This is a genomic window from Phenylobacterium sp. (genome assembly GCF_031984885.1).
Lineage (GTDB): Bacteria > Pseudomonadota > Alphaproteobacteria > Caulobacterales > Caulobacteraceae > Phenylobacterium.
The window spans coordinates 112,926-225,877 of record NZ_DAMABV010000002.1 but is presented as its reverse complement, the minus strand read 5'-3'; the positions used below and the strand labels follow the sequence as shown (position 1 = coordinate 225,877).

Here is a 112,952-nt window from a genome sequence, read left to right as displayed (position 1 = left end):
CCAGGAACCCGGTCACGCTCTTCAGCCGCCCGTCCTCGACGCGGACATAGTCGGTGCCCTTGATCGGCGCGTCGGCCGCGCCGTCCGGTCCCAGCCCCCAGGAGAAGCGCACATGCTCGCCGTGGCCGTCGGCCTCGCCGATCAGCGCGAAGCGGAAGCCCGGGAAGCGCTCCTGCACCCCGGCGATCAGGGCGTCGACCCCGGCGTGGCCTTCGACGGCGGCCATCGGATCGACATAGGTGGCGTCGCCGGTCCAGGTGTCGGCGATCATCGCCTTGCGGGCGGCGGCGTTCGTCTCGTTCCAGGCGGCGATGTAGGTTTCGGCGATCTCGGCGGGATTGGTCATGGCGAAGCTCCTTGTTGATGCGCCGACCATGCCGGGCGCGCGGAGGCCGCGCGATTACCCGCCAGGTAACGCAGCGGCCGCCTTGCCGAGCACGGCGGCGAGGGCCTAGCGTCGCGCCGCCAAGGGAGGATCCGCGCATGGACAGCCATATCCGCACCATCGAGTACCATCGCGACGAGGCGCTGCACGACGGCGCGCTGGTGCTGCCCGAGGGGGCCAGGGACCCGGTGCCCGGCGTGCTGGTCTTCCACGGCTGGGAGGGCCGTTCCGAGGGCCAGGAGCAGTTCGCCCATCGTCTCGCCGGCCTCGGCTACGGCGCCTTCTGCGTCGACCTCTACGGCAAGGGCCGGCGCGGCTCGACGCCAGCCGAGTGCGAGGCGCTGATGACTCCGCTGGTCCAGGACCGCGCCGAACTGCGCGGGCGGCTGCTGCATGTGGTCGAGGTGGTCGCCGCCCTGCCCGAGCTGCGCGCCGACCGGCTGGCGGCGATCGGGTTCTGCTTCGGCGGCCTCTGCGTGCTCGACCTCGCCCGCGCCGGCGCGCCGCTGAAGGGCGTGGCCAGCTTCCATGGCCTGTTCACCCCGCCCGGCCTGCCCACGGCCAGCCCGATGGCGGTGAAGGTCGCCGCCTATCACGGCTGGGACGACCCGATGGTCCCGCCCGCCGACGTCGTCGCGCTGGGCCAGGAGCTGACCGCCGCCCAGGCCGACTGGCAGATCCACGCCTTCGGCGGCGCCATGCACGCCTTCATGAACCCCGGCGCCGACCTGCCCGACATGGGCGTCCAGTACCATGAGCGCACCGCCCACCGCGCCTGGACCGCCATGGCCGGCTTCCTGGGCGAGGTGCTGGCGTGATCGGCGATGTCATCAAGTCAGTTGAGCTTTTGCGGCGGGGCGGCGCCTCATTCGTCCGGCCCGGCGCGAATGGGTCCCGGACAAGCCCCGCGGGCTTTCCGGGATGACACGGGAAGCGCGCCCGCAGCAAACGCGATAAACGCGCACTCCACCCCTCGCACCGCGCCATCCACCCCCACGGCGCCTTCGTGCTCTTCGTGTCCTTCGTGGTCTTGGTGTTTCAAAATCCGCCGAGCAGCTTGCGCCAGCCGCTGCCGGAGGAAAAACCGGTGTCATCCCGGAAAGCGCGCCGCGCTTGTCCGGGACCACCGGATGGAGCAGGCGGCGGCGCAGGCGTCGCCATGTCCGTCAGCCGCCTGGGTCCCGGTCTTCGGCCTCCAGCCGAAACCGGGATGACCCCCGTCAGATCCGGAGTGCCCCATGATCAAGCTCACCTTCGCCCTGGTCCGCCGGCCCGAGCTGACCCGCGAGCAGTTCCAGGACTATTGGCGAAACACCCACGCCCCGCTGGTGGCCAGCGTCCGCGACGTGCTGCGCATTCGCCGCTACGTGCAGTTGCACAGCCTGCCCGCCGAGGCGTCCGCCGGCCTGCAGGCCGCGCGCGGCGGCCCTGAGGGCTTCGACGGCGTCGCCCAGCTCTGGTGGGACAGTTTCGAGGACATGGCCGGCGCCGATGGCGAGGCGGCGCGCGCGGCCGGCGCCCTGCTGCTGGAGGACGAGAAGCGCTTCGTCGACCTGTCGCGCTCGCCGCTCTGGTGGGGAACCGAGCACGTCATTTTCTGAAGCCGCGCAAAGAAAAGGGCGCTCCCGACCATGGCCGGAAGCGCCCTTTTAGCCTGTCCCCACAGGCGGACTTCGTCGCCGATCCCGGCGCCGCGTCGAAACGATGGCGCCTTTATGACCGAGGCCCTGAGTCCTTCCAATTAACATTCTTGTCGCAGTTGTTCCGCGGGCGGACTTGCCACCACAAAATGCGCGGGCGTGGCGCCTAGAGCACCCTACCACAGGTCGAATTTCGGACGATTACGCCGCCCGGTCGCGCGCCTTGCCGCGATGGCCGAAGCCGCCCTCGCCGTGGCCGCCCAGGCTGGAGAACCGCGCCTCCTCGGCCTTGTGGAAGTACTGCGAGGCCACCAGCCAGGCCTTGACCGGCCGCAGCCCCGCCAGGCAGCCCAGGATCAGGGCCGGGAACACCGTCACCGCATGCACCCACAGCGGCGGGTGATAGACCACCTCGACATAGGTGAAGACGGCGATGACGATCATCCCGATCGCCGTCATCACGAAGAAGGCCGGGCCGTCCGCCGGGTCGGCGAACGAGAGGTCCAGCCCGCAGGCCTCGCATTCCCTGGCCATCTTCAGGAAGCCGCTGAACAGCTTGCCCTTGCCGCAGCGGGGGCAGCGGCAGGTCAGGCCCGAGATGATCGGCAGCGGGGGATCATAGGTGGGGGCGACGTCGGCCATGGCCATTTCCTACATACAATCGTTGCATTGATGCCTACAATTGAATATCAATGTATGGATTCTGATCGCGGATAGCAAGCATGGCCTCCCCTGCGACCCTTTGGCTGCGGCGCGTCGAGCGCGGCGACGGCCCGATCTATCTGGGCATCCTGCGCGCCCTGGAGGCGGCGGTCGCCGACGGCGAACTGCAGGCCGGCGAGCAGTTGCCGCCGCAGCGGGCGGTGGCCGCCGCCCTCGGGGTCGACTTCACCACCGTCACCCGCGCCTACACCGCCGCGCGGGCCCGCGGCCTGGTCGAGGGGGCGGTCGGCCGCGGCACCTTCGTCGCCGGCCGGGCGGCCGAGGACGAGGCCGGGCTGATCGACCTCTCCATGAACCTGCCGCCGCCGCCCAAGGGCCTCAACCTCGGGAAACGCCTGAAGGACACGGCGCAGGGCGTGCTGGAGCGCACCGATCCCCAGGCGCTGATGGCCTATCATCCGGCCGGCGGCTCCCTGGCCCAGCGCAGCGCCGGCGCCGCCTGGCTGGCGCCCTGCCTGGGCGAGATCCCGCCCGAGCGGCTGCTGGTGACGCCGGGAGCCCAGGCCGCCCTGGCCGCCGTGCTCGCCCTGCTGGCCCGGCGCGGCGATGCGGTGATCGTCGAGCCCCTGACCTATCCCGGCATGCGCTCGCTGGCGGCGCTGCTGGGCCTGCGCCTGGTCGCCTGCCCGGTCGACGACCAGGGCTTCGTCCCCGACGCCCTCGCCCGGCTCTGCGCCGAGGCCTCGCCCAGGGCGATCTACTGCATCCCGACCCAGCAGAACCCCACCGCCGCCACGATGGGCAAGGCCCGCCGCCAGGAGGTCGCCGCCGTCGCCCGCGCCGCCGGCGTGCCGATCCTGGAGGACGACGCCTATGGCCGCCTGCCGGCCGATCCCCTGCCCGCCCTCGCCGCCTTCGCGCCCGAGCTGGTCTGGCACGTCGCCACCACCGCCAAGGCGCTGTCGCCGGGCCTGCGCATCGCCTATGTCGCCGCTCCCGACGCGGGCGCCGCCCAGCGCCTGGCCGAGGCCCTGCGCGCCACCACCCTGATGCCCGCCCCGCTCAGCGCCGCCATCGCCACCGCCTGGATCCGCGAGGGGACCGCCGAGAAGGTGCTGGCCGCCGTCCGCGCCGAGGCGGTCGAGCGCCAGGCCCTCGCCCGCCAGATCCTGCCCCAGGCCAAGGGCTCGCCCGAGGGCATCCACATCTGGCTGGAGACTCCCGACCACTGGCCGGGCGAGCGCCTGCGCGAGACCGCCCAGGGCCGGGGCCTGTCGCTGGTCACCGCCGACGCCTTCGCGACCACGCCGGACGCCCCCGCCGGCCTGCGCATCTCGCTCGGCGGCCCGGCCAAGCAGGCGGTGCTGGCCCAGGCCCTGCGCGGCGTCGCCGCCATCCTCGGCGGCGAGCCGGTCGGAAGGCTGGTGGTCTGAGCCCCCGACCCGAAGACGGCGCGCCAGCGACGTCAGCATCCCACCACCAAGCCGCCCGCGCTCACCGCGCCCCTTTGTGGTCTTGGTGGGCTTGGTGGTGAATCTTCAGTGCTTCGATCGCAAGCCGAGGCTCATCCGGGAAACACCAGGTATCCCCGCTCGACCATCCGCCGCATGGCCTCATAGGCCTCGGTCAGTTCCTCATAGGCGCTGCGCAGCGAACCCAGCCGCTCGATCTGGCTGGAGGTCAGCGGCTGCGGGTTTTCCGTCATCGCCAGCGCCTCGGCCACCCACTGGCCGCGCGCCAGGGCCGCGGCGACCGCCAGCTTCTGGAACCTGGCCGCGTCGGCCTGGCCCAGCATCTGGCCGATCACCTCGCGGTTGGAGGCGTAGGCCGTGTAGTCGATCTGTTCGATATGGCCGCGCAGCCGACGCTGCGCCTGCGGGTCGAGCGCCGCATCCGGCTCGAAATGGTCGTGGGTCCGCCGCACGTTGGACGTCCGGGTCACCGACATGCCGACCTCCCAGGTCGCAAGGACCCTCGTCGCGCGAGGGCGAGCCTATCCTGCCGGGCGGCGGCTTAAGGGGGCGTTGACGCGCGCGGCGGCCCTTCGCATCCGCGAGAACTGCGCTAGTTTGCGTGCCGCATCGAGTTGGGGAGAAAGCAGATGGCCGGGTCGCTGAATTGGGGCGTGAAGCAGAGCTTCCGGGGCTATGTCGAATCCGCCGGCGGCGTGATCGAGACCATGGGCGGGGCCGAGCGGGCGGCCGACGGCGGCTTCACCTTCGCGGCGGCGCCGGGCGGCGACCTGCGCCTGGATGCGGACGGGCGGCCGGTGGGCCGCGGCCTGTTCGTCGGCAACGTGCGGTTCGAGGCCCACGGCGGCATGCTCTCGGTCTATCTCGCCGACCCGAACATCGAGATCGGCCCGTCGGGCGCGGTCATCACCGTCGCCGACAGCAGCGCGCGCACCCACCGCATGGAGATCGCCACGCTCGACCTCGGCGCGATCACCACCGGCCTGGCCGGCGAGCTCGTCATCCCGACCGCGCTCTCGATGGACGGCAGCCGCCTGCTCGGCGACCACTATCCGCCGAAGACGGCGCTGGACCCCGTGCGGCTGACCCTGCGTTAGGGGCCGCCCGTCACCTGAAGGTCCGGATCGGGTCGGCGCCGTCCCAGCCCTCGGCCGCCCTGCGGATGTGCTCGAAGGTGCGCCCCTTGGTCCCGCTGATGTCGGAGATCTCGACGACCGTGCCCGGGTGCGCCTGGGTGTCGAAATAGGCGAACCGCCCCTTCTCGCCGCCGATCGCGCCTTCGTGGCCGACCACGTAGCCCAGCGACAGCGCCTTGTCGTAGAGCCCCTGATAGTCGTGGGTCCAGTAGGACATGTGCTGCAGGCCCTCCAGGCCCGCGTCCAGGAATTCCTTGTACATCGACGGCGCGTCGTTGCGCTGCTGGATCAGCTCGATCTGCAGGTCGCCGGAATTGGCCAGGGCGATCGACATCTTCACGTCCGACGGCGCGCCGCGATGCCTGAACCAGTCGGTCCTGACGTCCTCGATATAGAACCAGGGGCCGACGCCCATGACGTCGATCCAGTGCGCCATGGCCGCCTCGATGTCGCGCACGACATAGCCGTTCTGGCAGACCTTCCCGAATACCCGGCTCACGGTTCCTCCCTCGCGCAGCTTCGCTCAACGGACGCTAGACGTCCCGGGCGGAGCGGTCCTGCGCAAACTCCGCAGAATCTCTCCGCCCGCCGCAGGGAAACCCCCGATAGGCCGCCTCCGGTCCGCGCGCAAAGCTTCCGCCCCAACCTGGAGGCCGCCCTTGACCCAATCGCTCCCGTCCTGGACCGACGGCGCCGCCCGCCGCGCCATCGTCGACTTCGTCGCCGCCGTGACCACGCCGGGCGGCCCCGACTTCGCGCCCGCGCCCGAGCGCATCGCGGTGTTCGACAACGACGGCACCCTCTGGTGCGAACAGCCGCTGCAGGTGCAGGTGCTGTTCAGCCACGACCGCGCCTCGGCCATGGCCATGGCCGATCCCAGCCTGGCCCAGCGCCAGCCGTTCAAGGCCTTCCTCGAACACGACCTGGCGACGATCCACGCCCTGGGCAAGCAGGGCGTGTTCGAGTTCGCCTTCGCCATCCATGCCGGCATGTCCGTCGACGCCTTCCAGGACGAGGTGCGCCAGTGGATGGCCAGCGCCCGGCACCCCAGGCTCGAGCGCCCCTACGCCCAGACCGTCTACCAGCCGCAGCTCGAGCTGCTGGCCTATCTGCGCGAGAACGGCTTCAAGACCTTCATCGTCTCGGGCGGCGGCGTCGACTTCATGCGGGCCTTCGCCGAACAGGTCTACGGCGTGCCGCCCGAGCAGGTGATCGGCAGCAGCGTCCAGCTCGAGCTGCGCGAAGCCGGCGGCCATTTCGAGCTGATGAAGCTGGCCCAGCTCGGCAGCTTCGACGACCGCGCCGTGAAGCCGGCCAATATCGGGCTGCACATCGGCCGGCGCCCGATCCTGGCCTTCGGCAATTCCGACGGCGACCAGGCGATGCTGCGCTACACCCTCGACGGGCCGGGCCGGCGGCTGGCCCTGCTGGTCCACCACGACGACGACGTGCGCGAGAGCGCCTACGACCGCGACTTCAAGCTCAGCCCCCTGACCGACACCCTCGACCGCGCCGCCGAGTTCGGCATCCAGGTGGTCAGCGTCAAGGACGACTGGGCCCAGGTCTTCCCGCCGGCCCGCTAGGATGGTTGGCAATCGCGCCCAGGAAGGCTAATCGGGCGCCATGAGCGACACCCGCACGCCCCCCGACCGGCTCTCCGTCAACCCGGCCAGCCCCTATCACGACGCCGAAGCGCTGGAGCGCGGCGTCGGCGTCCGCTTCAAGGGCGTCGAGAAGACCAATGTCGACGAATATTGCGTCAGCGAAGGCTGGGTGCGGCTCAGCGTCGGCAAGACCGTCGACCGCAAGGGCAACGCCATGACCGTCAAGCTGCGGGGCGAGGTCGAGCCCTACTTCCAGGACCTGGCCGAGTAGCCTCCCTCCCGGATCGCCCCGCGACCGCAGCGCCTCGCCCCCTTTTCCTCCCCTGCGCAGCGGGGGAGGGGGACCGCCCGAAGGGTGGTGGAGGGGGCGAGCCCCAAGCTCATCGCCAGCCGCCGCCCCGCCACCGGCTGCGCCGGTCCCCCTCCCCCATGAATGGGGGAGGAAAAACCGGATAGCCCTCACGTCAGGTCCGTGAACGGGTTCCAGGCCACCTCCCACAGGTGGCCGTCCGGATCGGCGAAATAGCCTGAATATCCGCCCCAGAAGACGTCGCGCGGCGTCTTCACCGGCCGGGCGCCGACGGCCACGGCGTGGGCGAACACCGCGTCCACCTCGGCCTTCGAGCCGACATTGTGCGCCAGGGCGACGCCGCTGAAGACGCGGCCGTCGTCGGCGACCGTCGCGTCTTCGGCCAGCTTGTCGCGCGGATAGAGCGACAGCCACGTCCCCTCCAGCCGGAACATGGCGAAGTCCTCGCCCTCCTGGTGGTTGTGGGTCGGGAAGCCCAGGCCGTCCCGGTAGAAGGCCAGCGACGCGGCGAAGTCGCGCACGCCCAGGCCGATGAGGCTGATCTTCGGTTTCATGCCGGCGGCTCCCCTTCAGGATCACCGGCTATGTTCGCTATTTGTTCGCGCCCGTCAACCGCCTAGTGCGGCCCCGACAGACAGTGCAGGCCCCCGGGCGTATAGCCGGCGGCCGGCGCCTTGCGCGGACCGGCCCGCCCCTGGCGCACCGCGCCCTTGCGCGCGCCCTGCCCGAACACCTCCTGCAGCCAGAGCACCCAACCGAAGGGAACGTCCTTATGGATTCTATGCAACTCTTCCATGGTCCTGATCCGTCCTGATCGCTTTTCCGTAAGGGGAAGATCGGCGCAACCGGGATCGGTGACAAACGGGTCCTCCTGCTCTACACATCAGGACTGCTTATGGCTGACATCCTCGCCTCCATCCCGCTCAGCGCCATCCGCGTGTTCGAGGCCGCCGCCCGCCTGCGCAGCTTCACCCGCGCGGCCGAGGAGCTGGGCGTCACCCAGGCGGCGGTGAGCTGGCAGGTGAAGGCGCTGGAGAAGCGGCTCGACCAGGCGCTGTTCCTGCGCCTGCCGCGCGAGGTCGCCCTGACCGCCGCGGGCGAGCGGCTGTCGCGCGCCGCCAGCGAGGCGATGGCCGCCCTGCGCACGGCGCTCTCCGACCTCACCGAGACCGGCGAGGGCGTGCTGGCCATCACCACCGTCCACACCATGGCCACCCAATGGCTGGCGCCGCGGATCGGCGGCTTCCAGCTCGCCCACCCGAAGATCGCGGTGCGGCTCGACACCTCCGGCCACCTCGTCGACCTGGCGCGCGAGAACATGGACGTGGCGCTCCGCAACGGCGAGGGAGCCTGGCCGGGCCTGGAGAGCCACTACCTCTTCCCGCACATCCACACCCCGCTCTGCACCCCGGCCATGCGCGCGCGGCTGGGCGGCCTGCACCGCCCGCAGGACCTGCTGGGCGCCCCGCTGATCGGCGCGCCGGAGGAATGGGAGGTCTGGTTCGCCGCCGCCGGGGTCGGCGAGCGCCGCCCCGGCGCCCCGCGCCTGGCCGGCGACAGCCAGACGCTGGAGATCGCCTCGGCCCTGGGCGAGCAGGGCGTGGCCCTGGCCTCGCCCATCCTGTTCGCAGCCGACATCGCCGCCGGCCGCCTGGTCGCCCCGTTCGAGACCTACGCCCACTATGGCGGCGGCTACTGGCTGGCCTATCCGGCCGACCGGGGGCGGGCTCCCAAGATCAGGGCGTTCCGCGAATGGGTCCTGGATTGCGTCGCGAAAGACCCGGTGCTCCAGGCCTATCCGCGGCGCGAGCGGTGAAGAGCTAGGAGGCCACGCAGGTCGACAGGTTCACCGGCCCGGTCGCCACCCGCTTCCACTCGCCGCCCACCTTCTGGAACTCGGCGGTCGCCGAGGTCGGACGGTACTCCGAGCGCACGCTGTCCCAGGCTTCCCAGCCGATCGCCGCGCCGATCTTGGCCGACATGCCGCCCGCGGCCTCCTCCGGGGAGACCTCGCGCAGGCCCTTGCAGGCCACTTCGAACGCCCGGCACTGTTCGCCGTCCGCCCGGCCCTTGCACTGCGGGTCGTTGCTCTTCAGGTCCGCATGCCAGCTCCGGATCGCCACATCGAGCCCGGCGTTCGGATCGCCCCCGCCCGCGGCCTTCTCGCCGCCCTGGCAGGCCGCCAGCCCCAGCATCGCGACCGCCAGGATCGCCATGGGAAGTCTTGTCACCGTCTGCTCCGTCCAACACGCGCCCAAGCCGCGGGCGCAAAGGGGGAACGCTTAAGCGGGCGAACATGGCGAGCACATGACGCGGCCGCCGCAATCTGGCGATTTCCCGGCCGCTGGACGATTTACGCGCAGCCTTCGCCCCATTCAGCCTGCGTTCAGCGTGGCCTTGCGATCCTGACGCCTGAACCCGGCCGTCCCCATGTGAGGACGGGATGGGATGGAGGTGAGCATGAGAAAGCTCCTGACAGCGACGATCGCGGCCGTCACGGCGGCCGCCGCCATCGCCTCGACGGCAGGCCCGGCCCAGGCCGAGCGATACCGCTATTACGGCGACCGCCACCGCAACAACAACAACAACGACGCTGCGGCCGCGGCCATCGTCGGCGGGGTGCTGGGCCTGGCGCTCGGCGCGGCCATCGCCGGCTCGAACAACGAGCGGCGTTACGACAACCGCTACTATGGCGACAGCTATTACGGCGGCGGCGGCTACAACAGCTACTACGGTCGCGGCGGCTATGCCGACAGCTACGGCTACGCCCGGCCCTACGCCTACGGCTACGGCGCGCGCACCTGCACCAGCCGCGAGCGGGTCTACGACCCCTATCTCGGCCGCCGCGTGGTGATCGAACGGCGCTACGCCTGCTAGGTCCGCCCGCGGCGGCCGGTGACCCCGCGGGCGACCAGCAGCGCCGCCAGCCCCGCCGCGCCCAGCCCCAGCGCCAGCCCCACCGGCCGACGGCGCTTGGGCGCGACGGTGATGCGGTGTATCAGTCCGCCCTCCACCGCCCACCAGGCGCCGGACGCCTTGTCGAAACCATGCCGCGCGAACCGCGCAGCCGTCTCCCGCGCCAGATCGGCGGCCTCGGCCGCGGACCTTCCGGTGGCGATGAAACTGCTGTCGGGGCTCGTGCGTTTGGGATCGTCGCTCAGTCTCCACGTCTCCCTCAGGACGTTGAACACGCGGCCAAGTGGCGCATGTGTGGAGATGGTGGGGCGACGACGCAGAAAGCGCTCGATAGAATCCGCCATACGCCGGTTCGGCTCCCTTCCGATGATCATCCGATCTCGGGCCCGATAGTTCTGGAAATTGGCGCCTCTGGGGCGCTTAGGTTTTTGTGATGCGTGAATTTGTCGAACTTCGGGGCGCCTCAGGCGCCGCCTACCGTTTCCGGGCCTGGCCTGAGAGCGATCATCATACGCCGACGGCGGGCAACTTCGCCGTGCTGGCGTTCGACTCCCAGGGCGTGACCATCGTCGCCCTCGGGATCAGCAGCGACCTCTCGCGCGCCAAGACCCTGGCCCAGGAGACCCTGGCCGCCTCCTCCGGCCACCTGTTCACGCGCCTCAACGTCTCGCGCGCGCTCCGCGACACCGAGCACGAGGACCTGCTCGCCGCCCAGCCCGCCGCCCAGACCCTGTCCCACGAGGCCTGACGCCGCGCGCCGCCGTCAGCCGCCTGCTGCGGCGGTGAACACGGCCCGCTGGGCCTCGAAGGCCCGCCGGTAGGCGGGCCGCGCCTCGCCCCGGGCGATGTAGGCGCCAAGGTTCGGGTATCCTTCCAGGATCCCCGCCCCTTCCAGCCTGCGCAGCACCGTCACCATCATCAGGTCGCCGGCGCTGAACGCCCCGTCCAGCCAGTCGGCGTCGCCGAGCCGGCGCGAAAGCTGCTCCAGCCGCCCGCGGACCCGTTCGTCCAGGATCGGCAGGCGTTCCTCGTACCAGCTCCTGTCGCGCTCCACGAGCGTGGCCATCGACCGCTCGACGATCGGCGGCTCCACCGTGCTCAGCGCCGCGAACACCCATCCGACCGCGCGCGCCCGGGCGCTGGCGTCATCGGGCAACAGGCCCCCATGGCGCTCGGCGATGTGCAGCACGATCGCCCCGGACTCGAACAGCGCCAGCTCGCCCTCCTGATAGGTCGGGATCTGCCCGAACGGATGCAGCGCCAGATGCGCCGGCTGCTTCATCGCCTCGAACGAGACCAGCCGCACGTCATAGGCCCGGCCCGCCTCCTCCAGCGCCCAGCGCACGCGCATGTCCCGCGCCAGCCCCCGGCCCCGGTCGGGCGACCGCTCGAAGGCGGTGATGACGGGATTGTTCATGGCGGCTCCTCCTCCAGGCTCCCCCAAGGACGCACGACCAGCCGGCCTCCCGACAAGCCCCGGGATCTTTAGGCTTCGCCCGCTCCCATGGGATGGCGGGAGTTCAGGCGCCCACGGATGCCGAAGTCCGGGCCAGGTTCAAGCCCGGCGCAGACGGTCGTGGCGAAGGGGCTCGCGAGCTTCAAGGAGTCGAAGGGCCCAGGCCGCTAGCCCTCCTGCCTGACTCTGCGTCGGAGTAGCATCGGCGACGCTCGCCAGCAGCCTGGCGAGCGCGCGTCTTCAACTCGAACGCTCATCGAACAAACGAACGTCGGGTTCATCGCGATCCCAGTCCGCCCTCGAAGCGCAGAACAGGTGCGTGCGAACGCCCTTGTCGAGCGGCGCGTCGAGCGTCCCCGCCGTGACATAGATGTTCCGCTCGTCCGTTTCGGCCGGCAACGGCGTGCCGCAGGTCTTGCAACGGGTGATGGCGTAGGTCTCGCGCAGGGCGAACGTGTTGGCGTGCTCTTCGCCCCGTACCCAGCGAAAGCGCTCCCTCGGCACGATCAGGATCCAATTCCCGTTCGCGCCCGACGCCTTCCGGCACAGCGAACAATGGCAGACCCAGACGCCGTCGATGTCGCCATCGATCTCGTAGGCTCGCGCCCCGCAGAGACAGCTTCCCGTTCGAACCGTCATTTGCTCCCCTCGATCTGCGACCAAGCTGCGCCATGTGAAGACATTCGCTGCGGGACGGCAATGCGGACTTTGGTGGATGTCCGCTACGGTGAAGGCGATGCTCGGCCGCGCCCGACCTTGGCGGCTCAGATCGAACAAGGACCTCCGATGATAGGCTCCCTCCTTCAATTCTCGCTCGCCTTGGGTGGAGCTGTTGCGATCTTCCTGCTGGGCAAGCTGCTGGTCGCCGGGGGACACCGCGCCTTCGAGCCGGCGCTGGACTGGGTCCGCCCGCGGCTGGGGCGGATAGACCAAGGCCTGGCGGTGTCGGTCTCGGGGTGGCTCGGGCTCGACGAGAGGAAGGCCTGGCGCAGATGGGCTCGCCTGCTGGCCGCGCTGGTCGCGCCCGGCCTGATCGGCGCCTTGGCCCCGTGGCCGCTTGGGGTCGCCGCCCTGACGCTGGGCCTCATCGCGGTGCTGGCCGTATTCCGGCGCTGGGCCTGGGACGAGGAGGACCGCGCCCTGGGGCTCGGCGCCCAGGATCGCCGCATCCCCGGCGGGGAGGACTATGGCGACGAGGCGCTGGCCGCCCTCGCCGCGGTTTTCATGTTGAGCAGCCTTCTGGTCTGGCGCCTCACCGGCGCCCATGCCTTCGAAGGTCCGGGCGCCGAGGGGCCGGCCGGCTACCTCATCCACATCCTTTCAGAGGCGTTCGTCTCCCTGCCGATCGTCGGCAATGTCGAGCTGCTGGGCTACCAGGACCCTTCGGGCGTCCGGGCTGTGCTTCCGAACGGCGGCGCGGTGGCGTTCGCGCTGCGGATGGCCCTGGACCTGATGGTCATCGGGGGCCTGCTCAAGGCGGTCGAGATCTCCCGCCGGATCGGCCGAGGCCAGGACCTGCGCCGCGAGGAAGAGGCCCTGGCCAGCCGGGAGCTTTCGCGTGTGCTGCCCTCGATCGGGCGCGTGCGCCGCCTGGCCCTGGGGGGCGACGCCAACGCCATGAGCCTGCTTTCCGCGGTCGCCGCGCAATCTGGCCAAACCCCGCGGGCGCGCCTGTGCGCCATCCACGCCCTGCGCGAGATCGCCGGCTGGCGCCCGGAATGGGCGGCCGCCATCCTGTTGGACAACCAGCTCGCCTGCTACGCCGTGCTCAACGACCCAGCCACCGCCGAAGCCGGGTTGCTCGGCGCAGCCTACCTGGAGAGCGCCGAGATCGCGATGTCCTCGGCGCGGATCAGCCAGGATCACGTCGCCGCGAACCTGGTCGACCGCGCCGTCGCGGAGTTCGGGCACGCTCTGCGCGCGCCCGGCCTTACCCCGCTGCCCGAAGCGTTCCTGCTCGACCACCCGGAGCAGATCTCGCCGGTCGCCCACGTGGGGACCGTCCTGAGGCTCTCCAAGCTGCTGGTGACCAAGGCCGAACTCTCGCATCCGGACAGCAGGATCGACATCCTGACCGATGCGCTGCGGCATGTGGAACTCGCATTCCATCACATGCCCGAGGTCGCCCCGCCCGACCTCCGCTTTCGTGCGCGCCAATACCATGCGGAAGCCCTGGCGAGATTGGGCCAGCTCGACACGGGCTACGATGGGAGCGTCAAGCTGACCGACGCCCTGGACGCCTTCGCCGGCGCGGAAGCCCTGCTCGACGAAAATGACCTGATCCAGCGCGTCAGCCTCAGGATGGGGCGCGGGGTCGTCCACGAAATCCTCGGCGCGCGCAGCGAAGGCCCGCAGGCTCTTGGTCACTTCGCCGAGGCCGCCGAGCTGTTCGAATCCGCCGGTGCGCTCATGGCCGAGGCGCAGGCCGACAGCGGAGAGACGGCGCAATGCTTCCTCAATCTGGGCAACGCATGCCGGTTCGCCGCCGACGAAGCGGCGGAGACGCGCGCCTGGCTCGACCGGGCCTTGCAGGCCTATTCCACAGCGCTGCGGACCGTCGGAGACGGCGACTGGCCAGCCCACGAGATGGACGCCCTTGACGGACTGGCCGCCACGCATCTCGATCGCTTCAGGCATTTCGGCGAGAAGGACGACGTCCTGAAGGCGATCGGCTGCCGCCTCCGCATCCTTGAGGAGATCGATCCGCGCCAGGCGCCGGTGGAGTGGGCCTTGGCGGCCATCCAGGCCAGCCAGGCTCAGCACCTGGCGCTGCCGTTCGCGGCCTCGACCGCGGTCAGCAGGACGGCCCGCGACCGTCTCCTACAGGCGCGCGACCTGCTCGATCAGGCCGGAGAGGGCGAGGAGGCGCGCCGGTGCGACACCCTGATAGAGATCATCGAGGCCGAGATCGCCGAGCGCGACGACCCTGATCAGGCCGGAACGTAGGTCAGCCTGACCGTATCCTCGCCCAGCAGTTCGTTGGCGACGAGCCGGAGCGGCGGCCGGGGGCCGGCGAAGAACGGCTTGCCGTGGCCGAGCACGACGGGGTGGAGATAGATCCGATACTCATCGATGAGGCCAAGCTCGCCCAGGCTTCGCGCCAGGTCCGGCCCGCCGACCTCGATCTCGCCGGCCTGCTCGGCCTTCACCCGGCCGATCGCCGCCTCGACGTCGCCGCCGATGAGCGTGGCGTTGGGGCCGACCGAGGTCAGCGAGCGTGACACCACCCACTTGTGCTGGCGCCGCCACGCCGCGGCGAAGTCGCGCTCGGGCGCGTCCCATGCGCGATCGTCCTCGTCCCAGTAGCGCATGACCTCGTAGAGGCCCCGGCCATAGATGCTGCCGGTCTGCTCCTGCGCCTGTTCGATGAAGTGCCCGAACAGCGCCGGCCCCGGCGCGAACGCCATGTGGTCGACATAGCCGTCCAGGGACTGGTTCATTCCAAAGACGAGCTTCGCCATGCCGAAACCCTCCACCCAAGGGTCTTCAGGATAGAACAGGCGGCTCCGTCAGTCTCCCGGAGGACTGTCCGGTGAATTTCCCCCATGCTTCGTCATGGCCGGGCCGCCAGGTCCCGGCCATCCATAGACGCCGAGGTCCGCCGGCGATCCCAGGCGCGTATGGATCCCCGGCGCGCCTACGCGGCCGGGGATGACGATCGCAGGAGGCGGGGCGCCGCCCTTCAATCCCATCCCAAGCGGCGCCTCAACGCGGCCGCGACGAGAACTCGTCCGAGAGCAGGAACGAAAAGCCGCTCAGCACCTGTTCGACGATGAGATCGGGCGCCTCGCCGCCCGGTTCGGCGGCGGCCTGCAGCACGTCGGCGATCCCGCGCCCCAGGACCCAGCAGACCAGGGCGACCTCGTCGACGCGGACCTCCGGAACCCGCGGATCGGCCTGCACCCCGCGGCGGAACACCTTGAACGCCTCCTGCTCGGCCTGCCGGACGTCGGGGTGCGCGGCGTGCATCTCGCCCGAGCGCATCAGGGCGTGCAGATGCATGTTCTTCCGCATGAACCGCAGATAGGCGTAGGAGACCGCGTCGATCGGCCGGGGAAAACGCGCATCCCGCAGCGCCGTCTCCATGTCCGCGACCAGTTGGTGGAAGCCTTCCAGGGTGAGCGCGGCCAGCAGCGCGTCCTTGTCGGAGAAGTGGTGGTAGAGCGTCGCCACGCCCGACCCCACCCGCGCGGCGATGGTTCGCAGTTGCACGGCCTCGACGCCGCCCTCGCGCAACAGCCCGCCCGCCGCCTCCAGGGCCCGGGCGCGCGTGCTCGCGACCGATGGGGCGATCGGGGTGCGTTTCATGGCGTGCGATCCTGGGCGAGCGGCCCGCACGAGGCCAGGGCCTGAGCAGACCAGTTGCGGAACATGGTTCGGGAGGACCTTTCTTAGCGCAAATCACTGCGAAAGCACGACGGTGGAGGAAACAGCCATGGCCGACGGTATGGTAGACGCCCTGAGCGAAAAGCGCGCCCTGGGACGCCAGCGCGCCTACGAGGTTCCCATCGAGGAGCTGAATCCGGCCAGGGCCTCGGCCTTCCGGGACGACGCGCACTGGGCCTATTTCGAGCGGCTGCGGGCCGAGGACCCGGTCCACTACACGCCCGACAGCAACTACGGGCCCTTCTGGTCGATCACCAAGTTCAACGACATCGTGGCGGTGGACTCCAACCACGAGGTGTTCTCCTCGGCCAGCGGCATCGCCCTGGTCCCGAAGCTGAGCGCCCTGCCGCCCGAGGCCCAGTTGCGGCTGGCCCGCCAGGGCGCGCCCAGCTTCATCGGCATGGACTCGCCCGAACACGACGTGCAGCGTAAGACCGTCAGCCCCGCCGTCGCGCCGGCCCGGCTGCACGAGATGGGGCCGCAGATCCGCGAGCGCGCGGGCCTGATCCTCGACTCCCTCCCTGTCGGCGAGCCCTTCGACTGGGTCGACCTGGTGTCGAAGGAGCTCACCACCATGACGCTCGCGACCCTGTTCGACTTCCCGTTCGAGGAGCGCCGCAAGCTCACCTTCTGGTCGGACGTCATGACCACGGCACCGGGGCACGGCCCGGTCGCCACCTACCAGGAACAGCGCGACGCCCTGGTCGACTGCCGCGACTACTTCATCCGGCTGTGGAACGAGCGGGTGAACGCCCCGCCGCGGGGCGACCTGATCTCGCTGCTGGCGCACGGCGAGGCGACCCGCGGCTGCACGATGGACGAGTTCTTCTCGAACGTGACGCTGCTGATCATCGGCGGCAACGACACCACCCGCAACACCATCTCCGGCTCGATCCTGGCCCTGAACCGCAACCCCGACCAGTACGACAAGCTGCGCGCCGACCCGGCCCTGATCCCCTCGATGGTTTCCGAGACCATCCGCTGGCAGACGCCGCTCGCCCACATGTCGCGCGTGGCGCTGCGCGACTTCGAGTTCCAGGGCAAGCAGATCAAGGCCGGGGACAAGGTGGTCATGTGGTACGTCTCGGGCAACCGCGACGAGGAGGTGATCGAGAACCCGAACGCCTACATCATCGACCGCCCCCGCGCGCGCCATCACGTATCGTTCGGCTTCGGCATCCACCGCTGCGTCGGCAACCGCCTGGCCGAGCTGCAGCTCACCATCATCTGGGAAGAGATCCTCAAGCGCTTCCCGGAGGTCCGCGTGCTGGAGGAGCCCCGGCGCAGCTACTCGATCTTCGTGAAGGGCTACGAGACCATGAAGGTGCTGATCCCCTCGCGGCGCTGAGGCGCCCTAGCGCGGCCCCGCCGTCAGCGCCTCGCGGACCACGGTCTGGAAGTCGAACACCGACATCTGCCGCCCGGCGATGCGCTGCGGCGCGCCCGCGCAGACCTTCTGCATCAGGTCGAAGCGCTCGTCCCCGGCGGCGACGTCCTGCCACTCGCCGGGCGTCTCCACCGCCCGCAGCGTCGCGCCCTCGGGCGAGACGAAGCGGCGGGCCATGTCGCGGGTCCGCCGCAGCGCGCAGGAGAACTCGCGATAGGTGGCGATCATGCTGGCCCCGTCCATCGGATGGGCGACGATCTGGTAGACCCAGGCCTGGGCCATCGCCCCCTCGCGCCGCACGCTGCCGACGTCGTAGACCAGGGCGCTCTGGCCCTTCTTGAAGCTGACCGCCTCGAACGGCGCGGCCTGCGCCCCGCCGGCCGGCAGGGCCGCGCCCCACGCCACGCCCAAGGCGGCGAGCGCCGCCGTGCGATACAAAGCCCTCATGCCACGGCCCTCCGAGCGAGCGTGGTCCCGCAGCGCCCGGGCCGAACCCGTGCGCGACCGGGACAGTTAACGTGCGTCCTGCCCGGTTGGTTCACGATCGGCGCCACGCCGATTTGACGCCCGTCTAGGCGCGCGCCCGCGACGCGCCCTAGACTGCGCAGCGATGCTCCGCCTCTTCCTCCCGCTCGCCCTGACGCTGGCCGCCTGCAGCCCGGCCGACCCGCCGGCCCAAGCCCATGCCCAGGCCCAGGCCCAGGCGCGCCTCACCGTCTGGCCGCAGCCCGGCAACATGCCGGCCTTCGGCGACGAGGCCCAGCTTGGCCCCTCGGAGATCGCCGACCTCACCGAATACGTCCTGGCCCTGGCCGGCGCCCCGCGCGACCCGGCCGCCATCGTCCGCGCCGTGCCGCTCTACCAGGCCCATTGCGCGTCCTGCCACGGCCTCGGCGGCGAGGGCGCGGAGATGCTCGGCGCCCCCGACCTCACCCGCGGCCAGTTCCGCTATGCGACCGACGCCCAGGACATCCAGATGCAGATCTGGCACGGCTCCGACGGCCGCGGCCCCAAGCGCCAGGCCGCCCGCACGCCCTCCCGTCCAAAGGGCTGATCGCCGCCGAATTCCCTGCTATGGGCGAGGCCCACGCCCCCGCCGGAGAGCCCGAGATGGACGCCTTCAACCGACGCCGCCTGATCGCCGCCGGCGGCCTGGTCCTCGCCGCGCCGCGCGCCGCCCTGGCCGCCCCGGCCAAGCCGCGGGTGGTCATCCGGACGCCCCGCGGCGCCATCGTCGTCGAGCTGGAGCCCCGCCGCGCCCCGCTCACCACCGCCAACTTCCTGCGCTATGTCGACGCCCAGTCCTATGACGGCGGGACCTTCTTCCGCGCCGCCCGCACCCCCGGCGTTCCCAAGGACGGCACCATCGTCGGCGCCCCGGACGCCAAGGTCCGCCCCTTCCCGCCGATCGCCCACGAGAGCACGACCAAGACCGGGCTCAAGCACCTCAACGGCACGATCTCGCTCGGCCGCTTCGCCACCGGCACGGCGACCAGCAACTTCTTCATCTGCGTCGGCGACCAGCCCTATCTCGACGCCAATCCCAAGACGCCGGGCGACAATCTCGGCTACGCCGCCTTCGGCCAGGTGGTCCAGGGCATGGGCGTGGTCGAGAAGATCCTCTCCCTGCCCACCAACGGCGAGACCAAGTTCAAGGACCAGCGCGGCCAGTGGCTCAAGCCCCCGGTCCCCATCCTCACCATGCGCCGCGCCTGACGGCCAAAACGTCCCCTCGCCGCCCCCCAGCGTCATCCCGGTTTCGGCTGCAAGCCGAAGACCGGGACCCATTCGCGCCGACTCTTCAGGACTGAGCGCCGCCGCCGCATCCGGCGCGATCCGGCGCGATCCGGCGTTCAAGGGCCCGGTCTTGCTCCGCCAACCCGGATGACAGCCCGGGGCGCCGCGCCTACCCCAACTCCCGCCAGCCCCCGCCGCGCGCCTCCACGAAGTCCACCACCTCGATCGCGAACGGCCGCGGCTCGCCGTTCTCGTCCAGGTCCCGCTCCCGCTCCGGCGCCGGCCCCAGCATCCGCCGCAGGCCGTATTTCTTCGGCTCGCTCAGCGCCAGCCGCCAGCGGAGCTGCTGCACCCGCAGCCGGTCGCCGCGCACGCTGTCCTCGGTCGCCTCCATGGCGATCTCGTGGGCCAGGTCGAAATAGAGGTCGGCGGCGATCTCCTTGGCGCGCAGGTACATTTCGCGAAAGCCGTCGTCGCGCCGCGCCCAGCCATAGATCGAGCCGGCGCACGGCATGTCCGGGTCGGCCGACAGCGCCAGCACCGTCTCGCCCCCGGCGATGCGCAGGCAGATCTCCTCGGCCAGCTCCGGAGTCAGGATCGAGACGCTGCCCCCGCGCCGCCGCTTGGGCGAGGCCTGGGCCATCATCTTGCGCCAGAGCTTGCCCGTGCCCGGCCTCAGGTCGGCCTCCCGGTCGGCCGCGATCTGCCGCGCCCGCCCCTCCAGCTTGGCGGTCTCGAACGCCGCCCCGAACTCAGGCTCGCGCAGCGCCCAGTCGCGGAACGTCCGCCGCGACGGCATCCCCGGCTCGCGCGCCAGCGCATGCTGGCTCTCCCCCGCCGCCACCCGCGCGCAGATCTCCCGTCCCAGCTCGGGCGTATAGCGCACGCACGCCCGAACCCTGGCCCGCCCAGGCCCCGGCAATGACGAAGGCATCACGCCCCCACGACAGCAAATGAGAAGGCTTCAGTGTCTCACAGCGGCGGCGAAACGCAAGAACAAAATAGGAACAACTACCCGTCGAATTGTCCGTGGCGCTGCCCCCGAATGCGCACACCAGTTCGGCGAAGAAATGCTCTAAACTTGAGGAGCTTAGCGCAAATCCCGTCCAATCAGATCGCATTTTGCGCTAGACGATCGCCAGCGTCCGGTCATCCGGCCGCCGGCCTTCCCAGATCTTGTCCTCAGCCTGCGTCTCGGCTCTTGCGGCGCGCATCCGCGCGCTGATGGACGTCAGGGTCTCAAGAGCGAGCGATGCGGACCGGCTGGCGGCGGAGGCCCCAGGAGGCGCCAAATCCGCAAGCGACGATGTAGCCGCCTCAGCCCCAGAAACGCCGGCGGCCAGAGCATCATCGGACGTCAATTTCGAGCCAGCTCGCTCAGCGCCCAGCAGAGGCGAACTGACCCCGCGCAGCGACGCGAAATGGGAGAACTGCTCGAAGCTCCATTCCCCGACGCCAGGCGTCCCCGCGAGAGACGCTGCGCTGCCCCCCTGCGCCCAGATCCTCACCGTGGCGCCAGCAAAGGAGGCCGCGCTCGTGTCCCAGTCGATGACCCGGACGGAATCCAGATTGGCCCCATCGAACTTCGTGCCCGTCATCGACGGGCCAGCGCCCACGACGTCCCGATGATCCGGCATCGTCCAAGTTGTCGGGGCGCCGGTGAAGATGGAGCCGGAGAAGTCGAAGCCGCTGAAGTCGATGCCGTCGAGATTGACGTTATTGAAGCTCGCCGCCTTCGCCTCGCGCACGACGCCCGTCAGATCGGCGACGCTCAGGTTGGTCGCGCCAAAGCTGACGCCGCTCAATGAACTGCCGGCGAACTTCGTCTGGTTCAGAGTCGTGGATGTAACGGCGATGTTCTTGATGGCGAGATTGGTGAGCGCAGCTCCGCTCAGGTCGCTCTCCGAGAAGCTGAGGCTGCGCCCGGAGGCGCCGTCGAACGTCGCGCCGTAGAGGTTCGACGCGCGGAAACCTGCAACGTCGGCTGTCAGATTGGAGAAGTCGGCCCCAACGGCCGAGGTCTCCTTGAAGGTGACGCCCTGCAGATAGGCGTCCCGGAAGCTGGCCCCGTCGAGCTTGACCGCGTTGGCGACAAGCCTGCGATCCATGTCCCAGATCGCGATGTCCTGCTTGTCTTCCTTGCCGATGAAGGCGCGGTCGAATTTTGCGTTCGAAAAGTCCGCCCCGTCGAACGTGGTGCTCACCAGGGTCGCATCTGCAAGGTTCGCACCTTTCGCCGACACGTTGTCGAGCCTGACCCCCTTCAGGGTCGCCCCCGAAAGGTCGGCCCCGTCGAGGTTGGCGCCGCGCAGATCCAGGCCGGACAGATCAAGGCCCGAAAGGTTCGCGCCGCTGAGGTCCGCGCCGCGCAGATCAACGCTCCTGAGATCGACGCCGCGGAGGTCCTTCCCCTTGAAATCGACGGCGCTGGGCACGGCGCCCTGCTCGGCCACGAGCGCAGCCATCGTCTCCTCGGCGATAGCCGCGCCGGTCGGCAGGAACGGTGCGGAGGCGAGCTGACTTGCCGGCGCAGGCGTCTTCCCCCCTTCGGTCGAGGTCCGAAGCTCGGACGGCGGCGGGGCGATGGGCGCCAGCGCCGCGGGACCTAAGGCCATGGTCATGAGGTTATCCCCCGTTCTTCGGGACTCTCTGGCCTTGCGTTTTGCAGGACCGCCTAACGCCAGGTTGCACCCCGCCCCTTTAACAACTGCTAAATATCACAATCAAAGCGAGCGCGTGCCGCATCACACAACCCGACAGGCAGGCACATGCAGCGCGCGGCCGGACACGGCGCCTGATGCAGACCTGCTCGGCCAGTTGCGGGGTCAGCATCGAGACGCCGCCGGCGCCGTGCGCGCGCCTCAACGCCAGTAGAAGAACGGCCGTTTCGGATCGGCCCGCCGCGCCGCTCCCCAGCGACGATGAGACCTGGAGTTCACCGTCCTCCAGCCACTCGCCGAGCACCCGCTTGCCGCGATAGACCCCTCTCCATCTCACGCCGCAGAGGTCCGCCGGTCGCCCCGCCACGCGGCTCCGCACCCGTCGTGCCATCGGGGGGCATCGTGAAGCTTAGACCGGCTCGTAATTCAAAATCGGAGCCAGCCAGCGCTCCGCCGTCTTCAGCTCCCAGCCCTTCCGGCGCGCATAGTCCTCGACCTGGTCCTTCTCGATCCGGCCGACGCCGAAATAGTGCGCTTCGGGGTGGGCGAAGTAGAGCCCTGAGACCGACGCCGGCGGGTTCATGGCGAAGCTTTCGGTCAGCTCCATGCCGGTGGCGGCCTGCGCGTCGAGAATCTTGAACAGCGTCGCCTTTTCGGTGTGGTCGGGCTGGGCGGGGTAGCCGGGGGCCGGGCGCACGCCGCGGTACTGCTCGGCGACCAGGGCGTCGATGTCGAACGGCTCGTCGGGGGCGTAGCCCCAGAGCTCGGTGCGGACCTTGCGGTGCATGGCCTCGGCGAAGGCTTCGGCCAGCCGGTCGGCCAGGGCGGTGGCGAGGATAGCCGAATAGTCGTCGCCGGCCTCCTTGAAGCGCTGGGCGACCTCGATCTCGCCGTGGCCGGCGGTGACCGCGAAGCCGCCGACCCAGTCGGCCGGGCCGCCGAGCGGGGCCACGAAGTCGGCCAGGGCGACATTGGCCCGGCCGCCGTCGTCGCGGCTCTTGTCCTTGGGCATCTGCTGGCGAAGGCTGTGCAGGCGGGTCAGCTCGGTGGCGCGGTCCTCACCCGTATAGAGCACGATGTCGTCGCCGTCGGCGGCGGCCGGCCAGAAGCCGACCACGCCGCGGGCCTCGAACCACTTCTCCTCGATGATCTTGGCCAGCATGGCTTGCGCGTCGCGATAGAGGTCGCGGGCCGCCGCGCCGACCACGTCGTCGTCGAGGATCTGCGGGAAGCGGCCGACCAGCTCCCAGGAGGCGAAGAACGGCGACCAGTCGATGTGGCGTGCCAGTTCGGCCAGGTCGTAGGCGACGAAGCTGCGCGTGCCCAGGAAGCTCGGCCGCGGCGGGACGTAGGCCTCGAAGTCGGCCCGATAAGCGTTCTCCCGCGCCTCGGCCAGGGTGGCGCGGGCGCGGTTCCCCTGCCCTCTCGCGTAGCTCTCGCGGACCTTGGCGTATTCGGTCCGGGTCTGGGCCTGGATGCGGTCCTTCTCGCCGGGCGAGAGCAGGCCCGAGACCACCCCGACCGCGCGGCTGGCGTCGAGCACATAGGTGGTGGAGCCGGCCTTGTAGGCGGGCTCGATCTTGACCGCGGTGTGGGTCTTCGACGTGGTGGCGCCGCCGATCAGCAGCGGGATGGTGAAGCCGCGGCGCTCCATCTCGCCGGCCACATAGACCATCTCGTCGAGGCTGGGGGTGATCAGGCCCGAGAGGCCGACGATGTCGACATCGTGGGCCTTGGCCTCGTCCAGGATGCGGTCGGCCGGGACCATGACGCCCAGGTCGATGACCTCGTAGTTGTTGCACTGCAGGACCACGCCGACGATGTTCTTGCCGATGTCGTGGACGTCGCCCTTGACGGTGGCCATCAGGATCTTGCCGGCCGCCTGGCGGGGCTGGCCCTCCTTCTCGGCCTCCATGAACGGCATCAGGTAGGCGACGGCCTGCTTCATCACCCGGGCCGACTTGACCACCTGGGGCAGGAACATCTTGCCCGAGCCGAACAGGTCGCCGACCACGTTCATGCCGTCCATCAGCGGGCCTTCGATGACGTGCAGCGGGCGCTCGGCGGCCTGGCGGGCTTCCTCGGTGTCGGCGTCGATATAGTCGGTGATGCCGTGGACCAGGGCGTGGGCCAGGCGCGAGCCGACGCTGGCCTGGCGCCAGGCGAGGTCGACCACCCTGGCCTCGCCCTTCTGGCCCTTGTACTTGGGCGCCAGGTCGACCAGCCGCTCGGTGTTGGAGACGTTGGTGCGCTGGGGGCGGTTGAGGATCACGTCCTCGACGGCCTCGCGCAGCTCGGCGTCGATGTCGTCATAGACCGGCAGGTCGCCGGCGTTGACGATGCCCATGTCCATGCCCGCGGCGATGGCGTGGTAGAGGAAGACCGAGTGGATCGCCCGGCGGACCGGCTCGTTGCCGCGGAAGCTGAACGAGACGTTGGAGACCCCGCCCGAGACGCGGGCGTGGGGCAGGTTCTGCTTGATGCGCCGCGTGCCCTCGATGAAGTCGACGGCGTAGTTGTCGTGCTCCTCGATGCCGGTGGCGACGGCGAAGATGTTGGGGTCGAAGATGATGTCTTCGGGCGGGAAACCGACCTGGTCGACCAGGATGCGGTAGGCGCGCTCGCAGATCTCGTACTTGCGGTCGGCGGTGTCGGCCTGGCCGATCTCGTCGAAGGCCATGACCACCACGGCCGCGCCGTAGCGCAGACAGGCCTTGGCCTGCTCGATGAACTTGGCCTCGCCTTCCTTCATCGAGATGGAGTTGACGATGCACTTGCCCTGGACGCACTTCAGGCCCGCCTCGATCACCTCCCACTTCGAGGAGTCGACCATGATCGGCACGCGTGCAATGTCGGGCTCCGCCGCCAATAGGTTGAGGAAGGTCTTCATGGCCTGGACCGAGTCCAGCAGACCTTCATCCATATTTATGTCGATGACCTGCGCGCCGGCCTCGACCTGCTGGCGCGCGACGCTGAGCGCGGCGGCGTAGTCGCCCTCGACGATCAGCTTCTTGAACTTGGCCGAGCCGGTGACGTTGGTCCGTTCGCCGACATTGATGAAGACAGGTCGCATCGCAAATTCCCCGCCGAAGCGGGGACCCAAGCTGAATCAGGTTTGGCCGAAGCCGGGAAGTAGCACAGTCCGCGCGCGGACCTAGGCGAGCTCGAACGGTTCGAGGCCGGCGAGCCGCATCGCCCTGGGCCGCTCGGGCGGCTGGCGGGGCGTCAGGCCGGCGACGGCCTCGGCGACGTGCCTGATGTGGTCGGGCGTGGTGCCGCAGCAGCCGCCCAGGATGTTGACCAAGCCCTGCTCGGCCCATTCGTGCAGTTGATGGCCGGTCTGGTGCGGCTGCTCGTCGTATTCGCCCATGGCGTTGGGCAGGCCCGCGTTCGGATAGGCCGAGACCAGGGTGTCTGCGACGCGTGCCAGCTCGGCGATGTGCGGCCGCATCAGGTCCGCGCCCAGCGCGCAGTTCAGGCCGATGGCGAACGGCTTGGCGTGCTTCACCGAGTTCCAGAACGCCTCGACCGTCTGGCCCGACAGGGTGCGGCCCGAGCGGTCGGTGATGGTGCCGGAGATCCAGATCGGCAGCGGCTCATAGCCCTCGTCCTCGAGGTCGAGGATCGCCTTGATCGCGGCCTTGCAGTTGAGCGTGTCGGTGATGGTCTCGATCAGGTACATGTCCACGCCGCCGTCGTGCAGCGCGATCATCTGCTCGCGATAGGCTTGGTAGACTTCGTCGAAGGTGACGAGGCGCGCGCCCGGATCGTTTACGTCCGACGACATCGACAGCATCTTGGGCAGCGGTCCGATCGAGCCGGCGACGAAGCGCGGCTTCCCCGGTTCCTTGGCGCTCCAGGCGTCGGCGCGCTCGCGGGCGATCTTCGCGCCCTGGAAGTTGATGTCGTAGACCGCCTCGCCGCACTCGTACTCGGCCTGGGCGATGGTGGTCGCCGAGAAGGTGTTGGTCTCGGAGATGTCGGCGCCGGCGGCGTAATACTGGTCGTGCAGGTCGCCGATGATGTCCGGCCGCGTGATGCAGAGCAGGTCGTTGTTGCCCTTGAGCTCCAGCCTGTGGCCGGCGAAACGCTCGCCGCGATAATCGGCCTCGTCGAGGCCGCGCTTCTGGATCATCACCCCCCACGAGCCGTCGAGGATGAGGATGCGCTCCTTCGCGATCTGCTTGAGCGCGGCGATACGGTCCTGACGTGCGGTCATCGTGCAGCCTCCTGCTGCTTGGCGAGCGCCTTGTTGAAGTCGCGTTCCGAGCTGGCGACGGCCGCCGCCAGTTCGCTCGGGTCGACGAAGGGATTGGGGCCGGTCCCCAGCCTGGCCCGCTTGTCGGCCAGCCTGAAGCTCTCGGCGTGGGGCGCCAGGAAGACGTCGGCCTTCATGGCCTTCAGCTTGGCGAAGGTCGCCAGATAGTCGCCCACGATGCCCGGGTACTGCGGGCCCTTGTCCTTGGAGACCAGGCGGTTCAGCGCCACGCTGGTGCTGCAGTGGTAGATGACCTGGCGCACCTTGCCGTCCACCTTCAGCGGGAAGGTCCAAGTGGTGCAGCCGGCGCTGTGGCCCGGGGTCAGGTGGGCGGTCAGGGTCACGCCGCCGAGTTCGACCTTGTCGCCGTCCTTCAGCACCCGATCGACCTTCACCGGCGCGAAGTCGAGGTGCTTGCGGTCTTCCCAGCCTGGATAGGTCCCGGTCTCCAGCGCGGCCTTGTCGCCGGCCGAGGCGAACATCTTCGCGCCGGTGTCGGCCTTCAGCTCGGCCAGGCCGCCGGAGTGATCGAAATGCGCATGGCTGTTGAGCAGGATCTTCACGTCGGCCGGCTTGAAGCCCAGCGCCGCAATGTTCGCCTTGATGCCCTTGGCCGCGACGGGCACGGCGCCGTCGATCAGGATATGGCCCTTGGGCGTGGTGATCAGCAGCGAGGTCAGCCCGGCCGTCCCGACATAGTAGAGGTTGTCGGCGATGCGGAACGGCTGCATCGGCTGGGCCCAGTTGGCCGGGTCGGCCGCCATCGTCGGCCCCGCCACGGCCGCCAGGGCCAGGACTGCGCTCAGGACCCTCACGCCGCCACCTCGCTCGGCGCGGTCGGCGTCTCCCGCACGCCCAACACCCGGCAGATCGCATAGACCAGGTCGGCCCGGTTGAGGGTGTAGAAGTGGAAGTCGGAATAGCCTTCCTCGGCCAGCCGCACGCACATTTCCGAAGCCACCGAGGCGGCGATCAGCTTGCGGGTCTCGGGGTCCTTGTCGAGGCCCTCGAACAGGTTGCCCAGCCACGCCGGCAGCGGAATGCCCACCGGCCCGGCCATCTTCTTGAGGCCCTTGTAGTTCGACACCGGCATGATCCCCGGCGACACCGGGATGTTCACGCCCGCCTTGCGCAGCTTGTCCATGAAGAACAGGTAGGCGTCGATGTCGTAGAAGAACTGGGTGATCGCCCGGGTCGCCCCGGCGTCGACCTTGGCCTTCAGCACGTCGATGTCGTGATCGATCGACGGGCTTTCCGGGTGGATCTGCGGATAGAGGCTGACGCTGACCTCGAACGGCGCGACAGCCTTGATGCCGGCGGTCAGTTCGGTGGCGTTGAGATAGCCGTCGGCGCGCGGGACATAGACCCCGCCGATATTGCCGGGCGGGTCGCCGCGCAGGGCGACGATGTGGCGGATGCCGGCGTCCCAATAGGCCTGGACCACCTCGTCGACCTCGGCCTTCGAGGCCTCCACGCAGGTCAGGTGAGCGGCAGGTTTTAGGGTCGTCTCCTTCAGCATCCTGACGACCGTGCGGTGGGTGCGGTCGCGGGTCGAGCCGCCGGCGCCGTAGGTCACCGAGACGAACGACGGATTCAGCGGCTCCAGCCGGCGGATCGCCTCCCACAGGCTCTCTTCGGCCTCGGGCGTCTTGGGGGGCGAGAACTCGAACGACACAGACGGGCGGCGCGCGTTTCCGGCGGCCGCACGGGCGACAGGTCCGAGCGCGGTTTCATGAGGGCTCATGCGGCGCTCCTTTGAGGCATGCGGCCGCGCTCGGCGACCCAGATTTTCACGGTCAGGCCTTCAGCCCGGGCGGGCGGCAAGGCGGTGACGCGGATGTTGGAAAGGCCCGCCTCGCCCAGCCAGCGGGCCATTTCCGGCTCGGCGAAGCCGAGGCGGCGGTGCTGGTGCTGCTCGCGCAGGAACTCCAGGGCGTGCGGGGCGAAGTCGACGATCAGCAGGCGTCCGCCCTCGGCCACCAGGCGCGCGGCCTCGCGCACGGCGGCGGCCGGGTCGGCCAGGTAGTGCAGGACCTGATGGACCACGACCAGGTCGGCGCTGCCCCCCGGCAGACGGGTGCCGAAGATGTCGCCGTGGCGCAGCTCGAACCCTTCCAATCCCGCCTCGGCGACGTGATTGCGGGCGATGTTCAGCATCTGCTGCGAGAGGTCGAGGCCAATGGCCGCCTCGGCGTGGGGGCCCAGCAGGGTCAGCATGCGGCCTGTGCCCGAGCCGAGATCCACCAGCCGCCTGAACGGCCCGGGGCCGGTGGCGGCCAGGATCGCCTCCTCCACCGCGGTCTCCGACACGTAGAGCGAACGGATCTCGTCCCAGCGCGCGGCGTTGCGGGCGAAATACTCACCGGCTTCGGCCGAGCGCTCGCCGCGCACCGCCTGTAGCCGCTCGGCGTCACGGGCGATGATCTCGTCGGAGGGATCGACGAGCTGCAACGTCTGGTCGGTCAGATGGCGCGCGTCGCCGCTGGTCACCAGCCGGTAGAAGACCCAGGCGCCGTCCGGAAACCGCTCCACCAGGCCAGCCTCGGCCAGCAGTTTCAGGTGGCGGGAGACCCGCGGCTGGCTCTGGTCCAGGACCCGGCAGAGTTCCAGCACCGCCAGCTCTTCGACGGACAGCAAGGCGAGGATGCGCAGGCGCGTCGGCTCCCCCGCCGCACGCAAGATATCCACCGCCTGACTCGTCGAGAGCGCCATAGGCGCATAAAGATATCTTTATGTCTTTATGTCAAGTTGTGCGGGAGCTTGCGCGAACCCTTATAGCACACCGGCGGAGGGGCGGTTAGACCGGGCTCATGACCGGTTCGCCGGCCACGAACCGCCGCACGTTCTCCAGCGCTTGACCGACCATGCGCGGGATCGAATCCACCGTCCCGCCGGCGCTGTGCGGCGTGAGCACCGTGTTGGGTACGTCGGCCCAGCGCGCGGCCGGCGTCGGTTCGGTTTCGAACACGTCCAGGGCCGCGCGGCCCAGGCGCCCCTCCTTCAACGCCGCGATCAGCGCATCCTCGTCGATCACCGAGCCGCGGGCGACGTTGACCACCATGCCGCGCGGCCCCAGGGCGTCGAGCACCTCGCGGTTCACCGCCTTGCGATTGCTCTCGTCGGCGCGGCAGGCGACGACCAGGATGTCGCTGGCCTCCGCCAGGGCCACCAGGCTCGCAGCGCGCGGCCAGGCCGCGCCCGGCTTCTCGCGCGGGCCCCACCAGGCGATCTCCATGCCCATGGCCGCGCCCCGCACGGCCACCGCCTCGCCGATGGCGCCCAGCCCCATGATCCCCAGCTTGCGGCCCCGCAGGCCCGGACGGTTGCCGACCCGCGGATCATCGCGCCAGCCGCCGGCGCGCACGACCGCGTCGCCGGCCACGATGTTGCGCCAGCCGGCGATCAGCAGGCCCAGGGCGTGATCGGCGACGTCGTCGGCGTTCAGACCCTTGGCGTGGGTGACCTCGATCCCCCGCGCCCGGCACCAGGGCACGTCGACGCCGTCATAGCCGACGCTGACATTGGCGATCAGGCCGAGCCTGGGCAGGCTCGCCAGGAAGTCGGGCGTCAGCGGGATCTCCCCGGCGTGGACGATCGCCCTGACCGCCTCGGCCTGGCCCGGCTCGAGCTCCCATCGGCGCGCGACCTCGTACCCGGCCGCCTCCAGGGGCGCCTGGACCGGGGTCAGCATCTGATGCGAGAGCAGGACGAGCGGCTTGTCGGTCATGGGGTTCTCCGAACTTTCGCCTTCCTATAGCCAGGGTCGCGGGAGGCCGTCATGCGCCGCGTGACGATCCCGGGCGATTCCGGCGCGGCTGCCCGCCGCCTCGCCGGCGCCCTGTCGCTGCTGCGTGATTTGCGCGAGATTGACGCGGTCGATTGACGAGCGGCGAAGCTCTACCGATCTAGAAGGGCGTCATGAGCGAACGCGTCCCCCACATGCCGGCGATCTTCGTCGGCCACGGCAGCCCGATGAACGCCCTCGGCGGCGACTATGCGCAGGCCTGGCGCGAGCTGGGCGCGAGCCTGCCGCGCCCCAAGGCGATCCTGTGCGTATCGGCCCACTGGTACGTCGAGGAGACGGCGATCACGGCGATGAGCCACCCGCGGACCATCCACGACTTCTACGGCTTTCCGAAGCCGCTCTACGACATCCAATACCCCGCGCCCGGCGATCCCTGGCTGGTCGAGCGGGTGAGCGACCTGCTGGCGCCCGTGCCGGTTCGCCACGACCACGACTGGGGCCTAGACCACGGGACCTGGTCGGTGCTGATGCACATGTTCCCGCAGGCCGACGCGCCCGTGCTGCAACTGGCCATCGACCTGCGCCAGCCGCCCTCGTTCCACTACGAGCTGGGCCTGAAGCTGGCCGAGCTGCGCGACGAAGGCGTGCTGATCGTCGGCTCCGGCGACTGGGTGCACAACCTGCGCCTGGCGATCCGCGCCCAGGACGCCCAGCCGCTCGACTGGGCCGACCGCTTCAACGAGACGGTGAAGGCCCTGATCGCCGCCCGCGACCACGCGCCGCTGGTCGACTGGATGAGCCTGGGCGAGGACGCGCGGCTCTCCATCCCGACCGACGAGCACTACCTGCCGTTGCTCTACGTGCTGGGCGCCCAGGGCCAGGACGACGAGGTCACCTTCTTCAACGACGCCATCGACCTGGGGGCGATCAGCATGACCGGCGTGGTGATCGGGCGGGCTGCTTGAGTTCAACGAAAAAGGGCCGGCGTCGCCGCCGGCCCCCTGGCTTCGATGAAGCTCGCGATCAGCGCGTGAACTTCTGGAACTTGATCCGGTGCGGGATCAGGCTGTCGGCGCCCAGGCGGCGCTTCTTGTCCTCTTCGTAGGCTTCGAAGTTGCCCTCGAACCACTCGACGTGGCTGTCGCCTTCGAAGGCCAGGATGTGGGTGGCCAGGCGGTCCAGGAACCAGCGGTCGTGGGAGATGACCACGGCGCAGCCGGCGAATTCCTCCAGCGCCTCTTCGAGGTTCTGCAGGGTCTCGATGTCCAGGTCGTTGGTCGGTTCGTCGAGCAGGATGACGTTGCCGCCGGTGGTCAGGGTCTTGGCCAGGTGGACGCGGTTGCGCTCACCGCCCGACAGCAGGCCGACCTTCTTCTGCTGGTCGCCGCCCTTGAAGTTGAACGAGCCCACATACGAGCGCGTGTTGATCTCGCGCTTGCCGACCGTGAGGATGTCGAGGCCCTGGGAGACCTCCTGCCAGATGGTCTTGTTGGGATCGAGCGCGTCGCGGCTCTGGTCCACATAGGAGAGCTTCACGGTCTCGCCGAGGCGGAACGTGCCGGCGTCGGGCTGCTCCTGGCCGGTGATGATCCGGAACAGGGTCGACTTGCCGGCGCCGTTCGGGCCGATGACGCCGACGATGCCGTTCGGCGGCAGGCTGAACGAGAGGTTCTCGAACAGCACCTTGTCGCCATAGGACTTCGACAGGTTGTTCGCTTCGATCACCACGTTGCCCAGGCGCGGCCCGGGCGGGATCTGGATGGTCGAGAAGCTCTGCGCCTGACGCGAGTTCTCCTGTTCGCGCACCATGTCCTCATAGGCCGCCAGGCGGGCCTTGGACTTGGCCTGGCGGGCCTTGGCGCCCGAGCGGACCCATTCCAGTTCGCGGGTCATGGCGCGCTGGCGGGCCTCGGACTCCGACTGCTCCTGGACGATCCGCTTGGTCTTGGCCTCCAGCCAACTGGAATAGTTGCCCTCGTGGGGGTGGCCCTTGCCGCGGTCCAGCTCCAGCGTCCACTTGGTGACCTGGTCGAGGAAGTAGCGGTCGTGGGTGACGAGGATCACGCAGCCCGGGAAGGCTTCCAGGTGATGCTGCAGCCAGGCCACGGACTCGGCGTCCAGGTGGTTGGTCGGTTCGTCGAGCAGCAGCATGTCCGGCTTGGAGAGCAGCAGGCGGGCCAGCGCCACGCGGCGCTTCTCACCGCCCGACAGCTTGTCCACCGGCCAGTCGTTGGGCGGGCAGCGCAGGGCGTCCATGGCCATCTCGACGCGGCTGTCGATGTCCCACAGGTCGCCGGCGTCGATCTTCTCCTGGAGGGCGGTCATCTCCTCCATGAGTTCGTCGGAATAGTCCTCGCCCAGCTTGGCGGCGATCTCGTTGTAGCGGTCGAAGATCTTCTTCTCTTCGCACCAGGCGATGACGTTGCCCCAGACGTTCAGTTGCTCGTCGAGCTGCGGCTCCTGCTCCAGGTAGCCCATCTTCACGCCGTCGGCCGCCTTGGCCTCGCCGTTATACTCCTTGTCGATCCCGGCCATGATCTTCAGCAGGGTCGACTTACCCGAGCCGTTCACCCCGACGACGCCGATCTTGGCGTCCGAGTAGAACGACAGCCAGATGTTCTCGAACACCTTCTTGCCGCCGGGATAGGCCTTGGTGAGGCCCTGCATCTGGAAAATATACTGCTGCGCCATGAGGCGTCCGCGCTCGCTCTGCCGAAAAGATCAGGGAATTCGGGGAGGGAGATAGCCGTCAGGAGCCGTCGGCGCAATGCGGCGGGACGCACGAGGGCCCGCACGCCGAAGAAAACGCCGCCCGCCCCGAGCAGGAACAAGGGCGGGCGGCGCTGCCGCCGACTATTTCGCGGCGAGTTCGCTGTCGGTCCGGTTTTCCGCCGCCAGGCGGTTGCAGATGACGACGTTGCGTTCGCTCAAGGCCCGGCCGCGGCTGTTGTAGCCGGCCAGCGGGCCGAGCGCGGCCGAGACCTTGCGGCATTCCTTGATGATGGAATCGAGGCTCGCGCGGCGTTCGGCGGTTCCCTTGCAGGTATCGCCCTCGCACGTCCATTCGACGCCGTCGACCACCGTGGCGGTGGGGGTGGAGACCGGGACGGCGAGCTTGGCGCTGGCCGAGAAGCCGGCCGCGAAGGCGGGGCCGGCGACCAGCAGGGAGGCCGCGGCGAAGGCGGCGGGGAGAGCCTGAAATTGCATGATCAGTTCCAACGTCTTAAAAAAGGCACGATCGGTCACTGACGGCAGAAAGAGCACGATCGGTCACTTTTTGTCAAGCGCCAGGGAGGGCCAGGCTTGCGCAAGGGCGATGCGACACGGGCGCGGATCCTGGAGGAGACGGCGCGGCAGGCCGCGCTGCGGGGATTCGGCGCCGTCAGCCTGAACGACGTGGCCGCGGCCGTGGGGCTCTCCAAGAGCGGCCTGTTCAAACATTTCGAGTCCAAGGAGGCGATGGAGCTCGTCGCGCTGGAGCAGGAGTTCGACCGCTTCGTCGAGTTCGTCTGGGCTCCGGCCGAGGCCCTGCCCCCCGGCCGGGCGCGGCTGGAGACCATCTTCGAGCGCTGGCTGGACTGGTCGGAGGTCGAGAAGGCGGCCGGCGGCTGCCTGATCATGGCGGCCAGCATCGAGCTGGACGACCAGCCCGGCCCGCTGCGCGACCTGCTGCAGAAACGGGTGCGCCAGTGGCGCAGGACCCTGGCCCGCGAGATGAAGGCCCTGCGCGAGCCGCCGCTGGCCGACGAGGCCGTCGCCATGGCCGCGTTCCAGATGAAGAGCTACGTCCTGGGCCACAACGACGCGCGGCGCATGCTGGAGGACGAAACCGCCCGAAAGGTCGCCCGCTCGGCCTTCGCCGCCTTGCTCGACCGGCTGGCGCAGGGCTGAGCCAGGGAACGATACCCGCCGCCCCGCGTACTCCTTCCTCCAGTCGCAAGGAGTTCAGCATGCACAAGGACACCATCAAGGGCGCCGCCAAGGAAGCCGTCGGGTCGGTCAAGCAGGCCGCCGGCAAGGCGACCGGCGACCAGCGCCTGGAAGCCGAGGGCGCCGCTGAAAAGCTCGAAGGCAAGATCCAGAAGGGCGTCGGCGACATCAAGGACGCCGCGCGCGACGCGCTGAAGAACTAGGCCAGCGCCTGAAAACGTCGAAGGCCGCGCCCCGGAGGGCGCGGCCTTCTTCATGTCCGCTTGGGAAATCCGGCGACTAGAAGTCGACCTTCACCGACAGCCACAGGCGCCGCGGCTCCTGGTTGTTGGTGTATTCCGGCGCATAGGCCACGGGCGAACCGTAGGGCAGCAGGCGCACGAAGTCCTTGTCGAACAGGTTGTAGATCGTGGCGTTGACGGTCACGCGCTCGGTGACCTGGAACGACCCGCCCACATGGAACAGGCTGTAGGCCTTGAAGTCGCCCAGCGCGGCCCGCGCCGCCGCGTCGCTGCGGAACCGCTCGCTGCGATACTCGCCGCGCAGCCACGCGGTCAGCCGGTCGGTGGCGTTCCAGCGCAGGTCGGCGTTGGCCATGTGCTCGGGCGTGTCGGTCAGCTTCTGGCCGGCCGATGCGCCGCTCTTCTGCTCGCTGTCGGTGTAGGTGTAGTTGGCCGACAGGGTCCAGGCCTCGAGGAAGCGCGCGCGCATCGCCATCTCGACGCCGCGGGTCACGGCCTCGTCGATGTTCACGCTCTGGCCGAAGGTCGGGAAGCCGGGGAAGAAGCCGACGTCGACGCAGCCGGCCGGGCCGCCGACGCCGGAATTGTACTGCTCCAGCGTCAGGCCGGCGCTGCAGTTGGCGACCGGCTGGCCGGTGGCGATCTTGTCCTTGAACTGGTTGTCGAAGACCGTGAGGTTCGCCGAGAAGCCTTCCAGGCTGTCGTAATAGACGCCGATCTCGCTGCTCGTGCTGGTTTCCGGCGTCAGGGTCGGCGTGCCCAGCAGCGGCAGGCGCCCCTGGTTCCCGAAGCCGTTGATGCCGCTGGCGAGCTGCTCCAGGCGCGGGGTCTTGAAGCCCTGGCTGACGCCGCCCTTGACCGTCCAGTGCTCGTTGGCGTTCCAGACCAGGTAGGCGCGCGGGCTGAAGTGGCCGCCGAACTTGCTGTGGTCGTCATGCCGCGCGCCGATCGTGAGGGCCAGGCTGTCGGTGAAGCGCCACTCGTCCTCGGCGTAGATCGCCCACTGCTGGTGCTCGAAGGTGTCGGGGGCCACGCCGTCGACCATCTCGGCGTCCCAGTACTGGCCGCCGACGGTGAAGGTGTGGTTGCGCCACTGCGAATAGAACTTGGTGTCGAAGATGGTGTTGGTGGATTCCAGGGTCCGCGGACCGCCGGCGCCGGCGACGCCGGGCGGGATGATCCGGCCCTTGGTCTCGGTGATCCCGCGCGAAAGGTTGCTTTCCAGAACCCCGAACGGCAGGCGCCAGTTGTGGGCCAGGGCGTATTGCTGGCGGTTGAACTCCAGGGCGTCGGCATAGCCGCCGGCGACGGTGTTGGTGCCCATCTGGCCCTGGGAGTTGTCGTACCACTGGGTCCCGACGTCGGCGTCCAGCCAGAAGTCCATGCTGTCGATCGGCGTCCAGCTAAGCCGCGCGCCGTAGCCGCGGACCTCGCTCTTGGTCGGGCTGCGGCCGAAGCCGGCGACCGGCGTCGGTTGCCCGTTGACGTTCTCGAAGGTCAGGCGCGAAGCCTCGCGGTCGACGAACGAGCCGCGCAGGGTCAGGCCGACCAGGCCCGGAACCAGGGGGCCGCTGGCATAGAGGTTGCCGCCGTAGATGTTCCCGAACTCGTCGTTGGTCTGGATCGTGCCGTCCAGGGTGACCGAGCCGCCCCAGGTCTCGCCGACCTTGCGGGTGATGATGTTGACCACCCCGCCCATGGCGTCCGAGCCGTAGAGCGTGGAGACCGGGCCGCGCACGACCTCGATCCGCTCGATGGCGCTGACCGGCGGCAGGAAGCTGGTGGAGGTTTCGCCAAAGCCGTTCGGGGTCACGCTGCCGGCGGTGTTCTGGCGGCGGCCGTCGATCAGGATCAGCGTGTAGTCGCTGCCCATGCCGCGGATGTTGATGTTGAGGCCGCCGGTCTTGCCGACCGAACCGCCGACGTCCACGCCCTCGACCGTGGCGAGCACCTCGGCCAGGTTGGTGGCGCGCATCTGCTGCAGTTCGCTGCGCGGGATCACGGTCACGCTGGCGGGCGCATCGACGATCTTCTGTTCGAAGCCGGCGGCGGTGACCACCACGCCCTCGATGTCGTTGACGTTGTCATTGGCGTCGACCGCGGCGCTGGCGACGCTGACCGCACGGGGGGCCGGCGGCTTGCGGCGATCCTCGGGCTCGACCTCGGCGAAGGCGGCTCCGCCGGCGAATGCGAGGCAAACACCCGCACTGGTATTCATCAGGACGCGGGCAATCGGCGCAATCAAAGCAACCCCCTCAAACTCAAGCTTCTGCAATTGGGTCGCATTAACACACAAACCCAGAGATGCAATCGCTTCTGCGAGCTATTCTCATAAAACTGGCGCGATGCAATGCCGCCGCCCGGCCGCGATCACGCCGATATTTCGCCGCAGCCGGCGCGCCAAGCTCCGCCATGGAACGAGAGAGGTTCGCCATGGCCGTGCAGAAGATGTTGCGTAGCGTCTCGACGACCGGCCTCGCCGCGGTGATGGCGGCGTCGGCTCCCGCCGCCCCAATGGCCCAGCCCGCCGTCCGCGACGGCGTCCCGACGCCGGCGGCGTGCGAGGCGCTCGGCTTCCCGGCCCAGGGCCCCGGCTACGGCGGCCCCTCGCCCCGGATCGGCGCCTATCGCGGAAGCCTCGCCGCGCCGGCGCCGCCTCCCCCGCCGCCGCCCATGGCGGCCGGGCTGCCGCAAATCCCGCCGCTGCCGATTCCGCCGGTGCAGAAGCGCCTGGAACAAGCCGAAGCGCGCATGGCCATGCCGCCCGCGCCGCCGCGTCCGGCGATGGACACCGAGCGCTATCCGGGCGCCCAGGCCAACCCCATCCGGCGCGTCGCCGAGGAGCCGGTGTCCACCTTCTCCGTCGATGTCGACACCGCCTCCTACGCCAATGTCCGGCGCTTCCTGAACGACGGCGCGCGCCCGCCGGCCGACGCGGTGCGGGTCGAGGAGATGATCAACTATTTCGACTACGGCTACGCCCGGCCCGCCGACCGCGCGACGCCCTTCCGTCCCTATGTCGCGGTGACGCCCTCGCCCTGGTCGAAGGACCGCCAGATCATCCACATCGGCCTGCAGGGCTATGACCTGCCGCGCAAGACCGAGCCGCCGCTCAACCTGGTGTTCCTGGTCGACACCTCCGGCTCGATGTGGAGCGAGGATCGCCTGCCGCTGGCGATCAAGTCGCTGAACCTGCTGGTCGACCAGTTGCGGCCGCAGGACCGGGTCTCGATCGTCGCCTATGCCGGATCGGCCGGGGCCGTGCTCGCGCCGACCGACGGGCGCAACAAGCTGAAGGTGCGCTGCGCCCTGGGCGCCCTGCGGGCCGGCGGATCGACCGCCGGGGGCGAAGGACTGAAGCTGGCCTACGACTTCGCCCGGCAGAACTTCGATCCGAAGGCCGTGAACCGGGTGATCCTGATGACCGACGGCGACTTCAATGTCGGCGTCGCCGACCCGGCCAGGCTGAAGGACCTGGTCAGCGCCAAGCGCAAGGAAGGGACCTATCTGTCGGTCTACGGGTTCGGGCGCGGCAACTACAACGACGTGATGATGCAGACCCTGGCCCAGAACGGGAACGGCACGGCGGCCTACATCGACAGCCTCAACGAGGCGCGCAAACTGCTGCGCGACGACTTCGCCAGCTCGCTGTTCCCGATCGCCGACGACGTGAAGATCCAGGTCGAGTTCAACCCGGCCAGCGTCAGCGAGTACCGGCTGATCGGCTACGAGACCCGGATGCTGCAGCGGGAGGACTTCAACAACGACCAGGTCGACGCCGGCGAGGTCGGATCGCGCGCCTCGGTGACCGCGCTCTACGAGATCACCCCGGTCGGCGCGCGCGCGTCCAGCGACCCGCTGCGCTACGGCGCGCAGCCCGCGCCCCGCACGGCGGGCCCGGTCGGCGAACTGGCCTATCTGAAGGTGCGCTACAAGCTGCCCGGCGGATCGGCCTCCAGGCTGATGGAGCGTCCGATCGACGGGCGCGACGCCTATGCCAGCGTACAGGCCGCCCCCGAGCCCACCCGCTGGGCGCTGGCCGTCGCCGCCTTCGGACAGATGCTCAAGGCCGATCCGCGCATCGAGGCCGGATATGGCTGGAGCGACGTGGCGGCCCTGGCCCAGGGCGCGCGCGGCGAGGATCCGTTCGGCCTGCGGGCGGAGTTCGTCCAGCTCGTGCGCGCCGCCGGCGAGGCCCAGCCGCGCGCGGACTAACGCGCCCCTCCCTCGGCCATGGCGCAATCCTTCGCGCTCGGATCAGAAACCAAACCGGCGCCCGTTCGTTAGCCCATGGTCCAAACTTGAGGGAGGCGGCGAGTGTTCGACGTCACCGACTCGCGCTCTGAGAATCTGATACGTCTGGACCCGACAGAAGCTCCACATTTTGGTGCGCCGGGTCGCATGGGTTTCCACCTGATCGACACCACCATGATGTACGCGCCGCGTTCGGGCGGCGTGAAGCGCTACCTGCATCAGAAACGCGACTGGCTGGCGCGGCGACGACCGGACATCAGCCACACGCTGGTGGTGCCCGGCCCGACCACCGGCCTGGCCGCGCACGGCGTGGTCAGCGTGGCCGCCGCGCGGCTGCCGTTCGGCGACGGCTATCGGATGCCCGCCTCCACGGCCAAGTGGGAAACCGTCATCCGCATGCTCGAGCCCGACATCATCGAGGCCGGCGACATCTTCGTGCCCGGCCATGCGGCGCTCGAGGCCGGCGAGGCCCTGGGCGTGCCGGTGGTGGGGTTCTGCCATACCGACGCCGCGGCCCTGGCCGCCCTGCATTTCGGCGAATGGGCCGAGGCCCCGGCCATGAAGCACTGGGCGGCGACCTTCCAGCGGTTCGACCGCGTGGTGGCGCCCAGCCGCCACATCGCCCAGCGGCTGTCGGAGGCCGGGGTCGAGAAGGTGAGCGTCCAGATGCTGGGCGTGGACACCGACCTGTTCCATCCCGGCCGCGCCGACGGCGCAAGGCTCAAGCGCCGGCTGGGCCTGCCGCCGCAGGCGCGCCTGCTGGTCTTCGCCGGCCGCCCGGCGCGCGAGAAGAACATCGAGAGCCTGATCTGCGCGGTCGAACGGCTCGGCGCGCCCTACTACCTGCTGCTGGTCGGGGCGGCCAAGGACACCCACTACTCCCCGCGCGTGATCCCGATGGGCTACGAGCGCGACCCGGTGAAGCTGGCCGGCGTCATCGCCAGTTGCGACGCCCTGGTGCACGCCAACGAGAACGAGCCCTTCGGCCTGGTGGTGCTGGAGGCGCTGGCCGCCGGCCTGCCGGTGGTCGGCCCCTCGCGCGGCGGCATTTCCGAGCTGATCGACGAGCAGGTCGGCCAGCGCGCCGTCAGCGTCGATCCGGCCGGCATGGCCGAGGCGATCGAGGCGCTGTTCGCCCGCGACCTGGCCCTGGTGAAGGCCGCGGCCCGCCGCCGCGCCGAGCAGCGCCACCGCTGGGACAACACCTTCGAGGGGCTGACCCGCATATACGGCGAACTGGTCGCCGGCCGCAGCTCCGCCGAAGTGGTCCCGATGCGGGCCTGACAAAGGCAAGGCTCCCCTCGCGGGGAGCCTCCTCCCGCCTCGTCAGCGCCCGGTCGGCATGTCCTTGAACGGGACGTCCTTGTCGACGCGGATGTCGCCGGGCAGGCCCAGCACGCGCTCGGCGATGATGTTGCGCAGGATCTCGTCGGTGCCGCCGGCGATGCGCAGGCCGGGCGCGAACATCAGCGACCAGTGGAAGGCGGCGTTCAGCGGGGCCAGGTCCTCGTCGTTGATGATCCCGTACTGATCGAGCATCTCGATCGCCGTGTTGGCCAGTTCCTGCATCTGGACGGCGGAGATGATCTTGCCGATCGAGCTTTCCGGCCCCGGCGTCTGGCCGCGCGAGAGGGCGGTCATGGTCCGGTTGCGGGTGTGCTTGAGCCCCTCGGCCTGGACGTACCAGTCGGCCAGCTTCTCGCGCACCGACTGGTCCTGCAGCGCCGAGGCGCCGTCGAGGCCCGGGGTCTTGCGCGCGGTCTCCATGAACTGGCTCCAGCCCGCGCCGGTGGCCCCGCCGACCGCCAGCCGCTCGTTCATCAGGGTGACCAGGCTGACCTTCCAGCCGTCGCCCTCGGCGCCCAGCCGCTGGCTGTCCTTGACCCGCACGTTGGTGAAGAACACCTCGTTGAAGCCCGACCCGCCCGACATCTGGTGGATCGGCTTCACCTCGACCCCCGGATCCTTGAGGTCGAGCCAGAACATGGTCAGGCCCTTGTGCTTGGGCACGTCGGGGTTGGTCCGGACGATGACAATGCCGTAGTCGGAAAACTGGGCGCCCGTCGTCCACACCTTCTGGCCGTTGATCACCCAGTCGCCGGAGCCGTCGTCGACCCGCTCGGCCTTGGTCCGCGAAGCCGCCACGTCCGAACCGCCCGACGGCTCGGAGAATAGCTGGCTCCAGATCTCCTCGCCGCGGATGGCCGGGCCGACGAAGCGCTTCTTGGTCTCCTCGTCGGCGAAGGTCATCACGGTCGGCAGGCACATGCCCAGGCCGATCTGGAACGGATTGCCGGGGATCGGATGCTTGGCTTCTTCCTGGTTGAAGATCACCTGCTGCACCGGCGTGCCGCCCTGCCCGCCCCATTCCTTGGGCCAGGTGATGCAGGCGTAGCCGGCCGCGGCCTTCTTGGCCTGCCAGGCCTTGGAGGCGGCCATGCCGTCGCCGGCCTCGGGATCGGTCGAGCCTTCGCGCGCCTTGGGGGCGTTGGCGTCCAGCCAGTCGCGGACCTGCTGGCGGTAGGCGGCTTCTTCGGGGCTGTCGTTGAAATCCATGATCCTGCGTCCCCTTAGGCGGCGGCCGCCGCGTTGCGGCGCTCGAGGTGGCTGACAAGGCGCTCCTTCCAGACCCGCGGCGCACCGGCCACGAGCGAGAGTTGGCGCGAGCGGCGATAGTAGAGGTGGCAGTCCATTTCCCAGGTGAAGCCGATGCCGCCGTGGGTCTGGATGTTCTCCTTCGACCCGAACCAGAACGCCTCGCTGGCGGCGATCCGCGCGGCGCTGGCGGCGACCGGCAGTTCCGGCGCGTTGGTGTTCAGCGCCCAGGCGCCATAATAGGCGTTGGACCGCGACAGCTCGTTCTTGACGTACATGTCGGCGAGCTTGTGCTTGATCGCCTGGTAGGAGGCGATCACCCGGCCGAAGGCGTAGCGCTCCAGCGCGTATTCCTTGGCCATCTCCAGGCAGCGGTCGGCGCCGCCGGTCTGTTCGAAGGCCAGCAGCACCGCGGCCCGGTCGAAGATCTGCTCGACCAGTTCGAAGCCCTCGCCGGCGTTCCCGACGCGGCGGACCGGGGTGTCCTTGAAGGTCAGCCTGGCGGCGTCGCGGGTCGGGTCCAGGGTCTTGACCGCCTCACGAGCGACCGAGGCGTCGGTCAGGTCGGCCAGGTAGAGGCCCGCCTTGCCGTTCTCCTTGGCCAGGACCAGGGCGACGGTGGCGATGTCGCCGTCCGTCACCGGGATCTTCACGCCGTTGAGCTTGCCGTCGCTGACCGTGGACTGGAGGCTGGAGGCGTTCAGCACGCCGGGGCCCTCGGAGGTGGCGATTGCGCCGATCACCTCGCCCGCGGCGATCTTCGGCAGCAGATGGGCCTTCTGCTCGTCATTGCCGGCCAGCATGATCGCCTCGGCCAGGAAGTAGACCGTCGAGGCGAAGGGGATCGGGGCCACGACGCGGCCCAGTTCCTCGGCGATCACGCAGAGTTCGAGGTGGCCCAGGCCCAGCCCGCCGTGTTCCTCGGGGATCGCCGCGCCGAGCCAGCCCTGGCCAGCCACCGCCTTCCAGAGATCCTCGTCATAGGCCTTGCCGTCGTCGTCCAGCACCTTGCGCACGCGCGAGGTCGGGCAATTGGCGTCGAGGAACTTGCGCGCCTCGTTCTTCAGGAACTTCTGATCGTCTGAAAAGTCGAAATTCATTTCCGCCCATTCCGCCGTTTTCCGGCCGGTTGACTGCATTCTTGGCGGCCACCATACGCGGCGCGCGCGCCTTGAAAAGATTGACCTCGCGTCAAGAATTTCAGGGTCTTATGGCGGGCTGAACGAGGTCTCCCCGAAGGCGCGCGCATGGCCAAGGCGATATTCCAGCGAAACCAGAAGGTCTGGGTCGAGAGCGTCGGCGTCTGGGCGACGATCGAGAAGATCGTCCCGGTCTGGGCCAAGGGCTTCGATGAGCCGGTCCGGGTCACCTACGACGTCGGGCTGGGCCGCGAGTTCCACGCCCACGAGTTGAAGGCCGAGCAGGACAGCGGGGCCGAGGCGCTGAGCGCCGGCGCGCCGCCCTGGCGCCTGCTGCGCGCGCGCAACAAGTGGCAGAGCGAGGAAGACGCCAGCCACCACCCCTATCCCGGCACCTACCCGGTGATCGTCACCGACGCCGCCGACTGGGGCGGCTGGCGCGTGCCTGGGGCCGAATATGACCGTGATCCCCACAAGATCGAGTTCCAGGCCCGCCTGATCACCCGCGCGCCGCACCTGCTGGCCCTGGCGCGCGAAGTCGTCCGGGTCGTCGACGAGAGCGCCGGCGACGCGCCGCCCGAGCTGCAACGCATCGCCGAGGAGATCGCCAAGCTCGACCGGCAGTTCCGGGAAGCGCCGGCGGCGAGCCCCGCGCCCGCCAGGGCCGAGGTGGCCTGACCGCAGAACTCGCGCGCGGCGGCTCCCGCCCGCGTGAGGGGCTAGAACCTGTAGCCAAGGCCCGCCGAGACCACCCAGGGATCCAGCTTCACCTTGGTCTTGAGCGCGCCGCCGTTGATGCTGGCGTCGGTCTCGAAGAACACCTTCTTGATGTCGAGATTGGCGCTCCACGGGCCGCTCACGGCGACGTCCACGCCCGCCTGCAGCGCGTAGCCGAAGCCGTCGTCGACATCGACCTTGAAGCCGTTCTCGTCCTCGCCGCCGTAGAAGATCATGTAGTTCAGGCCCGCGCCGACATAGGGGCTGACCTTGGCCTGCGGCGCGAAGTGGTACTGCAGCGACACCACCGGCGGCAGGACCCAGGTCTCGTGCACCTTCACGTCCGTGCCGGGCCCCACGGCCTTGACCTCGTGCCGGGTCGTGCCGGCGATGGCCTCGACCGCGAGGTGATCGGTCAGGAAGTAGGTCAGGCCGATGGTCGGCATGACGTCGTCGCCGACCTTGGCCTTCAGGCCGGTGTCGGCTCCGGCGGCGGTGTAGATCGTGTCCTCCGCATCGGTCAGCACGCCGGTGACCCGGGCGTTGAGCATCAGCAGGCCCTTCTCCTTCGGCTGAAAGTCCTGCGCGGCGGCGGTCCCGGCGCAGGCGAGGGCGGCGCCCAGGACAAGGGCGAGGCGAGCGGTCGTCATGAATATCCCCATTCATTTTATGGCTATTGACGATGGAGAGATCGCGCCGAACCGCCGGCTTCGCCTTGACCAACCTCAAATCCATGTACTGGCGGACAGCGCGGGGCGTGGCTAAATGCCCTCCATGCGCACTGACACGCCCCAGCCGATCCGGCTCGCCGACTACACCCCGCCCGCGTTCCTCATCGACGAGGTCCGCCTGGACTTCGACCTCGCCCCGACCACCACGCGTGTGAAGGCCAGGCTGAGCATCCGGCGCAACGGCCGGCACGCCGATCCGCTGGTGCTGAACGGCGAGCGGCTGAAGCCGGTGTCGGTGTCCGTCGACGGGCGCCTGCTGGCCGAGGGCGAGCGAACCATCGACGCCGAGTTCCTGACCGTGCCGAACGTCCCGGACGTCTTCGTCCTGGACACCGAGGTCGAGATCGATCCGGAGAACAACAAGGCGCTGGAAGGGCTCTACATGTCCGGCGGCCGCTTCTGCACCCAATGCGAGGCCGAGGGCTTCCGCAAGATCACCTGGTATCCCGACCGGCCCGACGTGCTGTCGCGCTTCACCGTGCGGATCGTGGCCGACAAGGCGTTCCGCCACCTGCTGTCGAACGGCAACCTGCTGGAGACCGGCGACCTGCCCGGCGATCGCCACTTCGCGGTCTGGAACGATCCCTTCCCCAAGCCGGCCTATCTGTTCGCCCTGGTCGGCGGCGAACTGGACGTGCTGGAAGACAAGCTGGTCACCATGACCGGCCGCACGGTCGACCTGCGCATCTTCGTCGATCCGGGCATGGCCCCGCGCGCCGCCTACGCCATGGACGCCCTCAAGCGGTCGATGAAGTGGGACGAGGAGGCGTTCGGCCGCGAATACGACCTCGACCTCTTCATGATCGTCGCCGTGCGCGACTTCAACTTCGGGGCCATGGAGAACAAGGGGTTGAACATCTTCAACTCCTCGCTGCTGCTGGCCGACCCGGCGACCGCCACCGACCTCGACTACGAGCGCATCGAGAGCGTCGTCGCCCACGAATACTTCCACAACTGGACCGGCGACCGGATCACCTGCCGCGATTGGTTCCAGCTATGCCTGAAGGAGGGCCTGACGGTCTTCCGCGACCAGAGCTTCTCGGCCGACATGCGCGGCCACGCGGTCCAGCGGATCAAGGACGTGAAGGCGCTGCGCGCGCGCCAGTTCCCCGAGGACCAGGGGCCGCTGGCCCACCCGGTCCGCCCCTCCAGCTATCTGAAGATCGACAACTTCTACACCGCGACCATCTACGAGAAGGGCGCGGAGGTGATCCGGATGCTGAAGACCCTGATCGGGGCCGAGGCGTTCCGGCAGGGCATGGACCTCTATTTCGAGCGCTGGGACGGCCACGCCACGACGGTCGAGGAATTCATCCGCTGCTTCGCCGAGGCCAGCGGCCAGGACCTGACCGACTTCTTCGCCTGGTACGAGCAGGCGGGCACGCCGAAGGTCTCGCTGAACCACAGCTATGATCCCGAGGCCAGGACCCTGACCATCGGCCTGACGCAGCAGACCCCGCCGACGCCGGGCCAGCCGACCAAGCAGCCGCTGCCCATCCCGGTCGTCGTCGGCCTGCTGGACGCCGAGGGCCGCACGCTGGCCTTCGAACGCGACGGCCGCGCCATGGACGAGACCCTGGTGGTCCTCGACAGCGCCGCCGCCTCGGTGACGCTGACCGGCGTCGACGCGCCGCCCGTGGTTTCGGCGCTTCGCGGCTTCTCCTCCCCCGTCACCCTCAGCACCGATGCGCGGCCGGCCGACCGCTACGTGCAGCTTGCCGGGGACAGCGACCTGTTCAACCGCTGGGAGGCCGGCCAGGAACTGGCCCGCGCCCTGATCATCGCCCGCGCCCAGGGCGTTCCCGACGAGGTCGGCGAGGAGCGTTTCGCCGAGGCGCTGGGCCGCGCCCTGGCCGACCAGGCCTCCGATCCGGCGTTCAAGGCGCTGCTGCTGTCGCTGCCCAGCGAGTCCGACCTCGCCCTGGCGATCCAGCCCGCCGATCCGGCCGCGATCCACGAGGCGCGCGAGGCGCTGCGCACGCGGCTGGCGCTGCATCTGACCGAAGACCTGAAGCGGCTGCATATCGGGCTTCAGGAGCTGGGCGAGTTCTCGCCGGACGCCGCCAGCGCCGGACGCCGCGCCCTGCGCAACGCCGCCCTCGACCTGATGGCCGCCAATCCCCGCGCGGAGATCGGCGAACTGGCGGACGGCCACTATCGGGCGGCGGTCAACATGACCGACGCCATCGGCGGGCTGTCGGCGCTGATGCTGGTCGGCGGCGAGCTGTACGAAAACGCGCTGAGCGACTTCTTCGACCGCTGGAAATCCGAGCCCCTGGTGATCGACAAGTGGTTCGCCCTGCAGGCCCGCGATCCGGACGAGACCGCCCTGGGCCGGGTCATGGGGCTGACCGCGCACCCGGCCTTCGACCAGAAGAACCCCAATCGGCTGCGGGCCCTGGTCTCGACCTTCGCCAACTTCAATCCGGCGCGGTTCCACGACCCCAGCGGCGCGGGCTATCGGTTCCTGGCCGACCAGATCCTGGCCGTGGACGGATTCAACCCGATGACCGCGGCGCGCCTGGTCGAACCGCTGGGCGGCTGGCGGCGCTACAAGCCCGAGCTGGGCGCGCTGATGAAGGCGCAACTGGCGCGGATCGCGGCCACCGAAGGGCTGTCGAAGAACGTCTACGAACTGGCCGCCAAGGCGCTGGCGGACTGAGGCCTCCCGCCTGTCCCTGAAGCTCGCAAAGAACGGAATATTTACGCTAATTCCGCAACTTCAGGGACAGGAATGGAGCAGCGCCTCATGTCCGCGTCCCTGCATCGGCTGCGCTTCCTGATCGTCGACGACAACACCCACGCGGTGAACCTGGTGAAGGCGATGCTGCGGGGGTTCGGGGCCGATCAGCTTCACGACGCCCAGACGCTCGCCGCCGCCCAGGCCCAGATGCGCACGACGCCCTGCGACATCGTCATCCTCGACTACATGCTGGGCCCCGAGGAGGGCGTGGACTTCGCGCGCTGGCTGCGCAACGCCCCGGAGAGCCCCGCGCCCCTGACGCCGATCATCCTGCTGACCGGCCATGCCGACCGCGCCCGGATCATGGCCGCGCGGGACGCCGGCGTGAACGAGTTCTGCGTCAAGCCGATCACGCCTGCGGACCTGATGAAGCGGATCGAGTGGGTGATCGACAGGGCCCGCCCGTTCGTTCGCAGCTCGACCTATTTCGGTCCCGATCGCCGGCGGCACGACGACCCCAGATATGCCGGCCCCGAGCGCCGGGCCGACCGGCGCACGAAACCCTGACCGCGGCGCCAGACGGCCCGTGACGCGACCTGCGCGCTTGCGTAGACTCCCCGTTAAGGTGAATCGGCGCGCAAAGGAGCGGCTGGGCTTTGGCCAAACGCGGGGGCGAGGACACGGCCGGGACACGGCCAGGCCACCTGCGCGGCGCCCCCGCGCCGGGTAGGAAGCTTGTCGCCCATCAGGGCTTCATCCGTATCGCCATCCTGTCGACCCTGCTGCTGCTGGCGGTCTACACCGCCGTCGCGGTCATTCGGATCGGTCGCGAGCCCCAGGTCCAGACCCTGCAGAACGCCGCCCTGCCCAGCCGGGCCGAGGCGCTGGCCGCGCGGGTCGACGTCGAGGGCGCGGCCCTGCGCGGCGGCCTGCTCGCCGCCCGCGAGACGCTGCAGCGCAAGGCGGACCCGCCGCTGGACGCGGCCGAGACCGGCCTGACGGCTGCGGCCGGAGCCGCCATCGCCGTCGCCATCCTCGACGACCAGGGCGTCATCGCCGTGGCGGGCAAGGCCCCGGGCGTCGACTGGCGCGCCCTGTCGGCCGAGATCGACCGGGCCAAGAGCGACCTCTGGATCGGCGGTTCGGGCCAATCGGCGGCGCTGGCCGCTTCGGTCACAGCGGTCACCGCCAAGGGCCCCCGCCGGATCGTGGCCATCGGAAATCCCGGCCGCTTGGGCGCGGCGCTGTCGCCGAACCAGGCGGTGGCGACCTCCCGCGGGCAGATCATCGCCGCGGTCGGCGCCGGCGGCCCGTCCCAGGCCCTGGACGTGAGCCAGGCGTTCGGCGTCTCCGCCGCCGATCTTTCCCGCGCGTCCGGCCTGCTCAAGGGCGTCAAGCCGGACGGCGCGGCGCTGGACTTGATCGCCCGGCCGGCGATGGGCGGCGCGCTGCTGACCGTGGCCGCCACCCCTTCCAGCGCCCACGAGAACCGTTCCGTCAGCCGGGAGCTCGCCTGGCTGACCGCGCCGTTGGCCGTCGCCTTCGCACTCGGGCTGCTGTTGTTGGGCCAGAGCCGCAAGGTCGAGAGCGCCCAGCAGGCCTTCATCGATTCCGAGCAGCGCTTCCGGCTGGCGGTCGAGGCCGCGCGTTGCGGCATCTGGGAATGGGACCTGGCCACCGACCAGATGTTCATGTCCGACGTCACCGGCGCGATCTTCGGCTGGGGCGGCGGCGGCGTGGTTTCCGGACAGGAGGTGCTGGACCGCGTGTCGCCCGATCACCGCGAGCGCGTGCGCCAGGCGCTGTCGACCGCCGCGACCTATGGCGGGTTCGACGTCTCGTTCCGCGTGCCCTCGCCGCAAGGCGGACGGCCGATCTGGATCGACGCCCGCGGCCAGGCCTTCGGCCGCCCCGATCACGAGGGCTATTCCCGCATCATCGGCGTGGCGCTCGACGTCACCGAGGAACGCATGGCCCAGGCCCGCGCCCAGGCCGCCGAAGGGCGCCTGCGCGACGCCATCGAGAGCGTCTCCGAGGCCTTCGTGCTCTGGGACCGCAACGGTCGGCTGCTGCTCTGCAACCAGAACTTCCGCAACGTCTTCTCGCTGGAGCCCCGGCTGCTGAAGCCGGGCGCGACGCGCGACGAGGTCAGCCGCTTCGCCCAGCTCGCCATCCAACAGGAAGCGCCCAGCCCCGACGGCCGCAAGGGCGTGCGCGAGGCCGAACTGGCCGACGGCCGCTGGATCCAGATCTCTGAACGGCGCACCGCCGAGGGCGGCCTGGTGATGACCGCCGCCGACATCACCGCCATCAAGACCCAGGAAGAGGCTCGCCGGCTCAACGAAGAGCAGCTCGAAAAGGCGGTCTTCAACCTGGAGCGCAGCCAGGAGCAGCTTTCGGAACTCGCCCGCAAGTACGAGATGGAGAAGGTCCGCGCCGAGGGCGCCAACAAGGCCAAGAGCGAGTTCCTGGCCAATATGAGCCACGAGTTGCGCACGCCGCTGAACGCCATCAACGGCTTCTCCGAGATCATGGTCGGCGAGATGTTCGGGACGCTGGGCGACCCGCGCTACAAGGGCTACGCCCAGGACATCCTGTCCTCGGGTCAGCACCTGCTGGCGCTGATCAACGACATCCTCGACATGTCGAAGATCGAGGCCGGCAAGATGAGCCTGAAGTTCGAGCCGCTGGCCCTGGAAGAGGTGGCCGAGGACGCCGCCCGCCTAGTGCGCAACCGCGCCGAGGCGGCGGGCCTGACGCTGTCGATCGACTTCCCGCATCTGCCGGAGGTCGACGCCGACTATCGCGCGGTCAAGCAGGTGCTGCTGAACCTGCTCTCCAACGCCATCAAGTTCACCCCCCGCGGCGGCCGCGTCACGGTGCGCGCCGAGGGCCGGCGCGACCCGACCGGCGAGAGCATCCGGGTCAGCGTCCAGGACACCGGCATCGGCATCGCCCAGGACGACCTGGCCCGCCTGGCGCGACCGTTCGAACAGGTCGAGAGCCAGCACTCCAAGACCACCCAGGGCACGGGCCTTGGCCTGGCGCTCACCAAGTCGCTGGTCGAGATGCATGGCGGCATGCTCGACATGCAGAGCGCGCCCGGCGAGGGGACGATGGTCTCGTTCACCATCCCCCTGCACCAGGGCGAAGCGGTCAGGACGACCGGCGGCTTCGCCGCCGCCTAGCGCTCCCGACGGCCTTCCTGCGGCGAGGGACCGCGCGGCCGCTCGGTCAGGCCGCGGGCCAAGGCGGCCCGGTCGGCCGGCGACAGGCCGGCGGCGAAGTCGACCACGTTGTCGTCGATCTGGCCGCGGGCGCCGGCTTCCTGGGCGCGGATCTCCGCCAGGCGCCGCTTCGTCGCAACCGGGTCGAACGGGTCCTGCCCGATCGCGCGCCAGGCGTCCTGGCGGGCCGCGCGGGCCGCGCGCATCGTCTCGCGCATGCCCGGGGCCTCGTCGCGCAGCGCCTGGCGGTAGGCCTGCGCCCGGTCGGGCGGCAGGACATCCCCGGCGCGCCACAGCGGCTGGACCGGACGCGACGCCATCGGCGGGCGATCGGCGCGGAAGCGCTGGCCGACCACCAGCCCCCCCGCCAGCGCCCCGACCAGGAACAGGTTCACCGCCAGGGACACGAACAGCATGACAAACAGGGCCTTGCGGCTCATCTAGACGCCCTCCCCGACGATCAGGCCCGAGAGATCGTCATAGTTGCTCAGCGCCGCGCTCACGGTCTCGTCGGGCTGCATGGGTTGCGCGGCGTCGGACAGCTTCACCCCCACGATCAGGCCCGCAGCGCAGGCCGCGGCCAGCCCCGCCCCGACCCCGGCCCGCATGAACCAGGACCGCAGGCCCCATGAACGGCGCATGGGCGGCGCCGAGTCGATCACCGCCTGGCGCAGATCGGCCGAAACCGCCATCGGCGCCCAAAGGTCGAGCGCCTCGTCCAGCTCGCCGGCGTCGCTCAGCACCCTCCGGGCGAACTCGGGCTCCGACGCCATCAGCAGGGCCGCGGCGTCGCGCTCCGCCGCCGGCCAACGGGCGATGTCGCCGCCATAGGCCTGGGCCAGGATCTCGAACCGTTCGTGGGTCATGTCCCTAGTCTCCCGCCATATCCGCCAACGCCGCACGCAACGCACGCCTTCCCCGCCCCAGCAGGCTCTCCAGCGCCTCGACGCTGACGCCCATCAGCGCGGCGGCCTCGATGTTCGAGAGCTCCTGGTAGTGACACAGCACGATCGCCTCCCGCTGGCGCTCGGGCAGGCGCTGCATGGCCGCGGCGACCCGATCTCCGACATCCCTGGCCTCCAGCCCGCGGTCGGGCGCCGGCCCCTCGTCGGGGCGATCCGGCGGCGTATCGGTCGCCACCTCGCGCCGGCGGCGCAGGCGGTCGTAGCAGAGGTTCAGGGCCACGCGGTGCAGCCAGGTGTCGAACCGCGCGGTTCCCGGCCGCCAGTCGCGCGCCTGCTTCCAGGCCCGCACGAAGGTCTCCTGGGCCACGTCCTCGGCCTCGGAGGGATCGCCCAGCATCCGCCCGGCCAGAGCGAGCAGGCGCGGCAGCTTGCGGGCCACGAGCGCGCGCACGGCGGCGGGGTCGCCCTCGCCCACCCGCGTCAGCAGCTCCTCGTCCGGATCGCTCAAGCCTCACCTCGCTCGCGAGGGATGCGAGCCTGCTATGTCCTTCAACCGCCGTCACGGCCTCTGTTCCGGCGCATGGCCAGGGTTTCCCTTCGATCCCGCACGTTCGTCGACTCTTCAACGCGCGAGGCCGCCGGCTCCGTCGCTCAGGTTCCCACAATCGTTTCGTAGGCCGCCCGCGCGCCTTTGCGGGAGGTCTCGAGCTTGCTGCGCAGGGCCCGGAAGTCGCGCGCCTCGCCGGCGCGCGCCAGCAGCGCACGGAACGCCTTGGGCTCGTCGCTCGGATCGCCGTTGTCGCCCAGGGCGACCTTCAGAAGCTGCGTCAGGTTCTGCTGCAGGGTCCAGGCCTTGCGCAGCGCCGCCAGGGCGTCGGCCGGCGCCAGGCCATCGAAGGCGGCCAGGGCCTCGGCGGTGTTCTGGCGCAGCGGGCCGCCGTCCGCGGCGTGCGCCAGTTGCAGGAACTGGGCGGCGAACTCGATGTCCACCAGGCCGCCGGGCGACAGCTTCAGGTCCCATTCGCCCTTGGGCGGGCGCTCCTGCTCCAGCAGGCGGCGCATGTCGCGCACGTCGGCGGCGGTGCGCGCCCGGTCTCGGGAGCGGCGCAGGGCGGCCTCGATGGCGCCCGCCGCCGCCTCGGCGAAGGCCGGCGACGAGGCCCAGACGACGCGCGCCCGCGTCAGGGCCAGCAGTTCCCAGGTCTCGGCCTCGCGCTCGTAATAGTCCTCGAAGGCCGTGAAGCTGACCGCCACCGGCCCCTTGGTGCCGGACGGGCGCAACTGCATGTCGACCTCGTAGAGCTCGCCCTCGCCGGTGGGCGTCGAGAGCGCGGCGATCAGGCGCTGGGTGAAGCGGCCATAGAAGACGTCGGCGCTCCACTCCTTGACCGATGAGGCCGCGCCCGGCTCGGCCGGGCGGTAGAGCGTCATCAGGTCGAGGTCCGAGCCGGCGCTCATCTCGCGCGATCCGCACTTGCCGAGCGCGATGACCGCCACCTCGCCCGGGAACTGGCCGCCCAACCGTTCGGCCTCGGCCAGGGCGGCCGGCGCCAGCGCCTCCATGCAGACGTCGGCGAGGTTGGCGAAGGCGCGCCCGGCGACCTCGGCGGTGGCCGCGCCGCTCATCACCTGCACGCCCACGCGGAAGGCCAGCTCGCGATGGACCCGGCGCACGGCGTCCATCACCTCCTCGAACCCATCGGCGCGCGAGACCGCCAGGGCCATGACGCTGCGGTCCTCGTCGGTGTCGATGTCGGCGAAGAACGCGCCGTCGAGCAGGGCGTCCAGCGCCGCCGGCCGCCGCGCCAGGGTGCTGGCGAGCCGCGGGGCGAACGCCATCACCTGGACCATCAGCTCGAACAGCTTCGGCTGGGCCAGGAACAGCGACTGCAGTTGCACGCCGGACGACAGCTTGGAGAAGAAGGCTTCGAAGCGGGTGAAGGCCGCATCCGGCGCGCCGCTGGCCTGGGCGGCGTCCAGCAGGCGCGGCGCCAGGCGCGTGAAGAGCTCGCGCCCGCGCTCGGTGCGGGTCGCCTGGATGTGGCCGTGGTGCCAGCTACGGATGGTCTGCGACACCGTCGCGGGATGGGAGAAGCCCATGCGGGCCAGGGTGGCCAGGGTCTCGGGATCGTCCTCGACGCCGGTGAAGATCAGGCTGCCGAACCGCGACGACAACTGCTCCTCGTCCGGGAACAGCTCGCCATAGCGCCGGTTGACGGTCTTCAGGGTGCGCTCGATGGCGGCGTCGAAGCTTCGCACGCGGTCATAGCCCGACAGCGCCGCCACGCGCTTGCGCTCGCCGTCGGACTCCGACAGCCGATGGGTCTGCTCATCGGCCAGCATCTGTACGCGGTGCTCGGCCGAACGGAGCTGGCGATAGGACTCGGTCAGTTCGTCCACGGCCTGCGCCGAGACGTGGCCGGCCGCTTCCAGGGCGCGAAGGGCGTCGAGCGTGCGCGGGGAACGCAGCTCCGGGTGCCGCCCGCCCAGGATCAGTTGCTGGGTCTGGACGTAGAACTCGATCTCGCGGATGCCGCCGCGTCCCAGCTTCAGGTCCACGCCCTTGGCGGTCAGCCGGTCGTCGACCTTGTGCACATGGATCTGGCGCTTGATCGAATGGATGTCGGCGATGGCCGCGAAGTCGAGGTTCTTGCGCCAGATGAACGGCGCCAGTTCGTCGAGGAACGCCTTGCCGCGGCCGACGTCGCCCGCCGCCGCGCGGGCCTTGATGAATGCCGCCCGCTCCCAGTTCTGGCCGACGCTCTCATAATAGTCGAAGGCGGCCGGCGCCGGGACCGCCGGCGGCGTCGACGACGGGTCGGGACGCAGGCGCAGGTCGACGCGGAACACGTAGCCGTCGCCGGTCTTGTCCTGCATCAGCTCGGCCAGGCGATGCGTCAGGCGGACGGCGAAGGCCTGGGTCTCCACGCCCTCGGCCAGCGGCAGGACGTCGGGCTCGTAGAAGACCGAGATGTCGATGTCGCTGGAATAGTTCAGCTCATAGGCGCCGTGCTTGCCCATGGCGATGCAGAACCAGCCGGGGACCGGCCCCTCGTCGCCCGAGCCCATGCGGGTCAGGCGGCCGGCCTCGAGCTCGCCGCGGGCGGATACGATCAGGGCCGAGGCCAGGGCCGCGTCGGCGAAGCGGGTCAGGGCGCCGGTGACCTGATCGAGGTCCCAGACCCCGCCGAGATCGGCCAGGGCGATCAGCAGGTGGGCCTCGGCCTTCAGCTTGCGCAGGCCCGACTTGGCGCCTTCCCAATCCGCATCGGCCAGGGCGCCGGTGCGAGCCAGCAGGTCCTCGAACCGGGCGCCCGGCTCGCTTTCGAGCAAGGCCCGCAGCCGGGCCGGATCGCGCCGCGCCAGGCTGGTCAGATAGGGCGAAGCGCCGAACACCGGCGCGAGCGCGGGCCAGGCCTGGTCGAGCACGGACGTCCAGCCGTCGCCGACGGCGCTCTCGGCGAGCACGTTGCGGGCGCGGTCGGCGGCCTTTTCGTCGGCGATCGGGCCGCAGGGGCGAAGGGCGTCTATCAAGCGAGTCATCACGACGACATTAGACGGCGCCTGATGGACATTTCACCAGGGCGCTCGTGAAGCTGGCCTCGATCAGATGATCAGGCCGCCCGCGGCAGGATGAGCGCCACGCGCAGGCCAGGGCCCATTTCACCGACCTTACCCGGCCCCTCGGACAGTTCGAGCCGGCCGCCATGCGCCTCGGCGACGGCGGCGACGAGTGAGAGGCCCAGGCCCGATCCCGGCTCGCTGCGGCTGTTTTCCAGGCGCACGAAGCGCTCGACCACGCGGGCGCGGTCCTCGTCGGGCACGCCGGGCCCGGTGTCGGTGACCGAGAACTCGATCTCGCCGGAGGACCGGCGGCGCACGCGCAGCATGATCGCCCCGCCGGCGGGCGTGTACTTGACCGCGTTGTCCAGCAGGTTGGCCAGCGCCTGGGCCAGGAACTCGCGGTTGCCGCGGACCTGGAGGTTCTTGGCCAGCTCGGCGCCGAACTCCAGGCCCTTGTCCTCGCAGGTCGGCTCGTAGAGCTCGGCAAGGTCGGCCGCGAGCTCCGCCGGATCGAACAGGATCTGGTCCGGCGCCTGGCCGGCCGCCTGCAGGCGGGCGATCGCCAGCACGGCGCTGAAGGTCTTGAGCACGCCGTCGGTGTCGTCCAGCGCCTGGGCGAGCGCCTCCTGGGCGTCGCCCTTGCCCGCCTCGACGTCGAGATAGGCGGTCTCCAGCCGCGCCCGCAGCCGGGTCAGCGGCGAACGAAGGTCATGAGCGATGGCGTCGCCGGCGTGGCGATGACCCGACATCGAGCGCTGCAGGCGGTCCAGCATCTCGTTGATGCCTTCGGAGAGCTCGTCGAACTCGTCGCGGGCGCCGCGCACCGCCGCGCGGGCGTCGAAGTCGCCGTTGCGCACGGCGGCGACGACGTCGTTGAGCGCGCCCATGCTGCGCGAGACGTTGCGGCTGACCAGCAGGCCGCCGGCCAGCCCCAGCACGATCACCAGCGCCCCGGCCCCCCAGAGCGCGCGGACGATCTTCACCACATAGGCCTGGTCTTCGCTGATGTCGGCGCCGACGAACAGAATCTCGCCGCCGCTGAGGCGCTCCTGGATCCCGCGGGCCGGATGCTTCACCAGCCGGCCCTGGCTATCGTAGTCGGTGACCGAGAAGCTGGCGCGCGTGGAGGCCCCGGCGCCCGCGTCCTCGATGGGCGACTCGGCGATGGAGCCCGAGATCCGCGTCCCGTCCGGCTTCATCAGCAGGTAGAGGAACGGTCGTTCGCTGGCCGCCCGCTCGATCAGCGACTGGTTGACCGCATCGACCCCGGCGCGGTCGTAGGCGGCGACCAGCGAGCGCATCTCGCGGGTGATGTTCTGGTCCGTCCGCCGCGTCGCCTCGCCGGCCGTCGCCAGATAGATGTAGGCCAGGAAGGCGCTGGCGGCCGCCGCGAACAGCGCCAGGAACAGCAGCGTCAGCCGGAACGGCGTGGTGCGGAAGAGCCTCGGCAGACGCATGGCGCGCCGGACCCTACGGGTCGAGGCGGTAGCCCGCCCCGCGGACGGTCTGCAGCATCGCCCGGTCGAAACCCTTGTCGATCTTGGAGCGCAACCGCGAGACGTGCACGTCGATGACGTTGGTCTGCGGGTCGAAGTGATACTCCCAGACCTTCTCCAGCAGCATGGTGCGGGTCACCGACTGGCCGGCGTGCCGCATCATGAACTCCAGCAGTTGGAACTCGCGCGGCTGCAGGTCGATCTCCTTGCCCTGGCGGTGCACGGTGCGGCCGATCAGGTCCATTTCCAGCTCGCCGACCCGCAGCAGGGTCTGGACCGAGCCCGTCTCGCGACGGCGCGACAGGGCTTCGACCCGGGCGATCAGTTCGGCAAAGGCGTAGGGCTTGACCAGATAGTCGTCGCCGCCGGCCTTGAGGCCTTCGACGCGGTCGTTGATCTCGCCCAGGGCCGACAGGAACAGGACCGGGGTCTGGTCGCCCTCGCGCCGCAGCGCCTGGACCATGGAGACGCCGTCCATCCGCGGCATCATGCGGTCGACGATCATCACCTCGAACTCGCCGGCATGGGCGGCGGAGAGGCCCGCCTCCCCGTCGCTCGCCCGGACGCATTCGTGACCGGCCTCGGTGAGGCCGCGGTCCATGACCTCGGCCGCCTCCAGATCGTCTTCGACAATCAGAATCCGCATCGACTCAGGACCCCCGATCGATCCCGGAAGGATCGATCCGTTTCTAGAAATTCGGAGCGTGACGGTCGCCGAAGCTGGCGTCCACCCTCGGCTGTCACGCCCTCGCGCCGTCCAACCTAGCCGGAAATCTTCAGCGGCAGGAAGGAGGTCCGCCCGCCGCGATGCACGCCGATCAGGATGCTCTGGCGCCCGGCCTTCTTGGCCGCCGTCACCGCCGCGGAAAACTCGGCCGCGGTGGTCACCGGCTCGCCGTTCGCCTGCACCAGGACGTCGTCCTTGCGCAGCCCGCGCAGGGCCGCGTCGGACGACTGGTCGACGCTGGCGATCAGGACGCCCTTGAAGCCGGGATCCAGGTTCAGGCGACGGCGCGAAGCCTCGTCCAGCGGAGCCAGGGCCAGGCCGAGAACCACGGGGCGCTGGGCCTGGGCCTCCGGCTTTTCACCGCCGCCGCGGCCTTGGCCGCCCTGCTGATTGTCGTTGGCCGCCAGTTCGCGCTCGGTCGGACGCACGCCCGAGCGGATCTCGATCGACCTGCGCTTGCCCGCGCGCAGCACCTCCAGGCGCAGCACGTCGCCCGGCTTGGCCTTGGCCACCTCGCGGGTCAGTTCCGAGGAGGTCTTGACGTTGACGCCGTTGACCGAGGTCACGACGTCGCCCGACTGCAGGCCGCCGCGCTCGGACGGACCGCCCGGCGTCACATTGGCGACGATGGCGCCGCGCTGGGCGCCCATGCCCTGGGCCTCGGCCATCTCGGCCGTGAAGTTCTGGATCGAGGCGCCGATATAGCCGCGGGTGATCTTGCCGCCCGAGATCAGTTGCTTGGTGATCGAGTCGGCCACGTCCGCGGGGATCGCGAAGCCGATGCCGACCGAGCCGCCCGACGGCGAGAAGATCGCGGTGTTCACCCCGATCACCCGGCCATAGACGTCGAAGGTCGGACCGCCCGAGTTGCCGCGGTTGATGGGGGCGTCGATCTGGATGTAGTCGACGAAGGTCTCGCCGATGTCGCGGCCATAGGCCGAGATGATGCCGGCGGTGGCGGTGCCGCCCAGGCCGAACGGATTGCCGACCGTGATGACCCAGTCGCCGACGCGCGGCTTGCCGGCGTTCTCGAAGTTCACATAGGGAAAGCCGCTGCCCTTGACCTTGAGCACGGCCAGGTCGGTCCCCTCGTCGCGACCGACGACCACGGCGTCGAGTTCGCGCTCGTCCTTGAGCACGACCTTGATCTCCTTGGCGTTCTCGACGACGTGATTGTTGGTGACGATGTAGCCGTCGCCCGAGATGAAGAAGCCCGAGCCCGAGGATTGCTGGCTGGGCAGGCGCGGCTGGCCGCGGCCCGGAGCCTGCTGGCCTTGCCCCGGCTGGGCGTCTTCGTCATCCCCCCCGCCGCCGCCCGGCGGCTGGCGCGGCACGATGTCGAACGGGAAGTTCTCGAAGCCCGGCACGCGGCGCAGGGCCGAGGGATCGACGTCCGAGGTCACGTTGATCGACACGACGGCCGGCGAAACCTTCTCGAAGATGTCGGCGAAGGAGAGCGGCGCGCCGGGCGGCGGCGCAAAGATCGGGGCCGTCGACGTCTTCATCAGCAGGCCGCGCTGGACGCTGGATTCCGCGCGCGGCGGGTCCGAAAGATTGGCGCCGGCCAGGGCCGCAGTAGCGACGCCGACGCCCGCCAGGGCGCCGAGGAGGTAACCGGTCTTCTTCGAGGTCATAAGCCTTCAATTTCCCTGTGGGCGCCCGGGGTCAGATAACACGGGCACGTCCCCGACAACCTAGTTTCGATGCCAAAGAGCGCAATGTCTCTCAAGTTACGTTTAGGTCACGCTCGGCTCTTCATAGCGTTCAATGTTTGGCGCAATCTTGTCACGCTGCTCAATCCCCCGACAGGTCGTCCAGGCGAGCGGCTTCCTCAGGCGATAGCTCCCGATCGGCGGGCCGGCTCCGGAAGCTGCGCAGCAACAGCCAGAGCCCGAGAATCACCACCACCAGCGGCGCGCCCCACAGCGCGGCGTTGCCGAGCGAGAACGCCGGCTTGAGCAGCACGAACTCGCCGTAGCGATCGGTCAGGTGCTTGCGCACCTCGTCGTTGGTCTTGCCGGCCTTGACCTCCTCGCGGACCAGGCGGCGCAGGTCGGCCGCCAGCTCGGCGTTCGAGTCGTCGATCGACTCGTTCTGGCAGACCATGCAGCGGACTTCCCGGAACAGCTCCCGGGCCCGCGCCTCCTGGGCCGGGTCGGGCAGGCGCTCGGCCGGATCGGAGGCGGCGGCGATGCAGAGCACCGCCCCCAGCATGGCCAGGAACCGCTTCACGCGACCGCCTCGGCCTTGCGGCCCGCCGCCAGGCGCAGCCGCCGGTCCGACAGCGAGACCACGCCGCCCAGGGCCATGATCCCCGGCCCGATGAAGATCAGCAGCGCCCAGGGGTTCCAATAGGCCCGCACCAGCCAGACCGGCTCGCCGGCCGCGTCCCGGCGCTCGCCCAGCACGACATAGAGGTGGTCCAGCCCACGGGTGCAGATGGCGACCTCGGAGGTGGTCTGGCCGCCGGCCGGATAGAACCGGCGCTCCGGCCTCGGCGCGCAGATCTCGTTCTCGCCCTTGAACGCGCGCAGCATGCCGCGCTCGGCCTCGTAGTTCGGGCCTTCGACGCCCCGGATGTCATCGAGCACCAGGCTGTACTCGCCCAGGTCCAGCCGGCCGCCGATCGGCAGGGTCTCGGCCGTCTCGAGCTTCCAGCCGGTCTCGAAACAGGCGCCCAGGATGAACACCCCCAGCCCAAGGTGCGCCAGCGTCATGCCCCAGGCGCCGCGCGGCAGGCCCACCAGGCGCCGCCAGGTCTCGCCCGCGGAGACACGGAAGGCGCGGGTGCGCTCTCCCAGCTCGACCAGGGCGCCGATCACCAGCCATGCGCCCATGGCCACGCCGGCCGCCGAGAACGCCTTGCGCGGGCTGATCAGGGCGTAGGCCGCCACGCCGCAGGCCAGGGCGATGAGCGCCGCCAGCCACAGGCGCTGCAGCACGCCCTGGGCGTCGCCGCGCTTCCAGGCCAGCAGCGGCCCGGCCGGCAGCAGGATCGCCAGCGCCGCCATCAGCGGCGTGAAGGTCAGGTTGAAGAACGGCGGCCCGACCGAGATCGCCTCGCCCGTCGCCGCCTCGCGGATCAGCGGATAGAGCGTGCCCAGCAGGACGGTCGCCGTGGCCGCCGCCAGCAGGATGTTGTTCAGCACCAGCGCGCTCTCGCGGCTGACCGGCGCGAAGACCCCGCCGCGGGCGAACAGCGGCGCGCGCCAGGCGAAGAGGGCGAAGCCCGCCCCGGCGGTGACGCCCAGAATCATCAACAGCAGCACGCCGCGGGTCGGATCGACGGCGAAGGCGTGGACCGAGGTCAGCACGCCCGAGCGCACCAGGAAGGCGCCCAGCATCGAGAAGGTGAAGGCGGCCAGGGCCAGGAACACCGTCCATCCCGCCAGGGCGCCGCGCTTTTCGGTGACGATGGCCGAATGCAGCAGGGCCGCCGCGATCAGCCAGGGCATGAAGCTGGCGTTCTCGACCGGGTCCCAGAACCACCAGCCGCCCCAGCCGAGTTCGTAATAGGCCCAGAACGACCCCAGGGCGATGCCGACCGTCAGCGCGCTCCAGGCCGCCAGGGTCCAGGGCCGCACCCAGCGAGCCCAGGCCGCGTCGACCCGCCCCTCGATCAGGGCGGCGACGGCGAAGGAGAACACCACCGACATGCCGACATAACCGACGTAGAGCGCCGGCGGATGGAAGGCCAGGGCCGGATCCTGCAGCAGCGGGTTGAGCGAGCGGCCCTCCACCGGCGCATTGGCGATGCGGTTGAAGGGGTTGGAGGCGAACACGGTGTAGGCCAGGAAGACGACGCCCAGCAGGCCCTGGGTGGCGATGGTCAGGGTCTTGAGCCCGGCCGGCAGGTCGCGCCCGAAGGCGGCGACCGCCGCCCCGCAGCCGGTCAGCGCCAGGCACCACAGCAGCATCGAGCCTTCATGGCTGCCCCAGGTCCCGGCCACGCGATAGAGCAGCGGCTTGGCGGTGTGGGAATTGGCCGCGACGTTGGCGACCGAGAAGTCCGACGTCACGAAGGCGTACATCAGCGCCGCGAACGCCACGAGCAGGCCCCCGAAGGCGGCGATCGCCGCCCCCTGCGCCGCGCCCGCCAGCACCGGCGAGCGGCGCAGGCGCGCCAGGCCGCCGAGCACGGCCTGGGCCAGGGACAGCGCCAGGGCCAGGGCCAGCGAAAACGCCCCGATCTCGACGATCATCGGGCGGCCGCGTCCGTCTGATAGCTGGGCGGCGGCGCGCCTTCGCCGCGCCATTCCCCCTGCTCCTTGATGGCCTTGGCGACCTCGCGCGGCATGTACTTCTCGTCGTGCTTGGCCAGCACCTGCTTGGCCTCGAAGTCGCCGTCGGGGCGGAAGGCGCCGGTGGCGACGATCCCCTGCCCTTCGCGGAACAGGTCGGGCAGATCGCCCGAATAGTGGACCTTGGCGGCGGCCATCTGATCGGCGACGGTGAACTCCACCCGTCCGTCCGGGTGCTTCACCACGCTGCCCGGCTGCACCAGCCCGCCGAGCTGGATCGAGCGCCCAGGCGGCGGCTTGGCCTCGGCCGCCTGGGCCGGGGTGTAGAAGAACGAGATCGAGTCCGAGAGGCCCCACAGCGTCAGGCCGACCGCCAGGGCGAGCACCGGGGCGATCGCGGCGATCAGATAGAGGCGGCGACGCGCCTTGGGGGATTTGGGCAGCCAGCCGCTCATCGCATCGGTTCCGTCTTCGCCGCCAGGTCGAGGGCCTTCAGCACATCGGCCTTTCCGGCGTAGCGCGCCTTGGCTTCCGTCAAAGTCGCATCGCGTTTGGCCGCGTCGCCCAGCACGGCGTAGGAGCGCACCAGGCGCACCCAGCCCTCGGGATCGTCGGGCTCGGCCTCCAGCCGCGCAGCCAGGCTGGCGACCATGCCCTCGACCGCCGCCATCTGCCCGCCGTCGAGCTGGGGCGCCGGAGCGCCCTGCGCCTGGGCGATGGCCTGCTGGACGGCCGCGCGGCGCGGATCGTCGGCCGGCAGGTCCGCGGCCAGGGCGCGCCAGGCGGCCAGGCCCTCGGCGCGCTCGCCGCCGGACACCTGGGCGCGGGCCAGATGGAAGCGGGCGCTGACCGCCTTGGGATCACGCTTGACGGCTTCCTGGAAGGCGCGCCTGGCCTGGGGCGTCACCTCGCCCTCGGCCTGCACCAGCAGCACCTCGCCCAGTCCCTCCCAGAGGTCGGCGCGGTCGGGCGCCAGTTCGATCGCCCGGCGCAGCGCGCGGGCGGCGGCGTCGGGATTGTCGGACGCCATCTCGGCCTGGGCGAGGAAGCCGTAGGCCTCCGGGTCGGCGCCGCGCTCGGCGATCAGCGACTGCAGCACCACGGCCATCTGCGGCGGGGTCAGCGCCGCAGGATCGGCCGCCCGCCACGCGGCGACCCGCGTCTTGAACGGCTGGTCCGGCAGTCCGGGCGAGCCGACGGCGACGTAGATTCCAATGGCGATCAGCGGCGTCAGCGCGGCGGCGGCGAGCACGGGCTTGCGCAGGGCGACGTCGGCGCTCCAGGGCGCGGCCTTGCTTTCGGACGCGCCCAGCAGGCGCCGCGCGGCCTCGGCGTGGGCGATCGCCCGCTCGGAGGCGGGGATCAGGCCCCGGTCGGCCAGGTCGTCGATTTCGCGAAGCTGGCGGCGGTACACCGCCGTCGTCGGATCATCAGCGCCGGCGACAGCCGCAGCACGGGCCGAACTCCAGAGGACGAGACCGGCGCAGAGCGCTGAGAGCACGCCCGCGACCACCCAGAACGCGATCATGGCGCGGCTTTAGCCGAAAGAGATTGGGAGTTCCACCGGTCCGATCGGCGCAGGCCCCCAAATTAGACCGGACGGGCCGGATCCTCCCACGCGGGCCGCGGCGCCTTCACCGCGCCGAACGCGCTCGCCGCCCGCCGGCGGACGATGTCGCTGGCGCGGGGCTCGTGGATCAGCCCGGCGAACTCGGCGGCGACCTGCAGGCGCAGGGCCGCGATCTCGCGATCGGGAACCTCGCCGTCGCGCACCAGCGACAGGACGTCCTCGACGTACTGGTCGAGAGCTTCGCCGGCCGCTTCCATGACCTTGACCCGGGTCGAGGCGAAGCCGCCGTAGTTGGCGCTGGCGCGGATGCCCTCGGCGAAGGTCAGCAGGCCGCGGCACCGCTGCACATGGCCGGGGTCCGGCGGCGTGGTCAGGCTCGGCTCGGAGATCAGGGCGCGGGCGACACGGACCTTCTGGCTGGGAAGGGCGGCGCTCTGGAGTTTCGGCAGCTCGCGCAGGCGTCGCTCGACGACCGAGGCCAGCGACTGCTTCTGCTTCTGGATCCGGCCGCCCCAGCCGCCCTCCCGCGCCAGGTCGATGGCGTTCTCGAGCTCGCTGATCTGCAAGGTCAGGATTTCGACCGTCCCCGCCGCCGCCTGCCCGGCCGGCGCGCCGCCATTGAGGTCGAAGCCCGCGACGACCTTCAGATTGGCGTCGACGGCGTCCATCAGCCGGTTGGCGAACACCGCCAGCTCCGATCCCGAGAGGTAGCTCTCGGTCGGATGATCCATCACCGCCGAAACGATCCGCAGGATGGTCCAGGGCTCGGCCATCTGCGCGCCCAGCATCTCGAAGAACCGCGGCCCGGCGTCCTCGCCCCCGCGGCAGGCGTCGCGATAGGCGAGCCGGGCGGCGGCGGCGCGCTCCTGCGTCGTGCGGCTGATCCATTCCGGCAGCTTCTCGGTCGCCCGGCGCACGACCGGCGACATCGCCAGGCAGGAACGCAGAACGGCCACGCCGCCCGCCCGATCCGCCTCGATGACGTCCAGGGCGGCGACGATGTCGCGCTGCTCGCGCAGGTCCACCTCCTCGACCAGCCTTTCCGTCAGGCGATCGAACGGCTCTGTGGACGTGACGCCCGGTTCGAAGTCGGCCAGGACCAGGGCCGCGGTCTCCACATCGACGGATGCGACGGCGCGCAGGCCGCGCCAGAGCAACGGCAGGGCGCGCGGCGGGAAGGCGAGCCGATCAGGATCTCCCCGGCGATCGATGAACAGCGGCGCGATCGGCTCCAGCACCCTGTTGCGCAGGGTGCGCTCGGCGACCTCAGCCTCGACCACCCGGCGAACTCCGGCCAGGGCGGTGTCGCCGTCGGCGGCCGCCAGGGCGTTGCGCAGCCCGCTGACCACCTTGTCCGGCGCGCTGGCGACGAGCGTGCGGACGATGTCGATCTTGGCGTCGGGCAAGCCGGCCATGGAAGAAGGCGCTCCAGTCGCGGGCGCACTCCCGCGCGAGCCGCAACATGGCTTGTCGCGAGTTAAGGCTTTACCAAAAGCCTTTGAGAATCAGGCCTCAGCCCGCGGCAGATCCAGCTCGACCAGAAGTCCGCCCAGCCGCGCCTCGCCCAATTTCAGCGAGCCGCCATAGGCCCGCGCCAGTTCGTCGACGATGGAGAGGCCAAGCCCCGATCCCGGCGCGCTTTCGTCCAGGCGCGTTCCCCGCCGCACGACGGTTTCGCGCTGCTGGGGCGTCAGGCCTTCGCCGTCGTCCTCGATGGTCAGGCGCAGCCGGTCACCCGGCGCGGCGACGGCGCGAACCCGAACCCGGCCCTTGCACCACTTGCCGGCGTTCTCCATGGCGTTGCCCGCCAGTTCCAGCAGGTCCTGGCGCTCGCCCAGGAAGTAGAGATCATCGGAAGCGTCCCAGTCGATCTCCACGCCCTTGTCGACGAAGATCCGCTCCAGCGTGCGCGACAGCTCGTCCAGCACGTCGGCGACCGAGGTCCGCTCGCCCGAGCCCTGGGTGCGGGCCGCCGCGCGGGCGCGACGCAGATGGTGGTCGACCTGCTGGCGCATGGCCTCGGCCTGGGACTCGACCACGTCGGCCAGCGATCCGCCGGTCTGGCGCGCCTCGGTCAGCATCACCGACAGCGGGGTCTTCAGCGCATGGGCCAGGTTGCCGACGTGGGTCCGCTGGCGCTCGACGACCTCCTGGTTGTGCGCCATCAGCGCATTGAGCTCGTCGGCCAGGGGCGAAAGTTCGCTGGGATAGGCGCGCTGCACGCGCTCGGCCTTGCCGCGGCGGACCGAGGCCACCTCCCGCCGCAGGGCGAACAGCGGATTGAGGCCGACGCGCACCTGGATGACCACCGCCGCGATCATCCCGACCGCCAGCAGCACGAAGGCGATGGCCGTCGCGGTCACGAAGCCGCGGACGTCGCGGTCCACGGGGCTGCGGTCCTCGGCCGCCATGAACACCACCGGCGCGGCGCGGCCCGGCAGCTTGGCCTGGGTCGCCATCACCCGCAGCGGTTCGTTGAGCGGCCCGGAGGCGTCGTAGGAGACCGGCCGGCCCGGCGCGGCGTCCAGCCGCTGGACGATGTCGGGCGGCGACTTCAGTTCGCTGTCCCAGAGCGAGCGCGAGCGCACCAGCACCCGCAGCTTGCCGGCCTCGCCCGGTTCGGCGATCTGCCAGTACTTGCCCGAGAAGGCGCGCAGGGCCCGCAGGTCGGTCAGGGCCGGCGCGACCACCTCGCCCTTCTCGGCGATGGTCGTGCCGGCGGTCAGGTTGTCGATGAGCTCGGAAAGGCCCTGGTCGAAACGGCGCAGCGCCGCCTGCTGGAACAGCAGGGCCAGCACGATCGCGCAGACCACCAGCACGGCGAGGCTCCAGCCCGCCGCCAGGATCACCAGCCGGCGGACGAGCGAGGGCTGGCCGAGGGCCGGCATGGTCACGAGCCCGCCGCCCCGCCTCCCAGTTCCTCGGCCGGCGCGGTCAGGCGATAGCCGAGACCGCGGACGGTCTCGATCCGCTCCGCGCCGATCTTCTTGCGCAGGCGGCCGATGAACACCTCGATGGTGTTGGAATCCCGGTCGAAGTCCTGGTCGTACAGGTGCTCGACCAGCTCGGTCCGGCTGATCACCCGGCCCTGGTGCATCATCAGGTAATGCAGCAGGCGGTACTCCAGCGAGGTCAGGCGCAGCGGCTCGCCGTTGACGCTGGCGCGCGCCGCGCGCGGGTCCAGGCGCAGGCCGCCGAGCGAGAGGCTGGGCGCGGCATGGCCGGCCGAGCGGCGCAGCAGCGCCCGCAGGCGGGCCAGCAATTCCTCGGTATGGAACGGCTTGGTCAGGTAGTCGTCGGCCCCGGCGTCGAAGCCGGCGACCTTCTCGCTCCAGGCGCCGCGGGCGGTCAGGATCAGCACCGGCACGGCCATGCTCTCGCGCCGCCAGCGCTCCAGCACCGAGACCCCGTCCACCTTGGGCAGGCCCAGGTCCAGGATCACCGCGTCATAGGGCTCGGTCTCGCCCAGGAACTGGGCTTCCTCGCCGTCGGCGGCGTGATCGACCGCATAGCCGGCGTCGCCGAGCGCGGCCTTGAGCTGGCGCGACAGGTCCGGGTCGTCCTCGACCAGTAGAATACGCATGAGACTCCTTAGCCGCCTTGGCGCGAGATGATCTGACCGCTCTGGGCGTCGACGACGAAGATGATCACCCGGCCGTCGTTGGTCTGCCATTGGACGAAGTAGGCCGGCCGCCCGCCGGCGTCGCCCTGGGTGGTGTTGAGCTGACGCCCCGGCGTGCGCGCGGCGATGTTGGCGATCACCTGCGACAGCGGCACCTGGCGTCCGCCGCGCACGGCGTCGCGCGCCGCGTCCTGGTCGCCCCGGCCGCCATAGGACGGGCGGCCGTAGTCAGGGTACGGTTGAGCGACCGCCGCGGGGGCGGCCGCCAGCAACACGGCGATGACAAGAAGGCGTTTCATGAGCCGCAGCATTAGAGCCAGATCACTGAACCGAGCCTGAATACGCGGTTTATGAATGTCCGCGCCGGCCCTGTCACCCGAGGTCGCGAAAACTACTTCTTCCTCGGCGTGTACGGCCGCTCTTTTCGCCAGCGCTCGGCGAAACTCTCCAACTCGTGATCGGGCTTGTCCGGCAGCATCAGGACGATCCGCGCCAGCAGGTCGCCCCGCTTGCCGCGGCTGTCCGACAGCCCCTTGCCCTTCAGGCGCAGGGACTGGCCGCTGTTGGCGCCCTTGGGGACCGTCAGGGTCACCGCCCCGTCCGGGGTGCGCGCCTCGACCTTGCCGCCCAGCACCGCGTCGGGGATCGAGACCGGCAGGTCCATGACCAGCGCGTCGCCTTCACGCCGGAAGATCGGGTGCGGGCGCATGACCAGTTCGATGAAGGCGTCGCCGGGGCCGCCGCGGCCGGGCGATCCCTGCCCCTTCAGGCGCAGCGTCTGCCCTTCCTCGGCCCCCTTCGGGATGGTGACGTCGATCGTCCGGCCGTCGGAGAAGGCGATGCGCTTCTTGGCCCCATGGATCGACTCCTCAAGGTCGATCTCGAGCCTGGCGCGAACGTCCGAGCCGCGTTGCGAGAAGCCGCCGAAGCCCCCGCCTCCGCCGCCGCGCCGGCCCAGGATCTCGCTGAACAGGTCGCCCAGGTCGGCGCCCTCCATCGATTCGGTATAGCGCCCCTGGCCGCCGCCCCAGGGACCGCCCTGCTGGCCCCCGAACGGCCCGCCGCCGCCGAACCCGCGCATGGTCTCGCGGCCGTCGGCGTCGATCTCGCCGGCGTCGAACTTCTTGCGCTTCTCGGCATCGCCCAGGATGTCGAAAGCCGCGCTCACCTGCTTGAAGCGCTCCTCGGCAGCCTTGTCGCCCGGATTGGTGTCCGGGTGGTGCTGCTTGGCGAGCTTGCGGAACGCCTTGCGGATTTCGTCCGCGCTCGCGCCGCGGGAGACGCCCAGCTCCTGATAGGGGTCGCGCGCCAAAGAAAGACCTCTCAAACCTTAGGGGAACTATGGGCCACTCAATTAGGCCGTTTGGCGAGGGGCGCAACCCTCAATGTGACATTTTTACCACATCAAATGAAGCCGCCTAGTCGCCGCCGCGCTCATCGAGCAGGTCCCAGGCAGCATACGCGATCGCGTCCTCCGGGTCCTCCAGGGTTTCCTCGCTGATGGTCTCGCCGCGGATCGAGACGCCGGCCTCGTGCACGCTCTCCCGATACCCGGAGATGAGCGGATGCCAGGACGCCAGCCCGCGGCCCTCGCTGATCCGGCGATAGGCGCAGCTCTTCGGCATCCACTTCAGGGTCTCGACATTGTGCGGCGTCAGCTTGATGCAGTCGGGCACGTGCTTCTTGCGCTCGGGATAGTTGGTGCAGGTGCAGCGCTCGGAATCGAACAGCTTGCAGTGCACCCGGGTCGGGAACACCTCGCCGCTGTCCTCGTCCTCGAAACGGACGAGGCAGCAGAGCCCGCAGCCGTCGCACAGGCTCTCCCACTCGCGCACCGTCATGTGCTCAAGCGACTTCGTTTCCCAGAAAGGCCTCGAAGCCATGCTACAGGCGTCCTACACAATCCAAACTACGCCGCCCCAGATTACCCGTGACCGACGAGAACAACGACTCAAACCGCGCCAAGACCTCGTTCGGCCAGCGCCGAACGGGCCCGCGCGCTGACCTGACGGGTAAGTCGCCCGATGGCAAGGGCGGGGGCCGCGACAGGCGGCCGCGCCTGTGGGCGATCCTGAAGTGGCTGGGCGTCATCCTGGCGGTCCTGGTCGCGGCCGGGCTGATCGCCGCGGTCGCGGCCTGGAACCATGTCAGCGAGACCTACCTCCAGGACCTGCCGCAGGTTCCGACCCGGCAGGAGATCTACGCCTCCACCCGCGCCCCGGCGATCAAGTTCTACGACATGAACGGCCGGTTCATCGCCTCGCGCGGGCCGCAGTACGGCGAGAACGTGCGCCTGGCCGCCCTGCCCGACTACGTGCCCAAGGCCTTCCTGGCGGCCGAGGACCGGCGCTTCTACCACCACGGCGCGGTCGATCCCTGGGCCATCGCCCGGGCGGCCCGCGCCAATCACAAGGCCGGCCGCGTCGTCGAGGGCGGCTCGACCATCACCCAGCAACTGGCCAAGGGGATGTTCCTCAGCCCGGCCCAGAACCTGAAGCGCAAGATCCAGGAAGCGGCGCTGGCCTACAGGCTGGAGCAGATGCTCACCAAGGACGAGGTCCTGGAGCTCTATCTCGACCGCATCTATTTCGGCGCCAACACCTTCGGCCTGGACGGCGCCTCGCGGACCTATTTCGGCAAGCCCGCCGCCCAGCTCAACCTGTCCGAAGCCGCCCTGCTGGCCTCGCTGCCCAAGGCGCCTTCGCGCATGGCGCTCCACCGCAACATGGACAAGGCCCTGCAGCGCCAGCGTCTGGTGCTGGAGCGGATGCGCGGCGAGAACTGGATCAGCGACGCCGAGATGCGCGCCGCCATGGCCGCGCCGCCCAAGCTGGCCGCCACCGCCTTGGCCAACGAAGGCGACAACGGCTACCTCATCGACTACGCCCAGGCCGAGGTGCTGAAGATGGTCGGCGAGAACTCGCCGGACCTGAACGTCACCCTGACCATCGACCCGCGCCTGCAGGCGGCGGGCGCCCAGGTCCTGCGCCGGATCATCGAGGTCGACGGCAAGGCCAGCGGCGCCAGCCAGGGCGCGATGGTCGCGCTGGATTCCACCGGCGCCATCCGCACCATGGTCGGCGGCGTCGACTACACTAGGAGCGTCTTCAACCGCGCGGTCCAGGCCAGGCGCCAGCCCGGCTCCAGCTTCAAGCCGTTCATCTACGCCGCGGCGCTGGAAAAGGGCGTGCTGCCCAGCGACACCCGCGTCGACGAGCCGGTGAAGATCGGCGACTGGGAGCCCAAGAACTACGGCGGCAAGTACGCCGGGACGGTCACGGTCGAGTCGGCCCTGGCCCGCTCGCTCAACACCGTCGCCGTGAGGCTGGGCCAGGAGGTCGGCGCCCCGGCGATCGCCAACCTGGCCGGCCGGTTCGGCATCACCACCCTGCCGGCCAACCCCAACCTGTCGGTCTCGCTCGGCGCCTACGAGGTTCCGCTGATCGAGATGACCTCGGCCTATCAGGTCTTCCAGCAGGCCGGGAACCGGATCACGCCCTACATCGTCGCCCAGATCCAGACCACCGACGGCCAGGTGGTCTACACCCACCAGACCTCCTCGCCCGTGCCCGCCTACGACATCCATTGGGCCAGCATGATGGTGAAAATGATGCAGAAGGTGGTCACCCAGGGCACCGGGACGCGGGCCAACTTCGGGCGGCCGGCGGCGGGCAAGACCGGCACCAGCCAGAACTGGCGCGACGCCTGGTTCATCGGGTTCACGCCCGACTACGTGGCCGGGGTCTGGGTCGGCAACGACGACGACCGGCCGATGAACCAGGTCACCGGCGGCCAGGTCGCCGCCGCCATCTGGAAGGATTACATGGTCACGGCCCACATGAACCTGCCGAGCCGCGAGTTCGAGTGGCTGCTGCCCGACCCCGAGCCGGTCTACGAGGACGACCCGCGCAACAGCTTCTACGAGGGCCTGGCCTACGAGTTCGAGGACGCCGAGCGGGACGCCGCCCCGCCGCCGCAATACCTTCCGCAACTGCCTGCGCCCGACGTCGTCGAGCCGGCCCCGGAGCCTGCGCCCAACTGAGGGGTCGCTTCGGGCCGTCGCTACCTATATGTGCCTGCGCCCATGAAGCCCCCTGTTCTCGCGCTCAAGGACGTCCGTCTCGCCGACGGCCCGAAGATGCTGTTCGACGGCGTCGACCTGGCCGTCGAGCCCCGCTCGCGCGCCTGCCTGGTCGGCCGCAACGGCGCCGGCAAGTCGACCCTGCTGAAGATCCTGGCCGGCCAGATCGCCGCCGACGAGGGCGAGCGCACGGTCCAGCCGGCCATCCGCATCGCCTACGTGCCCCAGGAGCCCGACATCGCCGGCGAGACGCTGCTGGACTACGTGGTCGCCGGCGGGGCCGAGCCGCACCGGGGCGAGGCGGCGCTGGAGCTGTTCGGCATCGATCCGGCCAAACCTGCCAAGGGCCTGTCGGGCGGCGAGATCCGCCGCACCGCCCTGGCCCGCGCCTTCGCAGAGGAACCGGACGTCATCCTGCTGGACGAGCCGACCAACCACCTGGACATCCTGGCGATCGAGACGCTGGAGGCCGAACTCGCCGCCACCCGCGCGGCCCTGGTCATCGTCAGCCACGACCGCGCCTTCCTGGAACGGGTCACCAACCGCTGCTTCTGGCTGGAGCATCGCCGGGTCCGGCGGCTGGAGAAGGGGTTCGCGGCCTTCGACGAGTGGGTCGAGCGCATCCTCGCCGCCGAGGCCGAGGAAGGCCGCCGGCTCGATAAGCAGCTCGAGAAGGAAGAGTACTGGCTGCGCCGCGGCGTCACCGGCCGCCGGGCCCGCAACGAGGGCCGCCGCCGGGCGCTGATGGAACTGCGCAAGACCAAGGTCGAGCGCATGCGCGAGGTGCGCGGCGACCTGTCGATGGGCCTGGCCTCGTCCGGCCTCTCGGGCCAGCGCGTCGCCGAGGTGAAGCACATCTCCAAGGCGTTCGGCGAGCGCGTCCTGGTGAAGGACTTCTCGACCCGCATCATCCGCGGCGATCGCGTCGCCATCGTCGGCCCGAACGGCGCGGGCAAGACCACCCTGGTCAAGCTGCTGCTGGGTGAACTGCCGCCCGACAGCGGCTCGGTGAACCTCGGGGTCAATCTGGAGATCGCCTATATCGACCAGGGCCGCGTCGACCTGAAGCCCGAGATGACGCTGCGCGACGTGCTGACCCCGCTGGGCGGCGACCAGGTCATGGTCCGCGGCCAGCCCAAGCACGTGGCGGCCTACGCCAAGGAATTCCTGTTCACTGACAATCAGTTGCGCCAGCCGGTGCGCAGCCTGTCGGGCGGGGAGCGCAACCGCCTGCTGCTGGCCCGCGCGTTGGCCACGCCGGCCAATCTGCTGGTGCTGGACGAGCCGACCAACGACCTGGACATGGACACCCTGGACCTGCTGGAGGACCTGCTGGCCGACTACGAGGGCACGCTGATCCTGGTCAGCCACGACCGCGACTTCGTCGACCGGCTGGCGACCTCGACCATCGCCCTCGACGGTCACGGCAAGGTGGTCGAGACCCCGGGCGGCTGGCAGGACTTCCTGTCGCAGAACCCCGGCTTCTTCAAATCGGTGGCCGACGGCGCCGCGCCTGCGCCGGCCGCGCGCAAGCCCGCCGCCGCCAGGCCGGAGCCCGCCAAGCCCAGCAAGCTCTCCTACAAGGATCAGCGCCGCCTGCAGGAGCTGGACGCCGCGCTCGCCGCCCTGCCCGCCAGGATCGCCAAGCTGGAGGCCGACCTCCACGACCCCGACCTCTACACGCGCGATCCGGCCGGCTTCGCCCGGATCAACGGCCAGCTCGAAGCCGCCCGCCACGAGCTCACCGCCGCCGAGGAGGAGTGGCTGGAGCTGGAAGAGCGCCGCGAGGCCCTGGCGCGCTGATCAGCGAATGAAGCAGTCGCCCTTCAGCCCGTTGCAGAAGGCCTGCGCCTCGCTTCGGGTCTGGAACCCCGTGACCAGGGCCCGGTGGAAGGTCTTGCCGTCGACCACGACGCTGCGCACCGCCCCCGACAGCGGCGGCGTCATCTTGCCCTTGATCTTGGCCAGCGCCGCGCGGGCCTGAGCCTCGCTGTCGGCGGCGGCGATCTGAACCGCGACCTTGCCGGGCGTCCTGGGCCGGGCGGGCGGCGGCTTGGCGGCGGGCTTGGCGCTCGCCTCCGGGGCGGAGGGCGTCAGCGGGCGCAGGGCCGGCGGCGACGGCGGCAACGCCGCGGTCTCGGCCGGCGGCGCGGGCCGCGATCGCGTGAGCCGCGCCTCCACGCCGGTGCGCAACGGAGCCTCGTCGCTGGGAACCGGCGGCGACGCCGGCGCCTGCGGCCCCGGTTCGGCGGCGACGATCGCGGCCGGCGGCGGAGCGGGCCGCGGCCTGGGCGGAGCGGCCGGCGCCGCGGCGGGCTTCACGGCGGCCGGCTTGGGCGCCGGCGGCGGGGCGGCTTCGGCCAGTCGCGGCGCCGGACCGCAGATGGCGCGGATCACATGGGCCAGATAGGCGTCCGGCGAAGGCTGCACCCAGCCTCCCGGCACATGGCGGTTGATCGTCGTCCCCTTCGCGCCGGGCTCGGTGAAGACCGTCATCTTGACCACCATGTCGCGCCGCCGCTCGCAGTCGATGTTCACGGTCGAGCGCATCGAACGGTAGCCCAGCGCGCGCGCGGCCTCGGCCGAGGTCACCTCGCCCTGCAGGACGACGCCCTCCACCATCCCGCCGCCGGGGCTCGCGGTCCCGCGATCGCGGATCGCCACGACCATGTCGGACTTCACCGAGACCACCGAGGCGCGCGGCAGGCCGCTGGCGGCGAGGGCGCGTCGGTCACGGGCGTTCAGCGAAGAGTCGTTCAGTTGGGCGAGCGCGCCGCCGGCCACGGCCAGACCCGCCAGCACCACCGCCAATCCGAAGCCCGCGCGCACCGCCCCGCCTCCTTAACCATGACCACAGGCTGCAGGAGGTCGCATAGTTCGCGTCCGGGCAACAGGGTTAGCGCCAATCGGTGCCTATCGCGCCGAGGCGCGGCGTTCCTGTGGATAACCGGGGAAACGCTGCCTGCAAAAGGATCGCCGCGCGCCGGTCCCCAGCTTCTGCACAGCTTGCCAACCCTCCAGGCGGCGGTCGTGCACAGCCCCGAGGCCCGCGAAGGTTGCCTCATAGCCGAGCCGGTGGAAACGTCAACGGGCCGAGAGGGACTGCGGCGCGGGCGGGACGGGAAACCGGAACGCCAAGCGGGCGGAAGGCTCCTGCGAGGATGGAACCAGGGCGACCCGGAACCTTCCCTCCAGAGGACATCGGAAAGCGACGGAACCCGGTGGGGAAACCCCACGACCGAAGTCGCCGACCCCGTACCTCAGGGCGCAGGTCCCCCAGGGATCTGGATGAGAGGGCGACGCTGCGGGCGACCGGAGCGTCGCCCTCTTGCCATGCGCGCCGCGCCGCCTGCGACATACCGTCCCGAGCCCGCGGCCTTTAAGCGTTTGGTGTTCAAGCTGCGCGAGGATCGTCCGAACCCGCGGGAAATCCCATGAAGGCTCGGACCTCCTGGTCTCACAATCTGGCGCTCAGCAGCGGCCTGGCCGCGGCCTATGTGGCGAGCATGCTGTTCAGCCTGACCCTGACTCGCGCCGGGGCGGGGATCGCCACCATCTGGCTGGCCGGCGGCATCATGGCCGCCGCCTTCCTGTTGCTGCCCAGGCGCTGGAGCCTGGGCGTGGCGGGCGTCTGCTTCGCGTTCCAGTTCGCCTACAACCTGATCGTCGGCAATTCGCCGCTCGCATCGCTCACCTTCCCGGCCCTCACCATCGGCGAGGCGGCCGCCACGGCCTGGCTGGCGCGCAAGGTCTGCGGCGCCACCCTGCGGCTGACCAGCATGGCGCGGGTCGCCCGCCTGATCCTTCTCGCCGTCGCGCCGGCGACCGCGCTCACCGCCATCCTGGCCGCCGACCTGTTCACGCTCTACGGCCGCAGCTTCGACGTCGTGCTGGCCAACTGGTTCTATGGCCACGCCCTGGGCATGGCGATCATGCTGCCGGCCTGCCTGATGGTCGCGCGGCCCGACATGATCCGCGACTTCCGCCGCTCGCCCGCCGAGCAGGTCGGCCTCTACCTCTTCGTCGCGGTGATGAGCGCCGTCAGCATCCTGCCCATCCGGTTCCCGCTGCCGCTGCTGCTGTTCCCGACCCTGGCGCTGGCGGCCTTCCGGCTGGGGCCGCGCGGCGCGGCGGTCGGCGCCATGATCATGGCGGCGGTCCTCTCCAGCCTGATCGTCGGCATGCCCATCGCCCCCAACGGCGCGGCCTGGACCCTGGCCGAGCGCGCCCGCAGCCTGCAGTTCCTCATCGCGCTGAACTTCTTCACCAGCCTGGCGACCGCCATGGTGATCGCCGACCAGAAGCGGATGAAGCGCCTGTGGGCGAGCCGCACGCGCATCGCGCGCGCCGCCCAGACCCGGGCCATGGCCGCCGGCCAGGCCAAGACCGAGTTCCTGGCCACCATGAGCCACGAGATCCGCACGCCGATGACCTCGATCGTCGGGTTCACCGAGGTGCTGCTCAAGCGCGAGGACCTGCCCGATCCGGCCCGTCGCCAGTTGGCGCTGATCGACCGCGCCGGCGCCTCGCTGCTCACCGTGGTCAACGACATCCTCGACTTCTCGAAGGTCGAGGCCGGCGAAGTGGAGCTGTCGCCCGTCCCGTCCAATCCGCGCAGCATCGCCCAGGACGCCCTGGCCATCGTCGCCGAGGCCGCGCGCCGCAAGGGCCTGGACCTGCAACTGGGCTTCATCGGCCCGGTCGAGGCGACCGTGCTGATCGACGACCTGCGCGTGCGCCAGATCCTGCTCAACCTGCTCTCCAACGCCATCAAGTTCACCGAAGAGGGACGCGTGCGGCTGGACCTGCAGGCGATCGAGAACGGCCCCGACACCACCCTGCGCTTCCGCATCTCCGACACCGGCCCGGGCGTTCCGCCCGATCAGGTCGCGCGCCTGTTCAAGCGCTTCAGCCAAGGCGATTCCTCAGTCAGCCGCACCCATGGCGGCACGGGGCTGGGGCTGGCCATCTGCCGGGGGCTGGCCGAGCTGATGGGCGGCAAGATCGGCGTCGAGAGCAAGCCCGCGGTGGGCGCGGTCTTCTGGTTCGAGCTTCCGGCGCGCCGCGTCGAGAGCCTGGAGCCGAAGATCGCCGAAACCGCCGAGGACGCGCCCCTGGCCGCCCGCGTGCTGCTGGTCGACGACCATCCGATGAACCGCGAACTGGGCTCGACCGTGCTGGGCCTGCTGGGCTGCGAGGTCATCCTGGCCGAGAACGGCGAAGAAGGCGTGATGGCCGCCCAGACCAGCGGCTGCGACCTGATCCTGATGGACGTGCACATGCCGCGCATGGACGGCCTGGAGGCGACCCGCGCCATTCGCGCCCTGGGCGGGGCCTGCGCCAACGTCCCGATCATCGCCATGAGCGCCGACGTCATGCCCGAGATGGAGGCCGCCTGCCTGCGCGCGGGCATGAACGCGGCGGTGGGCAAGCCGATCCAGATCCAGGCCCTGCACGACGTACTGAGCAAGTGGCTGTCCCAGGGCCGCGGCGCGGCGGCCGCCTGAACTTTAGCCTCTGCCGGCTTGGAACCGCGCGCGGCTGCGCATAGGCTCGCCCGCGCTCAAGTTTGGGGATGGGTTCATGAAGCTCCTGCGTCTCGCCGCCGTCGCGTTAGCGGCCCTCGCCTGCGCCTGTTCGCCGGCCAGCCAGGATGAAGCGGCCAAGACCTCGGACGGGCGCACCACCATCCGCTTCGCCACCGACTGGCGGGCCCAGGCCGAACAGGGCGGCTTCTACCAGGCGGTGGCGACAGGCGAGTACGCCAGGCGCGGCCTGGACGTTCAGATCGTCCAGGGCGGCCCTGGCGTGAACGTGCCGCAGTTGCTGGCCTCCGGCGCCGTCGAGGCGGGCATGGGCTCCAACAGCTTCATCGTCATGAACCTGGCCAAGGAGAAGATCCCGGTCAAAGCCGTGGCGGCCATGATGCAGAAGGACCCGCAGGTGCTGATCGCCCATCCCGACCAGGGGCTGGAGAAGATCGCCGACCTCAAGGGCCGGCCGATCCTGCTCGCCGACGCCTCGGTCAGCGCCTTCTGGGTGTGGCTGAAGTCGAAGTACGGCTTCACCGACGACCAGGTGCGCAAGTACACCTTCAACGCCGCGCCGTTCCTGGCCGACAAGCGCGTGGTCCAGCAGGGCTACGTGACGTCGGAGCCCTACACCATCGAGAAGCAGTCGGGCCTGAAGCCCAAGGTCTTCCTGCTGGCCGACGAGGGCTACCCCGGCTACGCGACGATGATCCTGGTTCCCGACAGCCTGATCGCCAAGAACCCCGCGGCGGTGAAGGCCTTCGTCGAGGGCTCGGCCGCCGGCTGGCGGAGCTATCTCTACGGCGATCCCGCGCCGGGCGACGCGCTGATCCGGAAGGACAACCCGGAGATGACCCAGGACGTCCTCGACCAGGCGCGCGAGAAGCTGAAGTCCTACGGGATCGTCGATTCGGGCGAGGCCCAGACCGGCGGCATCGGCGTGATGAGCGACGCCCGCTGGGCCGAGTTCTTCGATGTGGCGTCCAGCCAGGGCGTCTATCCCAAGGACATGGACTACAAGAGCGCCTACTCGCTGCAGTTCGTGGCGCCGGCGGCGAAGTAGTGACCGTCGCGGCGCTGCAGGAGGTCGAGGTCGACTACGCCGGGCGGGGGCGGGCTCTGGGGCCCATCAGCCTCAGCGTGGAGGCCGGGCAGATCCTGGCCCTGGTGGGGCCTTCGGGATGCGGCAAGTCCACAGCCCTGCGTCTGCTGGCCGGCCTGGAAGGGCCGACGCGGGGGAGCGTCCAGCGCGCGCCGGGACGCGGCGAGACCGCCGTGGTGTTCCAGGCCCCGACCCTGGCTCCCTGGCTGACCGCGCAGGCCAATGTCGCCCTGCCGCTGGAACTGTCCGGCGCGGCGAAGGACGACGCGCGCAGCCGCGCCAGGGCCGCCCTGGCCCGCGTCGGACTGGCCGGGGCGGAAAACGCCCGGCCGGCGGCGCTGTCGGGCGGCATGGCGATGCGGGTGTCGCTGGCCCGGGCCCTGGTCACCGAGCCGCGCCTGCTGCTGCTGGACGAGCCCTTCGCCGCCCTGGACGAGATCACCCGCCGCACCCTGGCCGACGACGTGCACGGCCTGTGGCAGGCCTCGCAGCCGGCGATCGTCTTCGTCACCCACAATGTCGAGGAAGCGGCCTACATGGCCGACCGCGTGGCGGTGCTGACCCGCGGGCCGGGCCGCATCGCCGGGATCGCCCCCATCGACGCGCCGCTGCCGCGCCCGGCCGGCTTCCGGACCTCCGCCACCTTCCGTTCGGCGGTCGAGCAGGTCTCCGGCCTGCTGGCCCAGGGCATGGAGACCGCCTCGTGAGCCGCGTCCTGGCGCCGCTGGTCCTGGTCGGCCTGCTGCTGGCGGCCTGGGAAGTCGCCGTCCGCAGCATGGGCGTGCCCGCCTACTTCCTGCCGCCCCCGTCGGGCGTGGCGCTCGCCCTGGCCGAGAACCTGCCCAGCCTGGCGGCGGCGGCGTGGATCACCCTTTCGACCGCCATCATCGCCCTGGTCGTGGCCAGCCTGCTCGCCGTCGGCCTGGCGGTGATCGTCGGCCTCAACCCGTTGCTGGAAGCGGCGGTCCGTCCGCTGGCCTCGGTGCTGCAGGTGACCCCGGTGGTGGCGATCGCGCCGCTGGTGCTGATCTGGGCCGGCATCGACCATCCCGAGCGCGCCATCGTCGCCCTGGCGGTCCTGGTCGCCTTCTTTCCGATCTTCTCCGGCGCGGTGACGGGCCTGCGCGCGGCCGATCCCGACCTGGAGCGACTGTTCGACCTCTACGGGGCCGGCCGCTGGCAGCGGGTCATGCGGCTGCGCCTGCCCTCGGCCGTGCCGTTCCTGCTGGAGGGCCACAAGGTCGGCGCCGGCCTGGCGATCATCGGCGCCGTCGTCGCCGAGTTCGGGGCCGGGTCGGGCGGCGTGCGCGGCCTGGCCTGGCAGATCCTCGACGCCGGCAACAAGCTGCAGACCGCGCGGATGATCGCGGCCCTGGTGGTGCTGGGCCTGATGGGCGTGGCCCTGCACGCCCTGCTCGACAAGGCCGAGCATGTCGGCCTGACATGGTGGCGAGGCCGTTAAGCTCAGCCGTTAGGCGAGCCTTAAGCGGCTTGGGGTTAACGCTGTCGGCATGCGCGCCGTTTTCGCCATCATCATCGGCCTGGCCTTCCCGTTGGCCGCCGCGGCCCAGACCGCCGGCGACCGCTATGGACCGACCTCGGCCGTGCGCCTCAACCAGGCCGCCGGCGAGGCCTATCAGGGCCGCGCCCTGACCTGGGCCAACAAGCAGCAGGCGGCCGGCCCCGCCGCCGCGGCCCTGCCGCCGCCGCCCACGCCCTATCGCCAGCAGCCGACCTACGCGCCGTTCCAGCCCCAGGTCCCGCTGCCGCTCCAGCAGCCTGCGCCCGCCCCGGCCGCTTCGCCGCAGCGCCTGCCGACCAGCATCTACGGCCAGGCCGCGCCGGCGCCGGTCGCGCCGGCCCCCGCCTATGTCCGCCCCGCGCCGGCGGCGCCTGCGCCGATGGCGGCCGCGCCCGCGCCGCAGCGCCTGGCCGCCGCGGCCCCGAAGGTGGTCGGGGGTCCGACCCGCCTCTATTCGGTGCATCGCGGCTACGGCATGACGCCCGACGCCATTCCTGAGCCGCCCGCGGGCGATCGCTACGTGCTGATCGGACCGCCGGACGGCGCCGCCGACGCCAGAACCGACGACGCTCCGGACGCCCGTCCGGGCGCCTTCTGAAGAAGACGCTTAAATGGCCCGCAGCAAGCTTCACGACCTGATCGAGATGGCCAAGGAGCCGTCCAGCGAGCGCCGGCGCGAGCTGCTGCGCGGCGTCACCGACCTGTTCTTCTCCAGCGACGACATGCGCGGCGGCGAGGAGATGGAGCTGTTCGACGACGTGCTGAGCCAGCTCGCCGGCGAGATGGAAGAGGCCGTGCGCGGCGAACTGGCTCTGCGCATGTCGGCGGCCGCGACCCCGCCGCGCGGGCTGCTGCGCGACCTGGCGCGGGACATCTCGATCGACGTCGCCCGGCCGGTGCTGGAGAACTCCCGCGCCCTGACCGACGACGACCTGCTGTCGGTGGCCCGCACCCGCGGCCAGGACCACCTGCGCGCCATCTCCCAGCGCCCGGTCGTCTCCGAGGCGGTGTCCGAGGCCATCGTCGAGCGCGGCGACGACGACACGCTGGGCCTGCTGCTGGCCAACGAAGGCGCGCAGATGTCGCGCGAGGTCCAGGAAATGGTCGTCGACCGCGCGGTCGAGAACCCGGCGCTGCACGAGGCCGTGGTCAAGCGCAAGGCGCTGCCGGTCGACCTGCTCAACGAGATGTATTTCGTGGTCGAGGCGCGGCTGCGCGGCGAGATCCTGGCCCGCAACGAGATGGTCGACCCGGCTGAACTCGATGCGGCCCTGGCCGCCGGCCGCAAGCAGTTGGCGACCCGCGACGGCGCCCTGCCCTCGGACTATGCCGAGGCCGAGAAGCAGATCCGGGTCCTGCGCCTGCGCGGCGCCATCACCCCCCAGGTGCTGGCCGGCTTCCTGCGCGCCCGCGAGACCACCAAGTTCCTGGTGGCGCTCAGCGAACTGGCGGACATCGACTTCCACACCGCCCGCCGGATCCTGGAGCGGCGCGAGCTCGACGCCCTGTCGATCGTCTGCAAGGCGGCCGGGTTCGAGCGCTCGCTCTACCTCACCTTCGCCGTGCTGATCCTCGACCGCGACGCCAACGCCATGGGCCGCGCGCGCGAATACGGCGAACTCTACGAGAACCTGCCCCGCGAAGCCGCCCAGCGCACGATCCGCTTCTGGCGCATGCGCCGCAAGACCGGCGACATGGCCGCGGCCTAGTAGGAGGTCCGCGCCGCCGCCGAGGCGCCGGCCAGGCGCTCCAGCGCGTCGGCGGCGATGACGCTCAGCGAGCGCAGGCCCAGCTCCCCGAACACGTCCAGGGCCGCGTTCAGCGCCATGGCCGCGCTGGCCCGCTCGCCGCGGTCGACGCCGGTGATGTCCATGCGGGCTTCGTAGAGGCGGGCCAGGTTGACCTGGATCAGCGCCCAGGCGGCCGGCTCGCGTTTGGCCGAGAGGGCGGCCAGCTCGATCTTGAAAGCCGCCTCGGCCGCGTCCAGCACGGTCAGGTCGCCGGACAGCTCGGCCGAGCGCGCCAGGCACAGCGCCCGGTTCGAGGCGCCGAACGCCCGCAGCGACAGGCCCGGCGCCTGCTTCAGCACATGGGCGGCGCGGTCGTAGCAGGTCACCGCCTGCTCGTAGGCGCGCTCGGAGGCTCCGGCCTCGCCCAGCGCCTGGAGGCCCTGCGCCAGCGCCGTCTGCACCCGCGCCCAATCGAGCGGGCTGTGCTCGCGGGTCAGCTCGCCGACCACGTCGGCCAGGGCGCTGACCGCCTGGGCCAGGACCTCGACCTCGCCGGCCGTCTCGCCCTGCAGGGCCATGGCCTGGCCGCGCAGGGCCGCGGCCCGCGCCCAGCTCAGCGGTTCGTAGGCGGGGTCGAGCCCCTCGGCGGCCCGTTCGGCCTGCTCCCGGCCGGCGGCGAGGATGTCGACGTCGCGCAGGCGCGCGCCCCAGCCGATCAGGATGTCGGCCAGCACCAGGCGCGCCTCGACGGCCAGCAGCCGCGCGGCGCGGCAGCGGCGGGTCAGGCTCTGCAGGCCGGCGATCGGTCCGGCGAACCGCAGCGCGGTCGCGCGGGCGGCGCGGGCGTCGCCGGCGGCCATCTGCTCGCGCGCCTCGATGGCGGCGATGCCGATGTCGGCCAGCGGCAGCGACAGGCCGCCGCGCGCCGCTGCGCGGGCTTCCCGGAAGGCGACTTCGGCGGCGGCGTTCAGGCCGTCGTCGCCGAACAGTTCGGCCCCCAGCATGGCGCAGAACGCCTGCTCGCAGCGGGCCCTGGCCCAGCCGTCGGGGCGGCGCTCGCGGCCGAAGGCTTCGGCGGCCGCCTCGGCGGTCGCGGCGGCCTTGCGCAGGATGGCGGCGTCGCCGGAGCGCCGGGCGACCTCGCGCCAGACGATGGCGCTCTCCAGCCGGCGCTGCGCCTTGTCCTTGGCCCCCACGCGGCCCGCGGCGATGTCGGCCGCCCGGCCCTCGTCGGCGATCATCCGCAGATCGAGCAGCTCCAGCAGCGAGGCGTCGCCGCCGGTCAGTCCGTCGCGGGGGGCGTTGACCGCATCGGCGCCGAACAGACGCTTCAGTTCTCGACCGAACTCGAACATGCCAAGGCTCCGATCACCTCGCGGCGTCTCAACACGGGACGCCCACGGAAGGTTCAGACCGGAAACAGCAAAGCCGGAGCCGAGTTCGTAAACAAGTGGTTAACGCGCGGACTATGGTTAACAAGAACTGAATAATTCGTGTTCGACGCCACGCCGCGCCTGGCGCCGAACTTGCTTAACGCGCGTTAAGCACGTTCCTTCGAACGCTCGAAGCCGATCTTGGGGAAACGCTCGGCGACATAGCCGATCTCCCAGGCGGACTTGGCCAGGAACACCGGCTGGTCGTCGATGTCGGCCCCCATCGCGCCCTTGTGCTTGCTCGCGAAGTCATCGACGTCGGCCTTGACGCCCGACAGCCAGCGCGCCTCGGCATAGGGCGAGGCCTCGAAGATCACCTCCAGTTGGTACTCGTTGGCCAGGCGGTCGGCCATGACCTCGAACTGCAGTTGGCCGACGGCGCCGACGATGAAGTCCGAACCGATGAGCGGGCGGAATAGCTGGGTGACGCCCTCCTCGGCCAGGCCCTCCAGCGCCTTCTTCAGGTGCTTGGCCTTCAGCGGATCCTTGACCCGCACGCGCTGCAGGATCTCGGGCGCGAAGTTCGGCAGGCCGGCGAAGCGCAGGGTTCCGGTCTCCGACAGGCTGTCGCCGACCCGCAGCACCCCATGGTTGGGAATGCCGATGACGTCGCCGGCATAGGCCTCCTCGGCCAGTTCGCGGTCGGAGGCGAAGAACATGATCGGGGCGTTGACCGAGAGCTGGCGGCCGGTGTTCTGCACCTTGAGCTTCATGCCGCGATTGAACCGGCCCGAGGTCAGCCGCAGGAAGGCGATCCGGTCGCGGTGGTTGGGGTCCATGTTCGCCTGGACCTTGAACACGAAGCCGGTGACCTCGCGGTCGCCGGGGACCACGTGGGTCGGCTCGCCGCCGCGCACCGCGGCCACCGCCTTGGGCGGCGGGGCATAGGCGCCCAGGCCCGCCAGCAACTGGTCGACGCCGAAGTGGCGCAGGGCCGAGCCGAAGAACACCGGCGTCATGTGGCCCTCCAGGAAGGCCTGCGGGTCGAAGGGCTTGGACGCCTCCTGGACCAGCATGGCGTTCTCTTCCAGCTCGGCCTGTTCCTCGGGGTCGAGATAGCTGACCACGGCGGCGCCCCTGAAGGCGACCGAGGCCGGATGCCCCTCATCGGCGTCCGAACCCTTCTTGGCGAACGGGAAGAACTGCTCGTTGCGCAGGTCCAGCATGCCCTTGAACCGCCCGCCCGAGCCGGCTGGCCAGAACAGCGGGGCCGGGTCGAGCGCCAGCTTCGAGGCGATCTCGTCGAGCAGCTCGATCGGGTCCTGGGCCTCGCGGTCCATCTTGTTGATGAAGGTCACGATCGGGATGTCGCGCAGGCGGCAGACCTCGAACAGCTTCAGGGTCTGCGGCTCGATGCCCTTGGCCGCGTCCAGCACCATGACCGCGGCGTCGGCGGCCGTCAGCGTCCGGTAGGTGTCTTCCGAGAAGTCCTCGTGCCCGGGGGTGTCCAGCAGGTTGAACATCAGCCCTTCGTGGTCGAAGGTCATGACGCTGGCCGAGACCGAGATCCCCCGCTCGCGCTCGATCTTCATCCAGTCGGACCGCGTCCGGCGGTTCTCGCCGCGGGCGCGCACGGCGCCGGCCGCCCGGATCGCCCCGCCGGCCAGCAGCAGGTTCTCGGTCAGGGTCGTCTTGCCGGCGTCCGGGTGGGAGATGATGGCGAAGGTGCGCCGGCGCGCGGCCTCGGCGGCGGGAGAGGTGCTCATGGGCGGCTGGTAGCGCAGCCGCGCCCCTTGCGAAAGCCCGCGTTACGCCGCGAGGCGCCGCCAGACCTGGCGGTCGGCCCAGACGGTGTCCAGCGTCCCCTGCTCCTGGCGGCTCGAAAGCCGGGCCATCACCTCGAAATCGACGTTGGCGTAGCGCATCGCCACGTCGTCCGGCGCGCAGCCATAGGCCGGGGCCACGAACAGCGCCGCATTGATCGAGGGGGCCTTGGCGATGATCAGGGTCGCCAGGCGCTTGGCGCGCTCGGGACGGTCGAAATGCAGCAGGGGGTCCTCGGCGTAGAGTTCCTGGCCGAGCTTGCTGACCACATTGAACGGCAGCGCCCGGAACCTGCGGCTGGCCATCTTCGGGGAGAGCTTGGCTCCGCTGAGGTTCAGGACAACGTCGTTCAGGAGGAAGAGCATACCAAGCAAGCGCTCGCGTTCGTGGACCGCCAAGGTTTGCCACGAGCGTGCTTTCGCCCCCGTTGAGAAAGGCGGTGAATCGGCCGGTAACCGCGTCGCTCAGCCCTGCTCGACCGGCTCGATCAGGAAGTGGCGGCCTTCCTTGTCCTCGATCTCCACGACCCAGATGTCCGGGTCGATGCGGATGGCGCGCTCGATATAGCGGTCGAGATCGGCCTCCTGGTCGGACAGCGCCGGACGCATCCAGACCCGTTCGCCGTCGCCGCGCGTCGCCTCGGCGTAGAGCCGGGTCGTCCCCTCGCCGCGGTTGAGCACCTTGACCAGCACGCTGCCGGCCCGCGCATCGCCCTTGCGCACGACCACGGCGAAGCCGCCGCCCAACTCTACGCGGCGGATCAGGGCCGCGACCCAGATGTCGGAGGAAAGCAGCATGGTTTCGGGCGCAGTCTCGATAACGGAACGGAAAGGCCGGGCCTCTAGGCTCGGCCGCAAGATCTCGAACCTATACGAGAAAAACAAAAGGCATGACGAGTACGCGCAGAACCGCGCGGCGCGTCGTGTGTGGATGGATGGGGCTGGCCGCGGCGGGGGGGCTACTCGTTGCGCCCGGAGTCTCGGCCGCAGCCGCCGCCGACCTCTTCTACGAACGCACGGTGATGACCGCCGCCGACGCCAGGTGCGGCCTGTTCGCGCCGCCGGTCGGCGCGGCGCTGGCGGCTGGCCGCATCCAGGCGCACGGCGCGGCGATCCGTTCGGGCGCCGACAAGGCTGAACTGGCGCGGCTCGAACAGCGGGCCCGCGCCAAGGCCGCCTCCACCCCCTGCGGGTCGGCCGACATGACCCTTGCGGCCGGACGCGTGCGCGAGGCCTTCGAAGGCTACGCCCAGCTCAGCCGCATGACCTATCCCGGCGAACTCGCCGAATGGCGCGCGGACCGCTCCGGCGGCGTGCGCTGGCGCCTGCAGCAGAGCGCCAGCTTCGGCTGGAACAAGATGGTGTTCGGACTGGCCGGGCGCGAGGGCGCCAACGCCCTGATGGCGGTCGCCAACTTCGCCGACGACAAGGCCCCCTACGGCGCGCGGCTGGTGCTGCGCGACACCGACGCCACGCTCGGCCCCTATCTCGACACCCGCGGCCAGCCGCTCAGCAAGCTGCCCCTGGCCCGCCGCCTGCCGCCGCCGAGCGCCCGCAACGCCTATACCGCCGAGGCCCGCAGCGTCGCCGGCCTGGACCTGCTGCCCAAGGGCTACAAGTCGGGCTGGGCGTTCCGCTTCCCGGCCGCGGCCGCCCACGCCCTGGCCGAACTCGACCCGCGCGAAGCCGTGGCCGTCGAGTTCCTGTTCGCGGGCCCCGACGGCGAGGTGGTGCGGCGCGCCTATGTCGAGGTCGGCGATTTCGCCGCCGGCCGCGCCTTCCTGCAGGTCGCAACCCGCTAGGCCGCATCAGGGCGCGTTGGCCGCCATCGGCTGGTCGATCACCGGCAACCGCACCGTGACCGTGGTCCCCTCGCCCAGCCGGCTCTCTATGATCATCTCGCCGCCGTGCAGTTCGGCGAACGAGCGCACCAGGGACAGGCCAAGCCCGGTCCCGGCCGCCTTCTGCGCCGCGCCGCCGGCCTGCTCGAACGGCCGGCCCAGCCGCTGGACGTCCTCAGGCCCGATCCCCACCCCGGTGTCGGCCACCACCAGCTCCATCACCGAACCATCGGCGTGCAGGGTGACGGTGACGCCGCCGCCCCGCGGCGTGAACTTCAGCGCGTTGGAGACCAGGTTGAGCGAGATCTGCTTCAGCGCCCGCCGGTCGGCCATCACGTCCAGCGGCTCGCGGGGCAGCAGGCCGCGCAACTGCACGCCGGCGCGATCGGCCTGGCCGCGCATCAGCCGCAGCACGCTGGAGACCGCATCGCGGGCGTCGAACGCCTCGCGGGCCAGCTCGAAGCGCTCGGCCTCGATCTTGGACATGTCGAGCACGTCGTTGATCAGGTCCAGCAGGTGCCCGCCGGACTCGTGCACCAGTTCGGCATACTCGGCGTAGCGATCCGACAGCGGCCCGAACAGGCCCTGACGCATGATGTCCGAAAAGCCCATGATCGCGTTGAGCGGCGTGCGCAGCTCGTGGCTCATATTGGCCAGGAACCGGGACTTGCCGGCGTTCTGGGCCTCGGCGTCGGCCCGGGCCTGCTCCAGCTCCAGCTCGTGGGCGTGAGCGGCCGCGGCGTCGCGCAGCACGCCCACGAGTCGCCCGGAGTCGGTTCGGCGCAGGGCCAGCACCAGCCAGGCCTGCGGCTCGGCCACGGGCGCGAACCCGATTTCCGCACGCCCGTGCGCGCCGGCCCGCGCCAGGGCCTGGAGCATGCGCCCGCGGTCGGCGTCGCTGGCCAGGTCGAGAACCGATCCCCCGGCGCTGGACACGCCCTGCGCGCCGGCCGGCTCAGGCCCCCAGGTCCGGGCGATCTCGCCGCGGGCGTCCATGGTCACCAGCAGATGCGGCTGTTCGTCCAGCACCCGGCGCAGGCGCCGCAGGGCCAGGCGCTGCCGACGGTCCTCCAGCCCCATGTTCCGCTGCAGGACCACCAGGCCCCCGGCCAGGCCGATGACCGTCGAAGCCAAGGCGAAGGCGCCGAGCACGGCGCTGGCGGCGGGCGTGAGCAGGAAGCCCTGGATGGTCAGGCCGCCGAGCGCCGCCACGCCGACCGCGGCCAGCGACACCGCGGCCCCCAGCGCCAGCCGCTCGCCGCGCCCCAGGGCCGCCGCCGCGACCAGCGGCGCAAGGCACCAGGCCGCCAGCGGGCCGTCCGCGCCGCCGGTCAGGACCGCCGCCACGGCCACGACCACGCCCAGGCCCACGATCGCAAGGATCGAGGCCGGGCCCGCGGGCCTCGCCGTCGATAGTGTCCTGGCGGGCGGGCTTTCGATCACGGGCGGCTCGCGGCTCCTTTGGCGGGCGTCTCGACAGAGGATTCTTCGCCCTGAGTCTAGCGGTGCTGGCGAGTCCCTGCGAGGCCGCTCGCGTCCCGCGCGACCCGACTCCTGGGCGCCGGGGCCGTCATTCTGTTGATCGAAACCAAATCGTAAGCGGGACGGCCCTAGATTTCCGACAGTACAGACCGCGAGGCTTTTCGTCCCCCATGGCCCAAGCGGCTCCCACACAGCCGGTTCCCGAACCGGCTTCGGCGGACACGCCGGACCTGCGGACCGCGGCCCGCCGGCGGCGGGACGTTATGGCCGACGAGGCCAAGCGCTCCTTCCTGCGCATGGTCAGCCACGAGCTGCGCACCCCGCTCAACTCCATCCTCGGCTTTTCCGAAATCCTGCAGTCGGAGCTGTACGGCCCGCTGGGCGCGCCCCAGTACAAGGACTATGCGGGGATCATCCACACCAGCGGCGCGCGCCTGCTCAAGCTGGTCAACCAGGTGCTGGAGATCGCGCGGCTGGAAGGCGGGGCGATGGACCTCGATCTTCGCGCCGAGTCGCTCGATCACGCCCTGGACGACGTCCTGGACGGCCTGCGTGAGGAAACCACGCCGCGCGGCGTGGTCGTGACGGTCGAGAGCCGCGGCGCCTTGCCCACGGTCACGGCGGACGCCCGCGGGCTGCGCAACCTGCTCGGCAACCTGATCCAGAACGCGGTGATCTTCTCCCCCGAGGGCGCGCCGGTGCAGGTCTGGACCGAGCGCGACGGCCCCTGGGTCGACATCTCGGTCGCCGACCGGGGGCCGGGCGTCGACCCGCAGGACATTCCCCGTCTGCTGCAGCCGTTCGAGCAGGGCGAGAACGCCCTCACCCGTCGCAGCGAAGGCGCGGGCCTTGGCCTGCCGATCGTCGAGCTGCTGTGCACCGCCATGGGCGGCCGGCTGAAGCTGAGCTCCGCCCCCGGCGAGGGCCTGACCGCGCGCGTGCGGCTGCCCGCCGCCTAGCCGCAGGCGACCCAAAACCGTTGCACAAGCGGCCGCCGGCGCCTAAGTCGCCTTTGATATGAGCACGATCGACAATGACCTCGCCGAACTCGTCGAGGAATTCGACCTCCTGGGCGACTGGGAGGAGCGCTATCGCTACGTGATCGAGCTCGGCAAGGACCTGGCCCCGCTGACCGACGGCGAGCGCAACGACGCCAACAAGGTCCGCGGCTGCGCCAGCCAGGTCTGGCTGGTCACCGAGCCGCAGCCGGGCGGCGCGGTGGTGTTCCGCGGCGATTCCGACGCCCACATCGTGCGGGGGCTGATCGCGGTGCTGCTGCGCCTGTTCTCGGGTCGCCGCCCCGACGAGATCATGGCTTTCGACGTGAAGGCCGCCTTCGACCGCCTGGGCCTGGCCGGTCACCTGTCGGCGCAAAGATCGAATGGGCTGGCCTCGATGGCCGCCCGCATCCGCCGCGACGCCGAGGCGCTGGCGACCGCCTGACGCGATCAGGCGGCGCGGATGCCGCTGGCGAAGGTGTCGCCCTGGACGCCGACCACGGCGTCGTAACCAAGGATCATGTCCACGTCCGCCCCGTTGGACGCCAGCGGCAGGCGCAGCCAGAGGATCGAGATGTGCGCGGCCCCGCGCCAGGCCAGGCTGTGCACGCCGACCGCGGGCCGGCGCTCCTCCACCAGCTTGGTCAGCTCGCGCCGCCAGTAGTCGGCGGCGTTGGCGTTATAGACCTCGCTCAGCGTGCGGCCGGTGATCTCCCGGCCATAGACGCCGTAGAGGCCGGTGCCGGCCAGGCGCAGCCGGAACTCCAGCGGGTCGCGGTGAACGTCGATCAGGCTGATCGAGGGCAGCAGGCGCTTGAAGTCGTCGGGACGGATATCGTCCCGGCCCGGCAGCCTGCCGCTTCGCCGAAGACCGGCCCAATAGGCGTAGAGCTCTTCATGAGCGCGGGCGGCCGCCGCCGAAGCCCCCATCTGTGCGGCCATATTCAGATTCCTTAACAACCCCTTGGAATCGCGACGAATCACTTATCGCCGGAGGGTGATTCTCGGGCAAGGGGAAATCCTAATTGCGTGGAAAGAATTCGGGCCGAAAGGTGGCGCAGCTTGACCTTGGGGCGCGGCGACGCCCATGCTTTCGCCACCCCGCCCGGCGCGGCGCAGCCCATACGGCGACGGCGCAAAACAAAACGCCCGCCGGTGACGGCGGGCGTTGAGCACACTCAGCTTGGAAGAGAAATCTTATTTGGCGCGCTTGCGCGGGGCCTGACGACCGCCCTGCCCCAGGCCCATCTGCTTGGCCAGGTCCGAACGCGCCTTGGCGTAGTTCGGCGCGACCATCGGGTAATCCTTCGGAAGACCCCACTTCGCGCGGTATTCCTCGGGGCTCATATTGTACTTCGTGCGAAGGTGGCGCTTGAGCGACTTGAACTTCCGGCCGTCTTCCAGGCAAACCAGATGATCAGGCGTGATCGAGCGGCGCACTGGAACGGCCGGTTCCTTCGGCGCGACTTCCTGAACGTCGGAACCGGTGGAAATACCCGCCAGCGCCCGATGGACGCTCTGGATAAGGTTCGGGAGGTCGGCCGCAGCCACCGAATTGTTCCCGACATATGCGGAAACAATATCCGCCGTCATCTCAATGACTTCCGACTTCTCGTCCATATTCCTCGGTTCCGTGAGTGCGGTTGCACCAAGTTGGGGGATGACTGATTCACGACATCAGTGGACGCGTTAATATCTGGAACCCAACTGAAGCACAAGCATCCAATACGACGCTGTTCTTCAACGAACACGTTCATCGTTAAGTCTAGGTGCTGCGCCGCACCAATCGGTTGTGCAACACCTACTATTGCGACGCGTCAAAGCGTCGCAAGCTGAAGTGATCAGCGCCCAAAATCCTTGGAAAATGCCAGCATGGCCGCCTTCTGTGGGACCGAGTATTCGTCCATGGCGTCTTCGTCGCCGTCCCGGATAGCACGCAGCAGCGCTGGAGTGAGGGCGGAGGTCAGCGACCAGTTCCAATACCTGAGGACGGTCTGGGCCCGATCGACGGCGATCATGTCGTAGACGAGCATCACCCGCTCCAGCGCGAGCGACGGCGAGCCGTCGGCCTCGACCTCGTCGCGCTTCAGGCCGCGCCAGAGCGACCGGATCGCCGACTTGGGCAGGCCGGTCGCCTTGCAGAGTATGGCCAGCGGCTCGCCGCCCGCGTCGGTGAATATCTTGGCGCCGGTCATCGGCTTGAGGCCCGAGAGATACGAGATCTCCTCGGCCACCTCGCGCGAGAGCCCGTTCATGGCCGCGGCGACCGCAGCCTCCAGGTTGTCGTAGGGGCTCTTCTCGATCGCCGCGCGGTTGCGCTGCCGCCGCTCGATGAACTGCAGCGCCTTGCGCGACAACGGATCCTGCCACCGCTCGGCCGCCGCCATGGCGAAGATGTCGCTCACCGCCTCCTGAAGGATCTCGCGCGAGACCGCGAAGCGCTGAAGGATGACCTTCCGTGCCTCGGCGTCGGCCCACCAGAACAGCACATAGGCATGGGCCGGGCGCAGCTCGGGCCGGCGCAGGAGAATGGCGGTCAGCCGGGAATCGCCGCGGGTCAGCGCCACCACCGCCTCGATGCCGCCGGTCGAGAACTTGGCCTCGTCGTTCTTCAGCAGGCACTCCAGGACCAGCACCTCGCCGAACTCGATCAGCACGTCGCAGACGACTTCGCTGACCCCGCGGCGCAGGGCGATCAGCCGGCGATGCTCCAGGTTCATCAGCCGCGCGCAGTCGAGCAGGTCGGCGTCCGACAACGCGGCGGCGTTGAGCAGCAGCTCCTCGGCCACGTCCACTTCGTCGCGCAGCAGCAGGCGGGCGAGGCTGGCGGGAATCTCGGTCAGGCCGGCGATCCGCCGCGCCACCTTCTTGCGCTCGCTGGGCTCGGCCTCGCGCAGCATGTCGACCAGCAGGTCGGCGGTCATCGCCCGCTCGAAGGCGTTGATCCGCGAGATCGGCAGGCAGACCACGTCCGCCAGCCGCTTGAGCAACGTCGCCCGCGCCCGCAAGGCGGGCGGGGTGTCGAGCTCGGATGTGGGCGACGGCAGGTTCATGCGAGATCCGGGCGAATACCTGCCGCTATCGAATCACATGGCGCTTAACCGTGTGTTCACTTGAAGGTCGGCGCCGCCCAATGCTCCCAGATGTCGGGAAGGTCGCTGGAGACCTTGTTCGGGAAGGCCGGCGGCCGCTTCTCGAGAAACGACATGACCCCCTCGCGCGCATCGGCCATGGCGCCCCGGGTCTGGATGCCGCGGCTGTCGGCGCGGTGCGCCTCCATCGGGTGCGAGGCGCCGGCCATCCGCCACAGCAGTTGCCGCGTCAGGGCGATCGAGACCGGCGCGGTGTTCTCGACGATCTCGCGGGCCAGGGCCCTGGCGGCCGGCAGCAGGTCCTCCGGGGCGTGCAGCGAGCGCACCAGGCCGCGGTCGAACGCCTCCTGCGCCGGGAAGACGCGGCCGGTGTAGCACCACTCCAGGGCCGTCTGGACCCCGACCAGCCGCGGCAGGAACCAGGACGAGGCCGCTTCCGGGTTGAGCCCCCGCCGCGCGAACACCAGGCCGAACCGGGCGTCGGTCGAGGCCATGCGGATATCCATCGGCAGTTGCATGGTGACGCCCACCCCGACCGCCGGCCCGTTGATCGCCCCGATCACCGGCTTGAGGCTGTCATAGATGCGCAGCGAGACCAGGCCGCCGCCGTCGCGCTGGACGCCCTCGCGGGTCCGCGCGGCCCGGTCCTCGCCGCCGCGCTTTTCGTAGTCGAAGGTCTCGCCGCCCGCCGACAGGTCGGCCCCGGCGCAGAAGGCGCGCCCCGCGCCCGTGACGATCACCGCCTTCACCTCGTCGTCGGCGTCGGTGACGTCGAAGGCGGCGATCAGGTCCTTCATCATCTGGGTGTTGAAGGCGTTGAGCTTCTCCGGACGGTTCAGGGTGATCGTCGCCACCCCGTCCTCGACGCCGTAGCCGAGGGTTTCGAAACTGTGCGCGGCCATCTGATCCTCCCGTGAATTTCATCTATTGCGCGCCGCTTGACGGACGGTCCGTCAAGGGCCGCATACTCGCCTTAACAACGATAACTTTGGGAGGACGGTCGAGACGCCAAAGAGCGCCCGGCCGCCGCGAGGAAGAGTTCATGCATCCGGCCAATCACGCCCAGACCCAACCCGATCGCGCCGCCTACATCATGGCGGGGTCAGGCGAGAGCGTCACCTACAAGCAGTTGGACGAGCGCTCGAACCAGGGCGCGCAGCTCTTCCGCTCCATGGGCCTGAAGACCGGCGACGTGATCGCCATCCTGATGGAGAACCATCCGAGGTTCTTCGAGATCGCCTGGGCCGCCCAGCGCGCGGGCCTCTACTACGCCTGCATCTCGTCCAAGCTGACCGCCGGCGAGGTCGAGTACATCATGAAGGACTGCGAGGCGAAGGTGCTGATCACCTCGACCGGCGTGGGCGGGGTGGTCGACGAGCTGCCGGCCCTGCTGCCGGGCGTGAAGCTGTTCATGGTCGGCCAGCCGCGCGCGCCCTATGAGAGCTTCGAGGCCGCCCGCGACAGGCAGCCGGCCACCCCGATCGCCGACGAGAGCGCCGGCGCCGACATGCTCTATTCGTCGGGCACCACCGGCCGCCCCAAGGGCATCAAGCCGCCGCTGACCGGCGCGCCGATCGACGCCCCCAATCCCCTGGCGATGATGGCCCAGATGCTGTTCGGGTTTCAGCCTGACAGCGTCTACCTCTCGCCGGCGCCGCTCTATCACGCCGCGCCGCTGCGCTGGTGCATGAGCGTCCATCGCCTCGGCGGCACGGTCGTGGTGATGGAGAAGTTCGATCCGGAAGACGCCCTGGGCCTGATCGAGAAGTACAGGATCGACGTCGGCCAGTTCGTGCCGACCCACTTCGTGCGGATGCTGAAGCTGCCGCCGGAGGTGCGCGCCAAGTACGACGTCTCGTCGATGCGCTCGGCCGTCCACGCCGCCGCCCCCTGCCCGATCCCGGTCAAGGAGCAGATGATGGCCTGGTGGGGCCCTGTGATCCACGAGTACTACGCCGGCAGCGAGGGCAACGGCTTCTGCTACATCGGCCCGCACGACTGGCTGACCCACAAGGGGTCGGTGGGCAAGGCCACCACCGCCGAACTGCGCATCTGCGGTGAGGACGGCGAGCCGCTGCCGCCGCGCAGCGAGGGCGTCGTCTACTTCGCGGGCGGCACCCCGCTGACCTATCACAACGCCCCCGAGAAGATCGCCGAGAACACCAACAAGTACGGCTGGACGACCCTGGGCGACGTCGGCTGGGTCGACGAGGAAGGCTTCCTCTACCTGACCGACCGCAAGAGCTTCATGATCATCTCGGGCGGCGTGAACATCTATCCGCAGGAGCTCGAGAATCTGCTGATCACCCACCCCAAGGTCGCCGACGCGGCCGTGGTCGGCGCGCCCGACGAGGAGATGGGCGAAAAGGTCGTGGCCGTCATCCAGCCCATGGACTGGAACGCCGCCGGCGAGGACCTGAAGGCCGAACTGGCCGCCTTCTGCCGCGCCCACCTCAGCCACGTGAAGTCGCCCCGCGTCATCGACTTCATGCAGGAGCTGCCGCGCCACCCGACCGGCAAGCTCTACAAGCGCCTGATCCGCGACGCCTACTGGGGCAAGGAAGGCTCGCGGATCGTGTGAGGACATGGGCGTCGCACTAGGATGTTCTCATTTTGTTCTTGATTGTTTCTGCAATCTAGGCGATAGTCAGACTCGCATAGCGTCATCGGCGACGCGGGTTTGCAACCGGCGCCGATGCTGAAACCGACAGGAACCCTGAATGACGACAATGCCGCGTGGTGAACCGCGCTCCGTACCCGATCCGGCCGGCGAACTTTACGATGCCGAGATGGCGGCTGCCAGGAAGCGCCGGGAAGCTGCGGAGACGGAGCGAACGAAGATAGCGCGCCCCAACCTCGCGCAATCGTTCATTCCCGTGGTCGGCCCTGCCTGGGAAGCGGTCGCGGACTATCAGGACGGGGACTATGCGGGCGCGGCCTTCAATGGGGCCATGGCTTTCGCAGACGTCCTGCCGATCGGGGTCGCCGCGAAGGGCATGCGCGCCGCGAGCAAGGGCATCGGAATCCTAAAGAAGGGCTCGGTCTCGGCGAACGCCGCAGCCAAGCAGATTCGCGCGAAAGGCCTGGCGGGAAAAGGGCAGGAGATCCATCACACGGTTCCCCTGCAAGGCCTGAGCCGGACCGCCCAGGACCCTCGCAATCACTACGCCCTTCTCAAGGTTTTGCCTGTGGAGCAGCACCGTCGACTCACCGGAAGCTGGCAAGGGAAGCCTCGCTATGATCCCGTTCGTCGCGTTTGGTATGGGACCACCGACTGGCAGAAGGTCTTGCCGACATCGATGGCGGCGAACCTGGCCGACGGCGTCCAGAACCTTGTTCAGCAGCAAAGACCGTCGCGCAAATGAGCCCACCCGCCGCAACCACGTCCGATCTCGTCGACTTCAAGTTCCCGTTGATCGGCTTCACGCCCGACCTGGAGATCTGGGGGTTTCCCGATCGCCCATCCCTTACCACCTGCGGCGTTCAGACCCTGCGCAAGAGCATGCCTTTGGGCATGGACCTGATCGACGCCGATGGGGCTCAGTTCCGGGTTGTCGCGCTCCACAACAAAGGCAGGGCAGACCCCCTGCTTCCCTGGCTGTTGAAGGCGATGCTGTCAGGTCGGCAGTATCGGATCGAGTACGTCATCGCTCCGCTGGAGAAGATGTCGCTCGAGGACCTGAAGGCCAGGATCGGCAAGTCGCTCGAAGCCTTTCCCAGCGACTACTGCCTTGAGGACGAACGCGATACGGTCCTGCTTCCATTGCTCGCCGCGGTGCAGGCGGCAGACGGCGTCGCGGAGCTGTTCACGCTGCTTGGCCTCGACAGCTTCGAGTCCTACTGAACCTTGAGGTCGGCGAGGCGACTGCGCCTCGCCGACACGCACGCCTAGTAGGAACGCCCGATCAGGATTTCCTCGACCCCCGGCGCGCCGGTGAAGACGCAGGGGCCGAAGGTGTCGGGCTGCTGGCTCGGCGCGTTGCGCAGGGTCAGCTTCAGGGCCTTCAGCCGCTCGACGACCTTATCGAGCTCCTCGCCGGTCGGCCGGCTCCAGGGCGCGCGCACCCAGCCCTTGAAGGCCGAGGTTTCCTCGTCCTCGTCCGAGAGCTGGCCGAAGTACTCGGCCACCTGGTCGAAGCTGGTCAGGTCGCTGCGGATATTGGCGTCCAGGCGGGCCTTGGCCTCGTCGAACAGGGCCTGCTGGATCTGCGCCAGCAGAGCCGGCGCCTGGGCCACGAACTCATCGCGCGCCAGGGCCTGGGAACGGACCTTGTCGCCGTCGCGAAGCTGGTCGCGGCGCATGAAGCTCACCTGGCCGCCCGCCGCGTCGCGCGGCCCCAGCTCGATGATCACCGGCGCGCCGCGGCGCACCCAATTCCAGCGCTTGTCGCTGGACTTCTGGTCCTTGACGTCCAGCAGGGCGCGGATCGGCTCGCCCAGCGCGAACTGGGCGTTCAGGTCCTTCACCAGCGCCTCGGCATAGGCCAGGACCTGGGCGTCCTCGTCCTTGCCGCGCAGCATCGGCACGATCACGATCTGGCGCGGCGCGATGGCCGGCGGCAGGCGCAGGCCGTCGTCGTCGCCGTGGGTCATGATCACCCCGCCGATCATGCGGGTCGACGTGCCCCAACTGGAGGTGTGGCAGAACTCCATCTCGCCGCTGTCGCTCTGGTAGCGGATGTTCTGGGCGCGCGAGAAGCTGACGCCCAGATAGTGCGAGGTGCCGGCCTGCAGCGCCTTGCCGTCCTGCATCATGGCTTCGATCGAGAAGGTGTTGTCGGCGCCGGGGAAACGCTCGTTCTCCGGCTTCTCGCCAGCGATCACCGGCATGGCCAGGACGTTCTCGGAGAACTCCCGGTACATCTCCAGCGCCTGCAGCGTGGACTTCAGCGCGTCCTCGCGGTCGGCGTGGGCGGTATGCCCTTCCTGCCAGAGGAACTCCGAGGTGCGCAGGAACAGGCGCGTGCGCATCTCCCAGCGGACCACGTTGGCCCACTGGTTGATCTTCAGCGGCAGGTCCCGATAGCTCTTCACCCAGCGCGAGAAGGCGTCGCCGATGATCGTCTCCGAGGTCGGGCGGACGATCAGCGGCTCTTCCAGCTTGGCGTCCGGATCGGGCTGCAGCTTGCCGTCGATGCTCTTGAGCCGGTGGTGGGTGACCACCGCCATCTCCTTGGCGAAGCCCTCGACGTGCTCGGCCTCCTTGGCGAAGAAGCCCAGCGGGATGAACAGCGGGAAGTAGGCGTTGTCGACGCCCATCTCCTTGATCCGGCGATCCATGGTCTGCTGGATCCGTTCCCAGACGCCATAGCCCCACGGCTTGATGATCATGGAGCCGCGGACGGGGCTGACCTCGGCCATGTCCGCCTCGCGGACGATCGCCTGGTACCAGTCGGGGAAGGTCGACTTGTTGCCGGTCATCCGGCTGACGCTGAGAGCTCGTTGCATGGGGGGCTGTTTAAAGTTCCTGGCGGCGGCGTAAAGGCGTTGCTCGCGCTCTAACTGATGCTAGACGTCGAACATCTGTTTCAATCGAATTGGGAGCAAACGATGAACCCGGTGGAGATCAAGGACCTGCCCGGACTGGTGGGCCAAGAAGTGGGCGTCTCGGACTGGGTCGAGATCACCCAGGATCGCGTGAACCAGTTCGCGGAAGCCACCGGCGACCATCAGTGGATTCACGTCGACGTCGAACGCGCGACCAAGGAAATCGGCGGCCCGATCGCCCACGGCTACCTGACCCTGTCGCTGATCCCGTTCCTGGGCGCGGGCATGCTGCCGATCAAGGGCGTGACCCGCGGCATCAACTACGGCTCCGACAAGGTCCGCTTCGTCAACATGGTCCGCGTCGGCAAGCGCGTGCGCATGCGCCAGAAGCTGATCGGCGCCGAGCCCAAGGCCGGCGGCATGCAGCTCAAGAACGAGTGCACCATCGAGATCGAAGGCGAGACCAAGCCCGCCTGCATCGCCGAGACCATCTCGGTCGTCTACGGCGCCTAAGACCCACGCCTGACCAAATTGAAGCGCCGCCCGTCTCCGCGACGGGCGGCGTTTTCTATTGCGGGGCCACGGCCTCTTCGGCCGAAGCCGCTCGCGCCCCGACCACCGGCTGGTTGTGGGCGACGGTGATCGGCGTCTTGGGATCTTCCATCAGGGCGATCGTCTCGCGAATGAACTTCGCATGGGTGACGATGCCGATTTCGAGCCGCTCGCTGTTCAGCTCGACCTGCTGGGTCAGCAGGCCGGCGATGAACTGCACATCCTGGCCGGCCTCGCTGGCGCCGACCCGGCGGCGCGCGGCCTGGGACATGAACACCGGCCCGCCCGAATTGCCCGGGAACACCGTGAAATCCAGCAGGAAGGTCGGGAAGACCTGCGCCGGGGCGACGGGGAACGACGCCACGCGCCCGGCCCGCAGGATCGGGAAACCCGCCTGGTTGGCCGCCAGGCCGCGCGGGAAGCCCAGCGCCATCATCTCGTCGCCGGCGCCGATCTGGTTGGCCTGGAAGGTGTCGTCCTCCGCCAGCCAACTGATCGGGATGGCCGCCTTGGCGAAGGCTTCCGGCGCCGAGATGGCGATGGCCGCGACGTCGCGCGAGGGATGCTGCGTCCACAGCTTGGCGCCGCTGGCGTCGCGGATCTTCAGCGTCTGGGGCGAATAGCTCCAACTGCCGTCGGGGTTGGAGATGCGATAGCCGATGCGCGCCTCGGCGCCGGGCATCTTGGCCAGCACGTGGTTGGCGGTGACCAGCACCGTGTGCGGCGTGCCGTCGGGGCCGGTCTCGGCGATCAGGAAACCGGTGCCGACGGTGCGGGTGCCATCACCCAGCGGCTGCTCCAACTGAACAGTCGCGTGAATCAACTCAACTGAAAGATCCAAGGCTGACGCCCCTAATGACAAGAACTCGTGCCCATCCGACGATACGATATGTAGTTAAGAACACCGTTAGCGGAAAGCAGCCTTGGCCGCGCCCGATTGCCGCGCGACAGCCCTGTGACGTTTCAGGAACAGATAGGCAGGCGGTCCCGGCGCGAGGCTGCGCAAGGCGGCGCGGCTCCAGGCCTTGAGACGCGGGCCGCGCCGGCGCATGTAGCTGACATGAGCGCTCCCAAGCCCCCCGCCGCCCGCCGCGAACCGAAGATCATCGAACAGCTCGGCCGCACCCGCACCGACGACTACGCCTGGATGAAGGACGACAACTGGCGCGAGGTGCTGCGCGACCCCAAGGTCCTGCGCCAGGACATCCGCGAGCATCTCGAAGCCGAGAACGCCTACACCAAGGCCCTGCTGGCGAAGACCGAGGCGCTGCAGGCGCAGTTGTTCGCCGAGATGAAGGGCCGCATCAAGGAGGACGACTCCAGCGTCCCGGCCCCGGACGGGCCCTGGGAATACTACGTCCGCTACGAAATCGGCGCGGAGCATCCGGTCCACGGCCGTCGCCCGCGGGGCCGCGACGACGGCGAGGTCGTGCTGCTGGACGAAGACGCGCTGTCCAAGGGCAAGGCCTTCTTCCAGGTCGGCGCCGCCAGCCACAGCCCCGACCACAAGCTCTACGCCTGGGCCGCCGACGAGCAGGGTTCGGAGTACTACACCATCCGGGTGAAGGACCTGGAGAGCGGCGAGACGCTCGATCAGGCCATCGAGAGCGCCTATGGCGCCTTCACCTTCTCGCCGGACAGCCGGTGGCTGTTCTGGATCTGGCGCGACGAGAACGCCCGCCCGTCCAAGGTCTTCCGCCGCCCCGCCCGCGGCGGCGAGGACGTGCTGGTCTACGAGGAGACCGACGAGGGCATGTTCCTGGGCGTCGGCCTCGCCTCGGACCGCAGCCACATCCTGATCCATGTCGGCAACCAGGAGACCACCGAGCTGTGGCTCATCCCGGCTGCCACGCCGACCGCGGCCCCGGTCGTGGCCGAACCGCGCCAGGAGGGCGTGAAGTACGAGTTGGACCACTGGTCGGACCGGTGGGTGATCCGCACCAACGCCGACGGCGCGGTGGACTTCAAGCTGGCGAACTCCGACGCGGCCGTCCCGGCCCGGGCCACCTGGCGCGACTTCGTGCCCCATGAGCCGGGGCGCTTCATCACCGGCTTCGCCGCCTTCGCCGGTCATCTGGCGCGCCTGGAGCGGGTGAACGCCAACGACCGCATCGTGATCATGGCCCGGGACGGCGAAAGCCACGAGATCGCCTTCGACGAGGAGGCCTACGCCCTCTCGCTGGAGGGGGGGCTGGAATATGAAACCACCCTCGCCCGCTTCGTCTACCAGTCGCCGACCACGCCCCGGCAGTGGTTCGACTACGACATGGCCAGCCGCGAGCGCACCCTGCGCAAGACCCAGGAGATTCCCTCCGGCCACGACCCGGCCCGCTACGTGGCGCGCCGGCTCTATGCGAAGGCGCAGGACGGCGCGCAGGCGCCGATCACCGTGCTGATGCTGAAGGACACCCCGCTCGACGGCTCGGCGCCGCTCCTGCTCTACGGCTACGGCTCCTATGGGCACGCCATGGAGCCCGCCTTCTCGATCCGCAACCTGAGCCTGGTCGACCGCGGCTGGATCTGGGCGATCGCCCACATCCGCGGCGGCTCCGACAAGGGCTGGGGCTGGTTCCTGGACGGCCGCAAGGAGAAGAAGACCAACACCTTCACCGACTTCATCGCCTGCGCCGAGCATCTGGACGCCAACGGCTATGGCAAGGCGGGCCGCATGGTCGCCTATGGCGGATCGGCCGGCGGCATGCTGATGGGCGCGGTGGTGAACATGCGGCCCGACCTGTGGTCCGGGATCATCGCGGCCGTGCCGTTCGTCGACGTCCTGAACACCATGAGCGACACCACCCTGCCGCTCACGCCGCCGGAGTGGCCCGAATGGGGCAACCCGCTGGAAGACCCGCAGGCCTACGACCGGATCGCGAGCTACAGCCCCTATGACCAGGTGGCGGCCAAGCCCTACCCGCCGATCCTGGCGACCGGCGGCCTCTCCGATCCGCGGGTGACCTACTGGGAGCCCGAGAAGTGGGTCGCCAAGCTGCGCCAGTATTCGACCGGCGAGGCCCCGATCCTGCTCAAGATCAACATGGAGGCCGGCCACGGCGGGGCCTCTGGGCGTTTCGACTTCCTCAAGGAGATCGCCCTCGACTACGCCTTCGCCATCTGGGCGCAGGAACGGGGTTGGGAACAGTGATCGTCAGGGCATCGACGACGGAGGACGCCTCGGCCCTGGCCGAGATCTACGGCCATCACGTGCTGAACGGCTTCGGCACCTTCGAAGAGGTCCCGCCGAGCATCCAGGACATGGCCGCCCGCCGCCAGGCGGTCGTCGAGCGCGGCCTGCCCTATCTGGTCGCCGAGGACCAGGGCCAGGTCCTGGGCTTCGCCTATGCCGGGCCTTTCCGTCCGCGGGCGGCCTATCGCTACACGGTCGAGGACAGCGTCTATGTCGCGCCCGAGGCGGTCGGACGCGGCGTCGGCAAGGCGGTGCTGGGCGCGGTCATCGAGGCCTGCGAGGCCTTCGGCATCCGCCAGGTCGTCGCGGTGATCGGCGATTCGGCCAACGCCGGCTCGATCGGCCTGCACGCCTCGCTCGGCTTCGAGCATGCGGGCGTCGGCAAGGGCTTCGGCTGGAAGAAGGGCCGCTGGGTCGACATCGTCTGGATGCGCAAGAGCCTCAACGGCGGCGATACGAGCGCGCCCGAGGCCGCGGGCATGGTGCTGGGCGGAGCCTGACGCCGAAGATCGACGCCCCTCCGCAGCTTCACTCGCCGGCCGGCCCGAGAGGGCTGGCGTCGTCAGGCTGACATCGGGGAGGAAGTGGCTGGGGAACTAGGACTCGAACCTAGAATGACGGTACCAAAAACCGCAGTGTTACCATTACACCATTCCCCAGCAGGAACGGCTTCGGAGGACATGTCCCCCGCGGCGAGGGCGTGGAGATAGCTCAACACTTCGCCGGATGCAACGCCCCAAAAAAGGTCTTTCTGACCCGCTTGCGGCGCAGATCGCGACCCTCTATAAGGCGCGCTCTCAAGTCGGAGTGTGGCTCAGTCTGGTAGAGCACCGCGTTCGGGACGCGGGGGTCGCAGGTTCGAATCCTGCCACTCCGACCATTTTTCCCGCCACGGCGGTAGAGTTTCCGTATGGCGAATGGACGCCCTACGGAGGCACGTAAGAGCGCCTCTCCTGATCAGCGAGCATCCAGGTGTTCGAGGTCGCCGCCGGCGACAACGGCCGGCAGCGTCGTTTCGCTGGCGTCGGACGTGAGTCCGGTGGCCACGACGAGGCCCGCGACGCCGGCCAGCCGCGCCTGGGGCCGGAAATCCGCGAAGACCTCATCCAGCGCCCGGGTCTCCGGGAGGATATAGACCACGCCCTTCGAGGCCTTGAACATCGGCAGCACCACTTCCTGATAGAAGGCGATGGGCACGTTGATGCAGCCGAAGGTGATGCGATTGTCGTTCGGACTGGGCGTTTGCAGCCGACGCAGACGCTGCTCCTTGGGATTGGTGGTGACCACCTGGTGCATCGACACCGCGGTCTCGTAGTCGACCCAGAGGATGTCGCTGTCGGGGCCTTCCCCATATCCGGCGAGGAATCGGCCGGCCGGGGTCGTGCGTTCTTCAGGGGTGATCTTGGAAAGCTCACGCTCGCCGATTCCGGGGGCGGAATCATCGCCGCGCGCCAGGCCCAGCAAGGCCGGGGCCGAGCCCTTCAACTGGGCGTCGGCGTCGAAGACGAACACCTGGGCGCTCACCTTGTCGATGATGACGAAGGGCAGGCCGCCGCTGTCGCGGGACGCCGTCACCCAGTCGGCGACCTGGATCACCGCCTCCGAGGCGGGTACGCCGCGACCTTCCGCCGCCTGCGGCGCGGGCGCGGACTCAGGAGATTCCGCGGCCGCGGTCGAGGTTGGAGCGCCCCCGACCGCCAGCACGCCGAATGAAACCGCCCAGGCCGTTAGGGCCGCTCTCAAAGGCTTACGCATCGCTGTCGTTCCATGACTCCACGCCGAACTGCTGGCGCTGATAGCGAACGCCTGACGACCTGGAACGTCCAAGCTTGGACGATCAGTTTCTCGGCATCTTGCTGGGACGCGCCGCCGCAGCCTGCTCAAGACGGTCCACGCGCCCGGTCAGTTGATCGAGGCGTTGGTTGGCGTTCTGGGCCTCGCCCGCAGCGGCCTGCGCCGCGGCGTTGGCGGCGTCGGCGCGCTGGATCGCATCCTGCGCCTTGGTGTCCACCGCATCGATGCGACCGTTCACGCTGGCGATCTGCTCATCCACATACTGGGTTGTGGCGCATCCGCTGAGGGCCAATCCGCCCACAAGCAGCGCCGAGACGAGGCGTACGCTCGCCCAGGGAGTTATCAGTCGGACCATCTCGCACGTCCTCTCGTTGTTGAGTGGAAATGGTCGCCTAATCCGGTCCAGCCCCATACCCGGCGAATCCCTTAGTTCGACTGGTCTTGTCTGCTGATGTCCACGCGGGCCGGCGGCGCACGATGGTGAACGGGTTCTCAATGTTTCTCGTAGCTTATGCCTGAAGATCCCTCGCCTTGGGCCTGGGTGCGATCCACTGACGGGAACGGAGGCTGACTTGGACCTCAGCATTCGGACATTCCGCGAGGAGGACGCGGCGGCGGTCAACGCCCTGCTCGACTGGGCATGGTTTCCCCCGCGCAGCCAGGCCGGATGGCGCTGGCTGCTGGCCGGCTGCGGAGACGAGCCCGGCTGGATCCTTGAAGACGATCAGGGGGTCTGCGGCTTCGCCGGCAACTTCCGCCAGCGGCTCCACGCGGGCCGCGAGACGCTGCACGCCGCCACCGGCCACTCCCTGGTGGTGCTGCCGCGCGCCCGGGGCGGCTCGCGCCGGATACTGGAAGTCTACCGCGACCAGGCGGGCGGCATGTCGACCTTCCACCTCAACGCCAATGCGCTCTCCGCGCCCATCTATCGCAAGTTCGGCTACGTCCCCTTCCCGCCCGGCGCGGCGGACGCAAAGCTGGTCTGGCACACGCGACGTTCCGACCTGGTGATCGAGAAACTGGCCTGGAAGCTGACGCCCGACGGCTCCAAGCGCAGCCGGGAGTGGTTCGCGGGGCGGCGCTACCGCGTCGCATCGTCATCCCTGCGGCGGACGCCGGAGATTCGCGTCCTGGAGGGCGCGGACGCCCTGGACGCGATGGAGCGATTGTTCCGCGCCGCCGTCGACGAGGGCCAGGTCCTGGCGGCGCGCGACGCTGCGGCCCTGGCCTGGCGCCTGTCCGATCCGGATGCGACGCTCGCCCCGCTCCTGCTGGGCTGGTTTGACGGCGAGGACCTGAAGGCCTGGACCATGGCCCAGGTCAGCAAGACCTGCCAACTCGACGCGCCGACGCTGGAGATCATCGACCTGCTGTCCCTGGACGAGGTTCGGGCGCGCGCCTTGCCGGCGCTGGTGGAGGCGCTGCGCCGCCTCTGCGGCCCCATGGGATGCGCCCGGCTGCGGCTCAACCTGGTCACCGAGGACGTCCTGCCGCTGCTGGCGCAGACCGACGGCGCGGTGGTCCGCCGGCGCCACGCCCACGGCCATGCGCGGCTGCGCGAAGCCGAGGCGCTGCGGACCTGGCGCCCCACGCCGTTCGACGGCGACCAGGGCTTCACCCAGCGCCCTGCGCCCGTCCGCGCCTGATCAGTTGAAGGGCGCCCGCGCGACCGCGGCGGCCAGGGTCCGCCACCGGCGCAGGCGGGTGGTCTCGCAGGCCTCGATGGCCAGCCACCGGTGCTCGACCTTGGCGACCAGGTCGGGGCCCAGGGCGCTGCTCAGCGCGTCCCGCCAGCGCGGCCGCCCGCGGGCGAAGACCAGGCCGTGGCTGACCTCGGCGGCCGGATCGGCGAAGTACTTCTTGTAGGCTTGGCCTTCGAAGCCGAAGTCGAAGGTCCTGAACCCCTCGGCGCTGGCGGCCTGCAAGGTGTCGATGCAGAGGAGCAGGCCGGGCGCGTAGCGCGCGCCGACACGGTCATAGGCCGGAATCCAGAAGTGGTAGTGAGCGTCCGCGTGCAGGCTCAGCTCCATGGCCCAGGTTCGCCCGCCCGCGTGCAGCACCGCCAGCCGGGCGCCGAAATGCGGCCCACGCGCACGCCACAGGGACTTCAGGAGGTCTTCCGTCCAGCCACAGGCGAACACGTCGTGCTTGCCCGTGCGGCCATACTGCGCCCGCTTGAGCGCGATGAGGGCGTCCAGGCTCGCCTCGTCGTCGCAGTCGCCCTCGAACTCGACGGGACCGGCGTCGCGGACCAGCGCGCGGCGGCCGCGCTCCTTGTCGCGGAAGAACTTGCCGAACCGGGCGCGTCGTCCAAGCGCGTAGGCCTCCCAGCCGTCGGTCAGGTCGGCGACGAGCGCGGCGCGGCGAGCGCCTTGCCGGGCGCTGGCCGGTCCGACCCAGCCGGTCACCCCGACCCGGGCGACGCCGAGGCTGTGCGACAGCGCCGCCGGATCCCAGGTCTCGTCGGGCGGGGCCACCACCGAGTGATAGTCGTTGAGCGGGGCGCCGAGCGGATAGGCCGCGCCGCCGCGTCTCTGGAACGGGAAGAACCCGCAGGGCGCGCCCTTGCGATGAAGCACCGCCAGCGCCGCGTCGGGCGCGATCTGCGCCGCGATCTCGGCGAACTCCAGGCGATGGAACGGAGAGAGCGCTCCCGATGCGCACCAGGAACGCCAAAGCGACCGCTCGCTTTCCGACAGCGACGCCAGGGCGATGATGTCCACATCGACGCCCTGGCCGTCAGCAGCGCGCTCCCGCACCGTACCATGCCCCCGCCTGGCCCCAGATACACAACCCTCGAGGGCGGAGCGTCAATTTACAGTTAATCCGCTCGCGCCTGCGGCTGGGCGCCGACCTCCGCAGCCTTCAGCGCGCGCAGGAAGTTCCCGCCCCAGATCGCGTCGATCTGCGCCTCGGTATAGCCGCGGGCCAGCAGTTCGCGGGTGACGTTGGGGGCCTCGCCCTCGTCCTTGAAGCCCGGGATGCCGGATCCGTGGTTGAAGTCGGTCCCGATCCCGACGTGATCGACGCCGATCCGCTTGGCGATGTAGTCGATGTGATCGACATAGTCCTTCACGGTCGCCTGGGGCGAGAGGGCCCGGTAGGCCGCGAAGAAGGCGTCCTGGCGATCCTTGGGCAGGTCGTCCGCCCCCTGGTAGCCGGGCCGATCGAGCGGCAGCCCATACTCGGCCCGCAGGGCCTTCAGGCGCGCCGGATAGTCGGCCGGCTGCGGCAGCAGGTAGCTGTTGAACGGCACGACCTGCACGACGCCGTCCTTGGCCTTGATGGCGTCGAGCTCGGCGTCGGAGAGGTTGCGGGTGTTGTCGACCAGACTCCTGGCCGCCGAGTGGGTGGCGACGACCGGCGTGCGCGACAGTTCGAGGGTCTGGAAGACGCCCTTCGGCGTGAGCTGCGAGACATCGATCAGCACGCCCAGGTCATTCAGGCGCGTCACCGCGGCCTTGCCCAGGGGCGAGAGGCCGCCATGCTGTTCGCCCGCGCCCTGCTGGGGCCGCGAGGAGTCGGCGAAGGCGTTGTTGCCGGCGTGGTTCAGGGCCGCGACCCGCACCCCCTCCTTCTGGAGGCGATCGAACTCGGCCACGTCCGGCTTCAGCGAATAGGCGTTCTGGAAACCGATCAGGATGGCGATCTTGCCCTCGCCGACGATCTTGCGGACGTCGTCGGCCGAATAGGCGATGGCGACGTCGCCCGGATTGTCGGCGGCGATCTTGTGAATGGCGGCCAGCTTGGCGTCGGCTTCCGCGCGGGCGGCGGCCTGGCCTTCCGGCGTCTGCGGCCCCGTCGAGACGGCCACCGCATAGACCAGGGCGTCGACGCCCCCGGCCTTGAGCTTGTCGATCTCGCTGAAGGACTTGCCGTCGTCGGCGAAGTAGCGGGGATTGGCGCCGGGCAGCAGCACATCGACGTGGCCGTCCAGCACCAGGGCCCGCTGGTGGACCGCCGCCGCATCCTGCGCCGCGGCGGGCGCGGCCATGAGGCCCAAGGCCGCGCTTGCGGCCAGCAGGGTTCGATGCGCCAGGCGCGCGCTTGAGATCATGCTTGTCTCCATGGATCGGGATCGCCCCAGCGCGATCCGCTTCATTCCTATAATTTCAATAGGAATTTACGCCTCAATGGAGAATTTCTCCGGCAGCTAGGAGACAAGCCGCAGCAGGACGAAAAAGGGCGGGGAAATCTCCCCGCCCTTGCGCCGTTCGTCCTAACCTGCCGTGGGCTCCCAACCGCCGCCCAGCGCCTTGAACAAGGCGATCTGGTTGGTGGTCACCTGGGCGTCGGACTGTGCAAGCTGGGCCTCGAGCGAGGCTAGCTGACGTTCGGCCACCAGCACGGCCAACAGGCTGTCCACGCCCGCCTCGTTGCGCAGGCGGGTGAGCTGCGCGGCCTTGGCGCCTTCGTCGCGGGCGCGCTTGAGCGCGGCGCGGCGGTCCAGTTCGCGCGCGTACTGGGTCAGCGCGGTCTCGGTCTCCTGCAGGGCCGTGAGGTTCGCCTTCTCGAAGTTGGCGAGCGCGGCTTCCGCCCCGGCCCCGGCCTGCTTCACGCGGGCGCGAGCGGCCAGGATGTTGGGGAAGTTCCAGCTAATCAGCGGACCGACGTTGAAGCTGTAGTCGTCGCCCAGGTCGCCGGTCCGCGCCCCGCTGGTCGAGATCGCCCCGCCGATGGTCACCGACGGATAGAGCGAGGCGGTGGCCACGCCGATGCGGGCGGTGGCCGCAGCCAGCTCGCGTTCGGCCTGGCGCACGTCCGGACGACGGGCGAGCATGCCCGCGCCGTCGCCGACCGGGATGGTCTGGGCCACCTGCGGGCTCGCCTGGCAGCTCAGCACCGCCTGGGGCGCCTGCGCCGGCGGCTTTCCGGTCAGCAGGGCCAGGCGGAACAGCGCCGACGAACGCTGGGCGTCGAGGGTCGGCAGGACCGCCTTCGACGTCTCGAGCTGGGTCGCGGCGCTGGAGGTGTCCGCGGCGGTGCCGCGGCCGGCCTCGAGCTGGCGGACGGTCAGGTCGTAGGTGTTCTGCTGCAGCTCGATGGTGCGCCTGGTCACCGCGATCTGGGCATTGGCCGCGCAGATGTCGGCATAGGCGCGGGCGGTCTCGGCGGCGACCGAGATCCGCACCACGTCCAGCGCCGCCTGCGCGGCGGCGACGTCGGCGCGATTGGCCTCCAGGCTGCGACGCACGCGGCCGAACAGGTCGACCTCATACGACATGTCGAAGCCGGCGCGGTACTGGTCGCCGTCGTCGAACTGGCCGCTCGCCACGTCCTCGCCGCGGACCCGCTGGCCCGACGCCGACACGGTGGTCGACGGCAGCAGGCCCGAGCGGGTCTCGCCGAGCACGGCGCGAACCCGCGAAAGGTTCGCCGCGGCCACGGCCACGTCCTTGTTGGCGACCAGCGCCTCCTGGATCAGGCCATCGAGGGCCGGGTCCTGGAACAGCCGCCACCAGTCGCCCGGAGGGGCCTCTGGCGTGGCCACCTGCGCCTCGGCGGAGACGAAGGGCCCCTGCCCCGAGGCGACCGGCGGCGGAACCTGATAGGTCGGTCCCGCCGCGCAGGCGCTGAGCGCGGTTGCGGCCAGCAGCGCGGAGATCGGCTTAAGGCGGATCACTTCGCGCCTCCTTCATACTCGAGCGGGTGGTGCGGCGTGCCGCCCCCGGTGGTCGGATAGGTCTTCTCTTCCTTGCCCTTGGCCCTGGGCAGGCGCGCGGCCAGCCAGCGGCAGATGACGTAGAAGACCGGCGTGAAGATCAGGCCGAAGATGGTCACCCCGATCATCCCGAAGAACACCGCGGTGCCCAGCGCCTGGCGCATCTCCGCTCCTGGCCCGGTGGCGATCGCCAGCGGCAGCACCCCTAGGATGAAGGCGAAGGAGGTCATCAGGATCGGCCGCAGACGGGTCCGGGCCGCGCTGATCGCCGCCTGGAACCGGTCGGCCCCCTCGTCTTCCTCCGCCTGCTTGGCGAACTCGACGATGAGGATGGCGTTCTTGGCCGCCAGGGCGACCAGCACGATCAGGCCGATCTGGGTCAGGATGTTGTTGTCCTGGCCTCGCAGGTTCACCCCGACGATCGCCGCGAGGATACACATCGGCACGATCAGGATGACCGCCAGCGGCAGGGTGAAGGCCTCGTACTGGGCCGCCAGCACCAGGAACACGAACACCACCGCCAGGACGAAGATCAGGGCCCCGGAATTGCCGGCCGCCTTCTCCTGATAGGCCAGTTCGGTCCACTCGTAGCTGAAGCCGGCGGGCAGCACCTTGTCCGCATGCGCCTCCATGGCCTTGAGCGCGTCGCCGGAGGCCACGCCCGGAGGCGCCCCGCCCTGCACTTCCGCGGCCGGGAAGAGGTTGTAGCGGACCACGCGCACCGGCCCCGTCTCGTCGCGCACGGTGGCGAGCGAGCCGAGCGGCACCATCCCGCCGGAGGCGGAGCGGACCTTGATCCCGGCGATGTCGGCCGGATCGTCGCGGGCGTCGGCCTCGGCCTGCGCAGTCACCCGGAAGGTGCGGCCGAGCAGGTTGAAGTCGTTGACGTAGGTCGAGCCGAGATAGGTGCTCATGGCGTCGTAGATGGCGTTGGGCTGCACGCCCATCAGCAGGGCCTTGTCGCGGTCGATGTCGGCCGTCACGCGGGGCGAGCCGGTGTTGAACTGCGAGAAGACGCCGACGGTGGACTGCGGGGTCGCCGCGGCCGCGCCCACCAGGCCGTTGGCGGCCTGCTCCAGCGAGCGGTAGCCTGCGCCCGAGCGGTCCTGGACCATCATCTTGAAGCCGCCGGCGTTGCCCATGCCCTCGACCGGCGGAGGCGCCAGGAAGAAGATGTTGGCTTCCTGGATGCCGGCCAGACGGCCCATGACCTGGCCGGCCATGACGTCGGCGTTCAGTTCCTTGCCGCGCTTGGACCAGTCGTCGAGCTTCACGAAGAACACGCCGCCGTTGGACATGGCCGAGAAGCTGGCCCCGTCGAGGCCGGCGAAGGCCGAGACGCCCTGGACGCCGGGGGTTTCCTGGACGATCGCGCTGGCGCGGCGGACGACGTCGTCCGTGCGTTGCAGCGAGGCGCCCGGCGGCAGTTGGACGACGCCGATCAGGAAGCCCTGGTCCTGCTGCGGGATGAACCCGGTCGGGGTGGCGGTCAGGCGCCAGCCGGTCATCAGGATCAGGCCGGCATAGATTACCAGCACGATCATGCTGGCGCGGACCAGGCGGGCGGTGAGGGCGCCGTACTTGTCGCTGAGCCAGTCGAAGCCGCTGTTGAACTTGTGGCCCGCCATCTTGATCGGGCGCATCCAGCGCGGGCCCGTGTCGAGGGAGTGCTCGACATGCGGCTTCAGCAGGATCGCGGCCAGGGCCGGCGACAGGGTCAGCGAGGTGATCAGCGAGATCACCGAGGCCGCCGAGATGGTCACCGCGAACTGGCGGAAGAACATGCCGGGGATGCCGGGCATGAAGGCGGTCGGCACGAACACGGCCAGCAGCACCAGGCCGATGGCGATCAGGGCGCCGGACACCTCGTCCATCGTCCTGTAGGCCGCCTCCCTGGGCGTCATGCCTCGACGTATGTTCCGCTCCACCGCCTCGACCACGACGATGGCGTCGTCGACGACGATGCCGACGGCCAGCACGAGCGCGAACAGCGACAGCGAGTTCAGCGAGTAGCCGAGCGCCAACTGGATCGCGAAGGTGCCGACCAGCGCGACCGGGATGGCCAGGATCGGGATGATCGCCGCCCGCCAGGTCTGCAGGAAGATCATGATCACGACCACGACGAGGATCACCGCCTCGAAGAGCGTGCTCTGCACCGAGGCGACCGAGGCCTCGACGAATTCCGTCGGGTTGTAGGGGATGCTGTAGCTGACGCCCTGCGGCATCGACGGCTTCAGCTCCTCGACCGCCTTCAGGACTTCGCTGGCGGTCGACAGGGCGTTGGCGCCGGGCTGCTGGATGATCGCCAGGCCGATGCCGCGCCGGCCGTCGAAATAGCCGCGCATCCCATAGTCCTGGGCGCCCAGCTCGACGCGCGCCACGTCGCGCACGCGGGTCACGCGGCCCTCGGCGTCGGTGCGGATGACGATGTCGGCGAACTCTTCGGGATTGGCGAGACGCCCCTGCACCTGCACCGGCAGTTGGAAGGCCGCGCCGGTGTCGTTGGGGGCCTGGCCCAGCGCGCCGCCGGCGGCCTGGACGTTCTGGGCGCGCAGGGCCGCGACGATCTCGCCGGAGGTCAGGTTGCGCGCGGCGGCCTTGCCCGGGTCGATCCAGACCCGCATCGAATAGAAGCCGCCGCCGAACACCTGCACGCCGCCCACGCCCTTGATGCGCAGGATGCGGTCGCGCAGCGTCGAGTTGGCGAAGTTGCCGATGTGGTCGAGGTCGGCGTTCGGATCCTCGGAGGTCAGGGCGACCAGCAGCAGGAAGCCCGAGAGCTGCTTGTTCACGGTGACGCCGACCTGGCGCACCTGTTCCGGCAGGCGCGGCTCGGCCAGGGCCACCCGGTTCTGGACCAGCACCTGGGCGGCGTCGAGGTCCGTCCCCGGCTCGAAGGTCACCGAGATCTGCGCCATGCCGTCGGCGGTCGACGAGGAGGTCATGTAGAGCATGCCCTCCACGCCGTTGATCTCCTGCTCGATCGGCGCGGCGACGGTCTCGGCCAGGGTCTCGGCCGAGGCGCCTGGGTACATGGCGGTCACGGCGATGGTCGGGGGCGCGATGTCCGGATACTGCGACAGCGGCAGCAGCGGCAAGGCGAAGGCCCCGATCAGGGCGATGAACACCGAAATCACGCCCGCGAAGATCGGACGGTCGATGAAGAAGTGCGAGAAGCGCATGGGGGAATCCCGTCCTGACTCAGCGCCCCTAGCGGGCGCTGGCCGGCGTGGCGCTGCTGGCCACGGGAACAGATACTGAGGTGGTCGACGGCTCGGCCGCCTTCTTGGGCTCGATCTTCACCAGCTTGGCCTGGACCTTCATGTTCGGGCCCATCAGGCGCACGCCGCCGTTCACGATGACCTTGTCGTCCGGCTTCACGCCGCTGCGGATGACCCGCAGGCCCTCGCTGAGCGGACCCAGTTGCACCGGCTTGAGCGTGACCGTGCCGTCGGGGTTGACGACGTTCACCGCCTTGCGCGCGCCGTCGGCGACGATGGCGTCTTCCGGCACCAGCAGCGCGTCATAGGCTTGGCCGCCCTCGACCCTGGCCTTGCCGTACATTCCGGGCTTCAGGAAGCCGTTCGGGTTGGCGACCACGGCGCGCATGCGCACCGCGCCCGAGGCGCTGTCGAGGCTGTTGTCGGTGAAGTCGATCTGGCCGGTCCAGCGATAGTCGGCCTCGTCCTGCAGACGGATCTGCACCTTGCCGCCCTTCCCGGTCTGACGCTGGTCCTTCAGCAACTGGGCCTCGGACGCGTCGAATTCGAAGTGGATCGGGGTGGTGGAGACGATGGTGGTCAGGACGTCGGCGCCGGCGCCGCCGCCCGAGATCACGTTGCCCGGATCGACCCGGCGGTCGGAGACGACGCCCGAGGTCGGGGCGGTCACGCGGGTGAACTCGAGGTCGAGCGCGCGGGCCTGGACCGTCGCCTGGGCGACCTCGCTAGCGGCGCGCTTGTTGTCGTATTCTTCGCGGCTGATCGCCTGGACCTTCAGCAGCGTCTCGGCGCGGGCAAGGTCGGCCGCGGCGAGCTTGGCCTGGGCGCGGGCGGCTGCGAGCTGGGCCTCCGCCGGGCGCGGATCGAGCGTGAAGAGCAGTTGGCCCTTGCGCACGTACTGCCCTTCGCGGAAGTGCGCCGTCTGCAGGTAGCCGCCGGCGCGGGCGCGCACGTCGACGCGCTCGGGCGCCTCGAAGCGGCCGGTGAAGTCGTCCCAATCGACGACCGATTGCCGCAGCGGCGTGGCGACTGAAACCTCAGGCGCAGGCATCTGCGGAGGGCCTTCGGGCTTGCCGCATCCGGCCAGAACCAATGCAGCGGCAGCCGTTGCGACGAACGGCGCGAGAAACTTACGCATGATTTATCCCACGGGCGGGGGAGCGCCCAAGTCAACGGTTGATGACTTTTACATCGACAAGGCCTACATATGTCAACAGCCGATGACAACAAGGGAGCGAACCGAAGAAATGGCGGATCATCCGGCGCCGGTGCGCGCGCGCAACGCTGCGGCGACAAGGCAAGCCATCCTCGAAGCGGCGAAAAACCGTTTCGCCAGAGAAGGTTATGACGGCGCGAGTCTCCGAGAGATCGCCGCCGACGCCCGCGTCGACGCCGCCCTTGTCTCGCGCTATTTCGGCTCCAAGGAAGAGCTTTTCGTCGAGGTCCTGAATTGCGGACCGGACGCGACCGAGCTGTTCCAGGGTGAGTTGAGCAATTTCGGCGAGCGCGTCGCCGATCGCCTGATGGACGACCCCGACCGCCACGACGGCCTGGATCATCTGCTGATCATGCTGCGGTCCGCCTCATCGCCCGCCGCCGCCGGACCGCTGCGGCGCTCGATGCGCGCCTGGTTCCACGATCCCTTCGCCGCCTATCTGGGCGGCCCGGAAGCCGATGTCCGAGCCAGGCTGGCCGGCGACCTGATCATGGGCGTCGCGATCTCGCGCGCCATCACCGAGGACCATGACCTCGACGCCGAGGGACAAGTCTGCCTGCGCAGGCGCCTGGCCGCCGCCATCCAGGCCGCCGTCGAGCCGTAAGCGCTCGCTGGTGCACGCGCCTTCCATCGCCACAAACGCAAACCGGCCGGTCCCTGGGGACCGGCCGGCGCGTGGTTCAGATTGTCCTGGCAGCCCTTAGAAGGACTTGCGGACGCTCACGTACCAGTAGCGGCTGTAGGGCTGGTAGAGCGCGCCCAGGTAGCCGTCCGAAGCCAGCGGGGGCTTCTCGTCGGTGATGTTGCGGACGCCGACGCGCAGGCGGGTGTTGGACGCCAGGCCTTCGGTGAACTCGTATTGGCCATAGAGGTTGGCCGTGAGTTGCGAGTCGACCACCCAGGGCGTGCCCGCCGAGTCCACCAGGGCGGTGTCTTCGACATCGCCGATGTACTGGGTGAACGCGCCGACGGTCCACTGGTCGTAGCTCCAGGTCGCCGAGGCCGACCACTTCCACTCCGGACGGCCGTTCTGACGGACCAGGTCGCCGCCGCCGCCGATGAAGATGGTCGGGTCGATCTCGCCGGCCGCTTGCGCCGCCATCAGTTCAGCCACGCCCGGCGAGGGCGAGCGGTAGAACTTGATCAGGTGGGCGGCGTTGAAGTTGACGCTGAAGTCGCCGTACTGCGTGCCGCGCAGGTTCCACATCACGCCGATGTCCAGGCCGCGCGCTTCTTGCGGAAGCAGGTTCTGGTACTGGTCGGTGATGTAGAGGATCTGGCCGACCGGGGCGAGACCCGTGCCCGCGAAGGCGGCGATGTCGTCGGCGGTCGGCGCGGCGCGAACCACGGCGTCATACGACGAGCCGTTCAGGCGGGCCAGGTAGTCGGCGGTGATGGCGTTGCCGCCGCCGAACAGGCCGACGATCCCGTCCTGCTTCACGCGCCAGTAGTCGACGGTGAAGGTGAAGCGGCCGAAGTCTTCCGGAATGAAGCGCGGTTCGTAGACCACGCCCACGCCCCAGGTTTCGGACTCTTCCGGCTTCAGCTCGGGGTTGCCGGAGCGGCGCTCGGACGTGGCCGGCGCGGCGCAGGCCATCAGGTTGGCCAGACGTCCGGCGCGGACGTCGGCCTCGCAGCGGTACCAGTCGCGACGGCTGTTCGAACGAGTCACGAGGGTGGCGTTCACCTGCTCCAGGTTCGGCGCCTTGAAGCCCTGGGCCCACGAACCGCGGAAGCGCAGGCCGTCGACGACGTCCCAGGCCATGGCGACCTTCGGCTTGGCCACGTCGCCGGCGTCGCTGAAGCTCTCGTAGCGACCGGCGACCTGGGCTTCCAGGTTATGGACGAACGGGATCTCCA

The 112,952-nt window shown here is 69.9% G+C and carries 104 protein-coding genes, 2 tRNA genes and 1 pseudogene (2 of these 107 cut by a window edge); 42 read left to right on the top strand and 65 right to left on the bottom strand.

Annotated elements, in window-relative coordinates; translation table 11 throughout:
• Positions 1-346, bottom strand: partial view of a nuclear transport factor 2 family protein gene (locus RTL41_RS04505; protein WP_312161764.1) — the 5' portion only. The gene continues 17 nt to the left of window position 1, outside the view; only the first 346 of its 363 coding nucleotides appear in the window; the start codon lies at positions 344-346; its stop codon lies beyond the left edge, outside the window.
• Positions 347-483: 137 nt separating this feature from the next.
• Between RTL41_RS04505 and RTL41_RS04500 the strand changes: the two genes are divergently transcribed.
• On the top strand, positions 484-1,203 hold the full coding sequence (locus RTL41_RS04500) for a dienelactone hydrolase family protein (RefSeq protein WP_312161762.1): 720 nt from the start codon (positions 484-486) through the stop codon (positions 1,201-1,203).
• Positions 1,204-1,623: 420 nt separating this feature from the next.
• The gene (locus RTL41_RS04495) at positions 1,624-1,986 is read left to right on the top strand and encodes an EthD domain-containing protein (protein ID WP_312161760.1); all 363 of its coding nucleotides are present in this window, start codon (positions 1,624-1,626) and stop codon (positions 1,984-1,986) included.
• A gap of 240 nt (positions 1,987-2,226) precedes the next feature.
• Here the strand turns inward: RTL41_RS04495 and RTL41_RS04490 are convergent, their stop codons facing one another.
• Positions 2,227-2,667: a DUF983 domain-containing protein gene (locus RTL41_RS04490; protein ID WP_312161759.1), complete on the bottom strand. Its 441-nt coding sequence runs from the start codon at positions 2,665-2,667 to the stop codon at positions 2,227-2,229.
• An 80-nt stretch (positions 2,668-2,747) separates the two neighbouring features.
• Here RTL41_RS04490 and RTL41_RS04485 point away from each other — a divergent pair, with 80 nt between their 5' ends.
• Entirely contained in the window at positions 2,748-4,121 is a 1,374-nt protein-coding gene (locus RTL41_RS04485) for a PLP-dependent aminotransferase family protein (RefSeq protein WP_312161758.1), read from the top strand.
• 131 nt (positions 4,122-4,252) lie between these two features.
• On the opposite strand, the gene RTL41_RS04480 is transcribed toward RTL41_RS04485, so the two are convergent.
• The gene (locus RTL41_RS04480) at positions 4,253-4,636 is read right to left on the bottom strand and encodes a hypothetical protein (protein ID WP_312161756.1); all 384 of its coding nucleotides are present in this window, start codon (positions 4,634-4,636) and stop codon (positions 4,253-4,255) included.
• A 153-nt stretch (positions 4,637-4,789) separates the two neighbouring features.
• Here RTL41_RS04480 and RTL41_RS04475 point away from each other — a divergent pair, with 153 nt between their 5' ends.
• Positions 4,790-5,257, top strand: a complete 468-nt coding sequence (locus RTL41_RS04475; RefSeq protein ID WP_312161754.1) for an HtaA domain-containing protein — start codon at positions 4,790-4,792, stop codon at positions 5,255-5,257.
• A gap of 10 nt (positions 5,258-5,267) precedes the next feature.
• On the opposite strand, the gene RTL41_RS04470 is transcribed toward RTL41_RS04475, so the two are convergent.
• A complete protein-coding gene (locus tag RTL41_RS04470; protein WP_312161753.1) occupies positions 5,268-5,795 on the bottom strand; it encodes a VOC family protein in 528 nt (175 codons plus the stop codon).
• A gap of 160 nt (positions 5,796-5,955) precedes the next feature.
• Here RTL41_RS04470 and RTL41_RS04465 point away from each other — a divergent pair, with 160 nt between their 5' ends.
• A complete protein-coding gene (locus RTL41_RS04465; protein ID WP_312161750.1) occupies positions 5,956-6,879 on the top strand; it encodes an HAD family hydrolase in 924 nt (307 codons plus the stop codon).
• Between the two features lie 40 nt (positions 6,880-6,919).
• Positions 6,920-7,171: a DUF3297 family protein gene (locus RTL41_RS04460; protein ID WP_312161746.1), complete on the top strand. Its 252-nt coding sequence runs from the start codon at positions 6,920-6,922 to the stop codon at positions 7,169-7,171.
• 188 nt (positions 7,172-7,359) lie between these two features.
• Here the strand turns inward: RTL41_RS04460 and RTL41_RS04455 are convergent, their stop codons facing one another.
• Both RTL41_RS04455 and RTL41_RS04450 read right to left on the bottom strand, forming a co-directional pair.
• The gene (locus RTL41_RS04455; RefSeq protein WP_312161744.1) at positions 7,360-7,764 is read right to left on the bottom strand and encodes a VOC family protein; all 405 of its coding nucleotides are present in this window, start codon (positions 7,762-7,764) and stop codon (positions 7,360-7,362) included.
• A gap of 62 nt (positions 7,765-7,826) precedes the next feature.
• Positions 7,827-7,997: a hypothetical protein gene (locus tag RTL41_RS04450; protein WP_312161742.1), complete on the bottom strand. Its 171-nt coding sequence runs from the start codon at positions 7,995-7,997 to the stop codon at positions 7,827-7,829.
• Between the two features lie 108 nt (positions 7,998-8,105).
• On the opposite strand from RTL41_RS04450, the gene RTL41_RS04445 reads away from it, so the two are divergent.
• Positions 8,106-9,026 carry a LysR substrate-binding domain-containing protein gene (locus RTL41_RS04445; RefSeq protein ID WP_312161740.1) on the top strand — a complete coding sequence of 307 codons (921 nt, stop codon included), beginning with the start codon at positions 8,106-8,108 and terminating at the stop codon, positions 9,024-9,026.
• A 4-nt stretch (positions 9,027-9,030) separates the two neighbouring features.
• On the opposite strand, the gene RTL41_RS04440 is transcribed toward RTL41_RS04445, so the two are convergent.
• Positions 9,031-9,441, bottom strand: a complete 411-nt coding sequence (locus RTL41_RS04440; RefSeq protein ID WP_312161737.1) for a hypothetical protein — start codon at positions 9,439-9,441, stop codon at positions 9,031-9,033.
• Positions 9,442-9,670: 229 nt separating this feature from the next.
• On the opposite strand from RTL41_RS04440, the gene RTL41_RS04435 reads away from it, so the two are divergent.
• On the top strand, positions 9,671-10,087 hold the full coding sequence (locus tag RTL41_RS04435; protein ID WP_312161735.1) for a hypothetical protein: 417 nt from the start codon (positions 9,671-9,673) through the stop codon (positions 10,085-10,087).
• Here RTL41_RS04435 and RTL41_RS04430 read toward each other — a convergent pair.
• Positions 10,084-10,470 carry a hypothetical protein gene (locus RTL41_RS04430; RefSeq protein ID WP_312161733.1) on the bottom strand — a complete coding sequence of 129 codons (387 nt, stop codon included), beginning with the start codon at positions 10,468-10,470 and terminating at the stop codon, positions 10,084-10,086. The two genes, RTL41_RS04435 and RTL41_RS04430, sit on opposite strands and share 4 nt — an antisense overlap.
• 89 nt (positions 10,471-10,559) lie before the next feature.
• Between RTL41_RS04430 and RTL41_RS04425 the strand changes: the two genes are divergently transcribed.
• A complete protein-coding gene (locus RTL41_RS04425; RefSeq protein ID WP_312161731.1) occupies positions 10,560-10,874 on the top strand; it encodes a hypothetical protein in 315 nt (104 codons plus the stop codon).
• Positions 10,875-10,889: 15 nt separating this feature from the next.
• Here RTL41_RS04425 and RTL41_RS04420 read toward each other — a convergent pair whose 3' ends face one another.
• Together RTL41_RS04420 and RTL41_RS04415 are read right to left on the bottom strand one after the other, a co-directional pair.
• On the bottom strand, positions 10,890-11,543 hold the full coding sequence (locus RTL41_RS04420; RefSeq protein WP_312161729.1) for a glutathione S-transferase family protein: 654 nt from the start codon (positions 11,541-11,543) through the stop codon (positions 10,890-10,892).
• 279 nt (positions 11,544-11,822) lie between these two features.
• Complete coding sequence (locus RTL41_RS04415) at positions 11,823-12,359, bottom strand: GFA family protein (RefSeq protein WP_312161727.1); 537 nt, start codon at positions 12,357-12,359, stop codon at positions 11,823-11,825.
• Positions 12,360-12,368: 9 nt separating this feature from the next.
• Here RTL41_RS04415 and RTL41_RS04410 point away from each other — a divergent pair, with 9 nt between their 5' ends.
• A complete protein-coding gene (locus RTL41_RS04410) occupies positions 12,369-14,528 on the top strand; it encodes a hypothetical protein (RefSeq protein WP_312161726.1) in 2,160 nt (719 codons plus the stop codon).
• On the opposite strand, the gene RTL41_RS04405 is transcribed toward RTL41_RS04410, so the two are convergent.
• Both RTL41_RS04405 and RTL41_RS04400 read right to left on the bottom strand, forming a co-directional pair.
• Entirely contained in the window at positions 14,513-15,043 is a 531-nt protein-coding gene (locus tag RTL41_RS04405) for a dihydrofolate reductase family protein (protein WP_312161725.1), read from the bottom strand. The genes RTL41_RS04410 and RTL41_RS04405 overlap by 16 nt on opposite strands.
• 244 nt (positions 15,044-15,287) lie before the next feature.
• Positions 15,288-15,890 (bottom strand): TetR/AcrR family transcriptional regulator, encoded by a 603-nt coding sequence (locus RTL41_RS04400; protein ID WP_312161724.1) that lies wholly within the window; start codon positions 15,888-15,890, stop codon positions 15,288-15,290.
• Between the two features lie 127 nt (positions 15,891-16,017).
• Here RTL41_RS04400 and RTL41_RS04395 point away from each other — a divergent pair, with 127 nt between their 5' ends.
• A complete protein-coding gene (locus RTL41_RS04395) occupies positions 16,018-17,316 on the top strand; it encodes a cytochrome P450 (protein WP_312161722.1) in 1,299 nt (432 codons plus the stop codon).
• A 6-nt stretch (positions 17,317-17,322) separates the two neighbouring features.
• Here the strand turns inward: RTL41_RS04395 and RTL41_RS04390 are convergent, their stop codons facing one another.
• A complete protein-coding gene (locus RTL41_RS04390) occupies positions 17,323-17,802 on the bottom strand; it encodes a surface-adhesin E family protein (protein WP_312161721.1) in 480 nt (159 codons plus the stop codon).
• 163 nt (positions 17,803-17,965) lie between these two features.
• Here RTL41_RS04390 and RTL41_RS04385 point away from each other — a divergent pair, with 163 nt between their 5' ends.
• A complete protein-coding gene (locus RTL41_RS04385) occupies positions 17,966-18,409 on the top strand; it encodes a c-type cytochrome (protein WP_312161719.1) in 444 nt (147 codons plus the stop codon).
• 56 nt (positions 18,410-18,465) lie between these two features.
• On the top strand, positions 18,466-19,071 hold the full coding sequence (locus RTL41_RS04380; RefSeq protein ID WP_312161718.1) for a peptidylprolyl isomerase: 606 nt from the start codon (positions 18,466-18,468) through the stop codon (positions 19,069-19,071).
• 190 nt (positions 19,072-19,261) lie between these two features.
• Here RTL41_RS04380 and RTL41_RS04375 read toward each other — a convergent pair whose 3' ends face one another.
• The 8 genes from RTL41_RS04375 to RTL41_RS04340 form a co-directional block, all read right to left on the bottom strand.
• Positions 19,262-19,978: a hypothetical protein gene (locus tag RTL41_RS04375; RefSeq protein ID WP_312161717.1), complete on the bottom strand. Its 717-nt coding sequence runs from the start codon at positions 19,976-19,978 to the stop codon at positions 19,262-19,264.
• Between the two features lie 241 nt (positions 19,979-20,219).
• Complete coding sequence (locus RTL41_RS04370; protein WP_312161715.1) at positions 20,220-21,713, bottom strand: pentapeptide repeat-containing protein; 1,494 nt, start codon at positions 21,711-21,713, stop codon at positions 20,220-20,222.
• A gap of 448 nt (positions 21,714-22,161) precedes the next feature.
• Complete coding sequence (gene metH / locus RTL41_RS04365) at positions 22,162-24,825, bottom strand: methionine synthase (protein WP_312161713.1); 2,664 nt, start codon at positions 24,823-24,825, stop codon at positions 22,162-22,164.
• Positions 24,826-24,906: 81 nt separating this feature from the next.
• Positions 24,907-25,971 carry a homocysteine S-methyltransferase family protein gene (locus RTL41_RS04360; RefSeq protein ID WP_312161712.1) on the bottom strand — a complete coding sequence of 355 codons (1,065 nt, stop codon included), beginning with the start codon at positions 25,969-25,971 and terminating at the stop codon, positions 24,907-24,909.
• Positions 25,968-26,825 carry a subclass B3 metallo-beta-lactamase gene (gene bla, locus RTL41_RS04355; protein ID WP_312161710.1) on the bottom strand — a complete coding sequence of 286 codons (858 nt, stop codon included), beginning with the start codon at positions 26,823-26,825 and terminating at the stop codon, positions 25,968-25,970. Before bla ends, RTL41_RS04360 begins: the two co-directional genes overlap by 4 nt.
• On the bottom strand, positions 26,822-27,754 hold the full coding sequence (gene metF / locus RTL41_RS04350) for a methylenetetrahydrofolate reductase [NAD(P)H] (RefSeq protein ID WP_312161708.1): 933 nt from the start codon (positions 27,752-27,754) through the stop codon (positions 26,822-26,824). Before metF ends, bla begins: the two co-directional genes overlap by 4 nt.
• Complete coding sequence (locus RTL41_RS04345; protein ID WP_312161707.1) at positions 27,751-28,722, bottom strand: metalloregulator ArsR/SmtB family transcription factor; 972 nt, start codon at positions 28,720-28,722, stop codon at positions 27,751-27,753. The genes metF and RTL41_RS04345 overlap by 4 nt, the downstream gene beginning before the upstream one ends.
• An 85-nt stretch (positions 28,723-28,807) precedes the next feature.
• Positions 28,808-29,737, bottom strand: coding sequence for a 2-hydroxyacid dehydrogenase (locus RTL41_RS04340; RefSeq protein WP_312161706.1), 930 nt, complete (start codon positions 29,735-29,737; stop codon positions 28,808-28,810).
• Positions 29,738-29,928: 191 nt separating this feature from the next.
• Here RTL41_RS04340 and ygiD point away from each other — a divergent pair, with 191 nt between their 5' ends.
• A complete protein-coding gene (gene ygiD / locus RTL41_RS04335) occupies positions 29,929-30,720 on the top strand; it encodes a 4,5-DOPA dioxygenase extradiol (RefSeq protein ID WP_312161703.1) in 792 nt (263 codons plus the stop codon).
• Positions 30,721-30,778: 58 nt separating this feature from the next.
• Here the strand turns inward: ygiD and ettA are convergent, their stop codons facing one another.
• Together ettA and RTL41_RS04325 are read right to left on the bottom strand one after the other, a co-directional pair.
• Positions 30,779-32,446, bottom strand: a complete 1,668-nt coding sequence (gene ettA, locus RTL41_RS04330) for an energy-dependent translational throttle protein EttA (protein ID WP_312161702.1) — start codon at positions 32,444-32,446, stop codon at positions 30,779-30,781.
• Between the two features lie 162 nt (positions 32,447-32,608).
• A complete protein-coding gene (locus RTL41_RS04325; protein ID WP_312161701.1) occupies positions 32,609-33,019 on the bottom strand; it encodes a CC_3452 family protein in 411 nt (136 codons plus the stop codon).
• A gap of 39 nt (positions 33,020-33,058) precedes the next feature.
• Here RTL41_RS04325 and RTL41_RS04320 point away from each other — a divergent pair, with 39 nt between their 5' ends.
• Positions 33,059-33,646 carry a TetR/AcrR family transcriptional regulator gene (locus RTL41_RS04320; protein WP_312161699.1) on the top strand — a complete coding sequence of 196 codons (588 nt, stop codon included), beginning with the start codon at positions 33,059-33,061 and terminating at the stop codon, positions 33,644-33,646.
• 59 nt (positions 33,647-33,705) lie between these two features.
• Positions 33,706-33,888, top strand: coding sequence for a CsbD family protein (locus tag RTL41_RS04315; protein ID WP_312161697.1), 183 nt, complete (start codon positions 33,706-33,708; stop codon positions 33,886-33,888).
• A gap of 76 nt (positions 33,889-33,964) precedes the next feature.
• Here the strand turns inward: RTL41_RS04315 and RTL41_RS04310 are convergent, their stop codons facing one another.
• Complete coding sequence (locus RTL41_RS04310; protein ID WP_312161695.1) at positions 33,965-36,145, bottom strand: TonB-dependent receptor domain-containing protein; 2,181 nt, start codon at positions 36,143-36,145, stop codon at positions 33,965-33,967.
• Positions 36,146-36,360: 215 nt separating this feature from the next.
• On the opposite strand from RTL41_RS04310, the gene RTL41_RS04305 reads away from it, so the two are divergent.
• The gene (locus RTL41_RS04305; RefSeq protein ID WP_312161693.1) at positions 36,361-38,142 is read left to right on the top strand and encodes a VWA domain-containing protein; all 1,782 of its coding nucleotides are present in this window, start codon (positions 36,361-36,363) and stop codon (positions 38,140-38,142) included.
• 186 nt (positions 38,143-38,328) lie between these two features.
• A complete protein-coding gene (locus tag RTL41_RS04300; RefSeq protein WP_312161691.1) occupies positions 38,329-39,465 on the top strand; it encodes a glycosyltransferase in 1,137 nt (378 codons plus the stop codon).
• Between the two features lie 42 nt (positions 39,466-39,507).
• Here the strand turns inward: RTL41_RS04300 and RTL41_RS04295 are convergent, their stop codons facing one another.
• On the bottom strand, positions 39,508-40,737 hold the full coding sequence (locus tag RTL41_RS04295; protein WP_312161689.1) for an acyl-CoA dehydrogenase family protein: 1,230 nt from the start codon (positions 40,735-40,737) through the stop codon (positions 39,508-39,510).
• A gap of 14 nt (positions 40,738-40,751) precedes the next feature.
• Entirely contained in the window at positions 40,752-41,876 is a 1,125-nt protein-coding gene (locus tag RTL41_RS04290; protein WP_312161687.1) for an acyl-CoA dehydrogenase family protein, read from the bottom strand.
• 147 nt (positions 41,877-42,023) lie between these two features.
• Here RTL41_RS04290 and RTL41_RS04285 point away from each other — a divergent pair, with 147 nt between their 5' ends.
• A complete protein-coding gene (locus tag RTL41_RS04285) occupies positions 42,024-42,593 on the top strand; it encodes a hypothetical protein (protein ID WP_312161685.1) in 570 nt (189 codons plus the stop codon).
• Positions 42,594-42,634: 41 nt separating this feature from the next.
• On the opposite strand, the gene RTL41_RS04280 is transcribed toward RTL41_RS04285, so the two are convergent.
• Positions 42,635-43,282, bottom strand: a complete 648-nt coding sequence (locus RTL41_RS04280) for an OmpW family outer membrane protein (RefSeq protein WP_312161683.1) — start codon at positions 43,280-43,282, stop codon at positions 42,635-42,637.
• A gap of 124 nt (positions 43,283-43,406) precedes the next feature.
• On the opposite strand from RTL41_RS04280, the gene pepN reads away from it, so the two are divergent.
• From pepN to RTL41_RS04265, 3 genes are all read left to right on the top strand, one after another.
• Positions 43,407-46,025 (top strand): aminopeptidase N, encoded by a 2,619-nt coding sequence (gene pepN, locus RTL41_RS04275; protein WP_312161681.1) that lies wholly within the window; start codon positions 43,407-43,409, stop codon positions 46,023-46,025.
• 87 nt (positions 46,026-46,112) lie between these two features.
• A complete protein-coding gene (locus RTL41_RS04270) occupies positions 46,113-46,613 on the top strand; it encodes a response regulator (protein ID WP_312161679.1) in 501 nt (166 codons plus the stop codon).
• 89 nt (positions 46,614-46,702) lie between these two features.
• Entirely contained in the window at positions 46,703-49,234 is a 2,532-nt protein-coding gene (locus RTL41_RS04265; protein WP_312161677.1) for an ATP-binding protein, read from the top strand.
• On the opposite strand, the gene RTL41_RS04260 is transcribed toward RTL41_RS04265, so the two are convergent.
• From RTL41_RS04260 to RTL41_RS04180, 17 genes are all read right to left on the bottom strand, one after another.
• Positions 49,231-49,713 carry a periplasmic heavy metal sensor gene (locus tag RTL41_RS04260; RefSeq protein WP_312161675.1) on the bottom strand — a complete coding sequence of 161 codons (483 nt, stop codon included), beginning with the start codon at positions 49,711-49,713 and terminating at the stop codon, positions 49,231-49,233. The genes RTL41_RS04265 and RTL41_RS04260 overlap by 4 nt on opposite strands.
• Positions 49,714-50,139: a hypothetical protein gene (locus RTL41_RS04255; protein ID WP_312161673.1), complete on the bottom strand. Its 426-nt coding sequence runs from the start codon at positions 50,137-50,139 to the stop codon at positions 49,714-49,716. It abuts the gene before it with no gap.
• A 4-nt stretch (positions 50,140-50,143) separates the two neighbouring features.
• On the bottom strand, positions 50,144-50,686 hold the full coding sequence (locus tag RTL41_RS04250) for an RNA polymerase sigma factor (RefSeq protein ID WP_312161671.1): 543 nt from the start codon (positions 50,684-50,686) through the stop codon (positions 50,144-50,146).
• A 143-nt stretch (positions 50,687-50,829) separates the two neighbouring features.
• Entirely contained in the window at positions 50,830-53,721 is a 2,892-nt protein-coding gene (locus tag RTL41_RS04245; RefSeq protein WP_312161669.1) for a bifunctional [glutamine synthetase] adenylyltransferase/[glutamine synthetase]-adenylyl-L-tyrosine phosphorylase, read from the bottom strand.
• 71 nt (positions 53,722-53,792) lie between these two features.
• Positions 53,793-55,199: a HAMP domain-containing sensor histidine kinase gene (locus tag RTL41_RS04240; RefSeq protein ID WP_312161668.1), complete on the bottom strand. Its 1,407-nt coding sequence runs from the start codon at positions 55,197-55,199 to the stop codon at positions 53,793-53,795.
• A gap of 13 nt (positions 55,200-55,212) precedes the next feature.
• A complete protein-coding gene (locus tag RTL41_RS04235; RefSeq protein WP_312161667.1) occupies positions 55,213-55,884 on the bottom strand; it encodes a response regulator transcription factor in 672 nt (223 codons plus the stop codon).
• A gap of 116 nt (positions 55,885-56,000) precedes the next feature.
• The gene (locus RTL41_RS04230; protein ID WP_312161664.1) at positions 56,001-57,599 is read right to left on the bottom strand and encodes a Do family serine endopeptidase; all 1,599 of its coding nucleotides are present in this window, start codon (positions 57,597-57,599) and stop codon (positions 56,001-56,003) included.
• A 160-nt stretch (positions 57,600-57,759) separates the two neighbouring features.
• Positions 57,760-58,197 (bottom strand): cytochrome c-type biogenesis protein CcmH, encoded by a 438-nt coding sequence (locus tag RTL41_RS04225; protein ID WP_409418303.1) that lies wholly within the window; start codon positions 58,195-58,197, stop codon positions 57,760-57,762.
• Complete coding sequence (locus tag RTL41_RS04220) at positions 58,194-60,167, bottom strand: heme lyase CcmF/NrfE family subunit (RefSeq protein ID WP_312162234.1); 1,974 nt, start codon at positions 60,165-60,167, stop codon at positions 58,194-58,196. The genes RTL41_RS04225 and RTL41_RS04220 overlap by 4 nt, the downstream gene beginning before the upstream one ends.
• A complete protein-coding gene (gene ccmE / locus RTL41_RS04215) occupies positions 60,164-60,661 on the bottom strand; it encodes a cytochrome c maturation protein CcmE (protein ID WP_312161661.1) in 498 nt (165 codons plus the stop codon). Before ccmE ends, RTL41_RS04220 begins: the two co-directional genes overlap by 4 nt.
• Entirely contained in the window at positions 60,658-61,734 is a 1,077-nt protein-coding gene (gene ccmI / locus RTL41_RS04210; RefSeq protein WP_312161659.1) for a c-type cytochrome biogenesis protein CcmI, read from the bottom strand. The genes ccmE and ccmI overlap by 4 nt, the downstream gene beginning before the upstream one ends.
• A 62-nt stretch (positions 61,735-61,796) precedes the next feature.
• Positions 61,797-63,191: a hypothetical protein gene (locus tag RTL41_RS04205; protein WP_312161657.1), complete on the bottom strand. Its 1,395-nt coding sequence runs from the start codon at positions 63,189-63,191 to the stop codon at positions 61,797-61,799.
• Between the two features lie 90 nt (positions 63,192-63,281).
• Positions 63,282-64,664, bottom strand: a complete 1,383-nt coding sequence (locus tag RTL41_RS04200) for a sensor histidine kinase (RefSeq protein WP_312162232.1) — start codon at positions 64,662-64,664, stop codon at positions 63,282-63,284.
• Positions 64,665-64,666: 2 nt separating this feature from the next.
• Positions 64,667-65,359, bottom strand: a complete 693-nt coding sequence (locus RTL41_RS04195) for a response regulator transcription factor (RefSeq protein WP_269628631.1) — start codon at positions 65,357-65,359, stop codon at positions 64,667-64,669.
• 8 nt (positions 65,360-65,367) lie between these two features.
• The gene (locus RTL41_RS04190) at positions 65,368-65,697 is read right to left on the bottom strand and encodes a PepSY domain-containing protein (protein ID WP_312161654.1); all 330 of its coding nucleotides are present in this window, start codon (positions 65,695-65,697) and stop codon (positions 65,368-65,370) included.
• Positions 65,698-65,789: 92 nt separating this feature from the next.
• Entirely contained in the window at positions 65,790-66,710 is a 921-nt protein-coding gene (locus RTL41_RS04185) for a J domain-containing protein (protein WP_312161652.1), read from the bottom strand.
• A gap of 106 nt (positions 66,711-66,816) precedes the next feature.
• A complete protein-coding gene (locus RTL41_RS04180) occupies positions 66,817-67,281 on the bottom strand; it encodes a YcgN family cysteine cluster protein (RefSeq protein WP_312161650.1) in 465 nt (154 codons plus the stop codon).
• Positions 67,282-67,328: 47 nt separating this feature from the next.
• On the opposite strand from RTL41_RS04180, the gene RTL41_RS04175 reads away from it, so the two are divergent.
• Positions 67,329-69,440: a PBP1A family penicillin-binding protein gene (locus RTL41_RS04175; RefSeq protein ID WP_312161649.1), complete on the top strand. Its 2,112-nt coding sequence runs from the start codon at positions 67,329-67,331 to the stop codon at positions 69,438-69,440.
• Between the two features lie 42 nt (positions 69,441-69,482).
• Complete coding sequence (locus RTL41_RS04170; RefSeq protein WP_409418302.1) at positions 69,483-71,282, top strand: ABC-F family ATP-binding cassette domain-containing protein; 1,800 nt, start codon at positions 69,483-69,485, stop codon at positions 71,280-71,282.
• Here RTL41_RS04170 and RTL41_RS04165 read toward each other — a convergent pair whose 3' ends face one another.
• On the bottom strand, positions 71,283-72,308 hold the full coding sequence (locus RTL41_RS04165) for an SPOR domain-containing protein (RefSeq protein WP_312161645.1): 1,026 nt from the start codon (positions 72,306-72,308) through the stop codon (positions 71,283-71,285).
• Positions 72,309-72,913: 605 nt separating this feature from the next.
• Between RTL41_RS04165 and RTL41_RS04160 the strand changes: the two genes are divergently transcribed.
• The 6 genes from RTL41_RS04160 to RTL41_RS04135 all read left to right on the top strand — a co-directional run bounded on the left by RTL41_RS04160 (position 72,914) and on the right by RTL41_RS04135 (position 79,343).
• On the top strand, positions 72,914-74,986 hold the full coding sequence (locus tag RTL41_RS04160) for an ATP-binding protein (protein ID WP_312161644.1): 2,073 nt from the start codon (positions 72,914-72,916) through the stop codon (positions 74,984-74,986).
• Between the two features lie 76 nt (positions 74,987-75,062).
• Positions 75,063-76,073, top strand: coding sequence for an ABC transporter substrate-binding protein (locus tag RTL41_RS04155; RefSeq protein WP_312161642.1), 1,011 nt, complete (start codon positions 75,063-75,065; stop codon positions 76,071-76,073).
• Positions 76,073-76,819 carry an ABC transporter ATP-binding protein gene (locus RTL41_RS04150; protein WP_312161639.1) on the top strand — a complete coding sequence of 249 codons (747 nt, stop codon included), beginning with the start codon at positions 76,073-76,075 and terminating at the stop codon, positions 76,817-76,819. Before RTL41_RS04155 ends, RTL41_RS04150 begins: the two co-directional genes overlap by 1 nt.
• Positions 76,816-77,574: an ABC transporter permease gene (locus tag RTL41_RS04145; RefSeq protein ID WP_312161636.1), complete on the top strand. Its 759-nt coding sequence runs from the start codon at positions 76,816-76,818 to the stop codon at positions 77,572-77,574. The genes RTL41_RS04150 and RTL41_RS04145 overlap by 4 nt, the downstream gene beginning before the upstream one ends.
• A 49-nt stretch (positions 77,575-77,623) precedes the next feature.
• Positions 77,624-78,232 carry a hypothetical protein gene (locus tag RTL41_RS04140; protein ID WP_312161633.1) on the top strand — a complete coding sequence of 203 codons (609 nt, stop codon included), beginning with the start codon at positions 77,624-77,626 and terminating at the stop codon, positions 78,230-78,232.
• Between the two features lie 13 nt (positions 78,233-78,245).
• Positions 78,246-79,343 (top strand): DUF2336 domain-containing protein, encoded by a 1,098-nt coding sequence (locus RTL41_RS04135; protein ID WP_312161630.1) that lies wholly within the window; start codon positions 78,246-78,248, stop codon positions 79,341-79,343.
• Here the strand turns inward: RTL41_RS04135 and RTL41_RS04130 are convergent.
• The 4 genes from RTL41_RS04130 to RTL41_RS04115 all read right to left on the bottom strand — a co-directional run bounded on the left by RTL41_RS04130 (position 79,340) and on the right by RTL41_RS04115 (position 83,358).
• Positions 79,340-80,719 carry a hypothetical protein gene (locus RTL41_RS04130; RefSeq protein ID WP_312161627.1) on the bottom strand — a complete coding sequence of 460 codons (1,380 nt, stop codon included), beginning with the start codon at positions 80,717-80,719 and terminating at the stop codon, positions 79,340-79,342. The two genes, RTL41_RS04135 and RTL41_RS04130, sit on opposite strands and share 4 nt — an antisense overlap.
• A 185-nt stretch (positions 80,720-80,904) precedes the next feature.
• On the bottom strand, positions 80,905-82,503 hold the full coding sequence (locus tag RTL41_RS04125; RefSeq protein WP_312161625.1) for a peptide chain release factor 3: 1,599 nt from the start codon (positions 82,501-82,503) through the stop codon (positions 80,905-80,907).
• Positions 82,504-82,545: 42 nt separating this feature from the next.
• Positions 82,546-82,926 carry a hypothetical protein gene (locus RTL41_RS04120; protein ID WP_312161622.1) on the bottom strand — a complete coding sequence of 127 codons (381 nt, stop codon included), beginning with the start codon at positions 82,924-82,926 and terminating at the stop codon, positions 82,546-82,548.
• Positions 82,927-83,025: 99 nt separating this feature from the next.
• Entirely contained in the window at positions 83,026-83,358 is a 333-nt protein-coding gene (locus tag RTL41_RS04115; RefSeq protein WP_312161619.1) for a DUF1491 family protein, read from the bottom strand.
• Positions 83,359-83,450: 92 nt separating this feature from the next.
• On the opposite strand from RTL41_RS04115, the gene RTL41_RS04110 reads away from it, so the two are divergent.
• Positions 83,451-84,362, top strand: coding sequence for a hypothetical protein (locus tag RTL41_RS04110; RefSeq protein WP_312161616.1), 912 nt, complete (start codon positions 83,451-83,453; stop codon positions 84,360-84,362).
• Between the two features lie 6 nt (positions 84,363-84,368).
• Here RTL41_RS04110 and RTL41_RS20840 read toward each other — a convergent pair.
• Positions 84,369-85,166, bottom strand: a pseudogene (locus tag RTL41_RS20840) (sensor histidine kinase); the annotation flags it as partial.
• A 980-nt stretch (positions 85,167-86,146) separates the two neighbouring features.
• On the opposite strand from RTL41_RS20840, the gene RTL41_RS04100 reads away from it, so the two are divergent.
• On the top strand, positions 86,147-86,842 hold the full coding sequence (locus RTL41_RS04100; RefSeq protein WP_312161612.1) for a HAMP domain-containing sensor histidine kinase: 696 nt from the start codon (positions 86,147-86,149) through the stop codon (positions 86,840-86,842).
• A gap of 58 nt (positions 86,843-86,900) precedes the next feature.
• Positions 86,901-87,326 carry a SufE family protein gene (locus RTL41_RS04095; RefSeq protein WP_312161610.1) on the top strand — a complete coding sequence of 142 codons (426 nt, stop codon included), beginning with the start codon at positions 86,901-86,903 and terminating at the stop codon, positions 87,324-87,326.
• Positions 87,327-87,331: 5 nt separating this feature from the next.
• Here the strand turns inward: RTL41_RS04095 and RTL41_RS04090 are convergent, their stop codons facing one another.
• The 4 genes from RTL41_RS04090 to RTL41_RS04075 all read right to left on the bottom strand — a co-directional run bounded on the left by RTL41_RS04090 (position 87,332) and on the right by RTL41_RS04075 (position 90,875).
• Positions 87,332-87,823 (bottom strand): PAS domain-containing protein, encoded by a 492-nt coding sequence (locus tag RTL41_RS04090; protein WP_312161608.1) that lies wholly within the window; start codon positions 87,821-87,823, stop codon positions 87,332-87,334.
• A gap of 255 nt (positions 87,824-88,078) precedes the next feature.
• A complete protein-coding gene (locus tag RTL41_RS04085; RefSeq protein WP_312161606.1) occupies positions 88,079-88,501 on the bottom strand; it encodes a MucR family transcriptional regulator in 423 nt (140 codons plus the stop codon).
• 221 nt (positions 88,502-88,722) lie between these two features.
• The gene (locus tag RTL41_RS04080; RefSeq protein WP_312161604.1) at positions 88,723-89,934 is read right to left on the bottom strand and encodes a DUF2336 domain-containing protein; all 1,212 of its coding nucleotides are present in this window, start codon (positions 89,932-89,934) and stop codon (positions 88,723-88,725) included.
• A gap of 56 nt (positions 89,935-89,990) precedes the next feature.
• Positions 89,991-90,875 carry a crotonase/enoyl-CoA hydratase family protein gene (locus RTL41_RS04075; protein WP_312161602.1) on the bottom strand — a complete coding sequence of 295 codons (885 nt, stop codon included), beginning with the start codon at positions 90,873-90,875 and terminating at the stop codon, positions 89,991-89,993.
• Positions 90,876-91,015: 140 nt separating this feature from the next.
• Here RTL41_RS04075 and RTL41_RS04070 point away from each other — a divergent pair, with 140 nt between their 5' ends.
• From RTL41_RS04070 to RTL41_RS04060, 3 genes are all read left to right on the top strand, one after another.
• A complete protein-coding gene (locus RTL41_RS04070) occupies positions 91,016-92,554 on the top strand; it encodes an acyl-CoA synthetase (protein WP_312161600.1) in 1,539 nt (512 codons plus the stop codon).
• A gap of 139 nt (positions 92,555-92,693) precedes the next feature.
• On the top strand, positions 92,694-93,338 hold the full coding sequence (locus tag RTL41_RS04065) for a hypothetical protein (protein ID WP_312161599.1): 645 nt from the start codon (positions 92,694-92,696) through the stop codon (positions 93,336-93,338).
• On the top strand, positions 93,335-93,817 hold the full coding sequence (locus RTL41_RS04060; RefSeq protein ID WP_312161597.1) for a hypothetical protein: 483 nt from the start codon (positions 93,335-93,337) through the stop codon (positions 93,815-93,817). The genes RTL41_RS04065 and RTL41_RS04060 overlap by 4 nt, the downstream gene beginning before the upstream one ends.
• 44 nt (positions 93,818-93,861) lie before the next feature.
• Here RTL41_RS04060 and proS read toward each other — a convergent pair whose 3' ends face one another.
• The gene (gene proS / locus RTL41_RS04055; RefSeq protein WP_312161595.1) at positions 93,862-95,421 is read right to left on the bottom strand and encodes a proline--tRNA ligase; all 1,560 of its coding nucleotides are present in this window, start codon (positions 95,419-95,421) and stop codon (positions 93,862-93,864) included.
• A 102-nt stretch (positions 95,422-95,523) separates the two neighbouring features.
• On the opposite strand from proS, the gene RTL41_RS04050 reads away from it, so the two are divergent.
• Positions 95,524-95,973: a MaoC family dehydratase gene (locus RTL41_RS04050; RefSeq protein ID WP_312161593.1), complete on the top strand. Its 450-nt coding sequence runs from the start codon at positions 95,524-95,526 to the stop codon at positions 95,971-95,973.
• A gap of 55 nt (positions 95,974-96,028) precedes the next feature.
• Here RTL41_RS04050 and RTL41_RS04045 read toward each other — a convergent pair whose 3' ends face one another.
• On the bottom strand, positions 96,029-96,853 hold the full coding sequence (locus RTL41_RS04045) for a serine protease (protein ID WP_312161591.1): 825 nt from the start codon (positions 96,851-96,853) through the stop codon (positions 96,029-96,031).
• Between the two features lie 219 nt (positions 96,854-97,072).
• Here RTL41_RS04045 and RTL41_RS04040 point away from each other — a divergent pair, with 219 nt between their 5' ends.
• Positions 97,073-99,157 (top strand): S9 family peptidase, encoded by a 2,085-nt coding sequence (locus RTL41_RS04040; RefSeq protein WP_312161589.1) that lies wholly within the window; start codon positions 97,073-97,075, stop codon positions 99,155-99,157.
• On the top strand, positions 99,145-99,699 hold the full coding sequence (locus RTL41_RS04035) for an N-acetyltransferase family protein (RefSeq protein ID WP_312161587.1): 555 nt from the start codon (positions 99,145-99,147) through the stop codon (positions 99,697-99,699). Before RTL41_RS04040 ends, RTL41_RS04035 begins: the two co-directional genes overlap by 13 nt.
• A gap of 85 nt (positions 99,700-99,784) precedes the next feature.
• Here the strand turns inward: RTL41_RS04035 and RTL41_RS04030 are convergent.
• A tRNA-Gln gene (locus RTL41_RS04030) sits at positions 99,785-99,858 on the bottom strand.
• A 144-nt stretch (positions 99,859-100,002) separates the two neighbouring features.
• Here RTL41_RS04030 and RTL41_RS04025 point away from each other — a divergent pair.
• Positions 100,003-100,079: transfer RNA gene (locus RTL41_RS04025), tRNA-Pro, on the top strand.
• 77 nt (positions 100,080-100,156) lie between these two features.
• Here RTL41_RS04025 and RTL41_RS04020 read toward each other — a convergent pair.
• Positions 100,157-100,954, bottom strand: a complete 798-nt coding sequence (locus RTL41_RS04020; RefSeq protein ID WP_312161584.1) for a L,D-transpeptidase — start codon at positions 100,952-100,954, stop codon at positions 100,157-100,159.
• Between the two features lie 82 nt (positions 100,955-101,036).
• Positions 101,037-101,348 (bottom strand): hypothetical protein, encoded by a 312-nt coding sequence (locus tag RTL41_RS04015; RefSeq protein ID WP_312161582.1) that lies wholly within the window; start codon positions 101,346-101,348, stop codon positions 101,037-101,039.
• 217 nt (positions 101,349-101,565) lie between these two features.
• On the opposite strand from RTL41_RS04015, the gene RTL41_RS04010 reads away from it, so the two are divergent.
• Positions 101,566-102,639: a hypothetical protein gene (locus tag RTL41_RS04010; RefSeq protein ID WP_312161580.1), complete on the top strand. Its 1,074-nt coding sequence runs from the start codon at positions 101,566-101,568 to the stop codon at positions 102,637-102,639.
• On the opposite strand, the gene RTL41_RS04005 is transcribed toward RTL41_RS04010, so the two are convergent.
• From RTL41_RS04005 to RTL41_RS03985, 5 genes are all read right to left on the bottom strand, one after another.
• Positions 102,640-103,752 carry a GNAT family N-acetyltransferase gene (locus RTL41_RS04005; RefSeq protein WP_312161578.1) on the bottom strand — a complete coding sequence of 371 codons (1,113 nt, stop codon included), beginning with the start codon at positions 103,750-103,752 and terminating at the stop codon, positions 102,640-102,642. It abuts the gene before it with no gap.
• 62 nt (positions 103,753-103,814) lie between these two features.
• Positions 103,815-105,050, bottom strand: coding sequence for a dipeptidase (locus RTL41_RS04000; RefSeq protein WP_312161577.1), 1,236 nt, complete (start codon positions 105,048-105,050; stop codon positions 103,815-103,817).
• 162 nt (positions 105,051-105,212) lie between these two features.
• Entirely contained in the window at positions 105,213-106,616 is a 1,404-nt protein-coding gene (locus RTL41_RS03995; protein ID WP_312161574.1) for a TolC family protein, read from the bottom strand.
• Positions 106,613-109,837: a multidrug efflux RND transporter permease subunit gene (locus tag RTL41_RS03990; RefSeq protein WP_312161572.1), complete on the bottom strand. Its 3,225-nt coding sequence runs from the start codon at positions 109,835-109,837 to the stop codon at positions 106,613-106,615. Before RTL41_RS03990 ends, RTL41_RS03995 begins: the two co-directional genes overlap by 4 nt.
• 28 nt (positions 109,838-109,865) lie before the next feature.
• Complete coding sequence (locus tag RTL41_RS03985; protein ID WP_312161570.1) at positions 109,866-111,014, bottom strand: efflux RND transporter periplasmic adaptor subunit; 1,149 nt, start codon at positions 111,012-111,014, stop codon at positions 109,866-109,868.
• Between RTL41_RS03985 and RTL41_RS03980 the strand changes: the two genes are divergently transcribed.
• Positions 111,013-111,696, top strand: a complete 684-nt coding sequence (locus RTL41_RS03980; protein ID WP_312161568.1) for a TetR family transcriptional regulator — start codon at positions 111,013-111,015, stop codon at positions 111,694-111,696. The genes RTL41_RS03985 and RTL41_RS03980 overlap by 2 nt on opposite strands.
• 96 nt (positions 111,697-111,792) lie before the next feature.
• Here RTL41_RS03980 and RTL41_RS03975 read toward each other — a convergent pair whose 3' ends face one another.
• Positions 111,793-112,952, bottom strand: partial view of a TonB-dependent receptor domain-containing protein gene (locus RTL41_RS03975; protein ID WP_312161566.1) — the 3' portion only. 1,885 nt of this gene lie beyond the right edge of the window; 1,160 of the gene's 3,045 nt are visible here — the last part of the coding sequence; its start codon lies beyond the right edge, outside the window — the gene reads right to left on this strand; the stop codon is at positions 111,793-111,795.

Coding starts and splice junctions, on each gene's coding strand:
- RTL41_RS04500 (WP_312161762.1), top strand. CDS start 484: ATGGACAGCCATATCCGCACCATCGAGTACCATCGCGACGAGGCGCTG.
- RTL41_RS04495 (WP_312161760.1), top strand. CDS start 1,624: ATGATCAAGCTCACCTTCGCCCTGGTCCGCCGGCCCGAGCTGACCCGC.
- RTL41_RS04490 (WP_312161759.1), bottom strand. CDS start 2,667: ATGGCCGACGTCGCCCCCACCTATGATCCCCCGCTGCCGATCATCTCG.
- RTL41_RS04485 (WP_312161758.1), top strand. CDS start 2,748: ATGGCCTCCCCTGCGACCCTTTGGCTGCGGCGCGTCGAGCGCGGCGAC.
- RTL41_RS04480 (WP_312161756.1), bottom strand. CDS start 4,636: ATGTCGGTGACCCGGACGTCCAACGTGCGGCGGACCCACGACCATTTC.
- RTL41_RS04475 (WP_312161754.1), top strand. CDS start 4,790: ATGGCCGGGTCGCTGAATTGGGGCGTGAAGCAGAGCTTCCGGGGCTAT.
- RTL41_RS04460 (WP_312161746.1), top strand. CDS start 6,920: ATGAGCGACACCCGCACGCCCCCCGACCGGCTCTCCGTCAACCCGGCC.
- RTL41_RS04455 (WP_312161744.1), bottom strand. CDS start 7,764: ATGAAACCGAAGATCAGCCTCATCGGCCTGGGCGTGCGCGACTTCGCC.
- RTL41_RS04445 (WP_312161740.1), top strand. CDS start 8,106: ATGGCTGACATCCTCGCCTCCATCCCGCTCAGCGCCATCCGCGTGTTC.
- RTL41_RS04435 (WP_312161735.1), top strand. CDS start 9,671: ATGAGAAAGCTCCTGACAGCGACGATCGCGGCCGTCACGGCGGCCGCC.
- RTL41_RS04430 (WP_312161733.1), bottom strand. CDS start 10,470: ATGGCGGATTCTATCGAGCGCTTTCTGCGTCGTCGCCCCACCATCTCC.
- RTL41_RS04425 (WP_312161731.1), top strand. CDS start 10,560: ATGCGTGAATTTGTCGAACTTCGGGGCGCCTCAGGCGCCGCCTACCGT.
- RTL41_RS04420 (WP_312161729.1), bottom strand. CDS start 11,543: ATGAACAATCCCGTCATCACCGCCTTCGAGCGGTCGCCCGACCGGGGC.
- RTL41_RS04410 (WP_312161726.1), top strand. CDS start 12,369: ATGATAGGCTCCCTCCTTCAATTCTCGCTCGCCTTGGGTGGAGCTGTT.
- RTL41_RS04405 (WP_312161725.1), bottom strand. CDS start 15,043: ATGGCGAAGCTCGTCTTTGGAATGAACCAGTCCCTGGACGGCTATGTC.
- RTL41_RS04400 (WP_312161724.1), bottom strand. CDS start 15,890: ATGAAACGCACCCCGATCGCCCCATCGGTCGCGAGCACGCGCGCCCGG.
- RTL41_RS04395 (WP_312161722.1), top strand. CDS start 16,018: ATGGCCGACGGTATGGTAGACGCCCTGAGCGAAAAGCGCGCCCTGGGA.
- RTL41_RS04390 (WP_312161721.1), bottom strand. CDS start 17,802: ATGAGGGCTTTGTATCGCACGGCGGCGCTCGCCGCCTTGGGCGTGGCG.
- RTL41_RS04385 (WP_312161719.1), top strand. CDS start 17,966: ATGCTCCGCCTCTTCCTCCCGCTCGCCCTGACGCTGGCCGCCTGCAGC.
- RTL41_RS04380 (WP_312161718.1), top strand. CDS start 18,466: ATGGACGCCTTCAACCGACGCCGCCTGATCGCCGCCGGCGGCCTGGTC.
- RTL41_RS04370 (WP_312161715.1), bottom strand. CDS start 21,713: ATGACCATGGCCTTAGGTCCCGCGGCGCTGGCGCCCATCGCCCCGCCG.
- metH (WP_312161713.1), bottom strand. CDS start 24,825: ATGCGACCTGTCTTCATCAATGTCGGCGAACGGACCAACGTCACCGGC.
- RTL41_RS04360 (WP_312161712.1), bottom strand. CDS start 25,971: ATGACCGCACGTCAGGACCGTATCGCCGCGCTCAAGCAGATCGCGAAG.
- metF (WP_312161708.1), bottom strand. CDS start 27,754: ATGAGCCCTCATGAAACCGCGCTCGGACCTGTCGCCCGTGCGGCCGCC.
- RTL41_RS04345 (WP_312161707.1), bottom strand. CDS start 28,722: ATGGCGCTCTCGACGAGTCAGGCGGTGGATATCTTGCGTGCGGCGGGG.
- RTL41_RS04340 (WP_312161706.1), bottom strand. CDS start 29,737: ATGACCGACAAGCCGCTCGTCCTGCTCTCGCATCAGATGCTGACCCCG.
- ygiD (WP_312161703.1), top strand. CDS start 29,929: ATGAGCGAACGCGTCCCCCACATGCCGGCGATCTTCGTCGGCCACGGC.
- ettA (WP_312161702.1), bottom strand. CDS start 32,446: ATGGCGCAGCAGTATATTTTCCAGATGCAGGGCCTCACCAAGGCCTAT.
- RTL41_RS04315 (WP_312161697.1), top strand. CDS start 33,706: ATGCACAAGGACACCATCAAGGGCGCCGCCAAGGAAGCCGTCGGGTCG.
- RTL41_RS04310 (WP_312161695.1), bottom strand. CDS start 36,145: ATGAATACCAGTGCGGGTGTTTGCCTCGCATTCGCCGGCGGAGCCGCC.
- RTL41_RS04305 (WP_312161693.1), top strand. CDS start 36,361: ATGGCCGTGCAGAAGATGTTGCGTAGCGTCTCGACGACCGGCCTCGCC.
- RTL41_RS04300 (WP_312161691.1), top strand. CDS start 38,329: ATGGGTTTCCACCTGATCGACACCACCATGATGTACGCGCCGCGTTCG.
- RTL41_RS04295 (WP_312161689.1), bottom strand. CDS start 40,737: ATGGATTTCAACGACAGCCCCGAAGAAGCCGCCTACCGCCAGCAGGTC.
- RTL41_RS04290 (WP_312161687.1), bottom strand. CDS start 41,876: ATGAATTTCGACTTTTCAGACGATCAGAAGTTCCTGAAGAACGAGGCG.
- RTL41_RS04285 (WP_312161685.1), top strand. CDS start 42,024: ATGGCCAAGGCGATATTCCAGCGAAACCAGAAGGTCTGGGTCGAGAGC.
- RTL41_RS04280 (WP_312161683.1), bottom strand. CDS start 43,282: ATGACGACCGCTCGCCTCGCCCTTGTCCTGGGCGCCGCCCTCGCCTGC.
- pepN (WP_312161681.1), top strand. CDS start 43,407: ATGCGCACTGACACGCCCCAGCCGATCCGGCTCGCCGACTACACCCCG.
- RTL41_RS04270 (WP_312161679.1), top strand. CDS start 46,113: ATGTCCGCGTCCCTGCATCGGCTGCGCTTCCTGATCGTCGACGACAAC.
- RTL41_RS04260 (WP_312161675.1), bottom strand. CDS start 49,713: ATGAGCCGCAAGGCCCTGTTTGTCATGCTGTTCGTGTCCCTGGCGGTG.
- RTL41_RS04255 (WP_312161673.1), bottom strand. CDS start 50,139: ATGACCCACGAACGGTTCGAGATCCTGGCCCAGGCCTATGGCGGCGAC.
- RTL41_RS04245 (WP_312161669.1), bottom strand. CDS start 53,721: ATGACTCGCTTGATAGACGCCCTTCGCCCCTGCGGCCCGATCGCCGAC.
- RTL41_RS04240 (WP_312161668.1), bottom strand. CDS start 55,199: ATGCGTCTGCCGAGGCTCTTCCGCACCACGCCGTTCCGGCTGACGCTG.
- RTL41_RS04235 (WP_312161667.1), bottom strand. CDS start 55,884: ATGCGGATTCTGATTGTCGAAGACGATCTGGAGGCGGCCGAGGTCATG.
- RTL41_RS04230 (WP_312161664.1), bottom strand. CDS start 57,599: ATGACCTCGAAGAAGACCGGTTACCTCCTCGGCGCCCTGGCGGGCGTC.
- RTL41_RS04220 (WP_312162234.1), bottom strand. CDS start 60,167: ATGATCGTCGAGATCGGGGCGTTTTCGCTGGCCCTGGCCCTGGCGCTG.
- ccmE (WP_312161661.1), bottom strand. CDS start 60,661: ATGAGCGGCTGGCTGCCCAAATCCCCCAAGGCGCGTCGCCGCCTCTAT.
- ccmI (WP_312161659.1), bottom strand. CDS start 61,734: ATGATCGCGTTCTGGGTGGTCGCGGGCGTGCTCTCAGCGCTCTGCGCC.
- RTL41_RS04205 (WP_312161657.1), bottom strand. CDS start 63,191: ATGGCCGGCTTGCCCGACGCCAAGATCGACATCGTCCGCACGCTCGTC.
- RTL41_RS04200 (WP_312162232.1), bottom strand. CDS start 64,664: ATGCCGGCCCTCGGCCAGCCCTCGCTCGTCCGCCGGCTGGTGATCCTG.
- RTL41_RS04195 (WP_269628631.1), bottom strand. CDS start 65,359: ATGCGTATTCTACTGGTCGAGGACGACCCGGACCTGTCGCGCCAGCTC.
- RTL41_RS04190 (WP_312161654.1), bottom strand. CDS start 65,697: ATGAAACGCCTTCTTGTCATCGCCGTGTTGCTGGCGGCCGCCCCCGCG.
- RTL41_RS04180 (WP_312161650.1), bottom strand. CDS start 67,281: ATGGCTTCGAGGCCTTTCTGGGAAACGAAGTCGCTTGAGCACATGACG.
- RTL41_RS04170 (WP_409418302.1), top strand. CDS start 69,483: ATGAAGCCCCCTGTTCTCGCGCTCAAGGACGTCCGTCTCGCCGACGGC.
- RTL41_RS04160 (WP_312161644.1), top strand. CDS start 72,914: ATGAAGGCTCGGACCTCCTGGTCTCACAATCTGGCGCTCAGCAGCGGC.
- RTL41_RS04155 (WP_312161642.1), top strand. CDS start 75,063: ATGAAGCTCCTGCGTCTCGCCGCCGTCGCGTTAGCGGCCCTCGCCTGC.
- RTL41_RS04140 (WP_312161633.1), top strand. CDS start 77,624: ATGCGCGCCGTTTTCGCCATCATCATCGGCCTGGCCTTCCCGTTGGCC.
- RTL41_RS04135 (WP_312161630.1), top strand. CDS start 78,246: ATGGCCCGCAGCAAGCTTCACGACCTGATCGAGATGGCCAAGGAGCCG.
- RTL41_RS04130 (WP_312161627.1), bottom strand. CDS start 80,719: ATGTTCGAGTTCGGTCGAGAACTGAAGCGTCTGTTCGGCGCCGATGCG.
- RTL41_RS04125 (WP_312161625.1), bottom strand. CDS start 82,503: ATGAGCACCTCTCCCGCCGCCGAGGCCGCGCGCCGGCGCACCTTCGCC.
- RTL41_RS04120 (WP_312161622.1), bottom strand. CDS start 82,926: ATGCTCTTCCTCCTGAACGACGTTGTCCTGAACCTCAGCGGAGCCAAG.
- RTL41_RS04115 (WP_312161619.1), bottom strand. CDS start 83,358: ATGCTGCTTTCCTCCGACATCTGGGTCGCGGCCCTGATCCGCCGCGTA.
- RTL41_RS04110 (WP_312161616.1), top strand. CDS start 83,451: ATGACGAGTACGCGCAGAACCGCGCGGCGCGTCGTGTGTGGATGGATG.
- RTL41_RS04100 (WP_312161612.1), top strand. CDS start 86,147: ATGGCCGACGAGGCCAAGCGCTCCTTCCTGCGCATGGTCAGCCACGAG.
- RTL41_RS04095 (WP_312161610.1), top strand. CDS start 86,901: ATGAGCACGATCGACAATGACCTCGCCGAACTCGTCGAGGAATTCGAC.
- RTL41_RS04090 (WP_312161608.1), bottom strand. CDS start 87,823: ATGGCCGCACAGATGGGGGCTTCGGCGGCGGCCGCCCGCGCTCATGAA.
- RTL41_RS04085 (WP_312161606.1), bottom strand. CDS start 88,501: ATGGACGAGAAGTCGGAAGTCATTGAGATGACGGCGGATATTGTTTCC.
- RTL41_RS04080 (WP_312161604.1), bottom strand. CDS start 89,934: ATGAACCTGCCGTCGCCCACATCCGAGCTCGACACCCCGCCCGCCTTG.
- RTL41_RS04075 (WP_312161602.1), bottom strand. CDS start 90,875: ATGGCCGCGCACAGTTTCGAAACCCTCGGCTACGGCGTCGAGGACGGG.
- RTL41_RS04070 (WP_312161600.1), top strand. CDS start 91,016: ATGCATCCGGCCAATCACGCCCAGACCCAACCCGATCGCGCCGCCTAC.
- RTL41_RS04065 (WP_312161599.1), top strand. CDS start 92,694: ATGACGACAATGCCGCGTGGTGAACCGCGCTCCGTACCCGATCCGGCC.
- RTL41_RS04060 (WP_312161597.1), top strand. CDS start 93,335: ATGAGCCCACCCGCCGCAACCACGTCCGATCTCGTCGACTTCAAGTTC.
- proS (WP_312161595.1), bottom strand. CDS start 95,421: ATGCAACGAGCTCTCAGCGTCAGCCGGATGACCGGCAACAAGTCGACC.
- RTL41_RS04050 (WP_312161593.1), top strand. CDS start 95,524: ATGAACCCGGTGGAGATCAAGGACCTGCCCGGACTGGTGGGCCAAGAA.
- RTL41_RS04040 (WP_312161589.1), top strand. CDS start 97,073: ATGAGCGCTCCCAAGCCCCCCGCCGCCCGCCGCGAACCGAAGATCATC.
- RTL41_RS04020 (WP_312161584.1), bottom strand. CDS start 100,954: ATGCGTAAGCCTTTGAGAGCGGCCCTAACGGCCTGGGCGGTTTCATTC.
- RTL41_RS04015 (WP_312161582.1), bottom strand. CDS start 101,348: ATGGTCCGACTGATAACTCCCTGGGCGAGCGTACGCCTCGTCTCGGCG.
- RTL41_RS04000 (WP_312161577.1), bottom strand. CDS start 105,050: ATGATCTCAAGCGCGCGCCTGGCGCATCGAACCCTGCTGGCCGCAAGC.
- RTL41_RS03990 (WP_312161572.1), bottom strand. CDS start 109,837: ATGCGCTTCTCGCACTTCTTCATCGACCGTCCGATCTTCGCGGGCGTG.
- RTL41_RS03980 (WP_312161568.1), top strand. CDS start 111,013: ATGATTTATCCCACGGGCGGGGGAGCGCCCAAGTCAACGGTTGATGAC.
- RTL41_RS03985 (WP_312161570.1), bottom strand. CDS start 111,014: ATGCGTAAGTTTCTCGCGCCGTTCGTCGCAACGGCTGCCGCTGCATTG.